Source organism: Pantoea sp. X-Soil-MYKO-1289 (assembly GCF_059730625.1).
The window spans coordinates 3842799-3958141 of the sequence record NZ_AP036004.1; the positions used below are offsets into that span (position 1 = coordinate 3842799).

Sequence of the window (115343 nt, forward strand, 5' to 3'; positions counted from 1 at the left end):
GATGGTGACGTTCGCCTTTATCTGGCTGGCGCTGGCGGTGTTTATTTTTGATGCGGTGGCGGCGACGCTGCGTAGCCGACGCGCGATAAAGCGGACTGCTTAGTCTGTTAGTTTGGTGCCTGCGCGCATGGCCTGGCCCGATCGCAAAGTCGCTTTACGCATCCCTGCTCGCTCGGCCCGCGACATCCTTGTCGCGGGACGCTTTGCTCTTCGGGCCATGCCATTCGCTAGTTAACCTCTCTGCGGCCTGTAAGATTAGGCCGTGCGGTTTGAGACGTTACAGCCAGTTCTTGCGTTTGAAATAGAGATAAGGCGCCAGGCCGGCGAGGATCATCAAACCAATCGCCGCCGGATAACCAAAGCTCCACTTCAGCTCCGGCATAAACTCGAAGTTCATCCCATAGCTGGAGGCCACCAGCGTTGGCGGCAGAAACACCACCGACACCACCGAGAAGATCTTGATAATGCGGTTCTGCTCGATGTTGATAAAGCCCATCGCCGCCTGCATCAGGAAGTTCACCTTCTGGAACAGCGATTCGTTATGCGGCAGCAGCGACTCGATATCGCGCAGGATCTCGCGCGCCTGCTCCAGCTGGTTGTTCGGCAAACGCGCCTTGCGCACCAGGAAATTGAGCGCGCGCTGGGTATCCATCAGGCAGAGGCGCACTTTCCAGCCGATATCTTCCAGCTCGGCGAGACGCGACAGCGCCTGGTCATACTCTTCGCCCTGCTGCCCTTCCATAATCACGCGGCTGAGCTTCTCCAGCGCGCTATAGATATTCTCGATCTCATCCGCCAGCTGTTCGATTTTGGTTTCGAACAGATCCAGCAGCAGCTCAAAGGCGTTGCCGTCGATCAGCGTCTGATTGCGAGCGCGCATACGGTAAAGGCGAAACGCAGGCAGCTCGCGTTCGCGCAGCGTATAAAGCCGTCCTTCGCGAATGGTGAACGCCACGGTGGAGTTGCCGGCGTGATCTTCCGCATCTTCATAAAAGAAGAAAGAGTGAATATGCAGCCCGTCTTCATCTTCGAAGAAACGCGCCGAGGCTTCAATATCCTCCAGCTCGGGACGCGTCGCCAGGCTTTGCCCCAGCTCGCTCTGCACGCGGTCGCGCTCGCCCTCTTCCGGCTCGATCAGATCGACCCACACCGAAGTGGTCAGTTTGTCGTTTTGGTCTTCCAGCTCCAGACGCGTCAGGCGGCTGCGATCCAGTTTAAATGCGCTCAGCATAGCAATACTCCCCATTGCAGACTTAATGGGACAAGGCCGTTGGCCGATCGGCCACGGCAACGCCTGAACATGGAAACGCTCGTTCAAAAGGTGAATCAGTGCTGACTCGTGCGACGGGATAAAAAAGGGAGGTCGCTGATAACCGCTAAGGCTACCCGCTAAAAGAGGAAGCCTTAGATGTTATTCCTGGTAACCAGGTGACTGAGCCAGCATCGACTGGGCGTATCCAAGGCGTTGTCCTCTCTTGATAATAGTGCGCGCATGTTACGCTGAGACGAAAAAGTCGTCAACCGGGACTAAGCGGTTTCCAGCTTCGCATAAGCGGCCACCAGCCACTTGATGCCCTGTCCCTGAAACGCCACCTGCACGCGGCTGTGTTCGCCGCTGCCTTCCAGGTTGATGATGGTGCCTTCGCCGAATTTGGCATGCTTCACGCGCTGGCCCAGCGAAAAACCGCTGTCGCTTTTCGAGATCGGCGCGCCCATGCGCTGATGGCTGACCGGACGGCTGACGCTGGCGCGCAGGCGCACCTCTTCGATGCACTCTTCCGGCAGCTCGCCGATAAAGCGCGACGGCCGGTGATAAACCTCTTTGCCGTAGAGCCGCCGCGACTCGGCGTAGGTCAGCGTCAGCTTCAGCATGGCGCGCGTCACGCCGACATAGGCAAGACGCCGCTCCTCTTCCAGACGGCCGCCTTCATCAATCGACATCTGGCTGGGAAACATCCCCTCTTCCATGCCGACGATAAAGACCTGGCTAAACTCCAGCCCTTTCGCCGAGTGCAGCGTCATCAGCTGCACCGCATCCTGCCACTTGTCGGCCTGGCCTTCGCCCGCTTCCAGCGCGGCGTGCGACAGGAACGCCTGCAGCGGCATCAGATCTTCGTCTTCGTCCTGATAGCTGAACTGGCGCGTCGCCGTCACCAGTTCCTCGAGGTTTTCGATACGCGCCTGGCCTTTTTCGCCTTTCTCCTGCTCGTACATCACCCACAGGCCGGAATCTTTAATAACGCGGTCGGTCTGCACGTGCAGCGGCATCTCGGCGGTTTCGCTCGCCAGTGAATCAACCAGCTCGCAGAAGCGCTGCAGCGCAGAGGCCGCGCGCCCCGCCAGCGCTTTGGTTTGCAGCAGCTCGCGCGTCGCCTGCCACAGCGTCATCTGGCGCTCGCGGGCGGTCTGACGCACCACGTCGAGCGTACGATCGCCCACGCCGCGCGTCGGCGTATTCACCACGCGCTCAAAGGCGGCATCGTCGTTGCGGTTGGCGATCAGGCGCAGATAGGCGAGCGCGTCTTTGATCTCCTGACGTTCGAAGAAGCGCATGCCGCCGTAAATGCGATAGGGCATGCTGCTCTGCAGCAGCGCCTCTTCCAGCACGCGCGACTGGGCGTTGCTGCGGTAGAGAATGGCGCAGTCCTGCAGGGCGTTGCCGTTCTCCTGCCAGGTTTTGATGCGGTTGACCACAAAGCGCGCTTCGTCCAGCTCGTTAAAGGCGCAATAGATCGAAATAGGATCGCCGTCGCTGCCGTCGGTCCACAGCTCTTTGCCGAGACGGCCGTTGTTGTTGGCGATCAGGGCGTTGGCCGACTTCAGGATATTGTTGGTGGAGCGATAGTTCTGCTCAAGGCGAATAGTTTCCGCCGCCGGGAAATCCTGCAGGAAGCGCTGGATGTTCTCGACCTGCGCGCCGCGCCAGCCGTAGATCGACTGATCGTCGTCGCCGACGATAATGACCCGACCGCTGTCGCCCGCCAGCATGCGGATCCAGGCGTACTGAATGTTGTTGGTGTCCTGAAACTCATCCACCAGAATATTGCTGAAGCGCTCGCGATAGTGATTGAGAATATGCGGCTTATGCAGCCACAGCTCGTGGGCGCGCAGCAGCAGCTCGGCGAAATCCACCAGTCCGGCGCGGTCGCACGCCTCCTGATACGCCTGATAGATGCGCAGCCAGGTCTGCTCTACCGGATTGCCGTAGCTTTCGATATGTTTCGGGCGCAGTCCTTCATCTTTTTTGCCGTTGATGTACCACATGCCCTGACGCGCGGGCCACTGCTTCTCATCCAGATTCATCGCTTTAATCAGGCGCTTCAGCAGACGCAGCTGATCTTCGCTGTCGAGGATCTGGAAATCCTGCGGCAGGCCGGCATCAAGATGGTGCGCGCGCAGCAGACGGTGGGCGAGGCCGTGAAAGGTGCCGATCCACATGCCGCCCTGGCTGGTGCCGATCAGCTGCTCGATACGGTGACGCATCTCCGCCGCCGCTTTGTTGGTAAAGGTCACCGCCATAATTGAATAGGGCGAGCAGTTCTCTACCGAGAGCAGCCAGGCGATGCGGTGCACCAGGACGCGCGTTTTTCCGCTGCCTGCGCCTGCCAGCACCAGCAGGTTGCTGCGCGGCGCCGCCACGGCTTCGCGCTGTTTGTCATTCAAACCGTTGAGCAGATCAGAAACGTCCATAGGCACCGTTCACTAAAGAAAACAAAAAGCGAACCCTGAATCATTCGGCTTGCAGCAAGAGGCATGATTCAGGGCACGACTGGATAAATTTACAGCCATTATAACAGTGAGGTCAGGGATGCCAATCGCGAAATTTCCACGTGCGGCACCAGCCGCGCATCGGGCACCTGCATCAGGTTACCGCCGCGCAGGTTGATCCAGCACGCCTGCAGGCCGCAGCGCAGCGCGCCAGCCACGTCGGTGGTCAGGTCGTCGCCCACGTGCAGAATGTGCTCCGGCGCGATGCCGAGCCGCTGCGCGGCGAGATGATACATATCCTGATAAGGCTTCGCGCGGCCATCCGGCCCGGCGCGCAGCGCGAACTGGAAATAGTCGGCGATGCCGAGCTGCTCCGGGCGCGCGTTGCCGTTGGTGATCGCCACCAGCGGCACTTTTTCGCCCAGCGCCTTCAGGGTCTGATGCGTCTCTTCCGGCATCTCGACCTGACTGCGCCAGTGGTGAAAGACGCCCATGATTTCATCGGCGCCCGCCGTCGCTTCCTGCGCGGAGAGTCCGGCGTTCAGCAGCGCCAGCTCGACCGAGCGTCGACGCCACTCCGACACGTCGTGATAAATATCGGGCTCGCGCGCCAGCAGCTCGTCGCGCAGCCGTTGATAATCGAGCGGCGTAAATTCGCGCAGCGACGGATGGTAGGCCTGCAGCGCCGCATGCGACTCGGCGGTGGTTTTGCGGATCACCGGATAGTTGTCGTAAAGCGTATCGTCGAGATCGAAAGTCATCGCCTTCACGGCGCGTAGCGGACGGTAAAACTTCATTCGTTCTTTCCTCGTTTGGCGCGGGGATGCGCAGCGTCATACACCGTCGCCAGATGCTGGAAGTCGAGATGGGTATAGATCTGGGTGGTAGAGAGATTGGCGTGGCCCAGCAGCTCCTGCACCGCGCGCAGATCGCCGCTCGACTCCAGCAGATGCGTGGCGAACGAGTGGCGCAGCTTGTGCGGATGAATATGGCTGGCGACGCCCTGCTTCACGCCCCATTCGGCGAAGCGTTTTTGCACGTTGCGCGCCGAAATGCGGCGTCCGCGGCTGGAGAGAAACAGCGCGTCATCCTCGCTGCCAAAGGCGGCGCGCAGCGGCAGCCACTGCTCCAGCCAGGTGACGGCGGTGCGTCCGATCGGCACGCGGCGCTCTTTGCTGCCCTTGCCCACCACCCAGACGTCGCCCGCGTCGAGATCGACGTGGCGGCAGTCCATATTCACCAGCTCAGACAGACGCAGCCCGCCGCCGTACATCACCTCCAGCATCGCGCGGTCGCGCACCGCCAGCGGATCGTTAAGATCGATCTCCAGCAGCTGATTCACTTCGTCGACGTCGATGTTCTTCGGCAGATGGCGCGCGTTACGCGGCGTGGTGATCCCTTTGGCGGGATTGGCGGAGAGTTTGCCCTGGCTGACCTGCCAGTCGAGAAAGCTGCGCAGCGCCGACAGGCGCAGCGCGAGGCTGCTGGCGCCTAATCCGGCGCGACGGCTGCGCGACGCCATGCTGCGCACCTGCGCCGGCTCCAGCTGCGCCCAGCTCTCCAGCTTCATCTCTTCGGCCATCTCGCTCAGCGTCGCCAGCTGGCGCGCGTAGTTTTCTTGCGTCAGCGGACTGAGCTGACGCTCTACCCTGAGGTAGCGCAGGAATTCGTCGACGGCGGCCTGCAGCGCGCTCATGCGCGTTCCACCCAGCGCGACAGCAGCTCCGGCATCATCTGCGCCAGATGCTGCAACAGCAGCGTGCCCATGCCGGCCTGATAGTGCTGGCTGTCGCGGCTGCTGAAGATCAGCACGCCCAGCTCGCCACGCTCGCCCATCAGCGACATCGCGACCGACCCGATCGCTTTAGCCTGCGGCAGCAGCAGCAGCAGTTCGGGGCCGTTCAGGCTGCCGAGAAAATGGTGCTGCTGGCCGAAGCGCTGGATGCGCAGCGGCTCGAACGCCTGACGCGACAGGCTTAGCTGCACAAATTCCGAGGGCGCGCCCAGCCGCCATTTGTCGGCGAAAAGGCGCAGATTGGCGCCCGCCAGCCCCAGATCGCGCGCCCAGCGGTGCAGGCGGTTGAGCATCTCCTGCAGCGAATCGGCCGACGCCAGATGGCCCTGCAGCGCCAGCAGCCGATCGAACAGCTCATGGTTGGCGCTGGCCTGTTCCATCAGCAAGGTGATCTCCTCTTCCAGCCGCTGGATATGGTTGCGCTGGCGCGCCATATGCCACTCCACCAGCGACACGCTGCCGCGCACCGGATGCGGCACCGCCATCTGTTCGACCTGGCGGGCGTTGCGGATAAAGAAATCAGGATTCTGCTGCAGATACTCGTTAACGGCCTGATCGTCCAGCAGGATCGTATTGTCAGCCTGCTCTTCGATATTTTTCATAGATGAATAAACCCATCGTAAACGTGTGTGGCGGGTCCGGTCATAAACAGCGGCTGACCAGCGCCTTTCCAGGCGATGTGCAGCGTGCCGCCCGGCAGATCGACGCGCACCTTCGGCGCCAGAATGCCCTGCTGAACGCCGCAGGCTACCGCAGCGCACGCGCCGCTGCCGCACGCCTGGGTTTCGCCCGCGCCGCGCTCGTAGACGCGCAGGCGAATGTGCTCCGCCGACACCACTTCCATAAAGCCGACGTTGACGCGTTCAGGAAAGCGCTCGTGGCTTTCCAGCGCCGGGCCGAGGGTCTCGACTGCGGCGGTCTGCACGCTGTCCACCTGGATCACGCAGTGCGGATTGCCCATCGACACCGCGCCGAACATCACGGTCTGTTCGGCGACGCGCAGCAGATAGAGATTTTCCGCTTTATTCGCGCGGAACGGCACCTGCTGCGGTTCGAAGTTGGGCTCGCCCATATTGACGCGCACCAGCTCGTCCGGCGTCACGCTCAACACCATGCGTCCGGTTTGCGTGCTGACGCGGATTTCGCTTTTGTTAGTCAGCCCTTTCAGCCTGACGAAGCGGGCGAAGCAGCGCGCGCCGTTGCCGCACTGCGCCACTTCGCTGCCGTCGGCATTGAAGATGCGATAGTGAAAATCGAGATCGGGATCGTAAGGCGGCTCGACGATCAGCAGCTGATCGAAACCGATCCCCAGATGGCGATCCGCCAGCCGGCGAATCAGCTCCGGCGAGAAAAAGACGTTTTGCGTCACGGCATCCACAACCATGAAATCGTTGCCGAGTCCGTGCATTTTGGAGAACTGCATTTTTTGCTCCGCCGGGTGCGCCATTACAATTATTCTGCTGACATGCTGGCGTTGCCGCCGCTCACCAGTCCGTGCGTGTCTGCCTGAGCCGCACGCTGTTGCTGCTGCTTTTTCTGCTGCTCAGCTTGCTGTGGAGTTTGCGTTTTCGGCTGGTCGGCGGGCGGGAAGTAAAGCGGTCCTTTTAGTCCACAGCCTGCCAGGCTCGTCAGCGCCAGCGCCATTGCCAACAGGCTTTTTACTCTCTTCATCTCTTCTGCTCTTTTGTCCTTAACCTGGTTGCTTATCATCGCAGTTGAAGATGGAAAAGCAACAGGAAATCCCCGCAATTCGCGTGCGCGCGGTGACGTTCTAAGGAAAGAGCCGCGCGGCGAGCGCGGCGTCAGTGTACCTGGTAGCGCGGCTGGTAATCGCCGTTGTCGTTATCCGGCTGCGTGGCGCAAAGCTGGGCCAGCGTCTGGCTGCGGAACGGGATCACCTGGAAGCGGTCGCCGGTATTCACGATCTGGTAGAACTGCGGCAGGTTGAAGTTGATAAAGCTGGAGCCGTAGGTAAAGCGATCGTGCGAAGAGGAGTAAAAGCGGCTGACGTCGCGCACCAGCTCCTCTTTGCTGCCTTCGCAGTGGTGATAGACCTCGACGCGGTTGGTTTCATCCAGAATATAGATGTTGAAGCCCTGCTCGTCGGTGGTGTCTTCGAAGAAGAACTGAATAATGCCTTCGCTGGCGTAGCCGTTCACCACCGGCGGCAGCGGCGTCTGGTTCGATTCCACTTTAATCGACAGGCCGTGCAGCTTGTTGTTGGAGATCGCGCCGTAGAACTCTACCGCGTTTTCCAGCTTCTGCACCGACACGCTCATGCGCTCGAAGAACAGACCCCACGTCTGGCCCGCCATGCGCAGCGCTTTGAAGCGGCCCGGCTCCTGACGCGTGCTGGAGAGACGCAGCTCAATGCATTCGGAGACCAGCTGCTGAACGCGCGTGCGGATCAGCCCGCGCAAATGCTGGCTGTAGCAGAAGACTTCCACCGTGTCCGGCGGCGAAGCGTCCTGATGCATTTTGCCCAGAATGGTTTTCAACGCCTCGATCATCGCCTGCTCGCCGCTGAAGTGCAGCGTGCGCACTTCATTCCACGAGTTGCGGTAGAGCAGATCGACACTGCCGATCAGGCACTGCTGCTGCTGACCGAAGCTAAAGACGTCGAGCTTGCGAAAATCGAAGTGCACCACCTGATTGCGGAAAGCGGAGGTCGGATCGTGCTCAAGGTTGACGATAATCGCCAGATGGCGGATTTCGCACGGGCTGTAGAGCGCTTTCGGCGTCGGCGCAGGCAGGCGCAGCGGGAAGTGCGACGAGACGTCGTTCACCAGCTCCTGCAGGCGCGCCAGATCGCAGATCTCGTTGCCTTTGATATGCAGGCGCGTTTTGCTGGTCAACAGGCCGTTGAACCACGCCCAGGCCACCAGCTTATTCAGATAGCGGTTATATTCCAGCGGCTGATGGCTGATGATCGAGCTCATATCCGGCGCCTGGTTATAGAGATACCAGCCTGAGCGGTTGGCTCGGCCCGCCGGAACGTGAATAAAGGTCAGGTTCTCTTCCGAGAGGTCAGGCGAAATCTGCGGATTAACCAGCGTGACCTTGCCCGGCAGCGCTTCAAACGCGGCATACAGTTTACGCGTCAGCACGCCGATATCCTGCGGACTCGCGCTGACGCTTAAATTGTTGCGGCGGGCAAAACGGATTAGGTTGCGATAGCTCTGCATCATCGCATCCAGCAGTTCGTTATGCGCCTCGCGCACGCGTTCGATTTTCCAGCCGCCGCGGTTGTCGAGAATCGCCAGTTTTTCCTCGTCCCAGCCCCACTCTTTTACCAGCTGCGACAGGATCTCGCGTCGCCAGCCCGAGCGGCTGCTGGTTTCGTCGGCGCTCAGCTTCTCGCACACTTTCAGGTAGAAGCAGCGGCGCACCAGGTCGAGGCGCGGCCGATCGTCCACGCTGGTCAGGTAGTGCGTCACGCGCTCCAGCATCATGCAGTAGGGGTCGAGGCCGAAGCTGACGATTTCGCCGTCGTGCAGGCGCTGTTTGATATCCATCGCCAGCAGCTGGGTGTTGGGATACTCCCAGCTGTAGGCTTCCAGCAGCAGCGTTTTCAGCACCGCTTTATAGGGCGAGTCGATACTTTTATAGAGCTGCCACAGGCTGGCGCCGAAATACTCTTCCGCCGACAGCGTGCCCAGCCCGCCGAGGTCGAGCCACTCGTTAGGCGTCAGCACGCCCTGCGCGTAGAGCGACATCACATAGTCGTCGTAGTGATGTTCTTCTTCACACGGCACCATATTCCACAGGATGCGTTTGCCCGCCATGCGCACGGCGGTACGGTAGAATTCGTCGAGCAGCAAAATATGCTGCGTCGAGCCGCAGTCTTCTCCGCCGAGACTGCCGCTTTCGTTATGGCGGAAGCGGTTTTCATCAATCAGGAAGAAGCTGACTTCCACGCCCATCGATACGCACCACTTCTGCAGCAGCGTGCATTTGCGCTGCAGGTTGAGGCGCTCTTCATTGTCCAGCCATGACTGATGGCAGACCCAGATATCCAGGTCGGAGACGCTGTTCTGCCCAACCGATGAGGTGCTGCCCATGGAGTAGATGCCGGTAATCGGCATTTCGCCGGTGGGCGAGACATCCAGCGTCAGCTCGCGGCTGCCCGCCAGTTCGCGCATCAGCAGAAGCTGGTTTTCTTCAGGCGTGAAGAAACTGATGCCGCGGGGAACGTTACCGTCGAAGTAACCCGGCATCAGCGGATGATGATAATGTAGTAAGGTCGGCAGCAGACTGTATACGTGCTGGAAAGCAGGTCCCATCGCAGCCAGCGCGCGATCGACACGCAGCTGATTAATGGCATCCAGTCTCTGTTTCAGTGTCTCAATGTAGAGGTACAAGACGTTTCGCCTGATTGTCCCAGTGTTTAAGCAACCTGTTTCCTCAATCCGCCGCTTTGTAATCGAAAAAGTTGGACGAATTATTGCTGGAAACGTGATCAATCTAACACCTGGCAGATTGACCGTAAAGAAAGTTGCGCTACCTAACAGTTTAGCACGTTCCTGTTCGCTTCCTGCGCTTTCGGACACCGGCAGTCCGCTTCATCCTCTTTTCACTGGCGAATCTTCCCGCCAGCCCGGTCAAATAATCCGTTGAAACTGTCAGCCATCAGCCGACAATGATAGGATATTCGGTGAACGATCAAAATGGTTAACAGCATGTTAGACAAAATTTTCAGAATTGCTACAAGACAAAGTCCTCTCGCGCTCTGGCAGGCACATTATGTCCAGCAACGCCTGATGGCCGCGCATCCGGGCCTGCGTGTGGAGCTGGTGCCTATGGTCACCAAAGGCGACGTCATCCTCGACACGCCGCTGGCGAAAGTCGGCGGTAAAGGACTCTTTGTCAAAGAGCTTGAGCTGGCGATGCTGGAAGATCGCGCCGATCTCGCGGTTCATTCGATGAAAGATGTGCCGGTCGCCTTCCCCGCAGGACTGGGGCTGGTCACGATTTGCGAGCGCGAAGACCCGCGCGACGCGTTTGTCTCAAACCACTACGATTCGCTCGACGCGCTGCCGCAGGGCGCGATAGTCGGCACGTCCAGCCTGCGCCGTCAGAGCCAGATTAGCGAACGCCGCCCGGATCTGGTGATCCGTTCGCTGCGCGGCAACGTCGGAACGCGCCTGTCAAAACTCGACGCCGGCGAGTATGACGCCATTATTCTGGCGGCCGCCGGACTGATGCGTCTGGAGCTGGAGTCGCGCATTCGTCAGCCGCTGCCGGCGGAAATCTCTCTGCCCGCCGTCGGCCAGGGCGCGGTTGGCATCGAATGCCGCCTCGACGACAGCGAACTGATTAATCTTCTTCAGGCGCTCAATCACGACGATACCGCCGTCTGCGTCAAAGCCGAGCGCGCGATGAACACCCGGCTGGAAGGCGGCTGCCAGGTGCCGATCGGCAGTTTCGCGCTGCTGGAGGGCGACCAGCTGTGGCTGCGCGGCCTGGTTGGCGCGCCGGACGGCAGCGTAATGGTGCGCGGCGAACGTCGCGGCCCGCGCGCCGAGGCGGAAGCGATGGGCGTCTCTCTCGCCGAAGAGCTGCTCGGCAAGGGCGCGCGCGACATTCTGCGCGAGGTCTACCAGGGGCAGCCGCCGGTATGACTATCCTGGTCACTCGCCCGGAACCCGCCGCCAGCGCGCTGGTGACTCGCCTGCGCAGCCTTGGCCGCCAGGCCTGGAGTCTGCCGCTGATTGAGTTTGCGCCGGGCAGCGACCTCGATCGACTGCCGCAACAGCTTGCCGCCCTACGCGGCGGCGACCTGGTTTTCCTGCTTTCTCAGCAGGTGATCCACTATGCGCAGCCTGCGCTAATCCGTCATCACGCAGCGTGGCCTGCGGACGTAGGCTATTATGCAATTGGTCGTAGCACCGCGCTGGCGTTTCACACCGCCAGCGGTCGCCACGTCGATTATCCGCATGCGCAGGAGACCAGCGAAGCGCTGATAAACCTGGCGGCGCTACAGCGCGTGTCCGGTAAGAAAGCGCTGATTTTACGCGGAAATCCAGGACGCGAACTGCTGGCGGAAACGCTGACCGCGCGCGGGGCGGAAATCTCATTCAGCCAGTGCTATCAGCGCTGCCAGAAGCACTACGACGGCCCGGTTGAAGGTCGACGCTGGCGCAACCGCGGCGTCACGACGCTGGTGGTCAGCAGCGGTGAAATGTTACAACAGCTGTTTTCTCTGTTCCCCGCGATCGATCGCGAGGAATGGTTATTGCGCTGTCGACTGGTTGTCGTCAGCGAACGTTTGGCTACGCTTGCCGGAGAACTGGGCTGGCAGGATATTCAGGTAGCCGATGGTGCCGATAACGACGCGCTGCTGCGCGCGTTACGCTGAACTTAATCATGGGATGTGCCACAGATGACGGAACAAAAAGCGACCTCCGCCACGGTCGAAGAGACTACGCCAGCGGCAGACACTTCGCCCTCTTCTCGCCCGCAACCGCCGCGCGACAAAAAGAGCGGCGGCATGGTGCTGGGCGCGGTGGCGATTGTCATCGCCCTTGCGACCGGCGCGGGTTTATACCTTAACGGGAAACATCAGGCTGAACTTCAGGCGCAGGCGAATCAGAGCCTGAGCGACAAGCTGAACGCCTTGCAGCAGCAAGCGGGCAGCGACAAACAGCAGCTGACTCAGCAGCTCAGCAGCGCGCAAAGCGCCCTGAACGACGCGCGCACCCAGCAGGCCGCCACGGCGAAAGAGCTGGAAGCTTTGCGTGAAAAAGTCGCGACCATTTCCAGCAATGACGTGAACGCCTGGCTGGTGTCGCAGGCGGACTACCTGGTGAAACTGGCGGGCCGCAAGCTCTGGAGCGACCAGGACGTCACCACGGCGGCAGCGCTGCTGAAAAGCGCCGACGCCAGCCTGGCCGATATGAACGATCCGAGCGTCACCAGCGTGCGTCGCGCGCTGACGCAGGATATCAGCACCCTTTCGTCTATCGATCAAATCGATTACGACGGCATTATTCTGAAGCTGAACCAGCTCTCTAACGGCGTCGACAACCTGCGTCTGGCGGATAACGACAGCGACGACGCGCCGATGGACAGCGATGGCGGCGAGCTGACCTCTTCGCTGCGCGAATGGCGTCAGAACCTGGTGAAAAGCTGGCATAACTTTATGGATGATTTCATTACTATCCGCCGTCGCGACAATACGGCGCAGCCGCTGCTGGCGCCGAACCAGGACGTTTATCTGCGCGAGAACATCCGCTCGCGTCTGCTGATCGCCGCGCAGGCGGTGCCGCGTCATCAGGACGAAATCTATAAGCAGTCTATCGACACCGTATCCAGCTGGGTGCGCGCCTGGTATGACACCAACGATCCTGCGACCAAAGCCTTCCTGACGCAGCTGGATGAACTGAGCCAGCAGAGCATCAATATGAACCTGCCGGACAATCTGGAAAGCCAGCCGCTTATCGATAAGCTGATGCAGACGCGCGTGCGCAACCTGATTGCGCAGCCTTCCGTCGCCGCTGACCAGCAAGGGGGCTAAGCGCATGCTTAAGGTATTTATCCTGTTCATCCTGCTGATCGCCGGTATTGTGGTCGGTCCGATGATTGCCGGCCATCAGGGCTATGTGCTGATTCAGACCGATAACTGGAATATAGAAACCAGCGTCACCGGTCTGGCAATCATTCTGATCGTCAGCCTGCTGGTTATTCTCGGCGTCGAATGGCTGCTGCGTCGTCTGTTTCGCACCGGCGCCCGCACTCGTGGCTGGTTTACCGGCCGCAAACGCCGTCGCGCGCAGCGTCACACCCAGACCGCGCTGATGAAGCTGGCCGAAGGCGATCACCGCCAGGTAGAGAAGCTGCTGTCGAAAGACGCCGACCACGCCGAAGTGCCGGTGGCCAACTATCTGCTGGCGGCCGAAGCGGCGCAGCAGCGCGGCGATGAGATCCGCGCCAACCAGCATCTGGAGCGCGCCGCTGAACTGTCAGACAACGACGTGATCCCGGTTGAGATTACCCGCACACGTATTCTGCTGGCGCGCAACGAGGATCACGCCGCGCGTCACGGCATCGATCGTCTGCTGGAGGTCGCGCCGCGTCATCCGGAAGTATTGCGTCTGGCGGAGCAGGCTTACGTGCGCACCGGCGCCTGGAGTTCGCTGATTGATATTCTGCCTGCGATGGAAAAATCGCAGGTAGGCGATGAAGAGCATCGCGCCCACCTGCAGCAGCAGGCGTGGCTGGGCCTGATGAATCAGGCGATGGCCGATCAGGGCAGCGACGGTCTGAAGCGCTGGTGGTCGAATCTGAGCCGTAAAACGCGCCAGCAAACGGCGCTGCAGGTGGCGATGGCAGACCATCTGATTGAGTGCGACGATCACCAGACCGCGCAGGATATCGTGCTGGAGGGCCTGAAACGCCACTATGACGATCGTCTGGTGCTGCTGATGCCGCGCATTAAAAGCAGCAACCCGGAAGCGCTGGAGAAAGCGCTGCGCCAGCAGATCAAGCAGCATGGCGCGACGCCGCTGCTGCACAGCACGCTGGGACAGCTGCTGATGCGCCATGGCGAATGGCAGCAGGCCGTCGAAGCGTTCCAGCAGGCGCTGGCGCAGCGCCCCGATGCGTTCGACTACGCGTGGCTGGCGGATGCTTACGACCGCATGCATCGTCCGGAAGAGGCAGCGAAAATGCGCCGCGAGGGCTTACTGCTGACGCTGAAAAACAACCCGAATGCTTAATGTTGTTGTTACTTGTTTACGCCGGGCTTGCCCGGCTTTTTTTTGCCCTTTATCCGCCGCAAAAAAAAAACACCTGCCAGAGGCAGGTGTAAAATCAGGTCGGTAAGACAACCCTGAGGTATCCGACTCAACGGTATGTCTGTTGGCCCTGCAAGGGGTTAACGATGCAGGCAGGCAGACAACGGATACCCAAAAGTGGCTCTGCGTCATTCCCAGGTTTATGCAGCATCAGCAGACATAAGAGGTGGAATGAGCATCTACGCGCTAAGTATTGCACAGAGCGTGCCAGGCTGCAGAAAATAGATTAAATACTTTATTTTCATAGTGATAGATTACTGCGTCATCCTCTGGCGCGCCGATCTTGTCTGCCTCAGACGACAACTGGCCCGCTTGCTGTCTCTTTTTAGAGACGATGAAAGATCCCTGTTGCTAATTCATTTAAAATCAACGCATTAATCGTCTCCAGATAGAGACATTCTCTTCTGTGTCTATTCCACACAAGCGATGATGTTTATAAGTGGGTAACGTAAAGCATCTGTCGACAAGGATAGAGCCTGCCCAGCTATTCAGACAGGCAGCTCATTAGCTGAAACGCGGATGGCAAGGGCGGAAAAGCAAAGCGTCCCGCGACAAAACTAAAGAACGCATCTCCAGCGCTGTCATTTAAACAGGCAGCTCTTCAGTTAAAACGCGGATGGCATAGATGGAAGAGCAAAGCGTTCTGCGACAAGGACAAAAACGCCGGGAGCGTTTTTGAACAGCGCGTAGCGTTGGCCCGTTTACGGGCGCACCTCAGGGATGAGGTGCGTACTCGCGCGGGCCGAGCGCGCAGGGATGCGTACAGCGACTTTGCGATCCGTCCATGGCATCCGCGTCGGCACAAAGCTTGCAGCCAGCAGCCCGCTTTTCTACAGACGAAAAAAAACCTGCTTTTTCAAGCAGGTTTATAAAATGGTCGGCGAGAGAGGATTCGAACCTCCGACCCACTGGTCCCAAACCAGTTGCGCTACCAAGCTGCGCTACTCGCCGATAATTTTTATTGTTTTGTTTTGCCTGGTGCGAAGAGAGGGACTTGAACCCTCACGTCCGTTAAGACACTAACACCTGAAGCTAGCGCGTCTACCAATTCCGCCACCTTCGCGTATCCCAGCAAAATCTGGGGTGGCTAATGGGACTCGAACCCACGACAACTGGAATCACAATCCAGGGCTCTACCAACTGAGCTATAGCCACCACAATTCGTTATGTTGCAAGCCACCGACCTACACCATGTAACTCTTTACTAACGCGGTAATGTAACCACCGCAGCTCCTGCGCACAAACTAAATGGCGCGCCCGACAGGATTCGAACCTGAGACCTCTGCCTCCGGAGGGCAGCGCTCTATCCAGCTGAGCTACGGGCGCGTAGCGCCGTTGCGGATGGGCATACTACGGACTTGGGGTGATGCTGTCCAGTGCTTTTTTAATAAAAAAACGCGTTTGATTACGCTTTGTGCATTTCGTCGAGTAATGCAACACTCTGGCTATTTCCGCAGCGAAAAAAGGCCGCAGTAATCAGTAATATCAGAGATCGCCGCGCCAGTGATAGCGCAAATATTTAAGCAACTTTAGCTGGCGACGCAGCCGGCTGGGCTGTCGAATCAAACGATAGAGCCATTCCAGCCCCAGACGCTGCCAAATCTTCGGCGCGCGCTTCACGTGGCCGGTAAACACGTCGTAGGTGCCGCCTACGCCCATATAGAGCGCGTGCGGCCAGCGCGCGCGACAGTCGCGCATCAACAGCTCCTGACGCGGCGAACCCAGCGCAACGGTCACGATACGCGCGCCGCTGGCGGCGATGCGGGTAAAAAGCGCATCGCGATCGGCCGGCGCGAAATAGCCGTCCTGCGCGCCGACGATATTCACATTCCACTGCCGACGCAGCTTATCGCAGGTTTCATCCAGCACCGCCTGACGTCCGCCGATCAAAAACACCGGCGTGCCCTGCCGTCCGGCGCGCTCCATTAACGCCTCCCATAAATCGGCGCCCGCAATGCGCTGCACCTCGGCATGGGGATACTTTTTACGCACAGAGCGCACGATGCTGATGCCGTCGGGATATTTGAATTCCGCCTCCTGCAACAGCGCGCGCAGCGCGTCGTCGTGCTCCGCCGTCAGCATCTTCTCGGCGTTGAGCGCCACTAACGTTCCGCTGCGTGCCGTCTCGCCCGGCAGCAGAAAATCCACAAAGGCGGACATAGTGTCGAAACCATACAGCGACACGCCGCGAATCTCATACTGCGGCGCTTCCGGTAACCTTGTCATGGTTGAGTTCTATCTTCCTGTTATGCCAGAGGCGTTAAGTGAGGCTATGCACAGCCTGACCGCCGCGACGTCGAATCAGCCCGGCGCGATCCAGCAGCCAGTAGAGCATCTTCGCCACGCCGAGGCAGGCCAGAAAAATCAAAGCGAAAAAGACCACGCGCGAGCCGAACGCGTCCAGCCCTTCGCGCGCCAGCACAATCATATTAAACACCGCGCCAAAGCAGAAACTCTGCATGATCGCGCCGCTATAGCGATTGTCAGCGTCGCGTCCGCGCAAATAGAGCGTATCGAAGCCTTTGATAATCAACCCGACCGCCACCGCGCCCGGCAAGATAAACCAGACGCCGCCCATCACCACCAGCGAACCCAGCAGCGTAGGCGAAATCGCCAGGCCGGAATGGTTCTTTAAAACTTCCCAGGTAAAGTAGTTGGCGCTGTTGAGCACCATCGACGGCCTGCCCGGCCACAGCCAGCCGGGAATATAGACATAAAAATCGCGCCAGATGGGCGCCAGCCCCTGAAACTCGATCTTTGAATAGTTCTCCAGCAGCAGCGCCAGATTCTCCCAGGGCGAAAAGGTATCGCGCGTCAGATAAAGAAAGGTGTAAACCGCCTCTTCGCCAAACACGTTGAGGTTATAGCGCCGCAGCGCCAGCCAGAACATGCCGCCTATCGCCAGCACGCCCGCCGCCGCCAGCATCCACAGGCTGATCCAGCCGCGCGTAATGCCGATAAACAGAAACAGCGCGAACGCGATAATAATATTGGCGCGCGTGCCGCCCACCAGCGCGTAGGTCAGCAGGCCGAATGCGACCGTGACCACCAGAAACAGCAGCCAGTTGCGCTGCGTCGGCCGCAGAAAATAGAGGATCAGCATCGCCGGGATAAAGAAATAGAAAAAGCGCTTCAGCGCCACGCCAGAGACTTCGCTGGAGAAAATCTGGTTATAGGCGGTCAGACGGAACAGCAGAAAGCCGTTGTGCAGGAAAAACACCGTCACCGTGCCAATTGCGACCAGCGCCAGCAGCACGCAGGTCAGATGCGTTTCGACGCGGTTCATCTGCAGCCACGGCCGGGCGCGCGGCACCGTCGCAGGGCGCAGCCGCACCTTATAGCTGACGTAGTAAACGGCGTAGAACGCCGTCGCCGACAGCAGCGCCTGCAGCAGAAACTCCGGCGGCACCACCTCAACGTCAAAGCGGAACGCCAGCACGCTGGTTAGCGGAAAACCGAAGTAGAAAGTCAGTAAAAACAGCAGCGTAAAAAAGAGGTGGAAATTAAAGCGCACGCGCCTGAACTCCCGCCAGGTAAGGGTCAGAATAAAACCCAGCGACAGCAGATAAACCACCAGCAGACCGCTGAACTGCATGAGGTTCATAAAGACTCCCTTTCACATTGGCGCAGCGCCTCGCGCCAGCCCGCCACATAGCCCGGCGCGAAAAAGGCGATGGCCTGTTTATCGCAGCTCGCCAGCTGTCGACGCGCTTCCGCGACGCTCGCGCCATCCAGCGCATCGCCGCTAAACAGCACCGGCAGCCCCTGCTCGCTGAGATCGCGCCAGAACGGATTGCGCCGGTTCAGCACAAACGGCACGTTGGCCTGAATCAGCAGGCAGAGCGTTCCAATGCCCTGCTGGCGCTCGAACATAAAATAGCCTAAATGGCAGCGGGCGAGCAGCGCTAAATAGTCATCAAAGGCGAGATTGTTGCGCAACAGCTCGACCTGCCCAGCAGGAAACAGCGCCGCGGCGGCCTTCTCAACCTCGCTAATATAGGCGTCATTGTCAGGCGGATAGCCCAGCGGCACCACGACGCGCGTCTCCTCGCCCAACTGCGCGCGAATCGCTTTGAGGCCGTCGATATGGCGATTGCTGGCGTCGCCGGAGTTGCCCAGCAGCACGGTAAAGCGCGCATCCGGCGCGCTTTGCGGCGCGGCGGCAGGCATCCTCGTCGGAAAATAGAGCAGCTGGGACGGCACGCGCGGATGGCGCTGCTGATAGTGGTGTAAATCGCCGCGGGTGGCGAAAACCCGGGCGACGCGCCCCTGCGCGATGCGGCGAAGCAGATAGAACAGGCGGAACTTCAGGCTGCGCGACTCTTCGTAAAGATCGGCGCCCCAGACGTGCCAGTAGATCTGGCTGGGGCGGATCTTACCGCTCAGCAGCGCCAGCCAGATGCCCGGATTAAACTGCCCGTGGCAAAAAAAACGCTGCTCGCGCGTTTTCGCCCGCGCCGTCAGCGCCTGCGCCAGCGCCTTTTTCGATGCGAAAGTTTCAATGTCGAGATGGCTGAAGGCGGCGAGCGCGGCAGGCTGCTGCGTCACCACCATAAAACGGCGCGGCCGATCGGCAGGCAGCTCAACGCTCAACACCTCGTTGAAAAAGCGCAGCACCGTCTGATTGTGATGGGGGATATCCGATCCCAGAACGTGGATTAACGTCATTTTTTTCGGTAATAAATCATAAAAGCGCCGTAGCAGAGCGCGAAATAAACGAGATAGGTCGCCATATAGGCCTGCGCCGCGCCGGTTACGCCCGACAGCGGGATGAGCCAGCGCGAAAAGAGCGTCAGCAGCGCGAACTGGCTGATTTCGGCCAGAATATAGAAGCGCAGCGACGCCTTAGCAATCACCAGATAACCGAAAACATAGGCACCGACCTTGAACACGTCGCCGCACAGCTGCCAGACGAAGAGATCGCGCATGGCGTGAAACGCCGGCGAAAAGAGCAGCCAGATCGCCACATCGCGCAGCAGCCAGACGCAAAAGCCGACCGCCGCCACAGCGGGCAACACAAAGCGCAGCGCGCGCATAATTTCACGCGCGATATCGCGTTTCTGCTCCAGCCGCGCCAGCGTCGGCAGCAGCCAGACGCTGAAGGTGGCGGTGATAAACTGCAGCCAGGCGTCGGAGATGCTGGTGACGCCCTGCCACAGGCCGACCTGCGCCCAGCCGTCGTGCTGCGCCAGCAGGTTGCGCATCATTATCCACGCCACCGGCAGCGTCACCGAGGTAATCAGCGCCATCAGGGTGAATTTCGCCAGGCTGCGCGCCAGTTCCGGCTGCCACTGCGGCTTCAGCCAGGCGAGCGGCAGCGGCACGCGTTTCTTCAGCAAAATGGATGCCGGAATCGCCACCAGCGCAGGCACCAGCGCAAAGCCCGCCAGCGCGCCCGCGTAGCCGCCTGCCCACCAGCAGAGCACATAGGCGGCGACGCCGATAAGGCTGCCGACGATCAGCGCCAGCGCGTTACCGCGCGCGTCGCGATAGCCTTTCAGCAGCGCCAGCGCCAGGTTGGCCCAGGCGATGCCGAACTGCAGGAAGGCGACGATGCGCACCACATTCGCAAAGCGCGTATGGCCAAACAGCGCCTGGCTGATCGGCACGGCCGCCAGCAGAAAAACCAGCGCCAGCAGCGTGGAAAAGCCCAGCACCATCGCCGATGCGGTGCCCAGCAGCGCGCGCAGCGGCTCCGGCTGATGCTGATACTTCGCCACGTAGGTGGTAACGCCGTTGAAGATGCCTGCGCCCGCCAGCACGCCCAGCACGGTGATCAGCTGGCGAAAGTTGCCCGCCTGCCCTACCCCTTCCGGGCCGAAACTCACCGCCAGCAGTTTCACCACCAGCAGGCCGGCAGCGATTTTCACCAGCGTGGACGATGCTGTCCACACCGACGCTTTTGCCAGCGACATCAGGCGAAGAAACTCAGCAGGGAACTGATAACCGTGTTCTGGTTATTGTCCGTCAGGTTGTAAAACAGCGGCAGGCGCAGCAGCCGCTCGCTCTCGGCGGTGGTGAAACGCTCTTCGCCGTGGAAGCGGCCGAACCGTTGGCCGGCGGGCGAACTGTGCAGCGGGATATAGTGGAAAACCGTCAGGATCTCCGCCTCTTTCATCCAGCTAATCAGCGCCTGGCGATCGTCGCTGTCGCGCAGTTTGATATAGAACATATGCGCATTGTGCTCGCAGTCGGCGGGCTGCGACGGCAGCTGAATGCGCCCTTGCGCCGCCAGCGGCTGCAGCGCGTCGTAATAGCGCTGCCACAGGCGCAAACGCTGCTGATTGATGCGATCGGCCGCTTCAAGCTGCGCCCACAAATAGGCCGCCTGCAGATCCGCCATCAGATAGCTCGAGCCGATATCGCGCCAGGTATACTTATCCACCTGGCCGCGGAAAAACTGGCTGCGGTTGGTGCCCTTCTCGCGGATGATTTCGGCGCGCTCCACCAGCGCCGCATCGTTGATCAGGGTCGCGCCGCCTTCGCCGCCCGCCGTGTAGTTCTTGGTCTCATGAAAGCTGAAGCAGCCGATATGGCCAATCGTGCCCAGCGCGCGTCCCTTGTAGCGCGACATCACGCCCTGCGCCGCATCCTCGATGACCCAGAGCTGATGTTTCGCCGCCAGCGCCATAATGGCGTCCATTTCGCAGGCCACGCCCGCATAGTGCACCGGCACGATGGCGCGCGTTTTCTCGGTAATCGCCGCTTCGATTTTGCTTTCGTCGATATTGAGCGTATCCGGACGAATATCCACGAAGACGATGGTCGCGCCGCGCAGCACGAAGGCGTTGGCGGTGGAGACGAAGGTGTAGCTCGGCATAATCACTTCATCGCCCGGCTGCAGATCGATCAGCAGCGCCGCCATCTCCAGCGAAGCGGTGCACGACGGCGTCAGCAGCACTTTCTTGCTGCCGAAGCGCTGCTCCATCCACTGCTGACAGCGGCGGGTAAAGCCGCCGTCGCCGCACAGCTTGCCGCTGGCCATCGCCGACTGCATATATTCAAGTTCGCTGCCGACAACCGGCGGCGCGTTAAATGGGATCATGACCTTTCCTGTAGAACCAGTAAGCGGTGCTTTCCAGCCGGGCACCGCTGCGTAAATAGAGTCGCATCGCCGGCAGATTGCTGAGCTGCGTCGCGACGCGCAGACGCCCGAGCTGGCGGACGCGCCCCCAGTCTGCGCCTGCCAGCAGCAGACGCTGTCCGACGCCGTTGCCCTGCGCATGCGGCAGCACCCCCAGCAGCCCGACGCGCGCCTCGCCTTCCGTCTCGCGCAGCGAGATAAAACCGAGCAGCGCGCCCGCCTCATCGCTGGCGATCAGACACTGATGATCAAAGGTGCCGCGCACCGCGTTTTCAATCCACTGGGCGTAAAAGCGCGCGCTGGCGTCTGCCTCGAACCAGGGCGCGCGAAAGCGGCTCTGCACGAAGATCTGCGCCGCGGCGGCGCGCAGCGCGCTGATTTGCGACTCGCGGGCGATGCGGATGCCGCTCTGCCGTTCGGTGCGTTTAATGTTGATGGCCAGATCGGCTTCGCCTTCCGCCAGCTGAAACCCCTGCTGACCGAGAGCGTCGATCGCCTCAAGCCGGTCGGCGGGCACTTTGATCTGCCATAGATCGGCCGGATGGCGCAGCGCCTCGCTCAGCGACAGGTCGCCGTCCAGATCGAGCCGCGCCGTCTCACAGCCGAAAAAGGCGCTTTCCCACGCCAGGGGATTAATACTGACGCGGACGGGCATGTAACAGATCCAGCAGATACTGGCCGTAGCCGGTTTTCGTCAGTGCCTCGCCGGCGGCGCGCAGCTGATCGTCGCTCAGCCAGCCGTTGCGCCAGGCGATCTCCTCCAGGCAGGCGACTTTGAAACCCTGTCGTTTCTCCACCGTCTGCACAAAGGTGCTGGCCTCGATCAGGCTGTCGTGCGTGCCGGTGTCGAGCCAGGCGAACCCGCGGCCTAACAGTTCCACGGAGAGCTGGCCGCGCGCCAGATACATCTGGTTGATGGCGGTAATCTCCAGCTCGCCGCGCGCGGACGGTTTCACCTGCTTTGCAAATTCCACCACCTGATTATCGTAAAAATAGAGGCCGGTTACCGCCCAGCGCGATTTCGGCGCGCTCGGTTTCTCTTCGATAGAGAGCGCGTTGAAGGCTTCGTCAAACTCCACCACGCCAAAACGTTCGGGATCCATCACCTGATAGCCAAATACCGTCGCGCCCTGCGCGCGCGCGGCGACTTTTTTTAGCTTCGGACTAAAGCCCTGGCCGAAATAGAGATTATCACCCAGCACCAGACAGCAGTTGTCGTCGCCGATAAAGCTTTCACCGATGATAAAGGCCTGCGCCAGGCCATCCGGGCTTGGCTGCACCGCATAGCTGAGATGGATGCCGAACTCGCTACCGTCGCCCAGCAGGCGCACAAAATGGTCGCGATCCTCGGGCGTGGTGATCAGCAGAATGTCGCGAATGCCCGCCAGCATCAGCACCGACAACGGGTAATAGATCATCGGCTTGTCGTACACGGGCAGCAGCTGTTTAGAAATCGCCCGCGTAATGGGATGAAGACGCGTGCCTGAACCGCCTGCCAGAATAATACCTTTCATCGCTTCCGCTCCTCTGACGCCGTCATGAACGCGACGCAGCCAGGCCTAGCCGCTCGCCGCGATAGCGCCCGTCCAGAATAGCCTGCCACCATGTCTGATTTTCCAGATACCAGCGCACGGTTTTGCGCATGCCGCTGTCGAACGTTTCCTGTGGCGTCCAGCCCAGCTCGCGCGCAATTTTGCTGGCGTCGATGGCATAGCGCTGATCGTGACCGGGACGATCCGCCACAAACCTAATCAAATCGCGGTAGTGCGTCAGGCCAGCGGCTTTACGCTCCGGCGCCATTTGCTCCAGCAAATCGCAGATGGTGTTGACCACGTCGATATTGCGCTGCTCATTATGCCCGCCGATATTATAGGTTTCGCCGACCTTGCCGCTGCTCACGACGCGATAGAGCGCGCGCGCATGATCCTCGACATAGAGCCAGTCGCGGATCTGCTCGCCGTTGCCGTAAACCGGCAGCGGCTTACCCGCCAGCGCATTAATGATGGTAAGCGGGATAAGCTTTTCCGGGAAATGGCAGGGGCCATAGTTGTTGGAGCAATTGGTGACGATAACAGGGAGGCCGTAGGTCCGCAGCCAGGCGCGCACCAGATGATCGCTGCTGGCCTTGGTCGCTGAATAAGGGCTGCTCGGCGCATAGGGCGTGGTTTCGGTAAAAAACGCCTGCGGATCCTGCAAATCGCCAAACACTTCGTCGGTGGAGATATGGTGGAAGATAAACGCCTCGCGCCGCGCCGCTTCAAGTTTGTTCCAGTAGCTGCGCGCCGCCTCAAGCAGCTGATAGGTGCCGACGATATTGGTTTCGACAAAGGCTATCGGGCCGTCAATGGAGCGGTCAACGTGGCTCTCTGCCGCCAGGTGCATGATGCAGTCGGGCTGATAGCTCGCGAAAACGGCATCCAGCGCCGGACGATCGCAGATATCCACCTGTTCGAACGCGAAGCGCGCATCCTGCATCACGCTTGCCAGCGAGGCGAGATTGCCGGCATAGCTAAGCTTGTCGACCACCACGATGCGGTGATCCGTCTCTTCGATAAGAAAACGCACCAGCGCCGAGCCGATAAAGCCTGCGCCGCCGGTGATTAAGAACTGTTTCACCGCCATACTCCCCGCGTATCCACAATCCAGCTTTGCGTGACCTGCGACGCGTCAACGGCGCGGAAGTGATCGTGATCCACCAGCATCACCAGCACGTCGGCCTGCGCCAGCGCCTGCTCGCGAGAAACCAGCGCAGCCTTGTCGCCGAGCGCGGCGGGCAGCGCGGCGATATGCGGCTCAACCACCCAGCTCTGCCCGCGATGCCATTCGGCGATCATCTGCGCGACCTGCATCGCCGGGCTTTCGCGCAGATCGTCGATGTTGGGTTTAAACGCCAGCCCGAAGCAGGCGATGACAATCTCATCGGCGCGCTTGCCGCTCTGGGTCAGGCAGTCCGCCAGCGCCGCCTTGACCTGATTCAGCACCCAGTGCGGCTTGCTGTCGTTCACTTCGCGCGCGGTGCGGATCAGCCGCGCCAGCGACGGATTTTGCGCCACGATAAACCAGGGATCGACCGCAATGCAGTGCCCGCCGACGCCAGGCCCCGGCTGCAGAATATTGACGCGCGGATGGCGGTTCGCCAGCGCGATCAGTTCCCAGACGTTAATCCCCTGATCGGCGCAAATCAGCGACAGCTCATTGGCGAAAGCGATATTAACGTCGCGGAAGCTGTTTTCCGTCAGCTTGCATAGCTCCGCCGTGCGCGCGTTGGTCTCCACGCATTCGCCCTGCAGAAAAATTTGGTAGAGCGCGCTGGCCTGCGCCGAGCAGGCGGGCGTCATGCCGCCGATCACGCGATCGTTGTGGATCAGTTCCTGCATGATTTTGCCCGGCAGCACGCGCTCCGGACAGTAGGCGATAAAGATATCGGGCGTACCGCCGTGCTGCGGGAAACGCAGATCCGGGCGCGTCACCGCCAGCCACTCCGCCATCTGCTCCGTGGCGCCGACCGGCGAGGTGGATTCCAGAATCACCAGGTCGCCCTTCTTCAATACCGGAGCAATCGATTCCGCCGCCGCCTTAACGAAGCGCAAATCGGGCTGATGATCCGCCATAAAGGGCGTTGGCACGGCGATCAGAAAGGCGTCGGCCGCTTCGGGCTGCGTGGTGGCGCGCAGAAAGCCCTGGGTCACGGCGTCGTGGACCACTTTGTCCAGCGCGGGTTCGACGATATGGATCGCCCCGCGATTAATGGTCTCTACCGCGTGGGCGTTGATATCGACCCCCACGACCTTTTTCTTTTGCGACGCGAAAACGGCTGCGGTCGGCAGCCCAATGTAGCCCAGTCCAATCACGGAAATGGTGTCAAAACTCATAGGTCAACTCGGGTATCTTTTAAAGCTTGCAGAATGCGCTGACAGGCGTTGCCGTCGCCGTAAGGGTTGTGCGCGCGGCTCATGGTTTGCCAGGCCGTTTCGTCGGTCAACAGCAGGCCGACTTCGGCCACGATTTTCTCTATGTCGGTGCCAACCAGCTTCACGGTGCCGGCGTCGACCGCTTCAGGCCGTTCCGTCGCGTCGCGCATCACCAGTACCGGTTTGCCCAGCGAAGGCGCTTCTTCCTGGATGCCGCCGGAGTCGGTGAGGATCAGCCAGGCCCGGTTCATCAGCCAGACGAAAGGCAGATACTCCTGCGGCTCGATCAGCACGATATTGTCGATGCCGCTAAGGATGCGGTTAACCGGCTCGCTGACGTTGGGATTAAGGTGCACCGGATAGACGATCTGCGCGTCGGGATGCTGACGGGCGATGCGCGCCAGCGCGCTGCAGATACGCTCAAAGCCTTCGCCGAAGCTTTCGCGACGATGGCCAGTGACCAGCACCAGCTTCTTCTCGCTGTCGAGGAAGGGATAGCAGCTGGCGAGCTGCGCGTTAAGGCCGGGATCGGCGATAACCCGATCGCGCACCCACAGCAGCGCGTCGATCACCGTATTGCCGGTGACGAAGATGCGCGCGTCGGGCACATTTTCCGCCAGCAGGTTCTGGCGCGAGCGTTCGGTCGGGGTAAAGTGCAACCGCGCAAGATGGCCGGTCAGCTTGCGGTTGCCCTCTTCCGGCCACGGCGACGTCAAATCGCCGGTGCGCAGTCCCGCTTCGACATGGGCGACCGGGATCTGCTGATAAAATGCCGCCAGGCTGGCGGCGAGCGTGGTGGTGGTGTCGCCATGCACCAGCACCACGTCGGGTTTAAAGTCGAGCAGCACGGTTTTCATGCCCTGTAAAATGCGGCAGGTGATCTCCGTTAATCCTTGCTCAGGACGCATCACGTTCAGGTCATAATCTGGCTGCAGCGCAAAGAGGCGCAGAACCTGATCGAGCATTTCGCGGTGCTGCGCGGTGACGCACAGGCGAGAGTCAAACGCAGGATCCTGCGCCAGCGCCTGTACCAGCGGCGCCATTTTGATCGCCTCCGGGCGAGTCCCGAATACTGTTAGCACTTTCACGCGGTTTCTCTCGCTGATCTGACGCTGGAACGACGCGCCAGCGCCACGCCTGCGCCCGTCAATGCGCCTAACGCGCCCCACATAATCATCATGAACAGCCGACGCGGGCTGTCGCGCGAAACCGGCTCTTCCGGGGTACGCAGATAGCGGTAGGTCTGGAAGGTGCGGTTCAACGTCGGGCCGGCGCTCAGCGTGGTGAGCATCGCCCTGTTTTGATCATAGCTGATATCGTAACTCGGCCCGGTCGCCTGCAGGGTTTCCAGCTGCGCCTGCAGCTGCGGCTCACCCAGCAGGAAGAGGTCGCTGTCGGCGATCGGTTCGCGCGCGTCGCGCGAGCGGTTTTCATGAATGCCCTGCTGGCTGGCGACCTTCAGCGCCTGCTGCAGGCGATGCTGCTGACGCTGGAAAACGGCGTTCGCCACATCTTCCTGACGCTTCACCTGCGCCTGCAGCTGCTCGCTGCGCGCCTGCCATGCGCCTTTCAGCTCGCCGTTAAGGTGGCGCGCCGCGCGCTCGCTGGCGAAGGCGATATACTGACGCAGCAGGTTGTTGGCGTCCCCTGCGGTTTCCGCGATGAGCTTAACGCTGTCGCGCGTATTGCGCGCCGCGTCGGCGGGCAGAAACTGGATATTGGCGACCATATCGTCAAGCAGCGCGGCGTCGTTATGGGCGTTGCCTGAGCGGCGGCTTTTGTAATAGTCCGTCTGCTGCCAGAAGTCGCGGCGCGTATCCCAGGCGCCCAGCTGCATAATAAACTCCTGATAGACCTCATCCATGATGGTCGGCGAGGGCGCCGCCAGATTGAGCGTGTTATTGCGCACGTCGAGATTATTCAGAAACTGCTCCTGCGCATAGTAATCGCCGAGCATATTCACCGTAGGACGATCGGTAATCGCCGTGGTGCTCCACGCCTGTTTCATCAGCAGCGAAGCCAGCCAGGCGACCAGCGCGAAAAGCAGCGCCAGGCCGAAAATCCAGCGCTTGCCGCGCCATAACGCGCAGCCCAGGCCGCGAATATCCAGTTCGTTATCTGCAACCTCAGAGGTCATCACAAGGCAATCCTTATCAGGGTAATTTTTTCTTAACGTCGCGATGCGCGTTCAAACGACGCTTTATACGACGGATCAGGCGCGCCACGCGCCAGGCGTGTTTCAGGCAGTAGCCGTAAAACATAAACGCCACCATAAACAGCACCAGCATCACCCACTCAGGGATAAAGGCGAGGTATTCGCCGAGCACGCCGATGCCAGCGAGTATCGCGGCCGCCACGGTGATCAACACAAACGCCTGGCGCGAGGTGAAGCCGGCGCGCATGATCAAATGGTGAATATGCTGCCGGTCGGCGGAGAAGGGGCTCATGCCTTTGCGCAGGCGACGATACATAATCGCCACCATATCCATCAGCGGAATGGCGATCAGCCAGAGCGCGGTCACGGGCGTAATCGGATGGCTCAATCCCTGCGTGGTTTCCAGCAGGATCCAGATAATGGTGAAGCCAATCATGGTGCTGCCGGCATCGCCCATAAAGACTTTATAGCGGCGGCCAAGGAAGCCGAGATTAAGCAAAATATAGGGCAGCGTGGCGGCGATCATGGCGAAGCACCACACGGCCAGGCTGTACTGGCCGTCGAAGCAGAGAATAATGCCCATCGCCGCAAAGGTGACCGAGGAAAGGCCGCCCAGCAGGCCGTCGATGCCGTCCACCATATTAAAGGCGTTAATTGCCGCCCAGACGGCGAACAGCGTCAGCACGTAGCCGAACGGCCCGACCACCAGCTCAACCGGGCCGATAATAAAGCCGAGGCTGAGCAGATAGAGTTTGGCGCCCACCATCATCGCCACCGCCACCGCGGCCTGCACCACGGCGCGGATTTTTACGCTGATATCGAAACGATCGTCGAGCGCGCCGACCAGCACCAGCAGACCGGCGCAAATAAGATAAAGCGTGGCGTGCGGCAGGTAGAAGCGGGTGATGAGAAACATAAAGCAGATGCCGGCGTAAACGGAAATGCCGCCGACCAGCGGAATGGCGCCGTGATGACGTTTACGGGAATTAGGCGTGTCGACCAGACCTATTTTTTTAGCCGCTTTGCGCGCAAAAAAGATAAAGACTAAAGAAAATAGAAAAGTAAGGCCCAGCTCAGTACTCATAGTGAGTAAATTCACGTTTAACGCTCTCAGCTAAAATCAGGGACAGGATAAACAAACTGCATGTTTTTGCCTTTCATCCCGAGTCCGAATTCTGCTTCCGACCACGCGCGCATGGTTGTTTTTTGCGCACTGCCGCCGCAGTCATTATAAATACTCCTGCCAGCGGTAATCCTAATGCGCACAAATAAAAAACGCCACGTTAAGACGTGGCGTTAGGGCGAATTCCTGCGCATTTAGGCTAAAAAAGTCGGTTTCGCCGTCTCGATTAGCCAGCGCGGAATTACGAGCGCTTCATCATATCGAAGAATTCGTCGTTGGTTTTGGTCATCGCCAGCTTGTTGATGAGGAATTCCATCGCGTCGATTTCGCCCATCGGGTGAATAATCTTGCGCAGGATCCACATCTTCTGCAGCTCTTCCTGGGAAGTGAGCAGCTCTTCTTTACGCGTACCGGAGCGGTTGTAGTCAATCGCCGGGAAGACGCGTTTTTCAGCGATTTTACGTGCGAGGTGCAGCTCCATGTTACCGGTGCCTTTAAACTCTTCGTAAATCACTTCATCCATCTTCGAACCGGTATCAACCAGCGCGGTCGCGATGATGGTCAGGCTGCCGCCCTCTTCCACGTTACGCGCGGCACCGAAGAAGCGCTTCGGACGATGCAGGGCGTTGGCGTCAACACCACCGGTCAGCACTTTGCCTGATGCCGGCACTACGGTGTTGTAGGCGCGCGCCAGGCGAGTGATGGAGTCGAGCAGAATGATCACGTCTTTCTTGTGTTCAACCAGACGCTTCGCCTTCTCGATCACCATTTCGGCAACCTGAACGTGGCGTGAAGCCGGTTCGTCGAAGGTCGAGGCGATAACTTCGCCTTTGACCAGACGCTGCATCTCGGTTACTTCTTCCGGACGTTCGTCGATCAGCAGCACCATCAGCACGCAGTCTGGATGGTTGTAGGCGATGCTCTGCGCGATATTCTGCAGCAGCATGGTTTTACCCGCTTTCGGCGGCGCGACGATCAGACCACGCTGGCCGCGGCCGATCGGCGAAGCCAGATCCAGCACGCGTGCGGTAAGGTCTTCCGTCGAACCATTGCCGCGCTCCATGCGCAGACGGCTGTTGGCGTGCAGCGGCGTCAGGTTTTCGAACAGAATCTTATTACGCGCGTTTTCCGGCTTATCGTAGTTGACCTCGTTAACCTTCAGCAGCGCGAAGTAGCGTTCACCCTCTTTCGGCGGACGGATCTTGCCGGAGATGGTGTCACCAGTGCGAAGGTTGAAACGGCGAATTTGGCTGGGAGAAACGTAGATGTCGTCGGGACCGGCGAGGTAAGAGCTGTCTGCGGAGCGGAGGAAACCAAATCCGTCCTGCAATATCTCCAGCACACCATCACCGAAGATGTCCTCGCCGCTTTTCGCGTGCTGTTTGAGGATGGCGAAAATAATATCCTGTTTGCGCATGCGCGCCAGGTTTTCCAGCCCCATATTTTCGCCGAGGGTTATCAGCTCAGAAACCGGCGTGTTCTTTAATTCGGTAAGATTCATAGTGATGGGTTCTTAAACTCGGGGTAATTCTCGAAATGTTGGTCGTGAATGGTATGGCTTAATATTCCATGCCTGTTAATGGCGCTTTCAACTCTTCTCGACGATCATCGTCAGGGATGGCGACTGGAAGCGAGAGAGACGGTTGAAATGCGATGCCAAAGTTGGTGCTAACCGTCAGAATTGCTAAACCGCTGTATACGGAACGTGCTTCAGGGTTTAACAAAGGAAATCTTTAAGATGCAAACTACAAGGTAAGTGCGTAATGCAGTGAAAGTAACTTAGCACGCTAAAATGCGAACGTCCAGCAGTGGAAGAAAATTCGCCACCGCCGAACGTTCTCGTCCTTACGCCAGGTTGGCGTTCAGGAACTCTTTCAGCTGGCTTTTGGACAGCGCGCCGACTTTAGTCGCGGCGACTTCACCGTTTTTGAACAGCAGCAGCGTCGGGATGCCGCGGATGCCGTACTTCGGCGCGGTGCCCGGGTTATCGTCAATGTTCAGCTTGGCGATAGTGAGCTTACCGTCGTACTCTTCGGCAACTTCATCGAGAATCGGGGCGATCATTTTGCAAGGACCACACCATTCAGCCCAGAAATCTACCAGTGTGACACCTTCTGCTTTCAGAACGTCTGCATCGAAACTGTCATCGGTGAGGTGAACGATTTTATCGCTGCTCATGTATTACTCCACAAGATTATGCCTGGCGAATTGGCGTAAAGTTTACCAACGAAGGTTGACTTTATTTCATCGGATACGCTTTCGTAAAGCGATAGTAAGCTGATATTCTACCACACTATGAGCAAAACACACTTAACAGAACAGAAGTTTTCCGACTTCGCCCTGCACCCTCTGGTCGTGGAAGCCCTTGATAAAAAAGGCTTTCATCACTGTACGCCTATTCAGGCGTTAGCTCTGCCCTTTACGCTCTCAGGGCGTGATGTCGCAGGCCAGGCGCAAACCGGTACCGGCAAAACGATGGCGTTTCTGACGTCGACGTTTCATCATCTTCTCACTCACCCTGCCCAGGAAGGCCGTCAGATCAATCAGCCGCGCGCGTTGATCATGGCGCCGACGCGCGAACTGGCGGTGCAGATCCATGCCGACGCCGAACCGCTGGCGCAGGCCACTGGTCTGAAGCTGGGTCTGGCTTACGGCGGCGACGGTTACGACAAGCAGCTGAAAGTGCTGGCCGACGGCGTCGACATCCTGGTCGGCACCACCGGCCGTCTCATCGACTACGCGAAACAGAACCACATTAACCTCGGCGCGATTCAGGTGCTGGTGCTGGACGAAGCCGATCGCATGTTCGATCTCGGCTTTATTAAAGATATCCGCTGGCTGTTCCGCCGCATGCCGCCTGCGACGCAGCGCCTGAGCATGCTTTTCTCCGCCACGCTCTCCTGGCGCGTGCGCGAACTGGCTTTCGAACACATGAACAACGCCGAGTACGTTGAGGTGGAGCCAGAGCAGAAAACGGGCCATCGCATTAAAGAAGAACTCTTCTACCCGTCGAATGAAGAAAAAATGCGCCTGCTGCAGACGCTGCTGGAAGAAGAGTGGCCGGATCGCGCTATCGTCTTCGCTAACACCAAGCATCGCTGCGAAGATATCTGGGGCCATCTGGCGGCGGACGGCCATCGCGTCGGCCTGCTGACCGGCGACGTGCCGCAGAAGAAGCGCCTGCGCATTCTGGACGACTTCACCAAAGGCGACGTCGATATTCTGGTGGCGACCGACGTTGCGGCGCGCGGCCTGCATATTCCTGCGGTGACGCACGTTTTCAACTACGACCTGCCTGACGATCGCGAAGATTACGTTCACCGTATCGGCCGTACCGGCCGCGCGGGCGCCAGCGGACACTCTATCAGCCTGGCCTGTGAAGAGTACGCGCTGAATCTGCCGGCGATTGAAGAGTATATCGGCCACAGCATTCCGGTGAGCAAGTACAACAGCGACGCGCTGATGGACAACCTGCCGCCGCCGAAGCGTCTGGCTCGCGCCCGCACCGGCAATGGTCCGCGCCGCGGCGGCAACAACGCGAATCGTCGTGGAGCGCCGCGTAACAACAACCGTAAACGTTCGGGTTAATCCACATTATGCTAAGCGCATCGTCACTCTATGCTGCGATTGATCTGGGATCCAACAGCTTTCATATGCTGGTGGTGCGCGAAGTTTCCGGAAGCATTCAGACCGTCGCGCGCATAAAGCGCAAGGTGCGTCTGGCTGCCGGGCTGGACAAAAATAACCATCTTTCCGTCGAGGCGATGACGCGCGGCTGGGAGTGTCTGAAGCTCTTCTCTGAACAGCTGCAGGATATTCCTTCCGAGCAGATCCGCGTGGTCGCGACCGCCACGCTGCGCCTGGCGGCCAACGCCAGCGAATTCCTGTTTACCGCGCAGCAGATCCTCGGCTGCACGATTAACGTTATCAGCGGCGAAGAGGAAGCGCGCCTGATTTATCAGGGCGTCGCGCATACCACCGGCGGCTCGGACAAGCGGCTGGTGGTCGATATCGGCGGCGGCAGCACCGAGCTGGCCACCGGCGACGGCTCGCACGCCTCCGTACTGTTTAGCCTGCCTATGGGCTGCGTAACCTGGCTTGAACGCTTCTTTAGCGACCGTCATCTGGCAAAAGAGAATTTCGACGCCGCCGAGCAGGCCGCAATCGACATGATCCGCCCTATCGCCTCGCCGCTGCGCGCTCACGGCTGGGAAGCCTGCGTCGGCGCCTCCGGCACCGTTCAGGCGCTGCAGGAGATTATGGTGGCGCAGGGCATGGATGAACGCATCACCCTGAGTAAGCTGCAGCAGCTCAAACAGCGCGCCATTCAGTGCGGCAAGCTGGAAGAGCTGGAGATTGAAGGCTTAACGCTGGAGCGCGCGCTGGTTTTCCCCAGCGGCCTTTCCATTCTGATTGCGGTATTCCAGCAGCTCGGCATCGAAAGCATGACGCTGGCGGGCGGCGCGCTGCGCGAGGGGCTGGTTTACGGCATGCTGCATCTGCCGGTCGATCGCGATATCCGCAGCCGCACGCTGCAGAACGTCCAGCGTCGTTTTTCTATTGATGTGGAACAGGCCGCGCGCGTGCGTCAGCTGGCCGACGTCTTTTTCCGTCAGGTAAGCGCGATATGGAAACTGGATCAGCGCTGCCGCGAGCTGCTGCTCAGCGCCAGCGCGATACACGAAATCGGCCTTAGCGTCGATTTTCGCCAGGCTCCGCAGCACGCCGCCTATCTGGTGCGCCATCTCGATCTCCCTGGCTTTACGCCCGCGCAGAAAAAATTGCTGGCCTGCCTGCTGCAAAACCAGAGCGGCAGCATCGATTTAGCGCTGTTGACCCAGCAAAACGCCCTTCCGCCGCGCCTTGCCGAACGCCTCTGCCGTCTGCTGCGGCTGGCGATCATCTTTTCCAGCCGCCGTCGCGACGATACGCTGCCTGCGGTGCGCTTACAGGCTGACGACGATACGCTGCATCTCACTCTGCCGGCAGGCTGGCTGGAAGCGCACCCGCTGCGCGCCGAGCTGCTGGACCAGGAGAGCCATTACCAGTCCTATGTGCACTGGCTGCTGACTATCGCCTGATAATAAAGGCACTGTTAGTCATTCTCTTCATCTCTGCTTTTCTCTGTGGCAGCCTGCGAGCCGCTACGCAATCTTTGCGCCTCTCTCTCGTAGGGCAGCGATTGAATTTGTAGTATGCCTCTATACAAAATTACGTATAACGAGGCAGGGAATGCGCAAAAAAATCGCTTTCATGCCCTGATCCAGGAGCCTAACCGATGAAAATTGAAATCTTTGACAGCGTCTGGGATGCGCTAAGTGAAACGCCCGAAGCCGCGGAAAATATGAAAATCCGCTCGCATCTGATGTCCTTCATCAATGCGTGGATTGAAAAACGGCAGCTTAGCCAGGCGGAGGCTGCTCAGGCTCTGGGCGTCACTCAGCCAAGAATATCCGAGCTGGCGCGCGGTAAAATCAACCTCTTCAGTATTGATAAGTTGATCGGCATGATGGCGCACGCCGGCCTGGTGATTAAACATATCGAAATCAGCGAGCCGACGGCGGCATGAGCGCAGAGAAAAAGGGCCTTTAGCCCTTTTTCGCCTTCTCCAGCATCGCCCGCAGTCCGGCGACCCGTGTTTGCCCGGTTTTCATCCGCTCTTCGGCGCTGACGACCTTGCGCTCGGTTTCCCAGACGACATCATCCTGCGGCAGTTCCAGCAGAAAGCGGCTCGGCTCCGGGCGCACCAGCTCGCCGTACTGGCGACGCTCGCGGCAGAGCGTAAAGGTCAGCTCTTTCTGCGCGCGGGTAATGCCGACGTAGGCCAGGCGGCGTTCCTCTTCGATGTTGTTCTCATCGATGCTGCTCTGATGCGGCAGCAGCCCTTCTTCCATGCCGACCAGAAAAACGTAGGGGAATTCCAGCCCTTTCGAGGCGTGCAGCGTCATTAGCTGCACCTGATCGAGCTCTTCGTCGCTCTCGCCGCGCTCCATCATATCGCGCAGCGTAAAGCGCGTGACCACCTGCGTCAGCGTCATCGGCTCATCGATATCGCTGCCCTCAAGCATCTCCGTCATCCACTGAAACAGCGTATTGACGTTCTTCATGCGCATTTCGGCCGCTTTTGGACTGCCCGACGTTTCGAACAGCCAGCTTTCATAATCGATGCCGCGGATCAGATCGCGCACCGCATTGACCGGCTCGCGCTCGGTCATCTGCACGATCTCCTGCAGCCAGTGGGTAAAGCGCTGCAGATGTTCCAGACCGCGCCCGCTTAGCGTCTGCCCAAGGCCGACGTCGAAACTGGCGTTAAACAGGCTTTTGTTGCGCAGGTTCGCCCACTCGCCCAGCTTTTGCAGCGTCGCCGGGCCAATCTCGCGCCGCGGCGTGTTGACGATGCGTAGAAACGCGCTGTCGTCGTCCGGGTTGGTGAGCACGCGCAGATAGGCGAGCAGATCCTTGATCTCCGGCCGCGAAAAAAACGAGGTGCCGCCAGAGATGCGATAGGGAATGCGGTTCTGCATCAGCATCTTTTCAAACACGCGCGACTGATGGTTGCCGCGATAGAGGATCGCGTAATCTTTATACTGCGTTTTATTGATGAAGTGGTGTGCGATTAGCTCGCCCGTTACGCGCTCCGCCTCGTGATCCTCATGGTTCGCGGTCAGCACTTTAAGTTCGCTGCCGAGACCTAGCTCGGAGAAAAGTCGCTTCTCGAATACGTGCGGATTGTTGGCGATCAGGATATTCGCCGCCTTCAGGATGCGCTGCGACGAGCGGTAGTTCTGCTCCAGCTTGATCACTTCCAGCGCCGGAAAATCCTCTTTCAGCAGCACCAGATTCTGCGGCCGCGCGCCGCGCCAGGAGTAGATCGACTGGTCATCGTCGCCGACCACGGTAAAGCGCGCCCGCGCGCCCACCAGCAGCTTCACCAGCTCATACTGGCTGGTGTTGGTGTCCTGATACTCATCCACCAGCAGATAGCGAATGCGCTGCTGCCAGCGTTCCCGCACCTCCTGATTGCGCTGCAGCAGCAGCGTCGGCAGCAGGATCAAATCGTCGAAGTCGAGCACGTTGCACGATTTCAGATGCTGATCGTAGAGGCTGTAGCAGTGGGCGAAAATATTGTCGCGCTCGCTGCGCGCCAGCGCGGCGGCGCGCGGCGGATCGATCAAATCGTTCTTCCAGTTGGAGATGGTGGAGATCAGCTGCTGCAGCAGCGTCTTGTCCTCTTCCAGCCACGGCTGCGTCAAATCTTTCAGCAGCGCCAGCTGGTCGGTATCGTCAAACAGCGAGAAGTTGGACTTCATGCCCAGCGCGGCGTATTCGCGCTTAATGATCTCCAGCCCCAGCGTATGGAAGGTGGAGATCATCAGGCCGCGCGCCTCTTTTTTTCCCAGCGTCTGGGCGACGCGCTCTTTCATCTCGCGCGAGGCTTTATTGGTAAAGGTAACCGCCGCGATATGGCGCGCCTGATAGCCGCACTCGCGGATCAGATGGGCAATCTTATTGGTGATGACGCGGGTTTTGCCCGATCCCGCTCCCGCCAGCACCAGACAGGGGCCGGTAACAAACTCGACGGCGCGTTGTTGGCTGGGGTTTAAACGCATAGTAAAAAATCGCTCAGTAAAAAGAGAGGAGGATGAAATAATGGGCGGTCAGTATACACAATCAGAGGACTATCATGGCGAAAACCGCGGCGGCTTTACACATCCTGGTGAAAGAGGAAGCGCTGGCTAACGAGCTGCTGGCGAAGCTGGAAAAGGGCGCCAGTTTTCAGCAGCTGGCGAAGAAACACTCTACCTGTCCTTCCGGGCGCAACGGCGGCGATTTAGGCGAGTTTCGACAGGGTCAGATGGTGCCGGCCTTCGATAAAGCGGTCTTCACCTGCCCGCTGATAAAACCTTTCGGGCCGGTGAAAACCGCATTTGGCTATCACATCATTAAAGTGCTCTACCGCAGCTGATCACTTTTTGCTTTTCATCTGCTGCAGCACGTTGCTGCACTGGTTATCCTCGTTGTCGCTTGGGCTGATCAGCGCCAGCAGCGCGGCGGCAGGGCCGACCACGGTGCCGAGCGCAACGGCGGCCGCGCCGCGCGCCAGCAGCGGCCCGGCTTTAACGCCGGCGTCAGGATTTTTAAAGGTGCCGCGAACGTAAAGCGGCGAACGCAGCGTCACGATGCGAATGCCTTTGCTCTCTGGATTGATCGAGAGATCCAGGCGCTCGCTGGCGAAGTTGGCGTTGCCGCTGACGTTGATGACCGCATTTTCGGTATCAAACACAAACAGATTCGGCGTCGCGACGCCGTTTTGCAGCTTCACGTCGGTCGCGGCGCAGTTGATACGCACCTCATCGTCGCCAAACAGCTTGCCAACCACATAGTTGCCGACGTTCAGCCCGGCGATCTCCATCAGGCTGCGGCTGATTAAGCCGTTATTCATCAGCAGCTTCAGCTGACCGTTGCTGGTCGCGAGCAGATCCGCCACCGAGTTTCCGCTGCCGGTAAAGCTGGCGTCGCCGTTGAGCTGGCCCAGGCTGCGCTGCATCGCTTCCACATCAGGGAAAAGCTGACGCAGATGCAGACGACGCGCGTGAATGTCGGCGCGGCCGCGCATCGGCGACTTATCCCCTTCCAGACGAATGGTGCTGTTCAGCGTGCCGCCCGCCATGCCGAAGCGCAGCGGATCGAGCAGCAGGTCGCCATCTTTCAGCTGCAGATGGGTGTAAAGATCGCTCAACGGCAGCGAATTGCCATGTTCGATGCGTTTGCCGGTAAACTTCACGTCGGCATCCATGACGTCCCAGCTTTTGGTGTCGAAGGTGTCATGCGGCAGAACGCGATCGGCGGGCTGCGTCGCTTTTTCGCCGCGCTTCGCCTTCGCCTGCGCAGTTTTCTCGCTGCCTTTGCCGGAGTCGATGCCGATAAGCGGCCCCAGATCCGCCATTCGCAGCTGCTTCGAACTTAGCTCGCCCACTAGCGCCGGTCGCGGTTTGCCCTGGGTGTAGGTGAGCGTGCCGTGAATATCGCTGTCGCCGATATGGCCGTTGAAGTTTTCGTAATGGTATTCCGGCCCTTTTTTGCCGGTGAAGCGAGCGGTCAGATGGCCGTCGGTTTCATAGGGCGGCGTATCGGGCAACAGCACGCCGGTCAGCCCGTAGAGATTGGCGAGCGTATCGCCGGAGAAGCGCAGCCGAACGTTCACGCCGCCAAGATTCATCGGATCCTGAATGCCGCCCGTGACCTGCACGCGCGTAGAGCCGTTACGTATATCGGCCTGAATCGGGAACGGCGTGTTTTTGCTGCGCAGCGAGAGCATGCCGCCGGTTTTGCCTTCCCCTTCCAGCTGCTCGTTGTTATAGGTGCCGCGCGCCTCCCAGCCGAAAACAAAGTCGCCCGCGCCTTTCTGCGCGTCGCTGCCGCCGGCAATCTGCCCATAAGGCACCGGCTTGCCGAGCGGATTGATTTTTACCGTCACGTCAGCTTTATTGACCGCATCGCGGTAACGCAGCTGGCCCTGGTCGAACAGAATATTGTCGAGGCGGAATGACCAGGCGGATGGCGCCGCGCTGGCATCAGGATCCTTGCTGTCGGCGAGATTGAAGGTCCAGTTGTTCTTTTTGTCGGCGGTCTGGATCAGCCGCGCATCGGGCTGCTGAAGTTTGATCCACGGGAGGTAAACTTCTTTATGCAGCAGCGCCAGCGGCGACAGGGTGGCGTCGACGCGCTCCAGATGCACCATCGTCACCTCCGCCATTTCAGGCGGATTGCCTAATATAATGTCCTGCGCATGCACATGCGGCCAGGGTATCCAGCTACGCCAGCCCGGCTCGTCGCGGTTGCGCTCCCACGCGACGCCCAGATCGCCGCGAATCGCGAACTGGCGATTCAGCTCCGTCGAGACTTTCTGATTGATGGTGGGCTTGAGACGATTCCAGTCAAAGGTCGCGATGATGATGACCACCACCACGATCAGCAACAAAAAAATCCCGACTATCCAGCTAACCACTTTTCCCGTGCGCGACATTTCGCTTCCTCCTTGCCTGTCCACAGTCTCCGTTAAAGATAGTCGAGACGTTGTGGAACGGCATCAGACAAGCTGAAGCGGCAGATGATTAAGTTGCGAAAAGGGGACCGGCCTTGAAAAAAAGTAGCCCTGCGCCGCCATCGCGGGCGAGCAGCACACCTGCCGCCACTCCTCTTCGGTCTCGACGCCTTCGACGATAACGCCGTTGCAGTAGCGGTTAATCAACGCCAGCAGCATCGAGAAGAGCGCTTTGCCCTCTTCAGTGCGGCGCAGCAGGATAAACAGCTCGCGCGACAGCTTGATATAGTCGTACTTCAGCTCTGTCAGCGCGGAAAAGTTGGCCATGCCGGAACCGAAATCGTCCAGCCACAGCGGCCCCAGCTCCGGCATCTGCGCGATCATCTCTTCCTGCGGCAGCGCATGATGTTCGGTGAGTTCGAAGCGCACCCAAGGCAGCTCGGTAATCAGGCGTCGAATCGGCGGATGCTGCTGAATCGCCATTAGCGTCGGCCCGTCGATATTCACCGACGCCACGATCTGGTTGTCGCAAAAAAAGGGCTGCCACTCTTTCAGCAGCATGAGCTGCTCATGGACGACGTGCAGACGCTGATTGATCGCCAGCGCTTCAAAGTAGGCCTCCGGCGAGAGTTTCTTTTCCGGCGCGGTCGGATGCGTGACCGCGGTCAGGATTTCAATTGCCAGCAACCGGCCCGATACCTGGTATATCGGCTGGAAAGTGTAGAATCGTTGGCATTGCTGCCAGAAGAGACGCGCTTCCTGTTGTGGGTTGATGTCAGTTGAAGAAGGTAGCCGATGACTAATATTCTTCATCACCATGGTTTTTTCCTGGTTGGTGGCAAGTGCCATGTGTCAGCGCTGCGGCGAGTGTCAGCTGTGCCCGCCCTTTCTCTGTCCGTCTGCTGGACACATAAGACTACAGAGTGTACCAATCCGTATCGGGCGCAATCGTGAAAAAAAGCCCGGCTTTGACCGTTAAATCGCCGCGAAGACAGGCTTTTTTTACCTTAAGTGGAATTAAAACACCGTTTTAAAAATCATTGACGTCTGCCATACCAGACGCGAGACTAAGGCACTATTTCACTACAGGCCAAAGACCATGACGCATAAAAAAATAGCCATTATCGGCGAGTGCATGATTGAGCTGTCCGAGAAGGGTGAGAGCATTAAACGCGGTTTCGGCGGCGATACGCTGAACACGGCGGTCTATCTGGCGCGCCAGGTGGATGAGGCGCAGCTCAGCGTCGATTATGTGACGGCGCTGGGCATCGATTCCTTCAGCGATCAGATGATCGCCGCCTGGCAGCAGGAAAAGGTAAACACCCGCCTGATCCAGCGGCTGGAAAACAAAATGCCTGGCCTGTATGTCATTGAAACCGATGAAAAAGGCGAACGCACCTTCTGGTACTGGCGCAGCGACGCCGCCGCGCGCTACTGGCTAGACGCTCCGCAATCCGCCGCTATCGTCGACGAGCTGGCGCGCTACGACTACCTCTACCTGAGCGGTATTTCGCTGGCGATCCTGCCTGACGACAGTCGCGAGAAGCTGATGGCGCTGCTGGATCGCTGCCGCGCTAACGGCGGTCAGGTGATTTTCGACAATAACTATCGTCCGCGCCTGTGGGCCGACAAAGCGAGCGCGCAGCAGGCCTATAGCGCGATGCTGCAGCGCACCGATATCGCCTTTTTGACGCTGGATGACGAACATCTGCTGTGGGGCGAGCATCCATTAAGCGCAGTGATTGAGCGCACGCGCGCCGCAGGCGCCAGCGAGATCGTGATTAAGCGCGGCGCTGACTCATGTCTGGTGGCGATCGGCGACGACGCACTGATTGACGTGCCCGCCGTGCGTCTCAATGCGGCGCGCGTCATCGATACCACCGCAGCGGGCGACTCTTTCAGCGCCGGCTACCTGTCGCAGCGCCTGACGGGCGGTTCGCCGCAGGCCGCCGCCGAACGCGGCCACCTGACCGCCAGCACGGTGATCCAGCATCGCGGCGCGATTATTCCGCTGGCGGCGATGCCGGGGTAAATGAGGTTGGACTGCACCCCAAAAGCGAAACATGAGCTTAATAAGGTGCAGCATAACTGGCGCTTTAAGACGTTTACCTTAATAACGGCTCCGCTTGCAAAGATAAGCGCGCAAAGTAAACCATTATTTCTGGGCCAGCGTTTCAATTGTCATTGCTTTCTTCAACGTAAGAAGGCACCTTTTTTTCCAGGATAAGCCAGAGGCTAAATCGTTAATAGCTGTGCTCGCTTTAACATAATAGGCCTCAACTTCAGCGGGCGTGGGCTCGATAAAGGGTATGCCGCAAATAAATTCGACGTTGGTTTCGTTAACGAATTTTAATACCGCCGAGGGATTTTCAGGTAATGCACTCGCCATTGCGATATTTAGCCCTTCCTGCAAATAGGTCACGCCGGTAAACGGCGGTTGCTTTAAATCAGGGTAAATTTCTATCCAGCGATCTTTACCTCTGGAGAGATTCAGGACAATAGTGTCGTAATCTTCCTCTGATAAATTTTTTATGTCATGACTTTTCTTTGCTGAAATAACTTTATCAAATAACCTTTGATCTTCAAATGTAACTTTACTGGATGAGCAGGAAATGGAGAAAAGTAAGATTACAATAAGAGAAATAATTTTCATCTCACGATTAGCTCCTTGTCGCCGCTTTCTGCAATTGCTCTTCTCACGTTAAAAGAGGCAACAATGCATCCATTTGATGCGGTACCATGACCATTATCACCATGGATAAGGAATCCTGAACGGCCACACATATTGTTGCCGCCATAAGGAATCAGACGAAGCACAAACCGGCCTGCTGTTGGATGATTTGCTATTGGATCGCCAATTTTATACTTTCCCCCTGGTAAAGGACCTTTATTAATCTCGCACTCTAGATTAGGATCGTCTTTATATCCTTTAGCCCCGGTATACAGTGCATCAAACTTATACTTCCCGTTTTGTGTAAAAGACTTTTTTCTTACCTCATATATCCAGGTCATACAACTTCCTTTTGATGACAAAAAAATTCAGCCTACAAGAGGTAAAATTAATCCATATTGAACTAAATCAATACGCCTACGTGATGTAAATCACAACATGAATTTTAATCACACCAAAGACAGCCGTTTTTTAACCATTCAGTTAATAGCAGGGTGAAAGTGCCATGCGCTTTTAAGTTTGACTTTACGCAACATATTATTCGGTAAGTTTGCTTTAACAATTTTATTCTCTCTGGCACCTGTTCCAGCAGCATAAATCCGATTCTTTCCCCCTCTCCAGGCATAGTCTGAATCCTGCTCCGCGCCCCGTTTTCGGATGGACGACCGCCGCAAAAAAGACCATCTTTTCCTCAACAACAGCAGGACGCTGTTTCGCCGGCCGCGATAAAAAAACGACAACATTCCTCGCATCAGGACCGTTTTATGCACACAGAAATTATCAATATCTGGCCCAATGGCGACGCGCCAGGCGCCAGCGATTCGCGCGCGCAGCCGCAAATCGTCGATCTGGCGAAAGAGTATGAGCCTTACGATCGCGCGGCGACCGGCGTGCGCTGCCCGGAGATCGCTATCTGGCATCCCGAAGAGTCCAACGGCATCACGCTGCTGGTGGCGCCGGGCGGCGGCTATCAGCGCGTACTGATCGACCGCGAAGGCAGCGCGCTGGCGACCTTTTTCACCGCGATGGGCTACACCCTGGCGGTAATGACCTACCGCCTGCCCTATGACGGCCATCATGAAGGCGCGGACGCGCCGCTGGCCGACGCGCAGCGTGCGGTGCGCGTGCTGCGCGATCGCGCCCAGCGCGGCCTGAACGGCAAATATATCGTGATGACGGGCTTCTCGGCCGGCGGTCACGTCGCCGCCAGCCTGGGCACGCGCTTCGCCGAAAAAATCTATCCGGTGCAGGACGCCGCAGACAGCTTCTCGCCGCGTCCCGATGCGATGGTGCTGGTCTATCCGGTGATCAGCATGCGCGACGGCGTGGCGCATGAGGGTTCGCGCACGCGCCTGCTCGGCGCCTGGCCCGATGCGAAAACCATTGAAGCCTATTCGCTGGAGACGCGCGTGCATGCGCAGACGCCGCCGACGCTGCTGATCCACGCGGCGGATGACGAAACGGTCTCGGTGAACAACAGCATGGCGTTTTTCAGCGCGCTGCGCGAACACAAGGTGCCCGCAGAGCTGCATTTTTATCAGAAAGGCGGCCACGGATTCGGCATCCGCGGCGTTGCGGATCTGCCCCTTGCCAGCTGGCCGATGCTGGTGACCGAGTGGCTCAGGGCGAAAACCTGAGGGATCAGGAGGATGGCGGCGCGCTGTCGCTGGCGCTGCTCTCCTGCGGGGCGGCATCGGCGGCCGCTGGCGGCGCCATCACCTTATCCCAGATCGCCTGCAGGCTCTTCACATTGGTCTCCGCTTCGCCTTCCGGCTGCATCAGCACCAGCGTAACCTCCTGCGACAATTGCTGACGCAACTCCTGGTTCAGCCGATCGCGCGTCAGCTCGCTCAGAAACGCCTGACGCAACTTCTGATACTGCTCCGGCGCGATATCCACCACGGCGTTCTGCTGCGAACGCAGGCGCTGGCTCATCAGCACGTCGGTATCGGTGCGCGCATAGGTGGCGAACAGCTTGTTCAGCTCCAGCAGCTTCTGCGCCATCAGGGCGTCGAACTCCTCCTGCGGCAGACCTTTGTCGCGCACCACAGCCAGCTCGCGCGACACCAGGTTCAGGCCCGACTCGAGCGCGTCGTTGCGCGCGTCGAGATTAACCGAGCACTGGGCGCGCTGATAGAGCACGCGGCAGTCGAAACCGATCTGCAGGTTCTGCGCTTTGCTGTCGCCCAGCGTGCGCTGAAGATGCCAGAACAGCGCTTCGCGCGCCAGATCGCTCTGCCAGTAACGCTGCAGATTCTGTGAATCGCGAATCGGCTGCCAGGGCGTATCCCAAATCAGCGACAGGCGATCCTGGCTCATCGCGCCGTTGACCAGATTAATCGGCTGATGCGGCAGCGGCGACAGCGTCGGCAGCGGCGCGGGATTGCTGCGCTTGCCGGTCAGCGAAGAGAAGGCTTTGTTGATCTGCTCCGCCAGGCTGCGGCTCTCGACGTTGCCCACCACATAAAGCGTCATGGCGTCCGGCGTATACCACTGCTGGTAAAAGGCGTTCAGCGCGTTGAGGTCGATTGGCGCGCGCGGCTGTTCAGCCGGGTCGTGCGCCAGCAGCGTCGACCCCTTCAGACGGTAGCGCCACAGCACATCCTGGGTATTGGCGGGCCAGGTGGCGGCAGGATCGGAAGCGCTCAGCGCGGTGCTGACCACCTGCTCGTTAATGGACATTTTGCCCGCCGTCGCCGCCAGCCAGTTAAGCGCTTCTTTCAGCAGCTCCGGACGGTTATTGGGCAGGCTAAGGTTGTACTGGGTAAAGTCGTAGGAGACGATGGCGGGAGGCAGCGGATGCTGCGGGTCCATGGCCTGCTGCCACAGCGCGCGCTGCTGGTTGGTGTCGAGCGCGGCGTTGTGCACCATCGCCAGACGCGGCAGCAGGTGGCTGAAGCCGGTCTGCTGGGTGGTCTCTACCAGCGAGCCGGTATTTACCACCATACGCAGTTCAATGCGATCGCTGGGGCGCTGCGGCGTGGTCAGCAGCTGCCAGCTTAATCCGTTATCCAGTTTCCCTTCTTGCCAGGCTGGATCGGGCTGCAGCGTCTCGGCATATGCGCCAAAACTGGCGGCCACCCACGCTAACCCCCCAACCAAAAGCCGAATTCTGGTGCCCTGCATGTGAACCTCTAATCTAAAAGTCGTTATCACTGGCACGTTTCGCCGTTGTAATACGCGGTGAGTTTTTCTCGTTTTAGCCGCGTCGTTTTTCGACAACAGAGTCTTTGACCACGTGAAGGCCAGGAAGTCGCGCAACGAAGTGAAAAACCATGAAAAAAATAAGTGGGCATTATTATGCAAATGCCCGCTGTCAGGGCAAGCGACAGCGGGCATTTAGAGGGATTTTGCTGTAAAGCGGTGCTTAAGCGGAGGTTTCCGGCAGTTTTTTCGCTTTCGCCTTGCTGGAAAGCGTCGCTTTCAGCTGGTTTTCATCAAGCTGGCCAACCCACTTCGCCACGACCACCGTCGCCACGCCGTTGCCGACCAGATTGGTCAACGCGCGCGCTTCGGACATAAAGCGGTCGATGCCGAGGATCAGCGCCAGACCTGCTACCGGCAGATGGCCCACCGCCGACAGCGTCGCCGCCAGCACGATAAAGCCGCTGCCGGTCACGCCCGCCGCGCCCTTCGACGAGAGCAGCAGCACCACCAGCAGGGTAATCTGATGGAAGATGTCCATGTGCGCGTTGGTCGCCTGGGCGATAAACACCGCCGCCATGGTCAGATAAATCGAGGTGCCGTCGAGGTTAAACGAGTAGCCGGTCGGGATCACCAGCCCCACCACCGATTTCTTACAGCCCAGCTTCTCCATCTTATCCAGCATGCGCGGCAGCGCCGACTCAGAGGAAGAGGTGCCGAGCACGATCAGCAGCTCCTCTTTGATGTAGGCGACGAAGCGGAAAATATTGAAGCCGGCGACGCGCGCGATAAGCCCCAGCACCACCACCACGAACAGCACGCAGGTGATATAGAAGCAGACGATAAGCTGGCCGAGCTGCACCAGCGAACCGACGCCATATTTACCGATGGTGAAGGCCATAGCGCCGAACGCGCCGATAGGGGCGAGGCGCATAATCATATTGATGATGCCGAAGATCACCTTCGAAAAGCTCTCAATCACGTTGAAGATCAGCGTGCCGGAGCTGCCGAGGCGATGCAGCGCGAAGCCGAACAGAATGGCGAACAGCAGCACCTGCAGGATATTGCCGCTGGCGAAGGCGCCGATCACGCTGCCTGGGATGACGTCCAGCAGGAAGGCGATAACGCCCTGCTGCTCCGCCTGCTGCGCATAGACCGCGACCGCCTTCGCATCCAGCGTCGCCGGATCGACGTTCATGCCGACGCCCGGCTGCAGAACGTTGACCACCACCAGACCGATAATCAGGGCGATGGTGCTGACGATTTCAAAATAGAGCAGCGCGACCGCACCGGTACGCCCCACCGCTTTCATGCTCTCCATGCCGGCGATCCCGGTCACGACCGTACAGAAAATCACGGGCGCGATGATCATCTTGATCAGTTTGACGAAGCCATCGCCAAGCGGCTTCATTTGCGTGCCTAACTCCGGATAGAAATGGCCTAACAGAACGCCGATGCCGATGGCTAACAGCACCTGAAAATAGAGGCTTTTAAACAGTGAGGTTTTCATAACAGGTGTCCACTACAACAGGGTTGTGAGGTTGTCGTTTTATTGTGTCCGCATGCAGCGCGCGCCCCGGCGCTGGCGGTTGGCAAAAAATAACACCCTGTTAACGGGATTAATACAGGCTTACAAAGGCCGGGGGATTTCTGGAAACGCAACTATGAACTGAAACGCTTCAGCAAGACCTTTTGTAACTAAAAAACGCGCAAAATCAATGAATCAGGCGGTGATTAACGCCCGACAAGAGAGATTGAGGGAGAAGCCAAAAGATCGCCTACTCCCCAGCGGCGGGATCCTCGCTGGCGGCGGACGCCGGCAGCCAGATTTGATTAAAGCGTTCCAGAGACAGCGCCTCGGCATAGAGATAGCCCTGACCGATATGAATGCCGCGCGCCAGCAGCCAGTCGCGCTGCTCGGCGGTCTCCACCCCTTCGGCGATCACGTCGAGATCGATTATCTCGGCGATGGCCGCCACGATGCGCACCATGGTGTCGTCATCCGGCAGCGCGGCGACGAAGCTGCGATCCATCTTCAGCTTGCTGACCGGCAGCGATTTAAACTGGTGCAGGTAGTTGAGATTGGAGTAGCCCATGCCGAAATCGTCCAGCGCCACCGCGACGCCCACCGTTTGCAGCGAACGCAGCAGCGCCATCGCCATTTCGGCATCGCCCATCTGCGCGGTTTCGGTAATCTCCAGCACAAAGCTGCCGGGCGCAATCTGATGACGCTGCAGCAGGCCCTGCAGATGATGCACCATGCTGGCGTCGCGCAGCTGCACGGCGGAGATGTTAACGCTGAGCGGGATAAGTATGCCGCGCTTCTGCCAGCCGGCGAGAATGCGGCACGCCTCTTCGAACACCCAGCGTCCGATGGCGGCGATAACGCCGATCTCCTCGGCGCTGGCGATAAACTCTTCCGTGAGGCCGTAGCTGCCGTCCGGCATACGCATGCGCAATAGCGCCTCGGCGCCGGCCAGTTCGCCGGTCTGCATATTGATTTGCGGCTGCAGGAAGAGCCGGAACTGCTCGTCCTGCAGACCCTGCAGAATGTCATGCTCCTGCGTCAGACGCTTCTGCGCGCGCTCGGTCAGCGCGGCGTCGAAAAAGAGGATCTGGTTTTTGCCTAAGTGGCGCGCCGACATCATCGCCGAGGTGGCGCGATCGAGCTGCTCGTTGGCGGAGAGGCGTTCTTCGTCATAGAGCGCCAGGCCGATGCTGGCGTTGGGCCGCAGCTGCAGCTGATGCAGCGTTACCGGCTGGTTCAGGCGGATCATCAGGTTGCGCGCCAGGCGCATGGCGCGAAACGGCGTACCGGCGCGCTTCATCAGCAGCGCGAAGTCGCTCGGCCCGGTTTGCGCCAGCAGCGTATGGTCGTCGACGGTGCTGCGGATCTTCTCGACCAGCGTCAGCATCAGGGTGTCGCGCTGCTCGTCGCTCAGCACGCCGTTGGCTTCCTGCAGCGTTTCGATGCGGATCACCATCAGCCCGAACCCTTTGCTGTGGCTGCGGATATGCTGGTCGAGCAGCGCCAGAAAGAGCGCGCGATTGGGCAGATCGGTAACGGCATAATGGGTGGTCAGCCGGCTCATCTCGTCATGCACCGACTCCAGCACCTGCTGGTTGCGGTTATAGCTGCGGATCAGCATGCCGATCTCATCGTCGCGATGGCTGGCGGGCAGCGCCAGCTTGTGGGTCAGGATCGCCTGCGGCGGCAGCTCCTGCAGCTCGCGCGAGATGCTGCGCAGCGGATGCACCACCAGCCTGTTGATGCACCAGCTGATCGCCACCGACAGGATCAGCGCCAGCAGCAGATAGGTGGTGACCATAGTGGAGACGGTGCTAAGGATAAACTGGTAAACGCGCGTCGAATTCGCCTGCAACACCAGATAGGCGAGCGGTTTGGGCGAGCCGCTGCTCTCCACCGAATAGAGCGGCAGGGTGATCTGCACCGGCAGTTCGAACAGGCGGGCGATAAACAGCGGGATCGGCTTTTCGTTTTCGAAACTGGCGTGCAGCGCCTGAAAGGCGTTGGGCAGCACCACGTCGGCGCGCGACAGGACGCCGGCGGGCTTCAGGGTTTGCAGGATGCGCTCAGCCTGAGCGATATCCGCCTTTAGCACCGCCTCGGAGAGCGGCTGGCGCACCGTATGGGCGATATTCTCCATCTGCTGGGCATAGTCGATCCTGCGCTGCTGCACAAAATGAAACAGTTGAATGACGATAAAGATAGAAACGGTAATCAGCGCCACCGCGGATACCGTCGCCATTTGCTTTATCGTAAGTGAACGGCTGACGCGCAAAATCTTCTCCAGGCTAAAAAGCACAGCTATCAGACAGGAAAATGCGCAGCAAGTATATCCTGGAACTCACTTTTTTTACTGCCTGCCAGAGTCCGAGTTTTGCGCCGGCCAGCGATTATTTGAAATCTGCGTAAGGAATTAGCGGCTCCGGCGGCATATCGAGATCGCCGTCCCAGCCGGCGGCAGAGTAGCGCACATAGAGCAGCCCGTGGCTTGGCGTATAGTCTTTCGCCTGCTGTATATCGACGCCTGCGCCGATAAACCAGTGCGGCGTCACGCGGCGCTCGACCACAGCCTGTAAAGTATAGCCGACGCCGCCTCCGCTGCTGCTCGCCGAAGTCGGATTGCTCGCCAGGGTAAAGCCGGGATTAACCGGATAGCGCTGCTGCGCGTCAGTTTTCGAGTGCGACCAGGAGACCGAACCGCCCAGATCGAACGACCAGTTCTCGGTGCGCTGCCGCCAGGTAACGGGCACGGAAAACGAGAGATACTCCTGCGGGCTGTAGTAGCCGCCCTGGCCGAAGGTGTAGTCGCTGAGATCCTTCTGATAATGCCAGAGCATGGTGTTGAGGCCCACCGTGGCGCGGCGATTATCGCTATTGATCACCTTATAGTAATAGCCCGCCATCAGCCGCTCGCGGCTGTTGTCCGCCACGTTCTCGCCGGTGATCTGATGCGCGCTGATATCGGCCCAGACGCCGTGCGCGCCGCCGCGATCGTAGCTCAGCCCGACGCTGCCGCCGGTCGCCACTACGCCGCCCCAGGTTTTGCCGCCGTTGGCCGCCGGATCGCGCGCGCCCGCATAGGCGAGCAGCGAGCTGGAGATGGGCCGCCGCGAGGCGGTGAGCGTCACGACAAGCTCTTTAACGTCGGTTTTCCAGCTGACGCCGCCGACCCAGTTGGTGACCTCGAAGCCGAGCGGCGTGGTGCCGAGATCCGCCGACCAGACGTCGTTGCGCCAGCCGACGCCCAGCGCGGTGCCTTCGTCGCGCTGGCTGGCGTAGCGGCTGCAGCCGCCTGAGTTGGCGTCGTCGCAGCTGCCGAAGGTCTCGTCAAAACTGCCGTTGGTGGTGGAGAAGGTGCCCGCCGAGAGCTGAACGCGATCGAGCCGGAAGAAGCCGCGCCCGTCGGCAAGCGGCGTCTCCGCCTGCAGCATGGTGGTATGCGCGGTAAAATCGGAGACGCCGGCGGTGCCCTTGTTACGCGAATAATCCTGCTCCAGCATCAGCGTGGTGTCCTGCTGGCGATAGAGATCGGCGGTGTCGCTGCGGATGCTGCGCTTCAACCAGTCATCCTGCGGGTTATTGCGCGTCAGCCGGCTGACATTCTTGCTGTCGCCGATGCCGCTGGCGACCATCGCCTGCTGATAATCGGCCAGCGCGGCGTCAGGCTGCCGCTGCATGCGTTCCAGCCGCGCCGCATCGCGAAACACCAGCGCTTTATCCTGCGAAGGCGGCTGCGCCGCGGCGCGCTGCTTCAGGCCCGTGAACTGCGCGGCGGCCTGCGTCACGTCGCCGACCGCCTGCCACGCCAGCGCCACGCGGCGATCGCCGTTCAGGCTCGCCTGCGCGGGCGGCAGCGCCTTCAGCGCCGCGCGCGCCTCGCTGTTGCGCTTCAGCGCTACCAGCGCTTCGATACGCCCGAGCGACGCGTCGCCGTTGTCGGCATCCCGCTTAAGCACCTGCTGATAAGCCTCAAGCGCCTGCTGCGCATCGCCGCGCGCCAGCGCCCAGTCGGCCAGCGTCAAATCGCGGCGGCTGGAGGCGGGCTGCTGGCGCAGCAGCGCGATGGCGTCGCTCTCCTGCCCTGCCGCGCGCAGCGCCTCGGCGCGCGCGAACAGCTTATTCTGCGTCAGGCGATCCGCCAGCTCGCGCATATTGCTGCTCCACTGCGCCTCCGGCAGACGGCGCAGGGTCGCCAGCGCCGCTTCGTCGTTATCATTGCCGGAGAGATAGAGCGCCGACGCGTAGAGCGCGGTCGCGTCCTGCGGATGCTGCTGCTGCAGCGTCGCTATAACCGCGTCCGCCTGCTGCGGCGCGCCGCCGCTGCGCAGCGCGCCAGCCAGACGATAGCTGAGCCAGACGTCGTCCGGCGCCAGCGCCAGCGCCTGGCGATATTTCTCCGCGGCCTCGCGCCAGCGGCTCTGCTGCGCCAGCGCGTCAGCTTCGGCGCGCAGGCTGTCGCTGCGCAAAGATCGCAGCGTGTCGGCCAGCGCGCGCTGCTGCGCGGCGGGCAAACCGTTAATAAAGGCCATGGCGCGCGCCGGCGACTGGGTCTGATAAAGTCCCGCCAGGCGGCGAACCGCGGTGGTGTTGCTGGCGTCGAGCCGCAGCGCGCGCTGCCAGAGCTGCTCAGCGCCCGGCGCGTTGTTGCGCGCCAGCGCCACATCTCCGAGGCCGATCAGGGCGTAGCTGTCGCTGTTATCGAGCGCCTGCGCCTCGCGATAGCGCCGCTCCGCGCCGTCGAGATCGTGCTGCGCCAGCGCCTTGTCGCCTTCGTCAATCGCCTGCCAGTAGCGGTTGGTCTGCAGCAGCGACTGCCACTTGCCCACCTGCGTGCTCTGCTGGCCAGCCTGAATCGCGCGCTCCAGCCAGAGAACCGCGGCGGCGCGCTTACCGGCGCGCGCCTGCGCCTGGCCCATGGCGCCCATCAGATCCGCGTCGTTGGGGTTCGCCTTGAGCGCGGCGTTCAGCGTCGCGATAGCCTCGGCGCCGCCGCCCGCGTCCACCAGCGCCAGGCCGCGCATACGCTCGCGGTAGGCGGGATCGGCGAGCAGCGCCTGCTGCTTCGCCAGCGCCTCCTGGCCCTGCTTCTGCGCGTCGCCGTCGGTGAACACCTCCAGATAGGCTTTCAGCTGCGCCAGGCTGCTATCGCTCACCGGCTGATTATTGATCTGCTGTAGCCAGAGATCCGCCGCGGCGTCGCGTCCGGCGCTGCTTTTCGCCAGCTGCTTCAGCTGTTCGATCGCCTGGCCCGGCTGCTGGCGATCGAACGCCATGCGGGCGAGCTGCAGCTCAACGCCGATATTGCCGGGATAGCGCTGTTCCAGCGCCTGGAGCTGCTGATACGCCACGCCGTCCTGGCCCGGTATACGCGCCAGCAGCCGCCAGTACTCCAGCGCGATGTTCGCATCGGGAAAGACGCCGTTGAACAGCGCGTCATAGGCGCTTTTCGCTTCCGCAAGGCGGCCGGACGTGGCGAGCAGCCGCGCCTCCTGCAGCTTCTGCCGTCCTTCAGAGGAGATCAGCGCCAGGCCGACGGCGGACTCGCGCGTCGCCGCCGAGTCAGGCGCGACCTTTTTCAGCTGCGTCAGCAGGGTCTGCGCGGCGGCGATGTCGCCCTGATGCAGCGCCAGACGCAGACGCGCCGCCAGCACCTGCGGATTATCGGGATCGATCTTCTCCAGCCGGTAGAGCGCCTGCTGCACCAGATCGTATTTATTGGTCGATTCGCCGGTGCGGACCTGCGACAGCAGCCACTCCACCGGCGAGACTTCCGGCCCGGCGCCGGGCGCGGCCAGACCCGGCAGCGTGGCCAGCACGCCGCTCAGCAACAGGCTCGTCCGCAGCGCGCTCGCTTTATTCATCTTCATCGTCAAGCAGACGGCGGCGCGTAATGATGCGCATCAGGCGCCAGGTCATTAGCGCAAACAGCACCACGACAAACACCGCGCAGAGCGCCAGCCAGAACGGATGAGTCGCCAGCATCGACCACAGGCGCTCCCACCAGGGGAGATGGCCGACGAAATAGTTGTCGCCGACGCGCAGGCTGTTGACGCCCGACTCGCGAATAATGGCGGCGGAGCCGAAGATCGCGGCGCGCTTGCCGCTGTCGGTCAGCGCATCGTTCAGCAGCTGCCAGCTGCGTGGGCTGCCGTCGGCCAGCAGCGCCACCACGCTGCGCTGATCGTTGAACGGCGACTGGAAGCCGATCACCGTCGCCAGCGGGCCGCGCGAACCGATGGCGGTGGTGCTCTCTGCCGCGCGATCGCCTTCGCTGACGCTGCCGGCATCCAGGGCCGCCTGACGCGTCGGGGTTTTTATCCAGCTGCCCGCGGCGTCGACCAGCGCAGCGATCCGGCGGTCATCCTGCAGATCTTTCGGAATGGCGCCGATCATCAGCAGATCGGCGTCCTGCGACTTCGCCTTGCTCCAGTCGTCGCTGAACTGCACCCGCAGCGCCGGATAGCCGGTCTGCGCGCCGATATTGCCCAGCGCGTTCAGCAGCGTGCCGACCTGCTGCGCGTCAGGTTTTGGCTGCACCAGCACCAGCGTTTGCGCCAGATCGGCGTAGCGCGAGAAGGGGAAGCCCGCGCCCGCGAACGCGCGCAGCGAAGGCATTTCGATATAGTGACGGTAGCCGGAGAAATCGACGCTGGAGCTGTCGTCTATCACCACGTGGTGGCTGACCGGCGTCACGTTCTCACAGCGTCCGTCAGCCGCGCCGCTGATAATGGTGTTGGCGTAGTCGAAGTCGAAACGCAGCTGGTTGACCACGCCGAGGCGCAGCGCCGGAATCGTCAGCTGACGGTTGTTGTCCTGCAATCCCTGGATGAGCGGAATACGCAGCAGCTGCTGGCCGGCGGTATTCTTCGGCGGCAGCGGATAATCCTGGATGAACTGGTTGTTCAGGTGAACGGCCAGCCGCGAACCGTCCGCCTGAAACGGCGCGGTGTAGCGATAGCTCAGATCCATATCGATGCCGCGCGCGCGCACCAGGAAGATATCGGGCGGCAGGTTGAGCGTCAGGCCGATGGGATTGAGCTGCATGCCGTCGGACTGCAGCTGATTCTCATACTGCGTCAGCTCGGCGAAAGTGGTGCGTCGATCGGTTCGCACCCAGTTCGGCGCGTCGTAGGCTTTGCGCGGCGCCTGCAGGTTGACGCTGTCGATGGTCGAGATATCACCGCGCAGCAGCAGCTCGCCCTGGGCGATGCCCTGCACCGCCGTCAGCAGATCCTCATCGTTGCGTCCCAGGATCAGCAGCATTTTTTCATAGGGATTGTCGGGCTGGCTGACGATCTCCACCGTGGGCTTGTTCACCGGCGGCAGACCTTGCAGAAAATCCGGACGCGCGTCGTTGGTGGCGAACACCACGGCGTGCTGCTGCTGCGGAAGCTTGTTGTAGAGCACCGGGAAGCTCTGGCCGCGCCACGCGGCTTTGCTGCCGAACCAGGAGGCGAGCATCGCCGCGGCGCGCTGCTGCGCCACGTCCGGCTGCGCGGCGAAGACCACCGGCAGCGTCAGCGGACGCGTGTCGCGCGCGTCGAAGAAGGGTTCAGGAAAGTGCGACAAATCGTTTTTCAGCGGCAGTTTTTGCAGCGTTAAATCGAGGCCGCTCTCTTTGCCGATATCGAGCCAGATAGTGCTGCTGGCGGGGTTCTCGCACACATTAGCGTAGTGGCCCACCAGCTCAAAGCGCACGCGGTTGAAGTCGCTGATAAAGCGGGGATCGATCGCCAGCTGGGTCTGGGTCTCTTTACCGAGCTGCTCCGGCGTAACGGTGATCAGGCCGATCAGCTCGTCGTTGAGATAGACCTTGAGCTGCGACAGCGTCGGCAGCAGCGCGGGCGAGGGACGATAGCTGAGATTAAGCAGCGCGCGCGTCACCACCTCGTCGCTGCGCACGCCGAACTCAATCTGGCCGCCTGGCTGCGAGCCGCGCAGCGTCATGCTGCCCGGCGGCGGCGCCAGCTGGGTAAAGGCGAGCTGGCTGTCGCGCAGCGGCGCGCCAGGATCCTGCGGCGCGGTCTGAACCGGCGCCGCAGCGGCGGGATTCGCCGACGCGGCGTCCTGCGCGGCGGCACAGCTTAGCGTTGCGGTGCCCAGCAGCAGGGCGGTAAACCAACCGTTCACTCTCGTCATCGTCATATCATCAACTCAATACGTTTTTTGAAGCGGGCGCCCGTCCGATGCCCTGCGGCAACAGCGAGGCCAGCCAGCTCACCCCAGCGGTAAGCAGGTTAAACAGCCGACGTAACTGCGGCGGACCATATTCCGCCAGGCGCAGATAGCCCTTAAAGCCGAGGATCATGATATCGGCGAGGCTCTGCACCGGTTTATCTTCCGGGAAACCGTCCTGCCACAGCGCCCAGGTATCGGCGCGGGCGAAGGTACACTGGATAAATTCGATATGCTGCTGGGTGGTCAGCTGATGCAGACGGATGCCGGCGCGCAGGCCGAAGACGCGCTGCACGCGGCACGGAAAGCTGAACTCCTGCTGGCCGCGGCGCAGCAGCAGCCAGACTTTTTCATCTTCCTTCAGCGCATTCGACTCGCGCAGTTCGACGCCGACGCCGCCGTCGGAATAGTCGCGCAGCGTACAGGGCAGCATATGGCCATCTTCGCGCGCGATAGCGGCGGGCATGGCGATCTCCACGCGGTGCGCCTCGCGGATTTGCCGCGCCTCGACGGAGACCGCGACCGCGCCGCCGAGGATCACCATGTTGTAGATGACCCACACCAGGCTCACCCACACCGTCAGCACCTCGTTGGCCGGCCCGTAGTTCATGCGCCAGAACGCCATCACCACGCCCGCCAGGTTGAGCAGCACCAGGAACATATAGGGTTTGGTGATCACCCAGTCGAGATGGTGCTCTTCCACCAGGCCGCCTTTCGCCGTCACGTTGAATTTGCCTTTGTGCGGGTTGAACAGGGCCACGGTGGTCGGCCGGGCGATATACCAGGCCAGCACGGTTTCATACACCTCGCTCCAGAAAGAGTGACGCCAGCGCCCCTGAATGCGCGAGTTAGTCAGGCTGGTGTGCAGCATATGTGGCAGCACATAGATAGCGATGGCCAGCGCGGGCGCGTAGATGATGTAGGCGTGGCAGAGCAGAAACGCCAGCGGCGCCAGCAGGAAGATCAGGCGCGGAATGCCGGAGAGAAAGTGCAGCATGGCGTTGGCGTAGCAAAGGCGCTGCACCCACTTCAGCCCCTTGCCGAACAAGGGGTTATCGAGACGGAAAATCTGCACCATGCCGCGCGCCCAGCGGATGCGCTGGCCGATATGCGCCGACAGGCTCTCGGTCGCCAGCCCCGCCGCCTGAGGAATACGGATATAGGCGGAGGCGTAGCCGCGCCGGTGCAGGCGCAGCGAGGTGTGCGCATCTTCGGTCACGGTTTCCACCGCGATGCCGCCGATCTCATCCAGCGCGCTGCGGCGCAGCACGGCGCACGAGCCGCAAAAGAAGGTAGCGTCCCAGGTATCGTTGCCGTCCTGCACCAGGCCGTAAAACAGCGAGCCTTCGTTCGGCGTACGGCGGAAGCGGCCCAGGTTGCGCTCAAAGGGATCGGGCGAGAAGAAGTGGTGCGGCGTCTGCAGCATCGCCAGCTTCGGATCCTTGATAAACCAGCCGATGGTCATCTGCAGGAAGGCGCGCGTCGGCACGTGGTCGCAGTCGAAAATCGAGACGAATTCGCTGCGGCAGCGCGTTTTCAAGGCATGGTTGATATTGCCCGCCTTGGCGTGCTCGTGCGTCGGACGCACCACGTAGTTCACGCCGACGCTGGCGGCGAACTCGCGAAACTCTTCGCGCCCGCCGTCGTCGAGCAGATAGATATTGAGCCGATCTTTCGGCCAGTCGATACCCATCGCCGCGTAAATCGTCGGCTTCACCACGCTGAGCGGCTCATTGTAGGTCGGCACCAGCAGATCGACGCTTGGCCACTGATCGAGCGTGGCAGGCATCGAGACCGGCTGGCGGTTAAGCGGCCACAGCGTCTGAAAATAGCCCAGCACCAGCACCACCCAGGCGTAGGTTTCCGCGACGATCAGCAGCAGCCCGAATATCAGGCTAAGCGGATCGTCCCAGTTGAGCGTCGAGGTATAGCGCCACCACAAATAGCGGCAGGAGACGGTGAGCGACAGCACGATCAGCATCATGGTCGGGAAGCGGCCCGGCACGCGCCGCACCAGCATCGCCAGGCTCCAGAGCAGCACGACAAAGATAAACTGCGTCATCAGCCCGAACGGCTGGCTGATGCAGAGCAGCGCCAGCAGCGAGGCGAACAGCGCCGCGCCGATAAAACAGAGGCGGCGCGCCAGCGGCGAGAGCCGCTGCAGCCGCTGTTCGAGACGCGCGTCGACGTTGCCGTTCTGAGCGCGCGCGGAGAGCGTATCGAGCCACTGGTAGCCGCGCTGCCGCCAGCGAAACAGCGGCAGGAAGCCTTTAAAACGCTGACGCTCGCTGCGGCCGCTGCTGTCCTGCGGCAGGATAACCACCAGCCACAGCGTCTGCACCAGATAGCGCAGAATATCCAGCGGGCGCGGGCGATCCGGCGAGATGTGCGGATAGAGGCGGCGGCGATCCTGAATAATGCGCTGCCAGCCCGGCGTCTCAAAACGCAGCAGCGCCCAGCCCAGCGCGCACCAGAACAGATTCAGGCCGCTGGCGAAGCGGGACGCGCCGCGCTCGCGCGCCGTAACGTAGCGCGCACGCAGCGCCTGCCAGACCGGCGCGGTCAGCAGCCAGCGCAGCGGATTCACGGCTGTTCTCCGTTCAGATGGAGCAGCAGCCAGCTCGCCAGCGTAGTGATCTCTTCGCTGACCAGCGCATGGGGACGATACTCCCCTACCGGCTGCTTCATCATCAGCGCCTCCGCCAGCGCTTCGTCGCGATGGATAAGCAGCGGGATCAGGTTATTTAGCGACGCGACCCACAGCTGATGCAGATCCTGCTGCAGGCGGCTGTTGGCGTTGAACTGATTGATCAGAAAGCGCGTATGCGGCGTAAAAGCCTGCTGATACAGGCGGAGATGACAGTTGGCGTCAGGCGTCAGCACGCGCACTACGCCGTCGAGGCGCGGATAGAGCGCCTCATGCCAGGGCAACGAATCCGCGGGCAGATCGAAAATTATCCAGCGGTAGCGACGCTGCAGATCCGCCAGCGCGTCGAGCAGCGGCGCAGCGATCGCGGCGTCCTGACGCAGCAAAGTAAAATCTTTCTGATGAGTAAGCGAGCCATGAGGCAGCAGATCAGGGCCATTGGGATAGCGCAGCGCAGCGTCCTGCCAGGCGTCGCCGCCGAGCAGCGCCTGCATCCAGCCTTTTTCCGGCAGCGCGGGCAGGTTAAAGTGCGCGCCGAGCTGGCTCGACGGAGAGCCGTCAATCAGCAGCACGCCTTCGCCCAGCGCCGTCAGCGCCCAGCCGAGCGCGGCGCTGATAGAGGTGGCGCCCGTACCGCCACGTACGCCTTGCAGCGCGATCAGCGCCATTAGCGCGACCGTCCCGGCTGTTCCGCCGAGGTTTCGGCTAACAGCGGCCAGCGCGCAACAATGTTCGCCAGCCGCTCTTCGCGAGCGATGTCGATATAGCGAAAAGCCTGCAGAGAAAAAGCGTCGCGCAAGGCGCTAATATCATCCTGACGTTGGCCGTCGGACGCGACCAGAGTATAAGCATTTTCATTTTTCATTACTTTTCGCCACGGATAAAACAACATCGGGTAAAAGGTGGTTATATTCACGCAGGCGTTAAATGGATGCTGCCTGAATCGGCGCGATGATAGATCAATGCGAACCCGTCTGTCATAACGTATTTTTAAATTTCTCAGGTTGCATCCTGCCCTGTCTATAATAAGCTAGCCTGGACTGAACAAATCGCGAATTCAATATGAAAAATTCCTTTGCGCTGGGGCTGTTGCAGGTTCAGCCTGAATTAACGGTATTGCAAACGCCCGGCTGTTATTGGGTAACCTGCGCGCGTCAGGAAGATGCGCGCGCTTTTATTCGTCAGGCGATCCTGGCGCAGCAATCCGTCACCCTTATCAGCGCAGACGAAAAGCCGCGCGATCTGCTGACGCCCGATCCGGCGGGCGGGCCTGACCGTATCCCGTTGTTTTCACTACCTAAAAACAAAAGCAGCCTGCTACGTCTGGAGAGCGACTTTTCCCGAAAGCTCGGCACTAAAAATGGGCTGGTGATTTTTAACAGCAGCGCGGCGCAGTGGGATAAACTCGACGACGCCGAGTTAACCTCGTGGATAAAGCGCATGCGCCGGGTGCTGATTAAAAAGCAGATGACGCTTTTAATGGTCACCTCCGGCGCCACGGTAATTAACCTGCGTAATAATCTTCAGCGTTATTTTCGCCAGCTTGACGGCCTGGCGCATTTAGCCTTTCAACAGGATAGCTGGCAATATCGAATTAACTGGTGGTATGCCGGCGATCGGTTGCTCGCCGACCGCGCCATTCGTCTTGACTGGAAAGACGATCGCTTTTACGCCGTAAATGAAAATGAAAAGCAGGAGCCGCTCAGCTTAAACGACGAGCAACAATACCTTGCCGATAAAATAGTGCTGGAGGGCGCGCCGCCGCTTTCGCGTCAGTGGCAGCTGTTTGACGATAATGAACAGGTCTTTTTGCGCGCCCAGCAGGCAAGCGCCGCGACGGTGATTTTCAGCCTGAGCCGCAGCGATCTGATCGGCGAGCTGGCGAAAATGGTGCACAGCCTGCGCCGCGCGCGCGGCAACGGCTTAAAAATCGTGGTGCGCGAAATGGGCACCAGCCTGCGCTACAGCGACGAACGTCTGCTGCTGGCGTGCGGCGTCAGCGCCATCGTCTCCGCCAGCGCCAACATGTCGCGCTTCCTGACCACGCTGGAGGGCCTGCAGGGTCAGGTTTTCAACCGCCGCGTGCCGGCTAACCTCGACGCGCTGACCGCCGCGCTGCAGCCGCTGCAGGAGAAAGGCTATCTGCGCCTCGACGCCTTTTGTCAGGCGGTGGGACGGCTGATCGGCAACACCCTGCTGCCGGATAATGATAAAGGTCTGCTGGTGGCGCTGCGCCCGGTGCCGCAGCTTCGGCCTCAGCAGATCCTGACGCTGTGCAAGCCGCGCCGCTTCGGCGATCTGGTGACGGTGCTGGACGATCGCGTTATCCTGTTTCTCTCTTCCTGCCGCTATAACGATCTCGATAAGGCGCTGAAATTTATCTTTTCGCTGCCGCACGACGAGCTTTTCGCTAACCGGATGGTCTGGTTTGAGGACAATCAAATCCTCGCCGAAATCAACAATATAAAAAACCTGACGCCGAACGCGCTGCAGGATGTCACGCCGCAGATCCAGCCGACGCAGCGCGCTGACGAACCGGCGGAAACGCGCGAACGCAGCGCGCCGCAGCCGATTACTTTACTGCCGGAGATGAAAAGCTGATGAACCTGATGGACTGGGTGCAGATTGCGCTGCTGGTGCTAGTCATCTTGCTGTTTTTAAAGCCGTTATATCGGCAATGGCTGCCGCGCCGCTGGAACGGCATGCTGAATCGCCTGCTGCCTGCGCGTGCGCTAAAGTCTGAAGGTCACTGGCAGCGTAAATCCTCGAAAAAGGATGCAAATCATTAATGAATAACGATCAACCGACTTCCGCTCACTCTTCCCGCTTATGGTCTTACTGGCGCGGGCTGGGCGGCTGGAACTTCTACTTTCTGCTCAAATTCGGCCTGCTGTGGTACGGCTATCTTAATTTCCACGCCCTGAGCAATCTGGTGTTCCTGGCCTGGCTGCTGTTCCCGCTGCCCTCGCCGCGCCTGCACCGCCTGCGCAGCTGGATATCGCTTCCCATCGGCTTCGGCCTCTTTTGGCACGACACCTGGCTGCCGGGCCTGGAGAGCATTCTTAGCCAGGGCGACCAGGTGGCGGGCTTCTCCGGCGCCTATCTGCTCGATCTGGTTAACCGCTTCATCAACTGGCAGATGATCGGCGCGGCCTTTGTGCTGCTGGTGATCTATCTGTTTGTATCGCAGTGGATCCGCGTGACGGTGCTGGTGTCGCTGATGCTGATCTGGCTTAACGTGCTGACTATCGCCGGTCCCGCGCTGTCGCTGCTGCCGACCAAAGCCGCCGCGCCGGAAGTGGTGCTTAACCAGACGACGGCCGCCGGACAGAGCCCGGCCGCCAACGCGCCGGACGGTCTCGATCAGTCGGCGCCGCCCACCAGCGCCAACCTGACCGCCTGGCTGAACCGTTTTTACGACAGCGAACGCAAGCGCGTTACCCATTTTCCCGACAGCCTGCCTGCGGATTCGCAGCCGTTCGATATTCTGGTAGTGAATATCTGTTCACTCGCCTGGTCGGATATCGACGTCTCGCAGCTGCGCAGCCATCCGCTGTGGCGCCACTTCGATATCGTGCTGAACAACTACAACTCCGCCACGGGCTACAGCGGCCCGGCGGGGATTCGCCTGCTGCGCGCCAGCTGCGGCCAGACGTCGCACAGCGATCTCTATAAGCCGACCGACGCGCGCTGTTATCTGTTTGATAATCTGGCGAAGCTGGGCTTTAAACAGCAGCTGATGATGGACCATACCGGCGTGTTTGGTAACTATCTCAAGGAGCTGCGCGACGACGGCAATATCCAGGCGCCGCTCATGTCGCAGGCGGGCATTGCGCCAGAGCTGACCTCGTTCGACGGCTCGCCGGTATTCAACGATGCGCAGCTGATGCAGCGCTGGCTAGATGAACGCAGCAAGAGCAGCGACGCGCGCAGCGCCACGTTCTATAACCTGATCCCGCTGCATGATGGCACGCGCGATCTCGGCAGCACCAAAACCGCGCCGTGGAAGCCGCGCGCGCAGCTGCTGTTCGACCAGCTTGACGCGTTTCTGACCAATCTGGAGAAGTCGGGCCGACGCGTGATGGTGCTGGTGGTGCCGGAGCACGGCGCGGCGCTGCAGGGCGACAAGATGCAGATGTCTGGGCTGCGCGACATCCCCAGCCCGAGCATTACGCATGTGCCGGTGGGCATTAAGTTTGTCGGCATGAAAGCGCCGCATCAGGGCCAGCCGCTGGCCATCGACGCGCCGACCAGCCTGCTGGCGATTTCCGAGCTGGTTTCTCGCGTGGTGGATGGGCAGGTGTTTAACGCGCCGAACGTCAATATGTCGGTGCTGGCGGACAAGCTGCCGCAGACGCCGGTGGTGTCGGAGAATGACAATGCCGTGGTGATGATGTATCAGGGCAAGCCGTGGATCCGGCTGAACGGCGGCGACTGGGTTGCTTATCCGCAGTAGGTTTTGCCTGCTGGCGGCTCAGGTTCGCTGCGCGAACAGGCTCTGAGCGGGTTCCGCCCGCCAGGCGGGTTGGCCTGCTGCGCAGGCGGCTCTGAGCGGGTTCCGCCCGCCAGGCGGCAGGGAGTTTCAGCAGCGCCGCTGCTGGCGTGCGTGTTAAGGGGCTCGCCAGCCCCTTAACAATCCCGGCTTCCGGCAGCCTCCACGCCGCGCTCCGCGCGGTCCCTTCGTTGCTTACGTCGGCCTCACGGACCGCGCGGATTCGACCTATTCGCCCCATCCCTGGGGCTCACCCCTTCGGGGCCAGCGCTTTGCGCGGTTCAAAAACGCTCCCGGCGTTTTTGTCCTGTCTCATGCCGCGCTCTCGCCGACGTCCTGTCGGCTCGTCCTGGCCGCCGTGCGCGCCTCAGCGCGTCGGATGCCTCTACCAACCCCCGCCTGTGATTTCCTGGCTTTTCATTAACTACGGCATCGTCTGAATGTATGTCTCACGCTTTCAGCGACGAAGGTCGTCATGAAACTTACGAGATTTGCAGCGGGGGTTGTGGGGGCCATCGCAGCCGCTGAGCGGAGGAAGGATTTCAGGATGAGGCGACAGGACGTCGCCGAAAGCGCGGGCCAGGCCAGGGATGGCCTGTCCTGCGCGGTCCGTCAGAAATCCTGAGAGAGCGAAGGGACCCGCGCAGCGGGCGGCTGAGCTGGCCCGGGGCGCGGGTGCAGGGCCGGCGCCCACCGGCCCTGCTCGGTCGCCCGCAGCGGGCGAAATGAAACTCCCTCGCTGTCAGGCGAACGAAACCTGCGCTGCTGCCAGGCAAACGAAACCCGCACCGCCGCCAGGCGAGCGAAACCCGCGCCGTGGTTTGACGGCGGCACCTCGCCCGTCCGCGCGGCGGACAAAAAGCGCCCGTTCGCCGCGGCGAACCTCGCCCGTCAACGCTTCTCCTGAAGCGCCAGCCACACCAGCAACTGCAAACTGGCGGAAAAATAATTCTGGTCCGGCGCCAGCCGGTCGCTGATATAGCCGGTCTCGTTCAGCGTCAGATCGCGGATCGCCAGCAGGCCGCCGTCGAGATTATAGGGCGCGTTGCTGTTGCCGAGCACGTCGAACCATGCGGGCGTCGTCAGGCGACCGTAGCGCTGCCAGACGTTCTGAAACGGCACCAGACGCAGGCTCTGCGGGTCGTACCACCAGATATAGAGCGGCACGCGCACCGCATCGTAGCTAAAACGATTCGAGTAGCCCACCGCCGGCGCCACCGAGCCGTCCGCGTTCAGCGCCACCCAGTCGAGCGGCAGGCCAGTTTTGCCGAAATGCATCTCGCCCAGCAGATCCATGCCGTCGTCAATCAGGGCGTTCCACACCTTGAGGTGGCTGTGTTCGGCAAATTCGCGCCAGGCCTCGAAAATAAAATAGGAGGGGTTCAGCACCACGTAGCTGGTCTTGTTGAATCCTTGCGCGCCCGGCAGCATCACCGTACGCCCCGCATAGGTCACCACATTGTGCTTCACGATGGCGCGCTGAATGCGATCCGACGCCTGCTGATAGGCCTGCGACGACCACTTATCGGCCGCGCGCTGCAGCGCCCAGGCGATCAGCACGTCGCCGTCGGAGGCGTTGTTCTTGTCTGCCACCGCTTCGGCGGCATCCGGCGTATAGCGCCAGTAGAAGAGATCGTTTTGCGTATTCAGCAGATGCTGGCGCGTCCAGCTCCATAGCTTATCGAAGGTCACGCGATCGTCGTTCGCCACCGCCAGCAGCATGCCGTAGCCCTGCCCTTCGGTATGGCTGACGTTATTGTTGGCGTTATCGACAATACGCCCTTCCGGCGTTGAAAAGCGGCTCTTGAACGTGCTCCAGCCATCGGCCGACGCCTGCGCGCTTACCATCATCACCATGAAAAAAATCACCCATCTGAGCCAGGCTGGCTTTGTCATCTTGTCGCTCCGTTAGTACCGATAGTGCAGCGTATTGCCGTCGTTAAGCTCCAGCGTCACCGCAACCGCCGCGCCGCCGCCCTGCGCGCGCAGCCAGCCGCCGTAAAGTCCCGCCAGCACGGCGGCCAGCGCCGACTGCCAGCTTTCCGCATCCAGCGTGCCGTCGCCCGCAGGCAGCGCATGGTGCTTCAGTAAAATCGCCGCGTCCTGCGGCTGCAGCTGAACAAAGCCCCAGTTAAAGCGGGCCAGCTGCAAATTCATTTCGCGCTCCAGATCCTGTACGGTGCGCGCGTCAGGCAAAGGATAGCGCGCCGCCAGCGAATCGCCCATGTCGTAGAGAAACGCCTCCGCCTCTTCTTTGCCCGCGTTGGCGAGCATGCCTTCCACCATCACGCTGACCAGATCGAACCAGCCCGGCTGATGCGTATGGCTTGCCGCGCCCGTATGCTCACTCATTAGTTGTCTCCAAACAGATAGCGGAAGTAGAGCTGCGCCGTGCTTTCGCTGTAGTCGCCGAAGGTGTCGTAGCCGAGCTGGCCGCCGACCGTGACCGCTTTATTCACTTTGTAATCCGCGCCGGCGTGCAGGTTGTAGCCGATGCCGTTTTTGCTGTCGCCGCTATAGTAAGCGCTCTTTACCGCGCCGCTCGCCGCATAGGATGCCAGCTGCGCCTGCATAGCGGGATCGTTCGGGAAGTATGCGCTGCGATCCTGGCTGTAAGACTGATAGCCGACCGAGCCGCCGACCTTCACGCTCAGGTCATCAAACTTGCGCGTCAAATCGATGGGAAACGACACCGCCGTATAGTTCTGCGGGCTGAAGTAGCCGCCCTGACCGTAGCTGAAATAGCTGAGGTTTTTCGAGAAGTCCATCCACGACAGGCTCATGCCGACTTTCAGTTCACGGTCATCGCTGTGGAAAGGCCGCACGTAAGCGCCCGCCGTGGCGTTAAGGCTCTCGTTGCTCGCCACGTTCTCGCCGATATAGCTGTAGGCGCCGCCGCCGACGTAGAAGCCCGCGTCGCCGTTGTCATAGCTCAGCAGCGCGTTGCCGCCGTTTTTGGTGACGCCGCCCCAGCGTTTGCCGCTCGCTTTGTCCTGTACGCCAACGTAAGAGAGCAGGCTGTCGGTCATGGCGCGGCGCTCTCCGGTCAGGATCAGCGTCAGGAAATCGGTGAGTTTCGGCGACCACTGCACCCCGCCCACCAGCGTGCTGAGATCCTGGCCCAGCGGCGTACTGCCAAGGTCGATTTTATAGCTGTCGCCTTTCAGCGCCAGGTTCAGCTCCACGCCCGATGCTCGCTGCGAATCGGTCGAGGCGCTCGGCACGTCGGCGACCTTCGCGCCGCCGGCGGCAACCACCTTCGCCTGCTCAAGCGCGTTGCTGCCGAAGCGACGCCATGCATCGCCCGCTGCGCTGCCCGCCGTCAGCGAAAGCGGCGTCATCATAAAATCGAAGCGCGCGTCGCCGAAGGGCACGGTTGAGAAGGTCAGCGGCGCTTTCGCCTCGGTCAGCTTGCTGAGGCCCGACTCGCCGTCGCGCGCGCGCACCTGCACCTGACCCTGCGTCCAGGTGCCGGTTTTCTCCTGCAGCCCCTCCATCATGCCGTCGATCTGATGCAGGGTGCGCGCCTGCTGCAGCGGCAGGTTATCGCCGCTCGCCAGGACGACGCCTTCGGCGCTGCTGGTCACGCCTGCCGGCGCGCTCTGCCACGGCAGCACCCTGCCGTAGCTGGACGGCGAGCGTCCCACCGGCGAGGTACTGCGGTTAATAAACGGATTGTCCGCCAGCGCCAGCCCGCCGACGGTCGGCGTCTCGCCGTTTTGTACGCCCTGCAAACCAATCAGCTGGCCACGCGCGCTGCGCAGATAGCCCATCGCCTGGGCGCGATCGCCGTTGGCATCGGCGACGCGCGCCAGCAGCAGCAAGCGCTCTGGCGTTTGCTGCGCCTGCAGGCCGCGCGACAGATCGTTGGCGCGCGCCAGGTTGTTCTGCGCCAGCGCCACGTTAATCGCGCCGACGCGCGCGTCCTGGGTCGCGGTGTCCTGGGTCAACAGGTAGTCATAGACCACGCCCGCTTCTTTGTTCATCTTGCCGTCCTGATAGAGACGGGCCATGGCGAACATCAGGTCGCGGTTCTGCGGATCGTGCTGTAGCGCGCCGATCAGCTTGTCATAGGCGGCGGCGTACTGCTTCTGCTCGCGCAGGCGATCGACCTCGTTAATCACGTAGCCGTTGCGAATGCCTGCCAGCTGCGTCGGCGTGCTGCGCGCCTGCAGCTCTGGCGCGTCGAGGAAGCGCTGCGCTTCGCTGGCCAGACCCGCCTGGTTAAGCACGGCGACCTGCGCCGCGTAGTCGCCCGCATTGCCCTGCACGCCGCGCTGCATGTTGCCGCGCACGATCGCGACGGCGGTCGCGACGTCGCCCGCTCTGGCGAGCTTTTGCGCCAGATTGCCTGCATCAGCCGGGTTAGCCGGCGGCGTCTGCGCCAGCGCTTTTAGCGTGTTAACAGCGGCGGCGTTCGCGCCCTGCGCCAGATAGCTGTCGGCGGTCGCCATCTGCAGATTGAAGTTGACGCGCTGCGCCAGCTCGCGCATGTCGCGCGTCTGGGCGCTGGCGGGAATACGCGCCAGCAGCGCGCTGGCCTGCTGCCAGCCGCCGCTTTCGCTGGCGTTGATGGCGGCGGCGTAGCGCTCGCTGACGCCCGCGCCGTCGCGCATCGCAAACTGCATCACGCCTGCGGCCTGCGGCGTGTCGCCCTGCGCGCGGTAGAGGCGCGCCAGGTCCAGCCGCAGCCAGCCGTCGCTGGGGTAGCGCTGAATCCCCTGCTGCAGCGTCGCGATCGCCGCGCTGGCGTCGCCTGCCTTCAGCTCGCGCTTCGCCTGCTGGCGAATCGGGTCGCTGCCGCCATTGCTGGCACGCGGCGCCACGCTCTGGCGCACGCTGTCGGGCAGCGACGCCAGCAGCGTACTCGCTTCGGCGCTGCGGTTTTGCTGGCGCAGAACATAAAACAAGCCCTCTTTCGCGCTGCGGTTATCCGCATCGTTTTGCAGGATGGCGCGATAGGCGCGCTCCGCCTCGCTGAACTGGCTGCCGCGGCGCAGCACGTCGGCGCGGAACAGCTGCGCGGCGACGCCTTTTTCCCCTTCCGCCTGCGTCAGCGGCTCGCTGAGCGAGAGCGCCTGCGCGCTGTCGCCGTTTTTCAGCGCCTGCTGCGCCGCCGCCAGCTGTGCATAGAAGCGCGCGTCGTTGGCCTGCTGCTGCCGTTCGGCGCCGCGCTCGCCGCCAAGCTGGGCCGCGCGTTGCAGATAGTCCGCCGCTTCGCCGTAGCGGCCGCCGCGCTGCGCGACGTAGCCCATGCCCGCCAGCGCGTCGGCGTCCTGCGGGCTGGCGCTCAGCACTTTCTCAAAGCTGTTTTGCGCGCCGCTGACGTCGCCGCTGTTAAGCGCGCTAAAGCCCGCGCCCTTCTCGGCGCCGCCGACATTTTTACGGTAGTAATCCATTACCGCCGCATCCTGCGGATGGCGCTGCTGCCAGGTCTGATAGCGCGCGGCGTCTGACGGCTGCGGGCCGAGCCACAGCAGCGCCTGGCGCAGCGAACGATCGGCCTCCGCGCTGCCGTCCGCCAGCGTGCCGAGCAGATCCATGCCCTCGCGGCGCGTCGCGTCCTGATAGGTCAGGGCTTTGCCCAGCGCCAGCCTGGCGCTGACATCCTGCGGATGCGCCGCCGCAAACTGCCGCAGCGCGTCGACCGCCTGCGGCAGCAGAGTGCGATCGCCCGCCATCGTCAGGTAGTACTCCGCCGCCACGCTGGCGGGCGGCTCGTTGCCGTTAAAGGTGTTGCGCCACGTCTGCAGCGACGCCGCGATATTGCCGCTGCGCGCCTGCTGACGCGCCAGCGACAGCTGCGCCTGCGGAATGGTTTGCAGCTGGCGCGCGTTGTCCAGCTCGCTCAGGCGCGCGTCCTGCGGCGAGACGCTGCTCAACTGCTGACGGTAGCGCGCCGCGCCTTCGACGTCGCCGCCCTGCTGCGAGTAGAGCGCCAGCAGATAGAGCGCCTGCGCGTTGTTCGGTTCCACCATCAATACTTTTTGCAGCGCGGACTTCGCTAAATCGTCATGCGCTTTTTGATGCCAGTAGGCCGCCTGATCGAACAGCGCCTGCAGCGCCGGGTTGGCGCTTTCCGCCGCCAGCAGCGGCAGTGAGAGAGAAAGCGTGCCGCCCAGCAGCAGCGCGCGGCGGATGCCGGTGCTTATCGTTGTTTTCATTATGTTCATCCTGACTTCTTACCGGAATCGCGCGCGTTGGGCGGGGTGAGTCGACGCCGCGCATGGCGCTGCAGCATGGCGAAAATCGCCGCGCCCGCCAGCCCGGCCAGCATCAGCGCCGCCAGCGCCATCAGCACCGAATGCTGGCTGGCGTACCACACCACCATCATGTACCAGGGCATCTCGCCGCTCGGATACTGCGGGCCGACGCGGAAGCTGCGAATGCCGTTCTCGTCGGTGATGATGGCGGTATCGCCGCGGATCGCCGCGTTAATGCGCGCCGAGTTCAAATCGCCATGCAGCCGCAGCAGCTGGTCGTCGCTGGTCGCGACCGTCATCACCACGGTGCGATCGCGATTCCAGGGCGAGCGGTAGCTGATAAAGCCGCGCCACGCCTCGTTCGAGGAGAAGTAGCGATCGGCGTCCAGCGGCTGGCGATACCAGTCGCCGGTCAGCCAGCTGCGCACGTTGTCCAGCGTCGAGGGCGTTTTCACGCCGAAGGTGGCGCCATTGGCCTCGAACGGCGAACGCGCCAGCATCTGCTGGTTAAAGCGGCTGTCGCCGGTGGTGCTGATCGCCAGCACGTCGCTCTTCGCCAGCCGCGCCAGATGAGTGCCGCCGCTGGGCAGGCCGAACATCACCTGGTTCTGCGTCAGCGCCGCGCCGGTGGCGTTGCCCGCGCGCGCCGCCAGATCGAGCAGCGTGGCGATTTCGGCATTGCTCGGTTTCTCCGGCATCAGCAGCGTGGTCTGGCTGAAGTCCGCCAGCCGCGTAAAGGGAAAGGATGCGCCGACGAAGTAGGAGAGATTCGGCAGCAGCGTGAAGTGGCGCGTGTGGCTCAGGTCGATCCATGACTCCTCTTCAATGCGGCTTTTGATGTTGTTGTTGAGCAGCACGCCGCAGGGCGCGTCCGCTTTCGGCCGGATATTGAAGTAGAGCGAGAGCTGGTTGTCGCCGTAGATCAGCCAGGGATCGAGATGCAGCTGATACTGCTCCTGGCGCGCGTCGCCGCCCAGACGGTGCCACGCCTGTTCGAGCAGGCCGACTTTGTTTACCGTCAGGTTTCGCAGGAAGGTGCCGTTCAGCATCACGTTGAGGAACGAGCTGTTCTCGTCGATCCAGCTCTCCGACGGAAAGCGATAGTTCAGGTTCACCGGCACGGTATCGCCGTCCCACAGGAAGAGATCCGGCGCGGCGCGAAAGTTAACGCGCAGCGCGTCGTGCCAGAGGCCGGTCGACGTCAGATTCTGGTTCGGGTCCAGCAGCTCGTTGAGACGCACCGGGCGGCTGGTGTTGATCCAGCGCGGCGCGTCGTAGGGTTTGCGGCTGGCGAGAGGCTGCGGCTGAACGGCGAGGCTGCTGGCGTCGGTATTTAACGGCTGCGTGGTAAGGCGCAGCGCCGCCTGACGCAGCTGGGCGTCATCCTCGCCCGTCACCAGCAGCAGCTTATAGACCGGGTTATTGGGATTATCCACCAGCGTCAGCTGCGGGCCGCTCGCCTGCGGCAGGGTCAGGGCGCCGATACGATCGCCCGGATGACCGAACAGGATGCCATTTTGCTCGGGCAGCTCGCCGCGCGATACCGGAAAGCGGATAGTGCGATAGTCGCTCTGAATGCCGAGCCACGATGCCACCAGCGCGGCGGCGCTAATCGCGTCCGGCGCGACGTTGCTGGCGAAGCCCATGGCGACCGACGCGGGCGTCATGCGCAGCGGATCGATAAACGGACGCGGGAAGTTGCGCAGGCGCGTGCCGATATTCAGCTGCTGCCCTTCCAGGCTCAGCGTCGTCTGCGGCAGGATGGTGACCTGATAGTTCTGCGCGCTCTCTTTCTCGCACAGCAGCTTATCCGCATCGTTAATTTTAAAGCTGAGGTTATTGCTGGCGACCACCATCGCGGCGGGGATCTCCAGCTGATAGTCGCTGACGTCGCTGTCGCTGGCGCCAAGGGGCAGCGTGCCAAGCGGCTGGCCGTTGAGCATCAGCTGCAGCGAGGTGTTGCGCGCCGCCAGCGCCTGAGAGACGCGCAGCGACAAGTTGAGGTGCGCGTTGGTGATCACCTCATCGCCCGGCAGGGTAAAGACGATGCCGGACTGCAGCTGGCCGCCGCTCAGGATAATGCCCTGCTGCTGGCCCATCTGCGCGACGGAAATGGTGCTGCTGATCGGCTGGTTCAGCGCCGCGGCTGGCGCAGGCGCGATTACCGGCTGGCCCGGCACAAAGGGCGCGGCGGCGGCGGCGGATGAGAGCTGCGGATCGGCCTGCTCCAGTCCCGCCGGCAGCGGCAGATCCGACAGCGCGCTCTCCTGCTGGGTGGCGGGCGCGCTCGGTTCCGGCGCGACGGACATGCTCGGTTCCGCCACAACAGGTGCGCTCGATTCCGGCGCAGCGGGCGCGGTCGGTTCCGGCGCGACGGGCGCGGTCGACTCCGACGCGGCGGGTACAGCCGACTCCGGCGCGGCGGGTACGGCCGACTCCGACGCGATGGGCGCGGCGCTGTTGACCGGCGCGGCGGAATGTTCGGGCGCTTCCGCCCAGCCTGCGTTCAGCCACAGCGCCGCCGCCAGCGATGACGCCAGCAGAGAGTGAATCACGATGTTCATGCCGCGCCGTCCTCTTTTGCCGCGGCAGGCGTGCGGCCTTTGGCGCGCCGATCCTTCCAGGTCAGCCAGAACAGCTCAAACACGGTGCGAATAATGGTGCCCAGCGACAGCAGCGCATTGTCTTTTTTGTACTCCGGCTGAAGCCAGGCGTCGGCGCGCGCCAGCACCACGCGCACCAGCTCGCGCCGACGCGCCAGCGGCATCGCGGCGAAGCGCAGGCGAATCGACTTGTCGTCGCCGGAAATTTTGCTCACCGGAATGGTAATAGCCCCCGACTGCAGCAGCAGATCGATCTCTTCAATCTCATCGGTTTCATGGCGGTTATCCGGCGCATCCAGCTGCGCGCCGCCCATGGAGAGATCGCTGGTGCGGGTGCGCGACGAAATGCCGCTGGCGTAGTGGATAATCGCCGGGATCTCTACCTCAATGCGGATGGTTTTACGCACCTGCCGCGTTTCACGCGCCACCGCGATCGCCGCCATCAGGATAATCAGGCTAAAGAGCGCCCAGCCGACGTTCAGGGCGATCACGTAAGGGTCGACGCCGAAGTAGTCGTGCATCACCGCGCGCGCCACGCCAGCGGCGATGCCGATACCCAGCAGCGCCGCCACGATGACGTGCGGACGCACAATGTGAAAATCGAAGAAGCCCTGATCGAGCAGGCCGCCCTTGTCAGTTACGTTAAATTTGCCGTGCCTGGGCGACAGCAGGGTCAGCAGCGTCGGGATCACCAGGTGGAAACACATCACGGTTTCGTAGATTTCGCCCCAGAAGGTGTAGCGAAAGCGGCCGTTCATGCGCGAGTTAACGTAGAGCGACATCACCAGGTGCGGCAGCACATAGGCGAAGATCAGCGACGCCGACGAGTGAATAATATTGAGATTGAACAGCAGATAGGCGAGCGGCGCGGTCAGGAACACGACGCGCGGCAGGCCGAACTGAAAGTGCAGCATGGCGTTGAGATAGCAGAGGCGCTGCTGCCACTTCAGGCCGCGTCCCAGCAGCGGATTGTCGACGCGGAAAATCTGCGTCATGCCGCGCGCCCAGCGAGTACGCTGCACCACGTGCAGACCCAGACGCTCGGTCGCCAGACCGGCCGCCAGCGGGATCGCCAGAAACGCCGAGCCCCAGCCGCGCCGCTGCATTTTCAGCGCGGTATGGGCATCTTCCGTCACCGTTTCCACCGCGAAGCCGCCGATCTCCTCAAGCGCCGCGCGACGGATCACCGCGCAGGAGCCGCAGAAAAAGGTGGCGTTCCAGTTGTCGTTGCCCTGCTGCACCGGGCCGTAGAACAGCGCGCCTTCGTTGGGGATGCTCCGCGCCGCGCGCAGGTTGCGTTCGAAGGGATCGGGCGAATAGAAGTAGTGCGGCGTCTGCAGCAGCGCCAGCTTCGGATCGGAGAGGAATGGGCCGACGGTGGCCTGCAAAAAGGTGCGCGTAGCGACGTGATCGCAGTCAAACACGCAGATCAGCTCGCCTTTGGTGATCTTCATGGCGTGGTTCAGGTTGCCCGCTTTGGCGTGGCTGTTGTCGTCGCGCGTAATGTAGCCGACGCCGACGTCAGCGGCGAAAACCGCAAACTCCGGCCGCTTGCCGTCATCCAGCAGATAGACCTTCAGCTTGTCGCGCGGGTAGTCGATACACTGCGCCGCCAGCACGGTATCGCGCACCACGTCGAGGCTTTCGTTATAGGTCGGCACGTAGACGTCGACGGTCGGCCAGAGGGTGACGTCGTCCGGCAGCGGCTCGATGGTGCGCTTCAGCGGCCAGGTGGTTTGCAAAAAGCCGAGGATTAAAATCAGCCAGACATAGATTTCGGCAAGATATAAGCCAATGCCGAGGATCGCTTCCGTTTCGGAATTAAAATGGAGCGTCTCTGTGGTGCGCCACCAGATATATCGGGTGGACATCAGGGCCGAGAGAATAACCATCACCACCGTTATTTTACGGCTTTTGCTGAATCCCAGTAAAAACATCATCAAAATACTGATTAAGCCAAATATATATTGTTTCTGGCTGTCCATCGGCGTAATGACGATTACCGCGGCCGCTGGCGCAAGCACCAGCAGCAACAGGTAAAACCCGATCTTATTCATGATTCACCCTGGTAAAGCGCTGTTTTTTATAGCCCGGCGACGCCAGGCAATTAATAGTGGCTGCTGCGGATCGGCGCCTGAACTTCGCCATTACCGACGGAAATATTGAGGATATTCGCCACGCGTTTTCCAATCAGTTCAATATCGAACGCGGCGGCGGACGCAGGGCTGAAATCGTAAACTGATTGCTGGGAGGCGTTGGCTTCCGCCACGCTCTCATCGCGATGCACCACGCCCAGTAAGCTGTCGCCCAGCCGCTGCTGCATAAAGGCGGTGACGTCGCGGCTTATATTGCGGCGGTTGTCGCTCTGGTTCAGCACGAAGTAGTGCCCCAGCTGATTATTCAGCGGCTGGCCAATCATGCGGTTATTTTCAATTTGCGGTAACAGCGAAACCGAGGCGGTATCGGCCAGCATCACCACCAGGTGCATTTGCGCCAGCGCGCTCATCGCTTTTAGCGCCGGGCCGGGGCCGGGCGGAAAGTCGGCGACGATCACCAGACCGGGATAGTTCAGCACCGTATCCAGCCCGCGCCGCAGGAAGTGGGGATCTTTCGCCAGGTTCTCTTCAAAACGTTCGCGCTGCGGCTCGGTCACGTCGCCGTAGGGAAGTACGAAAATATTGCCGCCGGTGGTGAGGATCGACTGGCTCCAGTCCGCCTGCTCTTCCGAACGCGCGACAAAGCCGCGGCCGTCGTTGAGCGGCACGCCGAAATGCAGACGCAGGGCGTTCTGCACGTCAAAATCGATCGCTAATACCTTGCTGCCCGCCCGCGCTAATCCCCAGGCCAGATTGGCTGCCAGCGTGGTTTTTCCGACTCCCCCTTTCGGCGAGCACACACAAACTAACGGCATAGCGCAATCTTCTCCAGTAACGGTTTGAGCAGGGTCTCTTTCGGCAGGCTGACCGGCTCGCTGTGGCGCGCGCGAAACAGGCCGCCAAAGCGGCGCGCGGGCAAACCAAACGCCTGAACGGGCGGCGCGGAAACGGGCGCGGCGGGTACGCTAAGCGGCGCGACGGCCGCAACGGCGGGCTGCGCCGCGGCTACAGGCGGCGCCGGGAAGAGCGAAGAGCGGGGCGCAGCAGCAGGCGCGCGATCCGTCAGGCTGTCGAGAATGTTGCTGCTGCGTGCGCCGGCAGGCGACGCCGCCGCGGGCTGACGCATCAGCGGCGAGGCGGCTGGCGCGCGAAACTCATCGCCGCGCAGCGGCTGCGGCTGCGGCAGATCGATGCGCTGGCTGCCGCTGAACGGCGTTGAGGCGTCTTCATTCGCCAGCTGGCGAATAAGCGCCCACTGGCTATTTTCGGCGGGTTCCTGCAGCTGGCCTGACATATCTTTAAAGGCGATATCGAGCGTTTGCGTTTTTTCTTTGAAACGCTGCAAATCGTCATAGTTTTTCATCGGGCCATGGCCTGCATTCAGGAAAAAATTTGCCAGGAATATATCACATCCATTTAGGCCCGGTGAGAAAAATCTGATTATAAAAGACACACATTCAATAAAAGAGTTTTATCTTTATGATTGATTTAAAACCCACAAAAGCCTTTCTTGCTGGTTTTTCCAATAAATTAATTAATTAACCTTAACTGAAATAGATAAGCCGTTATTGGGGGTTCAGTAATAAAAATTACGCCTTACCCTTTGATGGCGCTGCCAATAGCGTATCGAGACTTTATTGCGTTTTTCCTTAATGCAAAGCTGACGGGCGTTTTACGCTTTAGATAACGCATCGCGATAGCCGCTCAGGTCAGCGACGATAATCTTTTACGCGAAATTTTTTTACGGCGGCTGAAGATGTATCAGATGGCATGAAGAGTGGGCAATAAAAAGGCCCCTTACGGAGCCTCTCTGTTTAAACCATCCCTTCCGCCGCGCCGACCGGCTGGTTTTCATCCTGGTCGACGGCGAAGCAGGCGATTTGCTGATCGCCGTAGCGCTTCAGCTTCGGCTGTAGCTGCACGCAGGTGCCGAAGCGGCGACGGCAGCGCGCGTTAAAGGCGCAGCCCGGCGGCGGGTTGAGCGGGCTGGGCAGCTCGCCGGTCAGCTTGATGCGCTCGCGCCGGTCATCCGGGTTGAGGCGCGGCGTGGCCGACAGCAGCGCTTGCGTATAGGGGTGGCGCGGATTGTTAAAGATCGCCTCTTTGCTGCCCTTCTCTACGCAGCGGCCCAGATACATCACCATGACCTCGTCCGCAATGTGCTCCACCACCGAGAGATCGTGCGAGATAAAGACGTATGAGAGCCCCATCTCCTGCTGCAAATCCATCATCAGGTTAAGCACCTGCGCACGCACGGAGACGTCGAGCGCCGAGACCGGTTCGTCGGCGATCAGCACGTCGGGTTCGAGCATCAGCCCGCGCGCGATGGCGATACGCTGACGCTGACCGCCGGAGAACATATGCGGATAGCGATCGTAATGCTCGGTTTTCAGGCCGACCTTCGCCATCATCTCCAGCGTCTTCTCTTTACGCTCCGCCTTGCTCAGCGCGGTATTAATCAGCAGCGGCTCCTCAAGGATCTGGCTGACTTTTTTGCGCGGATTGAGCGAGCCGTAGGGATTCTGGAACACAATCTGGATTTTCTGACGGCGCAGCTTCTGCGCCTGGGGATCGTGCTTCAGCAGATCCTGTCCGTGCCAGTAGAGCTGACCTTCGGTCGGCGTTTCGATCATGGTCAGCAGGCGGCCGAGCGTCGATTTGCCGCAGCCGGACTCGCCGACCACTGCCAGCGTTTTGCCGCGCTCCAGATTAAAGGAGACGCCATCCAGCGCTTTCACCAGGCGCTCCTGGCCGAACAGGCCTTTCTTCACCGGATAGTGTTTTTTCAGGTCAATCGCCTGCAGCAGGTAATCCTGCCTGGTATTATCAAGACTCATAGGTCGGTCTCCCGGCATCATCCAGCGGATAGTGACATTTGGACTGACGCCCCGGAATGTCGCGTAAGGCAGGTTCTTCTTTACGGCAGCGATCGGTGGCGTACGGACAGCGCGGATTCAGCAGGCAGCCGATCGGACGGTCATATTTGCCCGGCACCACGCCCGGCAGCGAGGCCAGACGCGCCTTGTCGGCGGCGAACTCCGGCAGCGCGCGCAGCAGCGCCTGGGTATAGGGATGACGCGGCGCTTTAAAAATATCGCTCGCCTTGCCGCTCTCGACCACCTGACCCGCATACATCACGATGATATGGTGCGCGGCTTCCGCCACCAGCGCCAGATCGTGCGTAATCAGGATCAGCGCCATATTCTCCTGCTGCTGCAGCTCCAGCAGCAGCTCGATAATCTGCGCCTGAATGGTCACGTCCAGCGCCGTGGTCGGCTCGTCGGCAATCAGCAGCTTTGGCCGACAGGCGATCGCCATGGCGATCATCACGCGCTGGCTCATGCCGCCCGACAGCTGGTGCGGATAGACGTCGAGACGCGACGCCGGATCGGGAATGCCGACCTGCGTCAGCAGATCGATAGCGCGCTGACGGCGGGTGCGGCGGTTGCCGCCCTGATGCACCTTAATCGCTTCCATAATCTGGTAGCCCACGGTGTAGCAGGGGTTCAGGCTGGTCATCGGATCCTGGAAAATCATCGCCACTTCCGCGCCCACCAGCTGGCGGCGCTCTTTCTCGGAGATGCGTTTCAGGTCGCGCTGGTTGAACTCCAGCTTCTCCGCCATCACTTTGCCGGGAAAGTCGATCAGGCCCATAATCGCCAGCGAACTGACCGATTTGCCTGAGCCGGACTCGCCGACGATGCCCACGACCTGCCCCTGTTCAACCTGATAGCTGATGCGGTCGACCGCGCGGAACGGTGTCTTATCGTCGCCAAAATGCACCGATAATTTATCTACATTTAATAACGCCATCTCGGTGCCTCTTACTGCTTGAGTTTCGGGTCGAGGGCGTCGCGTAAGCCGTCGCCCATCAGGTTAAAGGCCAGCACGGTGAGCAGAATGGTCAGACCGGGAAAGGTCACCACCCACCAGGCGCTTTGCGCATACTGCAATACGTCGGAGAGCATGGTGCCCCACTCCGGCGTCGGCGGCTGCGCACCCATACCGAGAAAGCCCAACGCCGCCATATCGAGAATGGCGTTGGAGAAGCCCAGCGACGCCTGCACGATCAGCGGCGCCAGACAGTTAGGCAGAATATTGACGAACATCTGACGCAGCATGCCCGCGCCCGCCACGCCGGAAGCGGTGACGTAGTCGCGGTTAACCTCAACCAGCACCGCGGCGCGAGTAAGACGGATATAGTGCGGCAGCGCGACAAAGGTCAGCGCGATAGAGGCGTTAACGATCGACGGACCGAAGATCGCCACCAGCACCAGCGCCAGCAGCAGGCTCGGCAGCGCCAGCATAATATCCACGATGCGCATGATGATGGCGTCCACTACGCCGCCGAGGTAGCCCGCCAGCAGGCCGAACACGACGCCGAGGATCAGCGACAGCACCACCACCATACAGCCCACCAGCAGCGACAGGCGCGCGCCGTACATCAGACGCGACAGCACGTCGCGGCCCACATCGTCGGTGCCGAGGATATAGCTCCAGCTGCCGCCTTCCTGCCAGACCGGCGGATGCAGCAGCGCATCGCGGAACTGCTCTGCGGGCGCATGCGGCGCCAGCGCGCCGGCGAAGATGGCGATCAGCAGCATCAGCACCACATAGATCAGGCCGATAACCGCGCCTTTATTGCGTTTAAAATAGTGCCAGAACTCCTGAATGGGGGTCATCGGCTTGGGTGCAGCGGGTACGCTTGCGGGATCAACAACAGACATGACGCCCCCTTATTTCTTATGTCGTATGCGCGGATTGACCACGCCGTACAGCAGATCAACCAGCAGGTTGACCAGGATAATCAGCACCGCAGTCAGCAGCACGCCGCCCTGCACTACCGGATAGTCGCGGCGTTGCAGCGCTTCGATCAGCCAGCGGCCGAGGCCGGGCCAGGAGAAGATGGTTTCCGTCAGGATGGCGCCCGCCAGCAGCGTGCCGACCTGCAGGCCAATCACCGTGACCACCGGCAGCATGGCGTTGCGCAGCGCATGAACCACGATAACGCGCATGCGCGTCAGGCCTTTCGCGCGCGCGGTGCGGATATAATCTTCGCCCAGCACTTCCAGCATCGCCGAACGCGTCATACGCACAATCACCGCCAGCGGGATGGTGCCGAGCACGATAGCGGGCAGGATCATATGCATCACCGCATCCTTGAAGTCGCCCGCCTCGCCCCAGAAGAAGGTGTCGATTAGCATAAAGCCGGTAAGCGGATTACTGTCGTCCAGGAACACGGTATCGCTGACGCGCCCGGAAACCGGCGTCAGGTTAAGCTGCACCGACACCAGCATGATCAGCATGATGCCCCACCAGAAAATCGGCATGGAGTAGCCGGTCAGGGAGATGCCGACCGCGGTATGGTCGAAGATGGAGCCGCGTTTCACCGCCGCAAGAACGCCTACCGGGATACCCACGGCGACGGCGAAGATCATGGCGCAGATGCCCAGCTCCAGCGTGGCTTTAAAGCGCGGGACGAACTCATCCCATACCGGGATGCGGCTCTTGAGCGAAATGCCCAGATCGCCATGCAGCACGCCGTAAATGTAGTGAACGTACTGTTTCCACAGCGGCTGGTCGAGGCCAAAGGCCGCCATCAGCTGGGCGTGACGTTCCGGGGAGATGCCGCGTTCGCCCGCCATGATCAGCACCGGATCGCCGGGGATCATATGCACGAATGCGAAGGTCAACAGGGTAATGCCGATAAATGTCGGGATGACAAGTCCCAGACGTCGGAGTATGAACTGCAGCATAAGCCGGATTCTCAGTCTTTTCCCGCCGCGGTAAGCCGCGGGATCTATTGCTCACAACTCGCTCCCGAAAAACATCGCGGGCGCGACGCAAAGTGCGTTAACCGTCATCTTTCGCTGCGCAGGCGCGAGGGCCCCGGCCCGACATTTACCGCGGCAAATGTCGGAGACTGGTCGGCTCGCCGCTTTCCTGCAGCGCGAAGATGTTGGGTTTTATTCGAAGAAGTTAGCCGAAAATGCGCGTCGACCGAGCGGGCAAGCGCCCGCTCAGGGGCCGAACTGGTCGGCCCGTACCGCAGGCGTTATTCCTGGATATCGACGTTTTCGAAATGGTGTTTACCTAACGGATCGACCACGTAGCCAGAGACTTTTTTGCTCACCGGCTCAAACACCGTAGAGTGCGCGATAATCAGCGCCGGCGCCTGGTCATGCATCACCACCTGCGCCTGCTTATAAAGCTCGATACGTTTATTGTGGTCCGCCTCGGCGCGCGCCGGCTGGATCAGATCTTCAAACGGCTTGTAGCACCAGCGTGAGTAGTTGGAGCCATCTTTTGCCGCCGCGCAGCTAAACAGCGTGGCGAAGAAGTTGTCCGGATCCCCGTTGTCGCCGGTCCAGCCCATCATCACCGACTGGTGTTCGCCCGCTTTCGCGCGCTTCAGGTATTCACCCCACTCGTAGGTGACGATTTTGGCTTTCACGCCGATTTTCGCCCAGTCAGCCTGAACCATTTCCGCCATACGGCGCGCGTTCGGGTTGTAAGGACGCTGAACCGGCATCGCCCACAGATCGATAGAGAAGCCGTCCGGCAGACCCGCTTCTTTCAGCAGCGCTTTGGCTTTTTCCGGATCGTAGGCGTAGTCCTGAATCGCGTCGTTGTAGCCCCACATGGTCGGCGGGATCAGGTTCTTCGCGGCCTGGCCTGCGCCCTGATACACGGCGTCGATAATCGCCTGCTTATTCACCGCCATGGTCAGCGCCTGACGCACCTTGACGTTATCCATCGGCTTCTTCTCGGTATTGAACGAGAGATAGCCAACGTTCAGGCCCGGCTGCTCCATCAGGTTGATTTTGGTGTCTTTCTTCATGCTGGCGATGTCGGCCGGGTTCGGGTACGGCATCACCTGGCACTCGCCTTTCTGCAGTTTGGCGTAGCGCACAGAGGCGTCCGGCGTGATAGAGAAGACCAGACGATCGATTTTCGGCTTGGTGCCCCAGAAATCCGGGTTGGCCTTATACAGAATGCGCGAATCTTTCTGGTACTGCTGCAGCACAAACGGCCCGGTGCCGACCGGGTTCAGATCCAGCTTCTCCGGCGTACCGGCTTTCTGCATCTTGTCCGCATACTCTTTCGACAGAATCGACGCGAAGTCCATGCCGAGGTCGGCGAGGAACGGCGCTTCCGGACGCGTCAGGGTAAAGCGCACGGTGTAGTCGTCAACTTTCTCGATTTTGCCGATCAGCTTCGGCATATCCATGCCTTCGAAATATTCGTAGCTGCCGCCGGAAACGTTGTGGAAGCTGTTGTTTTTATCCAGCTGGCGCTCGAAAGAGAACACCACGTCGTCGGCGTTAAACTCACGCGTCGGTTTAAAATCTTTGGTGGTCTGCCACTTCACGCCTTTACGCAGGTGAAAAGTATAGGTTTTGCCGTCATCGCTGACGTCCCATTTTTCCGCCAGGCCAGGCTGCAGCTCGGTGGTGCCGATTTTGAACTCAACCAGACGGTTATAGATCGGCACGGAGCTGGCGTCATAGGTGGTGCCAGAGGTGAACAGCTGCGGGTTAAAGCCTTCCGGCGAGCCTTCTGAACAGTAAACGAGGGTTTTTGCCTGAACACCTGCGGCGACGGTCATAGCAATCAGGCTCAGACCGACCTTCAGCATCCTGGATTTGGCCAGGGAGTTGATCATGCTTTTGCTCCATTGTGATGTGATGTTGTGTGTATTGCCCGACCTCTGTTTTTTTTATGCGGTTCAGGCGGACCACTGACGTGGTCGAAAGTGCGGAGCGTTCTTGTTGTGTTTTCCCGACGCCGTGGAAACTGCCGGATCACGCCGCTTCTGCAACTTTATTGACGCATCAATTTGTCAACAGTTGCAATAAACGTCAATACAGCCGCGAGTTATTTACACAGAGTGTGAGGAATAGCAAGCAACGGTAAAAAAAAGCTTTATTGCTCAATTGCCGGATATTGCATAGCGCTTTTCGCCGCCAGACCATATATCTCACTAAGCCCGGCGATAATTGACAGTGATTCTCACCGCTAAAAAACACCGGCGACTGCGCGATAAATGTTGAATAACTGAACGATTCATCGTGCGTTATCGCGTCCAGGTAGTGAAAAATGCTGGAATTCAGGCATAAGCAATCTGCATGACGATAAAAAAGGTCATAAGAAAAACGCGATGCGAAATAAGCGTCTGGGCCAGGCGCGGCGCGCGTTAGCGCATCAAAAAGGGGAATAATCAGACCAAATCGGCCTGCACGGCGGCAAAGAGAGATTTCGTCGGGTTTCTAATAAAACCGCGAGAAAAAGCTGAAACAATCACAGGCGATATTATATCGAAAAAAGAGCCGGCGAAATTGTTCGATCCGCGCGGTTAATGCCTCACAAAAACTTATGCGAATGACACTTTTAATCATGCTTTTTTTATTGGGCCGCGCATTTAAGCGTGAAGAGAATGACATTAATACAGGTGCCAATGTAGATGGCTGGCACAGATATATCATGCTTCTCAGATAGCAGTAAAACAGGCCGCACCTGAGCTTAAACGCGGATGGCATGGACGGAAGAGCAAAGCGTCCCGCGACAGGGATGTCGCGGGCCGAGCGAGCATGGATGCCTTGAGCGACTTTGCGATCCGTCCATGCCATTCGCGTGAGCACGAGCCTTACAGCATCGTTTTTCTGCAGACGAAAAAAAACCTGCTTTTTCAAGCAGGTTTCTTAAATCTGGTCGGTGAGAGAGGATTCGAACCTCCGACCCCTTCGTCCCGAACGAAGTGCGCTACCAGGCTGCGCCACTCACCGATGGGGGCGCATGTTACTGCGCCCGATTGTCAGCGTCAACCGCTTTTTAGCGGTTTAGCCGCGTTCGCCTGGAAAGCAGCCTGCCCGCCAAAATCCTTGTGCTTCTCAGTCACATCCCGCGCGTCGCTGTGCGACGAAACCGGCGCCTGGCACCAGTTATTCGCCGCTTTAATACCGCCGTTCGGCGAACTGTAGCCCAGACAGCCCAGAATCGTATCGAACAGCTCAACGTGGCGATGCGTCTTCCCGACGCGCTGCTGCGCCTGCAGACGCTCGAAATTAGCGCGGTTATTGGCATCGGCCAGATACTTATCCGACGCCCACACCATCATCGGCACGCGGAACTGCTCCGGCGGCGCCAGCTCGCGCGGCGTACCGTGCAGGTGCATATTCTCGCTAATCGACTCGCCGTGGTCGGCGGCATAAAACACAATCGCTTTCTTATCGCGCAGCTGATCGAGCACGCTATCGAGCATGCTATCCACGTAAAGAATCGAGTTATCGTAGGCGTTAATCAGCTGCGCCTTGCTGCAGGTCTCATCGACGCCCATACACTCCGGCTGATAGCGCGCGAAACTGCGCGGATAGCGTTGCGAATAGAGATAGTGCGAACCTTTGGTATGTAACACCACCAAATGCTTGCCGTGCGGATAGCGATCCAGCGACGCCTTCAGCTCCGGCACCAGCAGCATATCGTCAACCGACTTGCCTGCGTTACGCGGCTCCGAACCAATCTGCTCGCGGAAGGCGAAATTATCGACCTCCGCATTATCGTAAAACCAGACCTCGCTCTGCATGGCGAACAGCTCGGACGAAAAGCCCAGCTCCTTCATCACGGCGAAAATATTCTTCTCTTTCAGCGTGCGTCCCGGACTATCCTCGGTGCCGCCTTCGCGCACGAACATACAGCGCAGCGACAGCTTGGTGGCGGTGTCGCACGACTCGCCGCGGAACGCCACCAGATTCTTCTCTTTAGAAAGCTTCGGCGTGGTATCGCGATCGTAGCCCAGCATGCCCATATGATCCCAGCGCGTGGTCTCGCCGATCACGAACACCACATAGGTATCGTCGATGCCCGGCGGCGCGACATAGGTAAACTTCTTCGCCGGATCGAGCAGCTCCTGACTGTCCAGCGTCTCATCAATGCGTGTCCAGGCAAACAGCCCTACCGCTGCCAGCCAGTTTGACGGCAAATAAGAGTGCGCCACCACGCCGCCGTAGCTCGGCAGATCGATATTGGTGATCTCTTCATTGGCCTTTTGCAGCTTGTCGAAATAGCGGATCGGCAGCCACACCAGCGCCACGCACAACAGCATCAACAGCGCAGGCTTAAGGCGCTGTCCCGGCGTGCGCAGCTGCTCCATCAGCGTCTGGCTGAGGTTATTACGCCAGATCATCAGCAGCGGCAGCGCGCTGACGCCGACCATCCAGAGCACGAAGTGCAGGCCGACCACCTCTTTTGACAGGTCGACATCGGTGGTCATCACCGAGGCGACGATGCCGTAGCCGATCACCACGTTGAAAAAGGCCATATAGTAGGCCGCAGCGACGGAAATCAGCACCAGCAGCGTGGCGAGCACGCGATACAAACGTTTGCCGCCCAGCGACAGCAAACGCATCAGGAAAAAAGTCAGCACGACAATCGCCATCACTTCCGTGAAAGCCGTCAGCCAGTTGGTGGGTGTGGATTTGGTAAGAAAGCCGTCAAAACGACGGTAAAAAATCGGCAAATTCAGCAGGATGCCGATGTATAACGCCAGCAGCAGCGACAGCTTTTGCTGAGTTATGGTCTTAATATAATTCATTTTAAAGGGTTTTCCCGGGACTTAAGCACGATGATGTTGAACGCTATTGTGACTATCGCAACGCGGAAGAGTTCGCTTAATTAGCGCAGAGACATGACGATTGTCAGGCGAACAGGAAGAATCTGAACGGGATCGGACAGCTCTTTCACGAGGCGGCACAGTAGAACATAAAATAACCAGAGTGGCCAGAAAAGACGGCGGCAACAGGCGCCAGAAAAGCGGGGAAAACCAAAGCGGGCCCGCTGAGGGGCCCGTAAAACTTAGCGAATAATATTCAGCGTCACGTCGATGTTATTGCGCGTGGCGTTAGAGTAAGGACAAACGATATGCGCGGCGTCAACCAGCTTCTGCGCTTCCGCTTCATCCATCTCCGGCAGGTGAATATTCAGTTTAGCTTCGATGCCAAAACCGTTCGGAATCGGGCCGATGCCGACTTCGCCTTCAATCCATGCGTCTTTCGGCATCGCGATTTTGTCGCGGCCCGCTACAAACTTCATCGCGCCGAGGAAGCAGGCGGAATAGCCGGCAGCGAACAGCTGCTCCGGGTTAGTGACTTCGCCGCCGGCGCCGCCCATCTCTTTCGGCACGCCCAGCTTCACGTCCAGCACGCCGTCAGAAGAGGTTGCACGGCCATCACGGCCGCCGGTTGCTTTGGCTTTTGCGGTATAAACAACTTTCTCTAAAGACATAACTTCCTCTCTGTATAAACGATTTAATCGTACGCGATTAATATGAGTGTAGCAGGTGTTTCAGCGGGCGCGAGCGCCCGGTAAATCTTTAGCGCGACCGGTTGAGATTGTCGCGCAGTAAATCGAGCCCGTTCTTCAGCGCCAGCAGCGCCTTATCATCGCAGGCCGTGGCGCACTGAATCGCCTCTGGAATAGCGCTCGCCTGGCTTTGCAGTTCGCGGCCCTGCTCCGTCAGCGTGACCACCACCTGACGTTCATCCTGACGAGAACGCTGGCGGTTGATCAATCCTGCGCTTTCCAGCCGCTTCAGCAGCGGCGTCAGCGTGGCGGAGTCGAGAAACAGCTGCTCGCCGATTTCAGAGACGGTGAGATCGTCCTGCGCCCACAGCACCAGCATCACCAGATATTGCGGATAGGTGAGATCGACCTGCGACAGCAGTTGTCGATAGACTTTATTCATCGCCAGGTTGGCGGAATAGAGCGCGAAGCAGAGCTGTTGATTGACCAACAGTGGCGCCGTCTTCACTTTTTTGTCATTTTGGTTACTGTTCATGGCAGTTAATATAAATAGCGCGCTAGATAATTGCAAGCAACTTTTTTAACCAGGAGGGCTTTTGCATGCTGGAATCGCTGGAAGAGCAGGCGCGACGCTACGCGACGCGCGCTCATGCTGAAGCCGGTCAACGGCGCAAATATACGGACGAACCCTATATCGTGCACCCCGCCGCCGTGGCGGAGCTGGTGCGCAGCGTCAGCGCAGACGACGCCCTGCTGGCGACCGCCTGGCTGCACGATACGGTTGAGGATACCGCCACCACGCTGGCCGACATTGAAGCGCACTTCGGTTCGCGCGTGGCACAGCTGGTGGGAATGCTGACCGACAGCGTCCAGCCGCAGGCGAAAAACCGCGCCGCGCGCAAGCTGGCGCATTTTCGCCATACCGCCGAGGCGTCGCCCGAGGCGCAAACCGTCAAGCTGGCCGATATTATCGATAATACGCGCGCCATCGTACGCTTCGATCCCCACTTCGCCCGCATCTATCTGGTGGAGAAACGCGTTCAGATCCAACTGCTGAAGCAGGGCGACGCCCAGCTATGGCAGCAGGCCAGCGCCATTATCGAACAGGGCATCGCGCAGCTCAGCCAACCGCCCTACAGCGTGCCGGAAAGCTGGTTCGTTAAACAGGCGGCGAAATATGGCGAGCTGAGCTAAAAAAAAACCCGCCGCGGCGGGTTCTCTTTTTTTCTTGTTTTTAATCCAGTAACTGCCGTCCGAGATAGGGGTTGGCATGCAGCAATTTCATCAGTTTCTGCGCCGTCGCGGAAGGACGTGTACGGCGCGCTTCCCAGCTTTTTACTGAGGAGACGCTGACGCCCATCACTTTGGCAAATTCATCTACTTTCATTCCGGTTAACTCACGCAGGCGTTGCGGCTCTGGCATAGCGGGCTGAAGCTGAATTTCAGTTGTGGCAGGTGTTGCATCACGTGTCAGTACAATCTGCTCAAGGCTGCTGAGCAATTCAAAAACAGGATCTTTTACTTCCATAGAGAACTCCTTAAAACTCACTATGAATCACGTGAAAGTAGAGGTAAAAACCAAATGGTTCACACACCGATCTTTGCAGGCTGTATCCCGCAAGGGTTTATGGTTATCGTTAGTAAAACCCCTACGGGACACAGCCTGATGCCCACTGCCTGGTAAGGTTGCCAGAGCAATGCGCCATCTCGCCGGGATTCTAAGTATGGATAGAGACCTGACGATTTGCTGCGTGAATATCGATTATTTTTTTAGCTAAAGCTGTCCTTTTCGCTATAAGCAAAACAAGCCTTTGATCACAAAAGGCAAACCCGCCGCGCTGCGCTTAAAAAAAGCGCAAAAATTGCAAAAAATGCGCACCGTTTACACTGCTACTGTAAAGCTTTCTGTCTAATAATCAGGCAAAAATCGCGCCAGGATGCAAAGCCTGTGATTTTTTCTTGTTTCACCTCTTCCCCGGCCTGCGACAGGATAGACATTGCACCACTTCGGCACATTGTTATGGCGCAGCTGCACTCTGCTAAGGAACGGGAAATGCATTCTGAGTTCGATTTTCACGCCAGCTACGCGTCGCATCGCGTGCCGGTGATGGGCCGCAACGCGGTGGCGACTTCTCAGCCGCTGGCGTCGCAGGCGGGTCTGCGTATGCTGCTGCAGGGCGGCAACGCGGTGGACGCGGCGATCGCCACCGCCATGGCGCTGACGGTGCTGGAGCCGACCGGCAACGGCATCGGCAGCGACGCCTTCGCCATCATCTGGGACGGCAGCCGGCTGCACGGTCTGAACGCGTCGGGCCGCGCGCCGGCCGCCTGGCATCCCGGGCGCTTCGTCGGCCGCAGCCGCATGCCGGAGATCGGCTGGGAAGCGGTGACGGTGCCAGGCGCAGTATCGGCATGGGTTACGCTGGCGGAGCGTTTCGGCACCCTGCCGCTGACCACGCTGGCGCAGCCCGCCATCGACTACGCGCGCAACGGCTTTCCGGTTTCGCCGCTGATCGGCGAACTCTGGCAGCGCGGTTTCGACAAACTCCAGCATCAGCCCGGCTTTTGCGCATGCTTTGCGCCCGACGGCAGGCCGCCGCGCGCTGGCGAACTGTTTCGCAATCCGGCACAGGCCGACACGCTGCAAAAGATCGCTGAAAGCAACGGAGAGAGTTTTTATCGCGGCGAGCTGGCGCAAAAGATGGTCGCCTTCGCCCGCCAGCACAACGCCGCGCTGACGCTGGAGGATCTCGACAGACATCGCGCCGACTGGGTCAGCGTGCTGTCGCAGCCGTTTGCCGGCGGATCGGTGCAGGAACTGCCGCCCAACGGCCAGGGGATCGCCACGCTGATTGCGCTGGGCATTCTCGAGCAGCTCGATATCGGCCGCTACGCGCCCGACTCCGTTCCCTGGCTGCACCTCTCGATTGAGGCGATGAAGCTGGCGCTGGTGGATCTGGCGCGTTACGTCAGCGATGAAGATCATCTTGAGTTTCCGGCGCAGCGGCTGCTGAGCGAGCGCTACCTGCGTCAGCGCGCGGCGCTAATCGATCCTCAACGCGCGGGCGACTTCGTCTTTGGCGCGCCGCAGCAGAGCGGCACCGTCTATCTCAGCGCCGCCGACGCCAGCGGCATGATGGTCTCTTTTATTCAGTCGAACTTTATGGGCTTTGGCTCCGGCGTAGTGGTGCCTGGCACCGGCATCAGTTTGCAGAATCGCGGCGCGGGCTTCTCGCTCGATCCCGCGCATCCCAACGTGGTGGCGGGCGGCAAGCGCCCTTTCCATACAATCATCCCGGCTTTCGCCCTCGACGCGCAGGGCGCGCCGTTAATGTCGTTCGGCGTTATGGGCGGGCCGATGCAGGCGCAGGGCCATCTGCAGCTGGCGCTGCGCATTATGCTGCACAAACAGAATCCGCAGGCGGCAATCGACGCGCCGCGCTGGCGCGTGGAGCAGGGTCGTCACGTGGTATTCGAATCCGGGCTTGAGCGCAATACGCTGGCGGCGCTGCGTCGGCTGGGACATCAGGTAACGCTGGAGGATCCGCTGCAGGGCTATAACTTCGGCGGCGCGCAGGCGATCGTTCGCGACCCGCAGGGGTTCTATATCGCGGCGACAGAGAGCAGAAAGGATGGTCAGGCGGTGGTGTTTTAGCGAGACAGGGGCAGCAGCGCTGCCCCGTCAGGCCGCCAGAACCGGTCGTACGCCCAGCGTATGGCAAATGGCGTAACTCATTTCTGCGCGGTTTAGCGTATAGAAGTGGAAATCCTTCACCCCTTCGCGCGACAGAATTTTCACCATATCCATGGCGATATTGGCGCCGACCATTTTGCGCGTCTCTGGATCATCGTCCAGCCCCGCAAACATCGCGTTCATCCAGCCCGGCACGCGCACGTTGGTCATGGTGGCGAAGCGCGTGAGCTGTTTAAAGTTCGACACCGGCAGAATACCCGGCACGATCTCGACGTCGATGCCGGTAGCGACGCAGCGGTCGCGAAAGCGCAGGTAGCTCTCGACATCGAAAAAGAACTGGGTGATGGCGCGGCTGGCGCCCGCATCGATTTTACGCTTCAGGTTGATGAGATCGGCCTGCGCGCTTTTCGCCTCGGGATGCACTTCCGGGTAGGCGGCCACAGAGATATCAAAATCCCCGACCTCTTTCAGCAGCGACACCAGATCGCAGGCGTACATCTCCGGTTTGCCGCCGTTCGCCGGCAGATCGCCGCGCAGCGCCACGATATGGCGAATGCCGTTGTTCCAGTAATCTTGCGCAATTGCGCGCAGCTCGTCGCGCGAGGCGTCAATGCAGGTCAGGTGCGGTGCGGCTTCGAGGCCGGTGCGATCTTTAATGCCTTTAATAATGCTGTGGGTGCGGTCGCGCTCGCCGGAGTTGGCGCCGTAGGTGACGGAGACGAATTTCGGCTTCAGGCTGCTGAGACGATCGATTGAGTGCCACAGGGTCTCTTCCATTTCGCTGGTGCGGGGCGGAAAAAACTCGAATGAGACATTAATTTGCCCGTTCAGCTCCGCCAGGCTCTGATTCAGCGCTTCGCGCTGGTTGGCATGAAAGAAACTCATCCTGCTTACCTCATCAAAAACGTCAGGTTAATTTGCGATCTACGAACATCCATACGTTTAGACGTCCAGATGCACAAAATGAACCAATCTCAGACAGGCGTCAACTGAAAAGTAATAAAGCGGCGTGACAAATATTCAAACAGCGTGAGGGAAATTCATGCGGATAGAAAAGTGGCGTTGAGCGCCTGCCACGGAGACAGGCGCGTCAAAGATTACAGCAGTTGAGCAAGTCGATGAATATCGGACTGAATTGCGCCGGCGGTGACGTCGCGTCCCGCGCCTGGACCGCGGATCACCAGCGGATTGTCGCGATACCAGCGGCTTTCAATCGCGAAGACGTTATCGCACGGCAGCAGCGACGCCAGCGGATGCTCAGGCCGCACCGCTTCGACGCCGACGCGCGCTTTGCCGCTGGCGTCGAAACGCGCCACGTAGCGCAGCACCAGCCCCATCTCCTGCGCCGCTTCCAGCCGCTGCAGCATCTGTTCGTTAAGCGCGTCGCCATGCTCGAAGAAATCGTCGATCGATCCCGCCTCGCAGCCGGTCGGCACCAGCGACTCGACGCGCACCTGGTCAGGCTCGATGTTGTAGCCCGCCTCGCGCGCGAGGATCACCAGCTTGCGCTTCACGTCCTGACCTGACAGATCGACGCGCGGATCCGGTTCGGTCAGGCCCTGCTGCCACGCCTGGTCCACCAGCTCGGTAAAAGGCACCGTGCCGTCGAACTGCAGGAACAGCCAGGAGAGCGTGCCGGAGAAGATGCCGCTGATGGCTAAAATGGTGTCGCCGCTGTCGCGCAGATCGCGCACCGTGTGGTTAATCGGCAAACCGGCGCCGACCGTGGCGTTATAGAGCCAGTGTCGTCCGGTTTTGGTAAAGGCGTCGCGGATCTGGCGCCAGCTCTGGCTGTCGGACGCCCCGGCGACTTTATTCGCGCTGATGACGTGAAAGCCGTGGCTGGCGAAATCGAGATACTGCTGCGCCAGCGGCGTGCTGGCGGTGACGTCAAGCACCACCAGATCGTCGAACGGATGCGCGCGCATCCACAGGAACAGCGACTCTTCGTCGCGCTCCTCCGCCTCATCATCGAAAAAGGCGAGCGCGCGGCTGGCGTCGAGCCCCTCATAGCTCAGCAGGCTGCGTCGACTGTCCGCCACGCCCGCCAGCACATATTCAAAGCCGGTGCGCGCCGACAGCGCCTCCTGCTCGCGCGCGAACAGCTCCAGCCAGCGCGAGCCGATATTGCCTTTGCCGAACAGCATCAGACCGATGCGCTTTTCCGCGCGAAACAGCGACTGATGCAGCCCCTGCACCAGCGACTGCGTCGGCCCGACGCGCAGCACCGCCACCAGGCTGATGTGATCTTCCGACTGCCAGACGAACTCGACCGGCTGATCCTGGATCTCCTGCCAGAAGCGGTGGCTGTGCAGCGGGTTGCGCGTGACGCCCGCGCCGACCAGCGCTACCAGCGCCAGCCCTTCGCGCAGCTGCAGATGGGCGGGCAGACCCGCATCCTGCAGCAGCTGAAACACGCTGTTGACCACTTCGGCGGTATAGCAGAGCTGCAGCAGCTGGCGATCCGGATGCACGCCGGTCGCCAGTGGGCGTAGCTGAGCGCGCTTGAGGTGAAGCTCGACCTCTTTATGCAGCGCCGCGAAATCGTGCCGCTCCGGCACCTGAACCTCAATCAGGCAGACATCGTCATGACTGGTGACGATGCGCGCGCCGGTGCCGGACGCCAGCACGCGCTCGATGCGCGTCGAGCCCTGCTCCGGCTGATAGCTGCAGCGCAGTTGCAGATCGATATCGCTGCCGGAAACCGGCTGCAGCGTGCGCGTATGCAGCACCGGCGCGGCAAGGCGCGCCAGCTCGCTCGCTTCGTCGAGGCGCAGCAGCGGCAGCAGACAGGCGTCGGAAACTTTGCGCGGATCGGCGCTGTAAACGCCGGCGACGTCGCTCCAGATAGTGACGCGGCCAACGCCCGCCAGCGCGCCAATCTGCGTGGCGGAGTAGTCGGAACCGTTGCGCCCCAGCAGCACGGTCTCGCCCGCGTCGTTGCGGCTAATAAAGCCGGTCACCACGATACGCTGGTGCGGATGCTGCGCCAGCAGCGTTTGCAGCAGCGGCCAGGATTTGCCTTCGTCGACCTGCGGCTGCGCGGCGCGCTCCGCTCGCAGAAAGTCGCGCGCGTCGAGCCAGCAGGCGTCGATTTCGCGCTGGCTCAGCACCGCCGCCATCAGGCGCGCCGACCACACTTCGCCGTGGCCGACCACTTCAGCGTAGACCGCGTCGCTGATGGCGCCGTCGAGCAGCGCAGCGAGCTTTTCCAGATCGCGAATAAAGTTCGCCATCAGCGGCTCGGCATATTCAACCGGCAGCAGTCCGGCGATCAGCTCGCTGTGATAACGCCGTAAAGCCTGTTGCACCTGATGCGCGGCCAGGCGATCGCTCTGGCTGAGCTTCAGCCAGCTAATCAGCTGGTTAGTGGTAGAGCCAGCCGCGGACACCACCATCAAATCGCCCGGCTGGCTGTAATCCGCCATGATGCTGGCGACGCGCTGATAACAGCGCGCATCCGCCAGGCTGCTGCCGCCAAATTTGTGCAACTGCTTACTATTCGGCGTTGCCGCGCCGGCTGAAATCGTCATTTTTAACCCTCGGATGCCGTCCGGAACGCATTATCCAGATCGGCGATTAAATCTTCATGATCCTCAATGCCCACAGAGACGCGCAGCAGCGTCTCGGAAATACCCGCCGCGGCGCGCGCTTCCGCCGACATGCCGGCGTGCGTCATGGTCGCCGTGTGGGAAATCAGGCTTTCTACGCCGCCGAGCGATTCCGCCAGCGTAAACAGCTGCAGCGCTTTGAGAAAACGACGCAGCAAAGCTTCGTCGCCGTCCAGCTCGAAACTCAGCATCGCGCCGAAGCCGCGCTGTTGACGCGCCGCGAATTCGTGTCCGGCGTTTTCCGGCAGCGAAGGATGATACAGCTTTTTCACCAGCGGTTGCTGTTGCAGATAGCTCACAATCGCCAGCGCGTTACGCTGCGCCGCCGCCATACGCGGCGCCAGCGTGCGCAGACCGCGCAGCAGCAGGTAGCTGTCGAAAGCCGCGCCGGTGACGCCGATATTATTCGCCCACCAGGCGAGTTCGGTTACTAACGCCGGATCTTTCGCAATCACCGCGCCCGCCACCACGTCGGAGTGGCCATTGAGATATTTGGTGCAGGAGTGGATCACCAGGCCTGCGCCCAGCGCCAGCGGGTTTTGCAGCGCCGGGCTGAGGAATGTATTGTCGACCACGCTGACGGCACCTGCGCCGCGCGCCGCCTCGCAGATGGCGGCGATATCCACCACGCGCAGCAGCGGATTGCTTGGGCTCTCCACCAGCACCAGCTTCGGTTTCTCCGCCAGCGCCGCATCCAGCGCCGCGCGATCGCCCTGATCGACGAATTTCACGCGGTAAGCGCCGCGCTTCGCCATGCTGTCGAACAGGCGATAGCTGCCGCCGTAGCAGTCGTGCGGGGCGACAAGCAGATCGCCCGGCTTCAGGAACACCGTCGTCACCAGATGGATCGCCGACATGCCGGTATTGGTCAGCACCGCGCCCGCCCCGCCCTCCAGCTCCGCCAGCGCGCGCTGCACCACGTCGCGCGTCGGGTTGCCACGGCGCGAATAGTCATGCGCGCGCGGTTCGTTAAAATCGAGGAAGTTATAGGTGCTGGAGAGGTGAATCGGCGGGACAACGCAGCCATATTGCTCGTCATCATTCAAACCGCTGCGGACTGCGATGGTTGCCTGTTTACGCGTCATGGTGCTTTTTGTTCCTGAAGAGAGTAATAAAGAGGCATCAGGATAACATTCCACAATTGGACGTCAATACATCTGGACATCTAAATGTCTTTGCGTATAGATTGAGCAGAATGCCATAACCCGCTAAAATTACGCCTCATTGCCTGCATTTTGCGTCCGCTTTTGCGGCCAGGATGAAGAAACCCCGCAGTTCAAGAGGTCAGGCACGGTAAAATCGGGCATAATCCACGGATTTCCCACTTTCAACTTTTGATTAAGGTAACCCATGGCTGAATGGAACGGCGAATATATCAGCCCCTACGCTGAACACGGTAAGAAGAGTGAGCAGGTTAAAAAGATCACTGTCTCTATCCCGTTGAGCGTGCTGAAAATTTTAACGGATGAGCGCACTCGTCGTCAGGTGAATAACCTGCGTCACGCCACCAACAGCGAACTGCTGTGTGAAGCCTTTCTGCATGCTTTCACCGGACAGCCGCTGCCGGACGATGTCGATCTGCGCAAAGAACGCAGCGATGAAATTCCGGAAGAAGCGAAAAAAATTATGCGCGAAAAAGGCGTCGATCCCGACACCTGGGAATATTGATAGCGTTGCCTGCCGCTGGCAGCAGATTATCGTGTGAGACTCTGCTGCCATAGTTTTCTTGCGCTAACTGTTTGTCGCGTATTGCTATCGGCAAGCGTCGCCGAAAGAAACATTTTTCCTGCTCTCATCAGTAAAGACCTTCCCGCACACCAGAAAACCTTCTCTTTTTGATTATTCTCTCTGGCACTTGCCAGCGCGAGATTCGCCGACGTTTAATGGCCAGAAAATAAACAGGGCCAGTCTGCTGCCGGATAAAATCAGGATGTCAGCGTGCGCTGCGCCTACAGGCAGTCAACGGATGTGATGAAGAGTGCAGAACGGAAGAAGAAGTCGGAGAGATAATGCGAAGAGAAAACAGCAAAGCGGAATGACTCAGCGCCAGGCGCGAATCATTCCGCTCAGAAAACTTATTTTTTAGCGCCCGGTACGCTGAAACGCTTGTTGAAGCGGTCAACGCGGCCACCGGTTGCAACTTCACGCTGCTTACCAGTGTAGAACGGGTGACATTTACCGCAGACGTCCAGGTTCATGTCGTGAGCCATAGTAGAGCGAGTGTGAATCACATTACCGCAGGTGCAGGTGATGGTCACAGCTTCGTATTTCGGGTGAATACCTTGTTTCATGGGAGAACCTCATAAAAGGCCGTGTCGCTCTCCGTGCCAGGCTAAAAACCTGCACAGCACCACACGCGGTTGAACATTAATGTTTAGGCTCTGGCGAGACCTTTCTCACCAAAGGCGGCATACTATACAGAAAATAACCGCTTTTAGCAAATCTTCTGCAAGATACCCGCTGGTCGCGCCAGCGTGTACACTAGGCGTCCCGCTATGAATCGTTGAACCGGAAAGAGATCGCCATGCCCGTCGTTCAGGTTGCCCTGCCCGTTCCGCTACCCCGTCTGTTTGACTATCTGCCGCCGCACGGCGCGCAGCCGGTACTGGGCGGGCGCGTCAGCGTGCCGTTCGGCAACCGGAAAATGGTTGGCGTCGTGGTGGGCTTCCGCGAACAGAGCGATTTGCCGGAGGCGCAGCTCAAGCGCGTCGCCGACGTGCTGGACAGCGAATCACTCTATCCGCCTTCGCTATGGCGGCTGCTCAACTGGGCGGCGGGTTACTACCATTCGCCCGTGGGCGAGGTGCTGAGCCACGCGCTGCCGGTGCTGCTGCGCCAGGGCAAGCCGGCGCAGGACGCGCCGCTGTGGCAGTGGATCATCACCGAGCAGGGCCAGGCGACCGCGCCGGAGAGCCTGAAGCGCGCGCCGAAACAGCAGCAGGCGCTGGCGGCGTTGCGTAATCAGCCGCTCTACCGCCATCAGGTCGCCGAGCAGGATCTTACCGAAACCGCCTTTCAGGCGCTGCGCGCGAAAGGCTTGTGCGACCTGCGCGAACACCAGCCGCAGCGGCTGGACTGGCGCACGCGCTACGCCGTCAAAGGCGAGCGTCTGCGGCTCAATACCGATCAGGCGATGGCGGTCGGCGCTATCCGCAGCGAAGATGAGCACTACGCCGCCTGGCTGCTGGCCGGCATCACCGGCTCCGGCAAAACCGAAGTCTATCTCAGCGTGCTGGAAAATGTGCTGGCGCGCGGCAAGCAGGCGCTGGTGCTGGTGCCGGAGATTGGCCTGACGCCGCAGACCATCGCCCGCTTTCGCGAGCGCTTCGACGCGCCGGTCGACGTGCTGCACTCTGCGCTCAACGACAGCGAGCGCCTTGCCGTCTGGCTGCGCGCACGCCAGGGCGAAAACGCCATTATCATCGGCACGCGGTCGGCGCTGTTTACGCCGCTGGCGCGTCCGGGCGTGATCATCATCGACGAAGAGCACGACAGCTCTTATAAACAGCAGGAAGGCTGGCGCTATCAGGCGCGCGACCTGGCGGTATTCCGCGCGCGAGAAGAGGATATCCCGATCGTGATGGGCTCGGCGACGCCCGCGCTTGAGACGCTGCACAACGTGCGCAGCGGCAAATATCGCCAGCTCGACCTGACAAAACGCGCCGGCAATGCGAAACCGGCTCTGCAGCAGCTGGTGGATCTCAAAGGCCAGCAGCTTATTGGCGGACTGGCGCCGGCGCTGATCGGCAAAATGCGCCAGCATCTGCAGGCGGATAATCAGGTGCTGCTGTTTCTCAACCGCCGCGGCTATTCGCCCGCCCTGCTCTGCCACGATTGCGGCTGGATTGCGGAGTGTCAGCGCTGCGAGCGTTACTATACCCTGCACCAGCAGCAGCGCCAGCTGCGCTGCCACCACTGCGACAGCCAGCGACCGCTACCCAATCAGTGCCCGCAGTGCGGCTCGACGCATCTGCTGCCGGTCGGCGTCGGCACGGAGCAGCTGGAGCAGCAGCTCGGCACCCTCTTCCCTGGGGTGCCGATATCGCGCATCGATCGCGACACCACCAGCCGTAAAGGCGCGCTGGAGCAGCATCTGGCCGACGTGCATCGCGGCGGCGCGCGCATCCTGGTGGGTACGCAGATGCTGGCGAAAGGCCACCACTTTCCTGACGTGACGCTGGTGTCGCTGCTGGACGTCGACGGCGCGCTTTTCTCCGCCGACTTTCGCGCCGCCGAGCGCTTCGCGCAGCTTTATACGCAGGTTGCGGGCCGCGCCGGTCGCGCTGGCAAACAGGGCGAAGTGCTGTTGCAGACCCACCATCCGGAACATCCGCTGTTGCAGACGCTGCTGCACCAGGGCTATTTCGCCTTCGCCCAGCAGACGCTGCTGGAGCGCCAGTCGGTCATGCTGCCCCCCTGGACCAGCCACGCGCTGTTTCGCGCCGAGGATCACGACAACCAGCAGGCCGCCGAATTTTTGCAGCAGCTGCGCAATCTGCTCGACGCCAGCCCGCTGAAGGATACCGCGATGTGGCTGATGGGCCCGGTGCCGGCGCTGCAGCCAAAGCGCGGCGGACGCTGGCGCTGGCAGCTGCTGGTGCAGCACGCCTCGCGTAAGCGCCTGCAGCAGCTGCTCGACGGCTCGCTGCCGCTGATCGCGACCCTGCCCGCCGCTCGCAAAGTCAAATGGACGCTCGATATCGACCCCACCGAAAGCTAAGCCTGCGAGCCAGATCGAAAAAAGTCGCACAAGTCACAATTTTTATGCAAATTAAGTAACAAACCAGCCGCGCAATCGTTAACAATGTGCGCGGCGTGGCTTTTTTCGGCCACAACTAACCTTTGAATGCGTCAGGAGTAGAGTGTTGGAGCAGAACCCTCAAGCGCCCGCCACCATGAAAGATGTGGCTGAGAAGGCGGGCGTTTCCACCGCCACCGTCTCACGCGCGCTGATGAATCCTGAAAAAGTATCGGCGGCGACGCGACAAAAAGTCGAACAGGCGGTGATCGCCGTCGGCTATGCGTCGCACGGCCTGACGCGCAACGCCCGTCGCGGCGACACGCAGACGATTCTGGTGATTGTCCCCGATATCTGCGATCCCTTTTTTAGCGAAATTATTCGCGGCGTCGAAGTGACGGCGGCGCAGGAAGGCTATCTGGTGCTGATTGGCGACTGCGCGCACCAGAACCAGCAGGAGAAGACGTTTCTTGATCTGCTGCTGACGCGCCAGATCGATGGCATGGTGCTGCTCGGTTCGCAGATCCCGTTCGATCCCGTTCACGAGGAGCAGCGCAATCTGCCGCCGATGGTGATGGCGAACGAGTTCGCCCCGGAGATGGCGCTGCCTACCGTGCATATCGACAACCTGACGGCCGCCTTCGAGGCGGTCAACCATCTGCTGCAGCTGGGCCATCGCCAGATCGCCTGCATCGCCGGCCCGGAAGCGATGCCGCTGTGCCAGTATCGCACTCAGGGCTATATTCAGGCGCTGCGCCGCAGCAATCTCACCGTCGATCCTACCTATATCGTACGCGGCGACTTCAGCTTTGAAGCGGGGGCGCAGGCGTTGAAACAGCTGATGGCGCTGCCGCAGCCGCCGCGCGCGCTTTTCTGTCACAGCGATATGCTGGCGCTCGGCGCGATGAATCAGGCTAAGCGCCTCGGCCTGCGCGTGCCGCAGGACCTCTCGATTGTCGGCTTCGACGATATCGAGCTTTCGCGCTATTGCGAACCGCCGCTTACCACCGTGACGCAGCCGCGCTATCAAATTGGGCGCGAAGCGATGCTTCTGCTGCTGGATGAGCTGCAGGGCAAGCGCGTAAATAACGGTTCGCGACTGCTGGATGCCGAACTCACCGTGCGCGGCAGTACGGCGCCTGAGAAGAAGCGCGAGAAATAGCCGCTCTTTTGGGTTATTTTCAGGAGATTCTTAAGGCGAACACTGCTGGTCAAAGTTCCAACCCTTAAGTAACATGGCGGACTCCTTGCCGGGCGGTCTTTTTAGGCGTTTTCGCCCCGTTGGCACGATTTTTTGAAGGGTATCAGAACGAGAGTGGCACAGAGAGATTATGTAGGCCGCGGGCGTTCAACAGGGACGCGTCGCAAAAAAAGCAGCACCAGCCGTGGAAAGAAAAGCAAAGGCGGTTCAGGTGTTTCCAAACTCATGATAGGGCTTGCCGTCGCGGTGCTGGTGACCTTTGCCGGTGGTTTATGGTTCCTTGCGCATCATAAAAAAGAAGATGTGCCGGTGATCCCGGATCATAAAGCCAACGGCAACGGCCTGCCGCCGAAGCCTGAAGAACGCTGGAAATATATTAAAGAGCTGGAAAACCGTCAGGTGACGGTGCCGACGCCGACTGAACCTTCGGCGGGCGGCGAAATCCAGTCGCATACCCAGCTCACCGATGAACAGCGCCAGCTGCTGGAACAGATGCAGGCGGATATGCGTCAGTCGCCGACGCAGCTGAATGAAGTGCCGTGGAACGAACAGACGCCGGCACAGCGTCAGCAGACTCTGCAGCGCCAGCAGCAGCTTCAGATGCAGTCGCGTCAGCAGCAGCAGGCAACGCAAAGCGCGCCGGCACGTCAGCAGACCACGCAGCCGAGCCAGCCAGCGCGCCAGACGCAGACCACGCATCAGTCTCAGCAGCAGCCGAGCGCGCGTCCTGCGGCGCAGCCGCGTCAGACTCAGACGCAGCAGCCTGCGCCCGTCACGCGCGAACCTGCGCAGGAGACGGCGAAGAAAGCCGCGGAAAAACCAGCCTCTTCGCAGCGCTGGATGGTGCAGTGCGGCTCCTTCAAAGGCACCGACCAGGCGGAATCGGTGCGCGCCGGTCTGGCATTCGAAGGTTTCGAAAGCCGCATTACCACCGGCGGCGGCTGGAATCGCGTAGTTATCGGTCCATTGAAGGATCGCAGCGCCGCCGACAGCACCCTGAAGCGGCTGCGCGGCAACGGCCATTCAAACTGTATTCCGCTCGCCGTCGGGGGTTGAAACCCGCCAAAGCCGCCCCATATCTGGTTGCATGATGCGCCGCGCCTTGCCGCGCGGCGCTTTTTTTCTACTGCAACAAGGGGTCTGCCCGTGACAACAATAGTAAGCGTACGACGCAACGGACGAGTCGTTATCGGCGGTGATGGCCAGGCAACGCTCGGCAATACCGTGATGAAAGGCAACGTGAAAAAAGTGCGTCGTCTTTACAACGATAAGGTAATTGCCGGTTTCGCTGGCGGCACTGCAGATGCCTTCACGCTCTTTGAACTCTTCGAACGTAAACTGGAAATGCATCAGGGCCACCTGGTGAAAGCCGCCGTCGAGCTGGCGAAGGACTGGCGCACCGATCGTATGCTGCGCCGTCTTGAAGCGCTGCTGGCGGTCGCCGATGAAAATGCCTCGCTGATCATCAGCGGCAACGGCGACGTTATCCAGCCCGAAAACGATCTGATCGCCATTGGTTCCGGTGGCCCCTTCGCTCAGGCGGCGGCGCGTGCGCTGCTGGAGAATACCGAGCTGGGCGCGCATGAGATCGTCGCGAAATCTTTAGATATCGCAGGCGACATCTGCATCTACACCAACCACAATGTTAACTTCGAAGAACTGCCGTCCAGGGCGTAAGGATTAAACATGTCTGAGATGACTCCCCGCGAAATCGTCAGCGAACTGAATCGCTTTATCATCGGCCAGGACGGCGCAAAAAAAGCTGTCGCCATCGCCCTGCGCAACCGCTGGCGTCGTATGCAGCTCGACGAAGAGCTGCGCCACGAGGTGACGCCGAAAAACATTCTGATGATCGGCCCGACCGGCGTCGGTAAAACCGAAATCGCCCGTCGTCTGGCGAAACTCGCCAATGCGCCGTTTATCAAGGTGGAAGCGACCAAATTCACCGAAGTGGGCTACGTCGGTAAAGAAGTCGACTCCATTATTCGCGATCTGACCGACGCCGCCGTGAAAATGGTGCGCAGCCAGGCGATTGAAAAGAACAAATACCGTGCCGAAGAGATGGCGGAAGAGCGCATCCTCGACGTGCTGATCCCACCGGCCAAGAACAACTGGGGCCAGCCGGAACAGAGCAACGAACCTTCCGCCGCGCGCCAGTCGTTCCGTAAGAAGCTGCGCGAAGGCCAGCTGGACGATAAAGAGATTGAGATCGACCTCGCGGCCGCGCCGGCTGGCGTCGAAATCATGGCGCCTCCAGGCATGGAAGAGATGACCAACCAGCTTCAGTCGATGTTCCAGAATCTGGGCGGCCAGAAGCAGAAGCCGCGCAAGCTGAAAATTAAAGACGCGATGAAGCTGCTGATTGAAGAAGAAGCGGCCAAGCTGGTTAATCCGGAAGAGCTGAAGCAGGACGCGATCGAAGCGGTAGAGCAGCACGGCATCGTCTTTATCGACGAGATCGACAAAATTTGTAAGCGCGGCCAGACCTCCGGTCCGGACGTTTCGCGCGAAGGCGTACAGCGCGATCTGCTGCCGCTGGTGGAAGGCTGCACCGTCTCAACCAAGCACGGCATGGTGAAAACCGATCACATCCTGTTTATCGCCTCCGGCGCGTTCCAGGTCGCCAGCCCGTCAGATCTGATCCCGGAACTGCAGGGCCGTCTGCCGATCCGCGTCGAGCTGCAGGCGCTGACCGTGAACGATTTCGAGCGCATCCTCACCGAGCCTAATGCCTCTGTGACCGTGCAGTATAAAGCGCTGATGGGAACCGAAGGGGTTAACGTCGAGTTCACCGAGGACGGTATTCGCCGCATCGCTGAAGCGGCGTGGCAGGTCAACGAAACCACCGAGAATATCGGTGCGCGCCGTCTGCATACCGTGCTGGAGCGTCTGATGGAAGATATCTCCTATGACGCCAGCGATCGCCATGGCGACTCCGTTACCATCGACGCGGAGTATGTCAGCAAGCATCTGGATGCGCTGGTGGCGGACGAAGATCTCAGCCGCTTTATCCTGTAATTCCGTTTTTTCTATGCGCTTGCGCAAAGCCCGGCCACTGAGCCGGGCTTTTTTTTCTGCATGCTGCTGATGCAGCGCCTTTTTTTTCCGCTGATGATTTTGCCAACAATCTGCAACTGGCGGTATACTTACCCCTCCTGTGGCAAACAGATGAACCCATCATGAAATACGATACCTCTGAACTCTGCGACATCTACCATGAAGAAGTGAACGTTGTTGAACCGCTTTTTTCAAACTTTGGTGGCCGCACCTCATTTGGTGGTCAGATAACCACAGTGAAATGTTTTGAAGACAACGGCCTGCTCTACGATCTGCTGGAAGAGAACGGCCGCGGCCGCGTGCTGGTGGTTGACGGCGGCGGTTCGGTGCGTCGCGCGCTGGTGGATGCGCAGCTGGCGCGTCTGGCGGTCGAAAGCGAATGGGAAGGCTTAGTGGTTTACGGCTCCGTGCGTCAGGTAGATGACCTGGAGGAGCTGGAGATCGGCATTCAGGCGATTGCCGCTGTACCGGCGGGCGCGGCGGGCGAAGGCATCGGCGAAAGCGATGTGCGCGTTAACTTCGGCGGCGTCACCTTCTTTTCCGGCGACCATCTCTACGCCGACAATACCGGCATAATCCTCTCTGAAGATCCGCTCGATATCGAGTAATGCCGAAAACGAAAACGGGAGCGATGCGCTCCCGTTTTTCATTCTAATGAGGCGCTTACACCTCTTCCATTTTTCCCAGCAGCGCACGCAGGCGATCCTGCCACAGATGCTGCTCTTCCTTTAGCTGCTGATTTTCACGCACCAGCGAGTCATGATTGCCCGCCGCCTGTTGCGCTTCGTTTTTCAGCGCGTTGTTCTGCTCTTTCAGCTCTTCGATTTCCATCTGCAGCAGAGTGATGGTATCAATCGCCTGCTGTACTTTCGCTTCCAGTTTCTCGAATACTTCAAATGACATCTTTCTGACCTCTCCTAAATTCTCGCAGGGCGTTGATGATGCCAGCCTTAGCGCATGACGCCCTGTATCAGCCAGGCCAGCAACAATGTTTCCGATTGTATGTAGCCTGATAGCGCAAGTCCAGCGACGCGGGCACTGCGGGCGCAGTCTGTAACACTTTTCGGCTTATACCTGGACTCTTGCCGCTGCGCGCGGTCGCCGCGAAAAACGAGGCGGCTGAAAAGTTGAAATGATGTTTCATGAAAGTGAAAAGGCGCGAAAACGCGCATTTTTTTGACTCAGCACACAGATTTAGATTTCGCTATTTCTCGTTTATGCTCGTTAACGATAAATTTACACCAGCCCTACAAGAGAGCTGGGTGACTCATGGATTGAGAACAAAAACTGATAAAATTTAACCTCGCTTCAGGAATACCATTATGAGTCAGACATCGAACACACTGAAAGGGCAGTGCATCGCCGAATTTATCGGAACCGGCCTGATTATCTTCTTTGGCGCGGGCTGCGTAGCCGCGCTGAAAGTCGCCGGCGCCGCCTTCGGGCAATGGGAAATCTGTATTATCTGGGGACTCGCCGTCTCCATGGCCGTCTACCTTACCGCCGGCGTATCTGGCGCCCATCTTAACCCTGCCGTCACGGTGGCGCTGTGTCTGTTCGCCAACTTTGAAGGGCGCAAGGTGGTGCCCTATATCCTGGCGCAGGTCGCTGGCGCATTCTGCGCTGCCGCGCTGGTTTACGGCCTTTATTACAATCTGTTCTTCGATTACGAGCAAAGCCATCAGATGGTGCGCGGCACGGTTCAGAGCCTGGATCTGGCCGGCATCTTCTCAACCTACCCTAATCCGCACATCAGCGTAGGACAGGCGTTCCTGGTTGAAATGGTGATCACGGCGGTGCTGATGGCGGTAATTATGGCGCTGACCGACGATGGCAACGGCGTACCGCGTGGTCCGCTGGCGCCGCTGTTGATCGGCCTGCTGGTTGCCGTTATCGGCGGCGCAATGGGCCCGCTGACCGGCTTCGCCCTGAACCCGGCGCGCGATTTCGGACCCAAGCTGTTCGCCTTCTTTGCGGGTTGGGGTAACGTGGCCTTCACGGGCGGTAAAGATATCCCCTACTTCCTGGTACCGATCTTTGGCCCGTTAGTGGGAGCCTGTCTGGGCGCCTTCGGCTATCGCGCGCTGATTGGCCGCCACCTGCCTGGCGCCGTACTGGCCAGCAGCAAAACAGAAAAACCGGTCGCACGCGCTGAGCAGCGTAAAGCGTAAGTTTCACCTTTTCATCGGGAATGCATTATGACGACTACCACTGATAAAAAATATATTGTTGCGCTCGACCAGGGCACCACCAGCTCACGCGCCGTCGTGCTGGATCACGACGCCAACATCGTTGCGGTATCGCAGCGCGAATTTACCCAGATCTACCCGAAAGCGGGCTGGGTTGAACATGACCCGATGGACATCTGGGCATCGCAAAGCTCGACGCTGGTAGAGGTGCTGGCGCACGCCGACATCCGTTCCGATGAGATCGCCGCGATCGGCATCACTAACCAGCGCGAAACCGCCATCGTCTGGGACAAAGAGACCGGCAAGCCGATCTATAACGCCATCGTCTGGCAGGATCCGCGCACCGCGGACTACTGCAACAAGCTGAAAAAAGAGGGTCTGGAAGAGTATATCCAGCACACCACCGGGCTGGTCATTAACCCCTACTTCTCCGGCACCAAGGTGAAGTGGATCCTCGACCATGTAGAAGGCGCGCGCGAACGCGCGAAGCGCGGCGAGCTGCTGTTCGGCACCGTCGACACCTGGCTGGTGTGGAAAATGACCCAGGGACGCGTGCATATCACCGATCACACCAACGCCTCGCGTACCATGATGTACAACATTCACAAGCTGGAGTGGGATCAGCGCATGCTGGAGATCCTCGATATCCCGCGTGAAATGCTGCCGGAAGTGAAAGGCTCTTCAGAAGTGTACGGTCAGACCAACATCGGCGGTAAAGGCGGCACGCGTATTCCTATCGCCGGTATCGCAGGCGACCAGCAGGCGGCGCTTTATGGCCAGCTCTGCGTTCAGCCGGGCATGGCGAAGAATACCTACGGCACCGGCTGCTTTATGCTGATGAACACCGGCACCGAAGCGGTGACCTCTTCGCACGGCCTGCTGACCACCATCGCCTGCGGCCCGCGCGGCGAAGTGAACTACGCGCTGGAAGGCGCGGTATTTATCGGCGGCGCCTCGATTCAGTGGCTGCGTGACGAAATGAAGCTGATCAGCGACTCGACCGACTCGGAATACTTTGCGCTGAAAGTGAAGGATACCAACGGCGTTTATATGGTTCCGGCCTTTACCGGCCTGGGCGCGCCCTACTGGGATCCCTATGCGCGCGGCGCGATTTTCGGCCTGACGCGCGGCGCTAACGCCAACCACATTATTCGCGCCACGCTGGAGTCTATCGCCTACCAGACGCGCGACGTGCTGGAAGCGATGCAGAACGACGCCGACACCCGCCTGCAGTCGCTGCGCGTGGACGGCGGCGCGGTGGCGAACAACTTCCTGATGCAGTTCCAGTCGGACATTCTCGGCACGCGCGTTGAGCGTCCGGAAGTGCGCGAAGTTACCGCGCTGGGCGCCGCCTATCTGGCGGGTCTGGCGGTAGGCTTCTGGAACGATCTGGAAGAGGTGCGCGCCAAAGCGGTCATCGAGCGCGAATTCCGCCCGAGCATCGAGACCACCGAGCGCAACGTTCGCTACGCCGGCTGGAGAAAAGCGGTGGCGCGCGCGCAGGCGTGGGAAGATCACGACGAGTAACATGAGCGTGCGCCAGCCGCCGCTGGCAACTATCTCAACCTCTCTGGCCCGCGACGCTGTCGCGGGCTTTTTTTTGCCCTTTCCCGCTATGCTACACTGCCCTTTTTTCAGCAGGTGCAGGCCATGAAACGAGAACTTGCCATAGAATTTTCCCGCGTAACCGAAGCGGCGGCGTTAGCTGGCTACCGCTGGCTGGGGCGCGGCGATAAAAACGGCGCCGACGGCGCTGCCGTCCACGCGATGCGACACGTCCTGAATACCATTGATATCGACGGCCAGATTGTGATCGGCGAAGGTGAAATCGACGAGGCGCCGATGCTCTATATCGGCGAAAAAGTCGGCAGCGGGCGCGGCGATGCGGTCGATATCGCGGTGGATCCGATCGAGGGCACGCGGATGACCGCGATGGGCCAGGCCAACGCGCTGGCGGTGCTGGCGGTGGGCGACAAGGGCAGCTTTCTGCACGCGCCTGATATGTATATGGAGAAGCTAATCGTCGGCCCGGCGGCGCGCGGCCATATCGATCTCCATCTGCCGCTGGAAACCAACCTGCGCAATATCGCCGCGGCGCTGGGCAAGCCGCTGGCGCAGCTGACGGTCTCTATTCTGGCGAAACCGCGCCACGACGCAGTTATCGCGCAGCTGCAGCAGCTTGGCGTGCGCGTCTTCGCCTTCCCGGACGGCGACGTGGCGGCCTCTATTCTGACCTGTATGCCTGACAGCGAGGTCGATGTGCTCTACGGCATCGGCGGCGCGCCGGAAGGCGTGGTGTCGGCGGCGGTGATCCGCGCGCTGGACGGCGATATGCAGGGCCGTCTGCTGCCGCGTCACGAGGTTAAGGGCGAGAGCGAAGAGAATCGCCGCATCGGCGAGCAGGAGCTGGCGCGCTGCGACGAGATGGGCATTAAAGCAGGCGAGGTGTTGCCGCTGGCGCGAATGGCGCGCAACGACAACGTCATCTTCGCCGCCACCGGCATTACCAGCGGCGATCTGCTGAAAGGCATTACGCGTCAGGGTAATATCGCCACCAGCGAAACCCTGCTGATCCGCGGCAAATCGCGCACTATTCGCCGCATTCAGTCGATCCACTATCTGGATCGCAAAGACGCGGCGCTGCATCCTTTTATCCTGTAACCGTACCGCCCTGACTTTCTGGCTGTCGCGACAGCGGCAGCCAGCAGAGCAGCATCACCAGCGCGGTGGCGAACATCAGCATGCCCAGGCTGAACTGGTCGCGCTGCGGCAGCAGCGCAGACGCCCAGGCGACCACGCCCGATCCCAGATTCTGCAATCCCCCAATCAGCGCGCCAGCGCTGCCGGCCAGCCACGCGTAGGGCTCCATCGCGCCTGAGGTCGCCAGCGGAAACAGCATGCCCGCGCCGAAGAAGAAGAGCGCGGCGGGCACCAGCAGCGTCCAGATATTCATGATGCCGAACCACGCCGGGAGCCACATCAGCGCGCCCGCCAGCAGACAGCTGTTAACGCCGGTCCACATCAGGCTATGCCAGGAGCGCGCTTCGCGTCCGGCGAACCAGGCGCCGAAAAAGGCGGCGGGGATCGGCAGAATAAACAGAATGCTGACGGTAAAGGCATCCAGTCCCAGCACGCCGCCCAGCAGCACGCCGCAGCTCGCTTCGAAGACCGCAATACCCGCCAGCGCGCCGATCAACAGCACAATAAAGCGTACAAAGCTGGCGTCGCGCAGCAGTCGCTGATAGCGGCGGAAAAAAGGCGTGACTTCGCCGCCCTGCGGACGCGTCTCCGGCAGCCAGCGCATCATCGCGCCGGTCACCGTGACGCAGAGCAGCAGCAGAAAAGCGAAGCAGGCGTGCCAGCCGAACAGCTTCGTCAGCAGCGCGCCGATAACCGGCGCCAGCAGCGGACTGACCAGCAGCCCCATATTGAGCAGGCTATTGGCCTGGCGCAGCGCGACGCCCGCATAGAGGTCGCGCGGCATAGTACGCGCCATCACGCCCGCCACGCCGGTGCCCAGCCCCTGAATGGCGCTGCCCAGCACCAGCACGTTCAGCGACGGCGCCAGCATCGCGGTTACGGCGCCGATCATAAAGATCGTCATGCCGGCGAGGATCACCGGACGGCGCCCGATGCTGTCGGAGAGTGGACCGTAGATCAGCTGCGATCCGCCATAGGTCATCAGATAGGCCGCCATCACGCGCTGCAGCGTGCCGTCGTGCACGTTGAGCGCGTCCGCCATCTCGGCCATCGCCGGGACATAGATCGTTTGCGCCATCTGCCCCACCGCCAGCATTAAAATCAACATCAGCAGCAGCGGGCGATTTTCCATCTTCTTCATCGACATCTCAGTCTGGGAAATAAAGTTAATTCAGCAGCAAAATGCGCTGCATTGGGTTAATGGCGGGAAAAATATCAGGATTACGTGACAAATCGAGAGACGGACGTAAAGAGGCTGGCGTAAAGGCGTCAAGTTTTCGTACCACCTTGTCAACCGCGAGCAACGGCGTGTTGAGACGTGCGGTGCATTTGTCGATTAGAGCCAAAAAACCGGCGCGCGGGTGGAAAAAGCGCCGTGCAGCCGCGATGATAACACTGTGCCTGAAAAATCAACGACCAGGAGAGTAATGATGGCTGAATGGGTCAATGCGCAAGTAAAGGAAGTGAAGAACTGGACGGACGCGCTGTTCAGTCTGCGGGTGCATGCGCCGATCGATGCGTTCACCGCCGGTCAGTTCGCCAAGCTGGCGCTGGAGGTAGACGGCGAACGCGTGCAGCGCGCTTACTCTTACGTCAACGCGCCCAGCGATCCGCTGCTGGAGTTCTATCTGGTTACGGTGCCGGAAGGCAAGCTGAGCCCGCGCCTGCAGGCGCTCAGACCGGGCGACACCGTGATGGTGACGAAAGAGGCCGCCGGTTTTTTTGTGCTGGATGAGATCCCGCCGTGCAAAACCCTGTGGATGCTGGCGACCGGCACAGCGATTGGGCCTTATCTCTCTATTCTGCAACAGGGTGAAGGGCTGGAGCGCTTCGACCATATCGTGCTGGTGCACGCGGTGCGCTATGCCGCCGATCTCAGCTACCTGCCGCTGATGCAGTCGCTGCAGCAGATCTATAACGGCAAGCTGCGCATCCAGACGGTGGTGAGTCGCGAAAACGCAGCGGGCTCCCTTACCGGCCGCGTGCCGGCGCTGATTGAGAGCGGCGAACTGGAGCGCGCGGTGGGCCTGCCGATAGAGGCGGAGTCGGGCCATATTATGCTGTGCGGCAACCCGCAGATGGTGCGTGATACCCAGCAGATGCTGAAAGAGACGCGCGATATGCGTAAGCATCTGAAGCGTAAACCGGGGCATATCACCAGCGAGCACTACTGGTAAGCTGGCCGCGATGCGTTAATTCTTATACAAGGGCAAATTTTGCCCGTCGTGCTTTTGACTTTCGCAGGTAAAACCCGTTCTAATTTGGCGCAGAGTTTACTGGTCGAGCCTACGAAATGAAGAATTTGCCTGGCGCGCTGCTGCTGAGCCTTGCGCTAACGGCCCCGGCATTTGCCGCCGATCCCACGCTGCGCGAGCGCAGCGAATCCGTGCCTGCCGCACCCTATTTGCTGGCGGGCGCGCCTACTTTTGATATGACCATCGGCCAGTTTCGCGAAAGGTATAACGCCGCCAACGCCGACCTGCCGCTGATGGAGTATCGCGCCATCGACAGCCGAAACGACAGCAGCCGCCTGACGCGCGCGGCAAGTAAAATCAGCGAAACGCTCTACGCCTCCACCGCGCTGGAACAGGGAACCGGAAAAGTGAAGACGCTGCAGCTCACCTGGCTGCCGGTGCCGGGACCGGATCAGAAAGCGTCGCAGGAGAAAGCGCTCGCCTATATGACGGCACTGCTGCGCTTTTTTGTGCCCGGTCTTTCCCCGGACGAAGCGCGGCAAAAGCTGAACGCGCTGCTGAGCGAAGGCAAAGGCGCGCGCTATTTTTCCCGCACCGAAGGCGCGCTGCGTTTCGTGGTGGCGGACAACGGCGACAAGGGTCTGACCTTCGCTATCGAGCCGATAAAACTGGCGCTGCCGCCTGCCGATCAGGGCGGCAAAAATGACGAAAAGCAAAGCCATTGACCTGATAGATCTCTATACTGTCTGGCAGTCTACGCTGCCTGACGGCAGTGCAATTTAATGAATCGCGTAACGCGGAGGATAGAATGCGACATCCATTGGTTATGGGTAACTGGAAACTGAATGGCAGCAAGCAGATGACAGGCGAGCTGATCGAAGGCCTGCGCAAAGCGCTCTCCGGCGTTGACGGCTGCGGCGTGGCGATCGCCCCGCCGACCATCTACCTCGACCAGGCGAAACACGCCATCTCCGGCAGCCATATCGCCCTGGGCGCGCAGAACGTCGACGTCAACCTCTCGGGCGCCTTCACCGGCGAAACCTCCGCGGACATGCTGAAAGATATCGGCGCGAAATATATCATTATCGGCCACTCTGAGCGTCGTACCTACCACAAAGAGAGCGACGAGTTTATCGCCAAGAAATTCGCCGTGCTGAAAGCGGCTGGCCTGGTGCCGGTGCTGTGCATTGGTGAAACCGAAGCGGAAAACGAAGCGGGCCAGACGGAAGAAGTCTGCGCGCGCCAGATCGACGCGGTGCTGGAAACCCAGGGCGCGGAAGCCTTTAACGGCGTGGTTATCGCCTATGAGCCGGTCTGGGCTATCGGCACCGGAAAATCAGCGACCCCGGCGCAGGCGCAGGCGGTACATAAATTTATTCGCCAGCACATCGCGAAGAAAGACGCTGCGGTCGCCGAGCAGGTGATCATTCAGTACGGCGGTTCTGTTAACGACAAGAACGCGGCTGAACTCTTTACCCAGCCGGACATCGACGGCGCGCTGGTTGGCGGCGCCTCGCTGAAGGCTGACGCCTTCGCCGTTATCGTTAAAGCGGCGGCGGAAGCGAAAAAAGCGTAACTGCCGATATGCAAAAAAGGCGGCCTGATGGCCGCCTTTTTTATTGCCGCAGCATCTCGCAGCTATGGTCCTGCAGCTCTTCCGCCGAGCCGCGGTTGAGCAGCAGCCAGTTGCGCTCAAGCGCCATTGCCGCCAGACGTCCGTCCGGCAGCGCCGCCAGCGCCAGCCCATATTTGCCCATTTCGCCGCGCGCGTGGGGGATCTCGCTGGCGACGCGGATAAACAGGCTCTGCTGCGTCAGCTCCGGCAGGGTTAGCGCGCGGATCTGGTAAGCGTGCTGCAGCAGCTTTTCCTCCTGCCAGCGGTTTGAAAGCGCGGGCGCGAGGCGATCCAGCGTGCGGCGCACATCGGGACGCAGGCAGGAGATATGGATATGCAGCTGATTCTGGGTGCGGCCATACTCGGCGTTGATCGCCAGCGACAGCGCGCTATCGGCGATGGGCGCGCCGCGCTTTGCCGCCAGCTGCGCGCGCGCCTGCCAGGCGAAGGCGAAGAAATTGGGCGTCGCCGGATTAAGCAGCGCCGGGCTTTCCATGCCGGTGATTTTTGCCAGTGGGATAAGCAGATACTGCAGCGGTCCGTTCAGATCTTTGAGCAGCGCGTAGCCTTGCTCAAGCTCAACGCGCTGGCAAGGCGCGGGCTTGCCCGTTGCGCGCTGATTCGGCTCGCACTTTTCACTGACGATGTGCCACAGCGCATCGCTGTTTTTGTGCAGGTGGAATGCGGCAATCGCTAAACCGCCTGTCAGGATCAACAGCAGCAGCGCAATCAGGCCGAGCGCACGGCGACCTCCCTGCATAGCAAGGCTCCTCTTTGCGTTTTTTCGCATCCTCGCCTGGCCGCCGCGCAATGTCACGCACAAATAAAAACGGCCAGCATGCTGGCTGGCCGTCTTTACTGCGCTGGCGCGATTAAGGCTTCATCACCTGGTCATAGGTGCCGCCGTCGGCAAAGTGCGTTTTCTGCGCCTGCGTCCAGCCGCCGAACTTATTATCGATGGTAAACAGCTTCACCGGCGCGAAGGTGTTGGCAAATTTCTTCGCCACTTCCGCATCGCGCGGGCGATAGTAGTTTTGCGCCGCGATGGTCTGGCCTTCCGGCGAGTAGAGATACTTCAGATAGGCGTCCGCAACTGCGCGCGTACCCTGGTCGTCCACCACTTTGTCCACCACGGAAACGGTGGGTTCCGCCAGAATAGATTCGCTCGGCGTGACGATTTCAAATTTGTCTTTGCCCAGCTTATCGACCGCCAGATAGGCTTCGTTTTCCCAGGCGATCAGCACGTCGCCGATGCCGCGTTCTACGAAGGTATTGGTTGCGCCGCGCGCGCCGGAGTCCTGCACCTCGACGTTTTTAAACAGCGCTTTTACGTAAGCCTGCGCCTTCGCCTGATCGCCGTTGTTTTGATCCAGCGCCCAGCCCCATGCCGCCAGATAGTTCCAGCGCGCGCCGCCTGAGGTTTTCGGATTCGGAGTAATGACGGAAACGCCTGGCTTAATTAAATCGGACCAGTCGTGAATGCCTTTGGGATTGCCTTTACGCACCAGGAAAACGATGGTGGAGGTGTAAGGCGCGGAGTTATCCGGCAGACGCTTAAGCCAGTTCTTATCGATACGGCCGCGTTCGGCGATGGCATCGACATCGGATTGCAGCGCCAGCGTCACGACATCGGCGCGTATGCCGTTAATAACCGAGGTCGCCTGCTTGCCGGAGCCGCCGTGCGACTGGCGGATCACCACGTTATCGCCGGTTTCCTGCTTGTAGTGCGCCGCAAAGGCTTTGTTGTACTGCTCGTACAGCTCGCGCGTCGGATCGTAAGAGACGTTTAACAGCTGGTAATCCTTTGCCAGAACGCTGGCAGAAGCCAGCAGAAGGGTAATACCGATACTCCACTTGTTCATTATGTACGCTCCCGATGTCATTATGCCGGTAGCGTGACATAAACCATTTTAGAGCTAAAAGAATTAAAAATAAGCATTTATAACTGGCAGGAATATAGACAACTAAAATAAAAGCGCGCCGGAGAGGCGCGCCTGAAGCGGGTTTGGCATCAGTAGAGTTTTTTCGCGGTTCCAGCCAGTCGCGCTTAAACGGACGCTTCATGTTTTCGATAGCGTCGATGATGTCGTGATGCACCATCTTCTCGTTCTGGATGCCGACGCAGCGGCCGCCATAGCCCTGCAGCAGCAGCTCAATCGCATAGGCGCCCATGCGCGACGCGAGGATACGGTCGTAAGCGCAGGGCGCGCCGCCGCGCTGAATGTGACCAAGTACGGTGGCGCGCGTTTCGCGTTTGGTTTCCGCCTCGATGTACTTCGCCAGGTCGTCGATATCGCAGATATGTTCAGTGATCGCCACGATAGCGTGCTTTTTGCCTTTGGCGATGCCCGCTTTAATCTCCATCACCAGCTCTTCGCGGGTGTAAGGAATTTCCGGCAGCACGATAAATTCGCAGCCGCCCGCAATCGCCGCCGCCAGGGTCAGGTCGCCGCAGTAACGTCCCATCACCTCGACAATTGAGATGCGCTGGTGCGAGGAGGAGGTGTCGCGCAGACGGTCAATCGCCTCAACCACGGTTTCCAGCGCGGTGAAGTAGCCGATGGTGTAGTCAGTGCCCGCGACGTCGTTATCGATGGTGCCCGGCAGGCCGATGCACGGGAAACCCATTTCGGTCAGACGCTTCGCGCCCATATAGGAGCCGTCGCCGCCGATGACAACCAGCGCGTCAATGCCGCGTTTTTTCATATTCTCAATCGCGACCTGGCGCACTTCGTCGTTGCGGAACTCGGGGAAACGCGCCGAGCCCAGGAAGGTGCCGCCGCGGTTAATCATGTCCGATACGCTGTAGCGGTCGAGATTGATCATGCGATCTTCGTACAGTCCCAGATAGCCGTCATAGATACCAAAAACTTCCAGTCCTTCGCTTAGCGCTGAGCGCACAACGCCGCGAATGGCTGCGTTCATGCCGGGGGCGTCGCCGCCGCTGGTCAATACACCAATTTTTTTGATCATGACAACCTCTGGATTGTTAAAACGAAAAGTTAATCCTGCCTGTCGTGCGCCGCTAAGCGGCATACCCTATGCGCGACCCGTGATGGCAGATAGTATATCAAAGGCTTGCTGCTGAATTGATTCAGGTCAGACAAGTTTTCACTAATTTTTTTGCAGTAATGTTAGCGCTTCGTCATTTTAAATAGATAAAAATGATTCAATCCGGTTAAAAGCCGGGGGAGTTCTGCTGTTCAATCGGCACTACAGAGCAGGGATCCTGATGAATAATCACATCGGAGCCGGGGAAACGCTGACGCAGCGCCTTCTCTACCTGATCCGCTACGCGGTGCGCCTGCACTAGCGGCAAATCGTCATTAAGCTCCAGATGCAGCTGGATAAATTTAGTCGGCCCCGACTGACGCGTACGTACGTCATGCACGCCCTCCACGCCCGGCCAGTTCAGCGCCAGATCGAGAATGATATTGTGCTCCTCCTCCGGCAGCGCGCGATCCAGCAGCGACTGCACGGCGTCGTAGCCCATCCGCAATGCGCTGTACAAAATGTAGACGCCGATGCCTAGCGCGAACAGCGCGTCTGCGCGGGCGAAGCCATAGCTGCTTAATCCCAGGGCGATCAGGATAGCGCCGTTCATCACCACATCGGATTGATAGTGCAGCATGTCGGCGCGAATCGCCTGACTGTGGGTGTGGCGCACGACCCAGCGTTGAAACGCCACCAGCAGCAGCGTCGAACAGAGCGCCACCACGGTAACCACCACTCCGACCAGCGGCGCGCGCAGCGTATTCGGCGAAGCCAGATGCTGGATGCCGGTCAAAAACAAGAACAGCGCCGAGCCGGAGATAAACATGCTTTGCGCCAGCGCCGCCAGTGATTCCGCCTTGCCGTGACCAAAAGTATGATTAGCATCAGCAGGTTGCAGCGCATAGCGCACCACCAAAAGATTCGTCAGCGAGGCGGCGATGTCTACCAGCGAGTCGACCAGGCCGGCCAGCAGGCTAACCGAGCCGGTATACCACCAGGCAAAAATTTTGACGATAAGCAGGCAGGTCGCCAGGATCGTCGCCGCCAGCGCCGCGCGCTTGACCAGACGAGCATAGGTGGGTTGCATAGTGTGCTCCCTCAGCCATTACAGGCATGCACCCGAAATAAAGGAATGGCTAAAGTTTAACATCCAGATTGTCGCTGCGCATAAACCCTGCGTCATCAGAAGAGAAAAGCTGACGGAATGCCAGAAAAAACAAACCCCGCCCTCAAAGAGGACGGGGTACCGTTTCCCGCCTGGGGAAACGCACGGTTTACCGCTAAGCTCTAACCTCGTCAGGAAGAGCTACGGCCGCCGCCGTGGTTGCTCTGACCGCCTTTTTTGCCTGCTTCGGAGGCTTTTTCACGATCGTTTTTAAAATTACCGCTACCGCCGCTGCTTTTTCCGCCTTTTTTACCGGCTTCAGAGGCTTTTTGCGGGTTGTCTGCGAAATTGCCTGAACCACCACGATGTTCTGCCATAACTTACTCCGTTAATATATTCAGATTGTTTACGTAATGTGGTTACTGCACTCCATTTAAATTCCCGGGATGTGCGCTTTCCTTGCTGCGACAGAATTAAGTGTAGAAGTAAGCCAGAATAATTCAAGAAAAGGATGAAACAATTAACCGATTGATATTTATTAGTTTTAAATATAGCTGCAAAGCTTATTTTCTTCTTATCATATATTTAAACAACTCGTCGCTTCGCTTTTTTATTTAAAGTCGCTTCGATTATGGATATATTTTCAGGGCATAACATATGCCTTATAAAAAATAAACGAGACGCTAAACAAGAATGTTTAACTAAATGCCTGAACATTTAAGGGGTTAGTGCCTTTCTTAAATAAAGTCTTAATGCAGAGGAAGGATTGGTCTGCCAGGATTGACACTGCTGCCGGAAACGCGCAAAAAGGCAAAAAAAACCCCGCCATCATGGCGGGGAAGACAGGGATGGTGTCTATGGCAAGGAAAACAGGGATACTATGTTACTGGTTACTGCTGGTACTACTCACTGCTTGCAGCGATGAAGACGACTGCAAATTCGAGAGCTTGCGTAACTCGGCGAGACGCCGCTCGTAATTCTTCTGCAACGCGGCCTGCTGTGCCGGCGTGAGCAAGTGATACATCTGGTTGCGAATGCGCGCCATCTCGACATGCTGTTCGATCTGCGCCTGAGCGATTTTCTCAGCCTGGGCGCGGATAGCCGCTTCGTTAAAAGTGTCCGCCGTAATCAGACCATGCATGTTTTCGATATCGCCGATGCTCACAGGGGAACGTTCATATCGCGCCTGCGTCATCAGGTCTCGCATCTGCTGACGCTGTTCTTCCGTCAACTCGATGCCGTCGAACATGTGGCTTTGCGGATTTTGCGTCATACTGCCTGTCGTCAATCCGCCGTGATGCATTTCGTCAATCGTCGTCGTGTCTGCCACTCCCGCGCTGGCGTGATTGAGAACCATCGCTGAGGCAATGACGACGGCGGTTACTGTGCGCATCGTTTACTCCAGTCCGTTCCGTTTTGCGATTCAACGAGGACCAGTGTACGGCGACAGCTGCAAACATCCGTCAGGGGGTGTAAAACTACGTAAAGCGTTGGATTGACAAGTCAGGAACACGGTATTTTGCCTGCGGAGGGCAATAAAAAATGAATAAAATCCTGTTGGTTGACGATGACCGCGAATTGACTTCGCTGCTTAAAGAACTGTTGGAAATGGAAGGGTTTGAAGTGGTGGTAGCCAGCGACGGCGAACAGGCGTTAAGCCTGCTGGATACCTCTATCGATCTGCTTTTGCTCGATGTGATGATGCCGAAAAAGAACGGTATCGACACGCTGAAAGAGCTACGCCAGCAACATCAAACGCCCGTCATTATGTTAACCGCGCGCGGCAGCGAGCTGGATCGCGTGCTGGGGCTCGAACTGGGCGCAGATGACTATCTGCCTAAGCCGTTTAACGATCGCGAACTGGTGGCGCGTATACGCGCGATTCTGCGCCGTTCCAACTGGAGCGAGCAACAGCAGCAGCACGACAGCAGCTCGCCGACGCTGGAAGTGGACTGCCTGCGCCTGAATCCAGGCCGTCAGGAAGCGAGTTTCGACAATCAGACGCTGGATCTTACCGGCACCGAGTTCACCCTGCTCTACCTGCTGGCGCAGCATCTCGGCCAGGTCGTCTCGCGCGAGCATCTGAGCCAGGAGGTGCTGGGCAAGCGTCTGACGCCGTTCGACCGCGCTATCGATATGCATATCTCTAACCTGCGCCGCAAACTGCCTGAGCGCCGCGACGGCCACCCCTGGTTCAAAACCCTACGCGGCCGCGGCTATCTGATGGTTTCGGCTTCATGATTGGTAGCCTCACCACCCGCATCTTCGCCATTTTCTGGCTAACCCTGGCGCTGGTGTTGATGCTGGTATTGATGGTGCCTAAGCTGGACTCCCGCCAGATGGCCTCGCTGCTCGATAGCGAGCAGCGCCAGGGCACCATGATTGAACAGCATGTCGAAGTAGAGCTGGCGCAGGATCCGCCCAACGATTTGATGTGGTGGCGCCGGCTCTCGCGCGCTATCGACAAATGGGCGCCGCCGGGCCAGCGCCTGCTGCTGGTCACCAGCGAAGGCCGCGTCATTGGCGCGCAGCATAATGAAATGCAGGTGATCCGCAACTTTATCGGGCAGTCCGACAATGCCGATCATCCGCAGAAAAAGAAGTATGGCCGTATCGAAATGGTCGGCCCCTTCGCGGTGCGCGACGGCGAAGATAACTATCAGCTCTACTTGATTCGACCGGCGACCAGCTCACAGCTCGATTTTATCAATTTGCTGTTCGACCGGCCGCTGCTGCTGCTGATCGTCACCATGCTGATCAGCTCGCCGCTG

The 115343-nt window shown here is 60.0% G+C and carries 92 protein-coding genes, 5 tRNA genes and 2 pseudogenes (2 of these 99 cut by a window edge); 31 read left to right on the forward strand and 68 right to left on the reverse strand.

Annotated elements, in window-relative coordinates; all coding sequences use genetic code 11:
- Positions 1–103, forward strand: partial view of an EamA family transporter RarD gene (gene rarD, locus AC6I7Z_RS18270; RefSeq protein ID WP_497815228.1) — the 3' portion only. 806 nt of this gene lie to the left of the window's left edge; the window shows 103 of its 909 coding nt (coding positions 807–909); its start codon lies off the left edge, out of view; it ends in the stop codon at positions 101–103.
- 174 nt (positions 104–277) lie between these two features.
- On the opposite strand, the gene corA is transcribed toward rarD, so the two are convergent.
- From corA to AC6I7Z_RS18310, 8 genes are all read right to left on the reverse strand, one after another.
- On the reverse strand, positions 278–1231 hold the full coding sequence (gene corA / locus AC6I7Z_RS18275) for a magnesium/cobalt transporter CorA (RefSeq protein WP_081137941.1): 954 nt from the start codon (positions 1229–1231) through the stop codon (positions 278–280).
- Positions 1232–1527: 296 nt separating this feature from the next.
- Positions 1528–3690 carry a DNA helicase II gene (uvrD, locus tag AC6I7Z_RS18280; protein WP_497815229.1) on the reverse strand — a complete coding sequence of 721 codons (2163 nt, stop codon included), beginning with the start codon at positions 3688–3690 and terminating at the stop codon, positions 1528–1530.
- Positions 3691–3788: 98 nt separating this feature from the next.
- Complete coding sequence (gene yigB, locus AC6I7Z_RS18285; protein WP_497815230.1) at positions 3789–4505, reverse strand: 5-amino-6-(5-phospho-D-ribitylamino)uracil phosphatase YigB; 717 nt, start codon at positions 4503–4505, stop codon at positions 3789–3791.
- Entirely contained in the window at positions 4502–5404 is a 903-nt protein-coding gene (xerC, locus tag AC6I7Z_RS18290) for a tyrosine recombinase XerC (RefSeq protein ID WP_033754584.1), read from the reverse strand. The genes yigB and xerC overlap by 4 nt, the downstream gene beginning before the upstream one ends.
- Positions 5401–6105 (reverse strand): DUF484 domain-containing protein, encoded by a 705-nt coding sequence (locus tag AC6I7Z_RS18295; protein ID WP_497815231.1) that lies wholly within the window; start codon positions 6103–6105, stop codon positions 5401–5403. Before AC6I7Z_RS18295 ends, xerC begins: the two co-directional genes overlap by 4 nt.
- Entirely contained in the window at positions 6102–6926 is an 825-nt protein-coding gene (dapF, locus tag AC6I7Z_RS18300; RefSeq protein ID WP_497815232.1) for a diaminopimelate epimerase, read from the reverse strand. The genes AC6I7Z_RS18295 and dapF overlap by 4 nt, the downstream gene beginning before the upstream one ends.
- Positions 6927–6955: 29 nt before the next feature.
- Positions 6956–7174: an LPS translocon maturation chaperone LptM gene (gene lptM, locus AC6I7Z_RS18305; protein ID WP_033793146.1), complete on the reverse strand. Its 219-nt coding sequence runs from the start codon at positions 7172–7174 to the stop codon at positions 6956–6958.
- Positions 7175–7305: 131 nt separating this feature from the next.
- A complete protein-coding gene (locus tag AC6I7Z_RS18310) occupies positions 7306–9864 on the reverse strand; it encodes a class I adenylate cyclase (protein ID WP_497815233.1) in 2559 nt (852 codons plus the stop codon).
- A gap of 318 nt (positions 9865–10182) precedes the next feature.
- Between AC6I7Z_RS18310 and hemC the strand changes: the two genes are divergently transcribed.
- Genes hemC through hemY form a run of 4 tightly spaced genes read left to right on the forward strand, consistent with a single transcriptional unit; the run spans position 10183 to position 14220 of the window.
- Positions 10183–11124, forward strand: coding sequence for a hydroxymethylbilane synthase (gene hemC / locus AC6I7Z_RS18315; RefSeq protein WP_497815234.1), 942 nt, complete (start codon positions 10183–10185; stop codon positions 11122–11124).
- Positions 11121–11861, forward strand: a complete 741-nt coding sequence (gene hemD, locus AC6I7Z_RS18320; protein ID WP_497815235.1) for a uroporphyrinogen-III synthase — start codon at positions 11121–11123, stop codon at positions 11859–11861. The genes hemC and hemD overlap by 4 nt, the downstream gene beginning before the upstream one ends.
- A gap of 24 nt (positions 11862–11885) precedes the next feature.
- Complete coding sequence (hemX, locus tag AC6I7Z_RS18325) at positions 11886–13019, forward strand: uroporphyrinogen-III C-methyltransferase (RefSeq protein ID WP_497815236.1); 1134 nt, start codon at positions 11886–11888, stop codon at positions 13017–13019.
- A 4-nt stretch (positions 13020–13023) separates the two neighbouring features.
- Positions 13024–14220, forward strand: coding sequence for a protoheme IX biogenesis protein HemY (hemY, locus tag AC6I7Z_RS18330; protein WP_497815237.1), 1197 nt, complete (start codon positions 13024–13026; stop codon positions 14218–14220).
- A 952-nt stretch (positions 14221–15172) separates the two neighbouring features.
- On the opposite strand, the gene AC6I7Z_RS18335 is transcribed toward hemY, so the two are convergent.
- The 18 genes from AC6I7Z_RS18335 to trxA all read right to left on the reverse strand — a co-directional run bounded on the left by AC6I7Z_RS18335 (position 15173) and on the right by trxA (position 30749).
- Positions 15173–15249: transfer RNA gene (locus tag AC6I7Z_RS18335), tRNA-Pro, on the reverse strand.
- Positions 15250–15274: 25 nt separating this feature from the next.
- A tRNA-Leu gene (locus AC6I7Z_RS18340) sits at positions 15275–15361 on the reverse strand.
- A 16-nt stretch (positions 15362–15377) separates the two neighbouring features.
- Positions 15378–15453, reverse strand: a tRNA-His gene (locus AC6I7Z_RS18345).
- A gap of 94 nt (positions 15454–15547) precedes the next feature.
- Positions 15548–15624 (reverse strand) — tRNA-Arg (locus AC6I7Z_RS18350).
- A gap of 159 nt (positions 15625–15783) precedes the next feature.
- A complete protein-coding gene (gene wecG / locus AC6I7Z_RS18355) occupies positions 15784–16524 on the reverse strand; it encodes a lipopolysaccharide N-acetylmannosaminouronosyltransferase (protein WP_497815238.1) in 741 nt (246 codons plus the stop codon).
- A gap of 34 nt (positions 16525–16558) precedes the next feature.
- A complete protein-coding gene (gene wzyE / locus AC6I7Z_RS18360) occupies positions 16559–17902 on the reverse strand; it encodes an ECA oligosaccharide polymerase (RefSeq protein WP_497815239.1) in 1344 nt (447 codons plus the stop codon).
- Positions 17899–18966 carry a TDP-N-acetylfucosamine:lipid II N-acetylfucosaminyltransferase gene (gene wecF / locus AC6I7Z_RS18365; RefSeq protein ID WP_497815240.1) on the reverse strand — a complete coding sequence of 356 codons (1068 nt, stop codon included), beginning with the start codon at positions 18964–18966 and terminating at the stop codon, positions 17899–17901. The genes wzyE and wecF overlap by 4 nt, the downstream gene beginning before the upstream one ends.
- Entirely contained in the window at positions 18963–20213 is a 1251-nt protein-coding gene (gene wzxE, locus AC6I7Z_RS18370; RefSeq protein WP_497815241.1) for a lipid III flippase WzxE, read from the reverse strand. The genes wecF and wzxE overlap by 4 nt, the downstream gene beginning before the upstream one ends.
- Positions 20213–21343 (reverse strand): dTDP-4-amino-4,6-dideoxygalactose transaminase, encoded by a 1131-nt coding sequence (gene rffA / locus AC6I7Z_RS18375; protein ID WP_497815242.1) that lies wholly within the window; start codon positions 21341–21343, stop codon positions 20213–20215. The genes wzxE and rffA overlap by 1 nt, the downstream gene beginning before the upstream one ends.
- A complete protein-coding gene (gene rffC, locus AC6I7Z_RS18380) occupies positions 21330–22037 on the reverse strand; it encodes a dTDP-4-amino-4,6-dideoxy-D-galactose acyltransferase (protein WP_497815243.1) in 708 nt (235 codons plus the stop codon). Before rffC ends, rffA begins: the two co-directional genes overlap by 14 nt.
- Entirely contained in the window at positions 22015–22896 is an 882-nt protein-coding gene (gene rfbA, locus AC6I7Z_RS18385; protein WP_497815244.1) for a glucose-1-phosphate thymidylyltransferase RfbA, read from the reverse strand. The genes rffC and rfbA overlap by 23 nt, the downstream gene beginning before the upstream one ends.
- 22 nt (positions 22897–22918) lie before the next feature.
- A complete protein-coding gene (gene rfbB / locus AC6I7Z_RS18390; RefSeq protein WP_497815245.1) occupies positions 22919–23998 on the reverse strand; it encodes a dTDP-glucose 4,6-dehydratase in 1080 nt (359 codons plus the stop codon).
- Positions 23995–25254, reverse strand: a complete 1260-nt coding sequence (wecC, locus tag AC6I7Z_RS18395) for a UDP-N-acetyl-D-mannosamine dehydrogenase (RefSeq protein ID WP_497815246.1) — start codon at positions 25252–25254, stop codon at positions 23995–23997. Before wecC ends, rfbB begins: the two co-directional genes overlap by 4 nt.
- On the reverse strand, positions 25251–26381 hold the full coding sequence (gene wecB / locus AC6I7Z_RS18400) for a non-hydrolyzing UDP-N-acetylglucosamine 2-epimerase (RefSeq protein ID WP_497815247.1): 1131 nt from the start codon (positions 26379–26381) through the stop codon (positions 25251–25253). The genes wecC and wecB overlap by 4 nt, the downstream gene beginning before the upstream one ends.
- Positions 26378–27430: an ECA polysaccharide chain length modulation protein gene (wzzE, locus tag AC6I7Z_RS18405; RefSeq protein WP_497815470.1), complete on the reverse strand. Its 1053-nt coding sequence runs from the start codon at positions 27428–27430 to the stop codon at positions 26378–26380. The genes wecB and wzzE overlap by 4 nt, the downstream gene beginning before the upstream one ends.
- Before the next feature lie 16 nt (positions 27431–27446).
- Positions 27447–28532, reverse strand: a complete 1086-nt coding sequence (gene wecA, locus AC6I7Z_RS18410) for a UDP-N-acetylglucosamine--undecaprenyl-phosphate N-acetylglucosaminephosphotransferase (RefSeq protein WP_497815248.1) — start codon at positions 28530–28532, stop codon at positions 27447–27449.
- Between the two features lie 280 nt (positions 28533–28812).
- Positions 28813–30072: a transcription termination factor Rho gene (gene rho / locus AC6I7Z_RS18415; RefSeq protein ID WP_033754542.1), complete on the reverse strand. Its 1260-nt coding sequence runs from the start codon at positions 30070–30072 to the stop codon at positions 28813–28815.
- Between the two features lie 344 nt (positions 30073–30416).
- Positions 30417–30749: a thioredoxin TrxA gene (gene trxA, locus AC6I7Z_RS18420; protein WP_033754540.1), complete on the reverse strand. Its 333-nt coding sequence runs from the start codon at positions 30747–30749 to the stop codon at positions 30417–30419.
- Positions 30750–30866: 117 nt separating this feature from the next.
- On the opposite strand from trxA, the gene rhlB reads away from it, so the two are divergent.
- The 3 genes from rhlB (at position 30867) to AC6I7Z_RS18435 (ending at position 34140) form a co-directional block, all read left to right on the forward strand.
- On the forward strand, positions 30867–32159 hold the full coding sequence (gene rhlB, locus AC6I7Z_RS18425) for an ATP-dependent RNA helicase RhlB (protein ID WP_096072375.1): 1293 nt from the start codon (positions 30867–30869) through the stop codon (positions 32157–32159).
- Between the two features lie 8 nt (positions 32160–32167).
- Positions 32168–33652: a guanosine-5'-triphosphate,3'-diphosphate diphosphatase gene (gene gppA / locus AC6I7Z_RS18430; RefSeq protein ID WP_497815249.1), complete on the forward strand. Its 1485-nt coding sequence runs from the start codon at positions 32168–32170 to the stop codon at positions 33650–33652.
- Between the two features lie 197 nt (positions 33653–33849).
- A complete protein-coding gene (locus tag AC6I7Z_RS18435; RefSeq protein ID WP_497815250.1) occupies positions 33850–34140 on the forward strand; it encodes a helix-turn-helix domain-containing protein in 291 nt (96 codons plus the stop codon).
- Between the two features lie 19 nt (positions 34141–34159).
- Here AC6I7Z_RS18435 and rep read toward each other — a convergent pair whose 3' ends face one another.
- Positions 34160–36181 (reverse strand): DNA helicase Rep, encoded by a 2022-nt coding sequence (gene rep, locus AC6I7Z_RS18440; RefSeq protein WP_033754526.1) that lies wholly within the window; start codon positions 36179–36181, stop codon positions 34160–34162.
- Between the two features lie 74 nt (positions 36182–36255).
- Between rep and ppiC the strand changes: the two genes are divergently transcribed.
- Entirely contained in the window at positions 36256–36537 is a 282-nt protein-coding gene (gene ppiC / locus AC6I7Z_RS18445) for a peptidylprolyl isomerase PpiC (protein WP_033754522.1), read from the forward strand.
- Here the strand turns inward: ppiC and AC6I7Z_RS18450 are convergent, their stop codons facing one another.
- The gene (locus AC6I7Z_RS18450) at positions 36538–38598 is read right to left on the reverse strand and encodes an AsmA family protein (protein WP_497815251.1); all 2061 of its coding nucleotides are present in this window, start codon (positions 38596–38598) and stop codon (positions 36538–36540) included.
- 63 nt (positions 38599–38661) lie between these two features.
- The gene (pdeH, locus tag AC6I7Z_RS18455; protein ID WP_497815252.1) at positions 38662–39435 is read right to left on the reverse strand and encodes a cyclic-guanylate-specific phosphodiesterase; all 774 of its coding nucleotides are present in this window, start codon (positions 39433–39435) and stop codon (positions 38662–38664) included.
- A gap of 280 nt (positions 39436–39715) precedes the next feature.
- On the opposite strand from pdeH, the gene kdgK reads away from it, so the two are divergent.
- A complete protein-coding gene (gene kdgK / locus AC6I7Z_RS18460) occupies positions 39716–40648 on the forward strand; it encodes a 2-dehydro-3-deoxygluconokinase (protein ID WP_497815253.1) in 933 nt (310 codons plus the stop codon).
- A gap of 123 nt (positions 40649–40771) precedes the next feature.
- On the opposite strand, the gene AC6I7Z_RS18465 is transcribed toward kdgK, so the two are convergent.
- A complete protein-coding gene (locus tag AC6I7Z_RS18465) occupies positions 40772–41269 on the reverse strand; it encodes a hypothetical protein (protein WP_497815254.1) in 498 nt (165 codons plus the stop codon).
- On the reverse strand, positions 41266–41628 hold the full coding sequence (locus tag AC6I7Z_RS18470; RefSeq protein WP_497815255.1) for a tlde1 domain-containing protein: 363 nt from the start codon (positions 41626–41628) through the stop codon (positions 41266–41268). The genes AC6I7Z_RS18465 and AC6I7Z_RS18470 overlap by 4 nt, the downstream gene beginning before the upstream one ends.
- Positions 41629–42051: 423 nt before the next feature.
- Between AC6I7Z_RS18470 and AC6I7Z_RS18475 the strand changes: the two genes are divergently transcribed.
- Complete coding sequence (locus AC6I7Z_RS18475) at positions 42052–42924, forward strand: alpha/beta hydrolase (RefSeq protein WP_033793143.1); 873 nt, start codon at positions 42052–42054, stop codon at positions 42922–42924.
- A 4-nt stretch (positions 42925–42928) separates the two neighbouring features.
- Here AC6I7Z_RS18475 and AC6I7Z_RS18480 read toward each other — a convergent pair whose 3' ends face one another.
- The 8 genes from AC6I7Z_RS18480 to bcsR form a co-directional block, all read right to left on the reverse strand.
- Positions 42929–44413, reverse strand: a complete 1485-nt coding sequence (locus AC6I7Z_RS18480; protein ID WP_497815256.1) for a M16 family metallopeptidase — start codon at positions 44411–44413, stop codon at positions 42929–42931.
- A gap of 241 nt (positions 44414–44654) precedes the next feature.
- Positions 44655–45941: a dicarboxylate/amino acid:cation symporter gene (locus AC6I7Z_RS18485; protein WP_048783753.1), complete on the reverse strand. Its 1287-nt coding sequence runs from the start codon at positions 45939–45941 to the stop codon at positions 44655–44657.
- 268 nt (positions 45942–46209) lie between these two features.
- Positions 46210–48234 (reverse strand): biofilm formation regulator HmsP, encoded by a 2025-nt coding sequence (gene hmsP / locus AC6I7Z_RS18490; RefSeq protein WP_497815257.1) that lies wholly within the window; start codon positions 48232–48234, stop codon positions 46210–46212.
- A 115-nt stretch (positions 48235–48349) separates the two neighbouring features.
- Entirely contained in the window at positions 48350–51820 is a 3471-nt protein-coding gene (gene bcsC, locus AC6I7Z_RS18495; RefSeq protein WP_497815258.1) for a cellulose synthase complex outer membrane protein BcsC, read from the reverse strand.
- Entirely contained in the window at positions 51813–54104 is a 2292-nt protein-coding gene (gene bcsB / locus AC6I7Z_RS18500; protein WP_497815259.1) for a cellulose biosynthesis cyclic di-GMP-binding regulatory protein BcsB, read from the reverse strand. The genes bcsC and bcsB (AC6I7Z_RS18500) overlap by 8 nt, the downstream gene beginning before the upstream one ends.
- Positions 54105–54108: 4 nt before the next feature.
- The gene (bcsA, locus tag AC6I7Z_RS18505; RefSeq protein WP_497815260.1) at positions 54109–56721 is read right to left on the reverse strand and encodes a UDP-forming cellulose synthase catalytic subunit; all 2613 of its coding nucleotides are present in this window, start codon (positions 56719–56721) and stop codon (positions 54109–54111) included.
- A complete protein-coding gene (bcsQ, locus tag AC6I7Z_RS18510; RefSeq protein WP_497815261.1) occupies positions 56718–57449 on the reverse strand; it encodes a cellulose biosynthesis protein BcsQ in 732 nt (243 codons plus the stop codon). The genes bcsA (AC6I7Z_RS18505) and bcsQ (AC6I7Z_RS18510) overlap by 4 nt, the downstream gene beginning before the upstream one ends.
- Positions 57449–57646 (reverse strand): cellulose biosynthesis protein BcsR, encoded by a 198-nt coding sequence (gene bcsR, locus AC6I7Z_RS18515; protein WP_033754498.1) that lies wholly within the window; start codon positions 57644–57646, stop codon positions 57449–57451. The genes bcsQ (AC6I7Z_RS18510) and bcsR overlap by 1 nt, the downstream gene beginning before the upstream one ends.
- A gap of 197 nt (positions 57647–57843) precedes the next feature.
- Here bcsR and bcsE point away from each other — a divergent pair, with 197 nt between their 5' ends.
- Genes bcsE through bcsG form a run of 3 tightly spaced genes read left to right on the forward strand, consistent with a single transcriptional unit; the run spans position 57844 to position 61237 of the window.
- Positions 57844–59382, forward strand: coding sequence for a cellulose biosynthesis protein BcsE (bcsE, locus tag AC6I7Z_RS18520; RefSeq protein ID WP_497815262.1), 1539 nt, complete (start codon positions 57844–57846; stop codon positions 59380–59382).
- Entirely contained in the window at positions 59382–59570 is a 189-nt protein-coding gene (gene bcsF, locus AC6I7Z_RS18525; RefSeq protein WP_497815263.1) for a cellulose biosynthesis protein BcsF, read from the forward strand. Before bcsE ends, bcsF begins: the two co-directional genes overlap by 1 nt.
- Complete coding sequence (bcsG, locus tag AC6I7Z_RS18530; RefSeq protein WP_497815264.1) at positions 59570–61237, forward strand: cellulose biosynthesis protein BcsG; 1668 nt, start codon at positions 59570–59572, stop codon at positions 61235–61237. The genes bcsF and bcsG overlap by 1 nt, the downstream gene beginning before the upstream one ends.
- A gap of 927 nt (positions 61238–62164) precedes the next feature.
- Here bcsG and AC6I7Z_RS18535 read toward each other — a convergent pair.
- From AC6I7Z_RS18535 to AC6I7Z_RS18610, 16 genes and pseudogenes are all read right to left on the reverse strand, one after another.
- Complete coding sequence (locus tag AC6I7Z_RS18535; protein WP_497815265.1) at positions 62165–63169, reverse strand: family 8 glycosyl hydrolase; 1005 nt, start codon at positions 63167–63169, stop codon at positions 62165–62167.
- 12 nt (positions 63170–63181) lie between these two features.
- On the reverse strand, positions 63182–63625 hold the full coding sequence (gene bcsD / locus AC6I7Z_RS18540; protein WP_497815266.1) for a cellulose biosynthesis protein BcsD: 444 nt from the start codon (positions 63623–63625) through the stop codon (positions 63182–63184).
- Complete coding sequence (locus AC6I7Z_RS18545; RefSeq protein WP_497815267.1) at positions 63625–67437, reverse strand: cellulose biosynthesis protein BcsC; 3813 nt, start codon at positions 67435–67437, stop codon at positions 63625–63627. Before AC6I7Z_RS18545 ends, bcsD begins: the two co-directional genes overlap by 1 nt.
- Positions 67438–67442: 5 nt before the next feature.
- Entirely contained in the window at positions 67443–70040 is a 2598-nt protein-coding gene (gene bcsB / locus AC6I7Z_RS18550; RefSeq protein ID WP_497815268.1) for a cellulose biosynthesis cyclic di-GMP-binding regulatory protein BcsB, read from the reverse strand.
- A complete protein-coding gene (gene bcsA / locus AC6I7Z_RS18555; protein ID WP_497815269.1) occupies positions 70037–72136 on the reverse strand; it encodes a UDP-forming cellulose synthase catalytic subunit in 2100 nt (699 codons plus the stop codon). The genes bcsB (AC6I7Z_RS18550) and bcsA (AC6I7Z_RS18555) overlap by 4 nt, the downstream gene beginning before the upstream one ends.
- A 50-nt stretch (positions 72137–72186) precedes the next feature.
- Positions 72187–72990: a cellulose biosynthesis protein BcsQ gene (bcsQ, locus tag AC6I7Z_RS18560; RefSeq protein ID WP_033754478.1), complete on the reverse strand. Its 804-nt coding sequence runs from the start codon at positions 72988–72990 to the stop codon at positions 72187–72189.
- Positions 72981–73538, reverse strand: coding sequence for a cellulose biosynthesis protein BcsO (bcsO, locus tag AC6I7Z_RS18565; RefSeq protein WP_497815270.1), 558 nt, complete (start codon positions 73536–73538; stop codon positions 72981–72983). The genes bcsQ (AC6I7Z_RS18560) and bcsO overlap by 10 nt, the downstream gene beginning before the upstream one ends.
- A 451-nt stretch (positions 73539–73989) precedes the next feature.
- Positions 73990–75012 carry a dipeptide ABC transporter ATP-binding subunit DppF gene (gene dppF / locus AC6I7Z_RS18570; RefSeq protein WP_497815271.1) on the reverse strand — a complete coding sequence of 341 codons (1023 nt, stop codon included), beginning with the start codon at positions 75010–75012 and terminating at the stop codon, positions 73990–73992.
- Entirely contained in the window at positions 75002–75988 is a 987-nt protein-coding gene (dppD, locus tag AC6I7Z_RS18575; protein WP_048783781.1) for a dipeptide ABC transporter ATP-binding protein, read from the reverse strand. Before dppD ends, dppF begins: the two co-directional genes overlap by 11 nt.
- An 11-nt stretch (positions 75989–75999) precedes the next feature.
- Positions 76000–76902, reverse strand: a complete 903-nt coding sequence (gene dppC / locus AC6I7Z_RS18580; protein ID WP_497815272.1) for a dipeptide ABC transporter permease DppC — start codon at positions 76900–76902, stop codon at positions 76000–76002.
- 9 nt (positions 76903–76911) lie between these two features.
- A complete protein-coding gene (gene dppB / locus AC6I7Z_RS18585; RefSeq protein ID WP_033754467.1) occupies positions 76912–77931 on the reverse strand; it encodes a dipeptide ABC transporter permease DppB in 1020 nt (339 codons plus the stop codon).
- A 299-nt stretch (positions 77932–78230) separates the two neighbouring features.
- Positions 78231–79841: a dipeptide ABC transporter periplasmic-binding protein DppA gene (dppA, locus tag AC6I7Z_RS18590; protein WP_497815273.1), complete on the reverse strand. Its 1611-nt coding sequence runs from the start codon at positions 79839–79841 to the stop codon at positions 78231–78233.
- Positions 79842–80884: 1043 nt separating this feature from the next.
- Positions 80885–80961 (reverse strand) — tRNA-Pro (locus AC6I7Z_RS18595).
- Positions 80962–81092: 131 nt separating this feature from the next.
- Positions 81093–82766: pseudogene (gene eptB / locus AC6I7Z_RS18600) on the reverse strand (kdo(2)-lipid A phosphoethanolamine 7''-transferase); the annotation flags it as partial.
- Positions 82767–83026: 260 nt separating this feature from the next.
- A complete protein-coding gene (locus AC6I7Z_RS18605; protein WP_033754461.1) occupies positions 83027–83455 on the reverse strand; it encodes an organic hydroperoxide resistance protein in 429 nt (142 codons plus the stop codon).
- A gap of 88 nt (positions 83456–83543) precedes the next feature.
- Positions 83544–84008 (reverse strand): MarR family winged helix-turn-helix transcriptional regulator, encoded by a 465-nt coding sequence (locus tag AC6I7Z_RS18610; RefSeq protein ID WP_497815274.1) that lies wholly within the window; start codon positions 84006–84008, stop codon positions 83544–83546.
- A gap of 65 nt (positions 84009–84073) precedes the next feature.
- Between AC6I7Z_RS18610 and AC6I7Z_RS18615 the strand changes: the two genes are divergently transcribed.
- Positions 84074–84667 carry an HD domain-containing protein gene (locus AC6I7Z_RS18615; protein WP_497815275.1) on the forward strand — a complete coding sequence of 198 codons (594 nt, stop codon included), beginning with the start codon at positions 84074–84076 and terminating at the stop codon, positions 84665–84667.
- A 40-nt stretch (positions 84668–84707) separates the two neighbouring features.
- Here the strand turns inward: AC6I7Z_RS18615 and AC6I7Z_RS18620 are convergent, their stop codons facing one another.
- The gene (locus AC6I7Z_RS18620; protein ID WP_033754453.1) at positions 84708–85001 is read right to left on the reverse strand and encodes an HTH-type transcriptional regulator; all 294 of its coding nucleotides are present in this window, start codon (positions 84999–85001) and stop codon (positions 84708–84710) included.
- A 525-nt stretch (positions 85002–85526) separates the two neighbouring features.
- On the opposite strand from AC6I7Z_RS18620, the gene AC6I7Z_RS18625 reads away from it, so the two are divergent.
- Positions 85527–87128 carry a gamma-glutamyltransferase family protein gene (locus AC6I7Z_RS18625; RefSeq protein WP_497815276.1) on the forward strand — a complete coding sequence of 534 codons (1602 nt, stop codon included), beginning with the start codon at positions 85527–85529 and terminating at the stop codon, positions 87126–87128.
- Between the two features lie 27 nt (positions 87129–87155).
- Here the strand turns inward: AC6I7Z_RS18625 and metF are convergent, their stop codons facing one another.
- From metF to metB, 3 genes are all read right to left on the reverse strand, one after another.
- Complete coding sequence (gene metF / locus AC6I7Z_RS18630; RefSeq protein ID WP_497815277.1) at positions 87156–88052, reverse strand: methylenetetrahydrofolate reductase; 897 nt, start codon at positions 88050–88052, stop codon at positions 87156–87158.
- 212 nt (positions 88053–88264) lie between these two features.
- A complete protein-coding gene (locus AC6I7Z_RS18635) occupies positions 88265–90700 on the reverse strand; it encodes a bifunctional aspartate kinase/homoserine dehydrogenase II (RefSeq protein WP_497815278.1) in 2436 nt (811 codons plus the stop codon).
- A gap of 2 nt (positions 90701–90702) precedes the next feature.
- Positions 90703–91863 carry a cystathionine gamma-synthase gene (metB, locus tag AC6I7Z_RS18640; RefSeq protein WP_497815279.1) on the reverse strand — a complete coding sequence of 387 codons (1161 nt, stop codon included), beginning with the start codon at positions 91861–91863 and terminating at the stop codon, positions 90703–90705.
- A gap of 265 nt (positions 91864–92128) precedes the next feature.
- Here metB and metJ point away from each other — a divergent pair, with 265 nt between their 5' ends.
- Positions 92129–92446, forward strand: a complete 318-nt coding sequence (metJ, locus tag AC6I7Z_RS18645) for a met regulon transcriptional regulator MetJ (RefSeq protein WP_033754441.1) — start codon at positions 92129–92131, stop codon at positions 92444–92446.
- Between the two features lie 407 nt (positions 92447–92853).
- Here the strand turns inward: metJ and rpmE are convergent, their stop codons facing one another.
- Positions 92854–93069, reverse strand: a complete 216-nt coding sequence (rpmE, locus tag AC6I7Z_RS18650) for a 50S ribosomal protein L31 (RefSeq protein ID WP_033754439.1) — start codon at positions 93067–93069, stop codon at positions 92854–92856.
- Between the two features lie 233 nt (positions 93070–93302).
- Here rpmE and priA point away from each other — a divergent pair, with 233 nt between their 5' ends.
- From priA to rraA, 6 genes are all read left to right on the forward strand, one after another.
- A complete protein-coding gene (gene priA, locus AC6I7Z_RS18655) occupies positions 93303–95498 on the forward strand; it encodes a primosomal protein N' (RefSeq protein ID WP_497815280.1) in 2196 nt (731 codons plus the stop codon).
- A 145-nt stretch (positions 95499–95643) separates the two neighbouring features.
- A complete protein-coding gene (gene cytR / locus AC6I7Z_RS18660; RefSeq protein WP_096072356.1) occupies positions 95644–96678 on the forward strand; it encodes a DNA-binding transcriptional regulator CytR in 1035 nt (344 codons plus the stop codon).
- A gap of 153 nt (positions 96679–96831) precedes the next feature.
- A complete protein-coding gene (gene ftsN, locus AC6I7Z_RS18665; RefSeq protein WP_497815281.1) occupies positions 96832–97773 on the forward strand; it encodes a cell division protein FtsN in 942 nt (313 codons plus the stop codon).
- Between the two features lie 90 nt (positions 97774–97863).
- The gene (gene hslV / locus AC6I7Z_RS18670) at positions 97864–98394 is read left to right on the forward strand and encodes an ATP-dependent protease subunit HslV (RefSeq protein ID WP_103797267.1); all 531 of its coding nucleotides are present in this window, start codon (positions 97864–97866) and stop codon (positions 98392–98394) included.
- A 9-nt stretch (positions 98395–98403) separates the two neighbouring features.
- Positions 98404–99735, forward strand: coding sequence for an ATP-dependent protease ATPase subunit HslU (gene hslU, locus AC6I7Z_RS18675; RefSeq protein WP_497815282.1), 1332 nt, complete (start codon positions 98404–98406; stop codon positions 99733–99735).
- A gap of 161 nt (positions 99736–99896) precedes the next feature.
- Complete coding sequence (rraA, locus tag AC6I7Z_RS18680; RefSeq protein WP_286869800.1) at positions 99897–100382, forward strand: ribonuclease E activity regulator RraA; 486 nt, start codon at positions 99897–99899, stop codon at positions 100380–100382.
- A 55-nt stretch (positions 100383–100437) separates the two neighbouring features.
- Here the strand turns inward: rraA and zapB are convergent, their stop codons facing one another.
- A complete protein-coding gene (gene zapB / locus AC6I7Z_RS18685) occupies positions 100438–100677 on the reverse strand; it encodes a cell division protein ZapB (RefSeq protein ID WP_033754422.1) in 240 nt (79 codons plus the stop codon).
- Between the two features lie 419 nt (positions 100678–101096).
- On the opposite strand from zapB, the gene AC6I7Z_RS18690 reads away from it, so the two are divergent.
- The 3 genes from AC6I7Z_RS18690 (at position 101097) to glpX (ending at position 104624) form a co-directional block, all read left to right on the forward strand.
- Positions 101097–101945 (forward strand): MIP/aquaporin family protein, encoded by an 849-nt coding sequence (locus tag AC6I7Z_RS18690; RefSeq protein WP_033754419.1) that lies wholly within the window; start codon positions 101097–101099, stop codon positions 101943–101945.
- Between the two features lie 27 nt (positions 101946–101972).
- The gene (glpK, locus tag AC6I7Z_RS18695) at positions 101973–103490 is read left to right on the forward strand and encodes a glycerol kinase GlpK (RefSeq protein WP_497815283.1); all 1518 of its coding nucleotides are present in this window, start codon (positions 101973–101975) and stop codon (positions 103488–103490) included.
- Positions 103491–103613: 123 nt separating this feature from the next.
- Entirely contained in the window at positions 103614–104624 is a 1011-nt protein-coding gene (gene glpX / locus AC6I7Z_RS18700) for a class II fructose-bisphosphatase (RefSeq protein WP_497815284.1), read from the forward strand.
- Here glpX and emrD read toward each other — a convergent pair.
- Complete coding sequence (emrD, locus tag AC6I7Z_RS18705; protein WP_497815285.1) at positions 104614–105804, reverse strand: multidrug efflux MFS transporter EmrD; 1191 nt, start codon at positions 105802–105804, stop codon at positions 104614–104616. The two genes, glpX and emrD, sit on opposite strands and share 11 nt — an antisense overlap.
- Before the next feature lie 289 nt (positions 105805–106093).
- Here emrD and fpr point away from each other — a divergent pair, with 289 nt between their 5' ends.
- The 3 genes from fpr to tpiA all read left to right on the forward strand — a co-directional run bounded on the left by fpr (position 106094) and on the right by tpiA (position 108434).
- Complete coding sequence (gene fpr, locus AC6I7Z_RS18710; RefSeq protein WP_497815471.1) at positions 106094–106840, forward strand: ferredoxin--NADP(+) reductase; 747 nt, start codon at positions 106094–106096, stop codon at positions 106838–106840.
- A gap of 116 nt (positions 106841–106956) precedes the next feature.
- Positions 106957–107583 (forward strand): DUF1454 family protein, encoded by a 627-nt coding sequence (locus AC6I7Z_RS18715; RefSeq protein WP_497815286.1) that lies wholly within the window; start codon positions 106957–106959, stop codon positions 107581–107583.
- An 83-nt stretch (positions 107584–107666) separates the two neighbouring features.
- Positions 107667–108434 (forward strand): triose-phosphate isomerase, encoded by a 768-nt coding sequence (gene tpiA / locus AC6I7Z_RS18720; protein ID WP_072010464.1) that lies wholly within the window; start codon positions 107667–107669, stop codon positions 108432–108434.
- A 40-nt stretch (positions 108435–108474) separates the two neighbouring features.
- On the opposite strand, the gene AC6I7Z_RS18725 is transcribed toward tpiA, so the two are convergent.
- From AC6I7Z_RS18725 to cpxP, 6 genes and pseudogenes are all read right to left on the reverse strand, one after another.
- Positions 108475–109233 (reverse strand): CDP-diacylglycerol diphosphatase, encoded by a 759-nt coding sequence (locus AC6I7Z_RS18725; RefSeq protein ID WP_497815287.1) that lies wholly within the window; start codon positions 109231–109233, stop codon positions 108475–108477.
- 112 nt (positions 109234–109345) lie between these two features.
- Entirely contained in the window at positions 109346–110335 is a 990-nt protein-coding gene (locus AC6I7Z_RS18730) for a sulfate ABC transporter substrate-binding protein (protein ID WP_497815288.1), read from the reverse strand.
- A gap of 149 nt (positions 110336–110484) precedes the next feature.
- A pseudogene (gene pfkA / locus AC6I7Z_RS18735) lies at positions 110485–111446 on the reverse strand (6-phosphofructokinase).
- A gap of 205 nt (positions 111447–111651) precedes the next feature.
- On the reverse strand, positions 111652–112554 hold the full coding sequence (gene fieF / locus AC6I7Z_RS18740; protein ID WP_048782918.1) for a CDF family cation-efflux transporter FieF: 903 nt from the start codon (positions 112552–112554) through the stop codon (positions 111652–111654).
- Positions 112555–112763: 209 nt separating this feature from the next.
- Positions 112764–112949 carry a con-10 family general stress protein gene (locus tag AC6I7Z_RS18745; protein ID WP_434126417.1) on the reverse strand — a complete coding sequence of 62 codons (186 nt, stop codon included), beginning with the start codon at positions 112947–112949 and terminating at the stop codon, positions 112764–112766.
- A gap of 506 nt (positions 112950–113455) precedes the next feature.
- Positions 113456–113965, reverse strand: coding sequence for a cell-envelope stress modulator CpxP (gene cpxP / locus AC6I7Z_RS18750; RefSeq protein ID WP_497815289.1), 510 nt, complete (start codon positions 113963–113965; stop codon positions 113456–113458).
- A gap of 149 nt (positions 113966–114114) precedes the next feature.
- On the opposite strand from cpxP, the gene cpxR reads away from it, so the two are divergent.
- Together cpxR and cpxA are read left to right on the forward strand one after the other, a co-directional pair.
- Complete coding sequence (gene cpxR / locus AC6I7Z_RS18755; protein WP_033754385.1) at positions 114115–114813, forward strand: envelope stress response regulator transcription factor CpxR; 699 nt, start codon at positions 114115–114117, stop codon at positions 114811–114813.
- A protein-coding gene (cpxA, locus tag AC6I7Z_RS18760; RefSeq protein ID WP_033792852.1) for an envelope stress sensor histidine kinase CpxA crosses the window boundary here: on the forward strand, positions 114810–115343 show its beginning. Its footprint extends 846 nt past the window's final position; the window shows 534 of its 1380 coding nt (coding positions 1–534); it begins with the start codon at positions 114810–114812; the stop codon falls past the right edge of the window. Before cpxR ends, cpxA begins: the two co-directional genes overlap by 4 nt.

What these genes read in the sequence shown, in the direction of transcription:
- gppA (WP_497815249.1), top strand. Translation starts at nt 32,168, where the DNA reads ATGCTAAGCGCATCGTCACTCTATGCTGCGATTGATCTGGGATCCAAC.
- AC6I7Z_RS18615 (WP_497815275.1), top strand. Translation starts at nt 84,074, where the DNA reads ATGCTGGAATCGCTGGAAGAGCAGGCGCGACGCTACGCGACGCGCGCT.
- kdgK (WP_497815253.1), top strand. Translation starts at nt 39,716, where the DNA reads ATGACGCATAAAAAAATAGCCATTATCGGCGAGTGCATGATTGAGCTG.
- wecG (WP_497815238.1), bottom strand. Translation starts at nt 16,524, where the DNA reads ATGACAAGGTTACCGGAAGCGCCGCAGTATGAGATTCGCGGCGTGTCG.
- bcsO (WP_497815270.1), bottom strand. Translation starts at nt 73,538, where the DNA reads ATGAAAAACTATGACGATTTGCAGCGTTTCAAAGAAAAAACGCAAACG.
- rhlB (WP_096072375.1), top strand. Translation starts at nt 30,867, where the DNA reads ATGAGCAAAACACACTTAACAGAACAGAAGTTTTCCGACTTCGCCCTG.
- rfbA (WP_497815244.1), bottom strand. Translation starts at nt 22,896, where the DNA reads ATGAAAGGTATTATTCTGGCAGGCGGTTCAGGCACGCGTCTTCATCCC.
- xerC (WP_033754584.1), bottom strand. Translation starts at nt 5,404, where the DNA reads ATGAGCGCGCTGCAGGCCGCCGTCGACGAATTCCTGCGCTACCTCAGG.
- wecF (WP_497815240.1), bottom strand. Translation starts at nt 18,966, where the DNA reads ATGACGTTAATCCACGTTCTGGGATCGGATATCCCCCATCACAATCAG.
- hemD (WP_497815235.1), top strand. Translation starts at nt 11,121, where the DNA reads ATGACTATCCTGGTCACTCGCCCGGAACCCGCCGCCAGCGCGCTGGTG.
- wzzE (WP_497815470.1), bottom strand. Translation starts at nt 27,430, where the DNA reads ATGACCTCTGAGGTTGCAGATAACGAACTGGATATTCGCGGCCTGGGC.
- bcsD (WP_497815266.1), bottom strand. Translation starts at nt 63,625, where the DNA reads ATGAGTGAGCATACGGGCGCGGCAAGCCATACGCATCAGCCGGGCTGG.
- ppiC (WP_033754522.1), top strand. Translation starts at nt 36,256, where the DNA reads ATGGCGAAAACCGCGGCGGCTTTACACATCCTGGTGAAAGAGGAAGCG.
- metB (WP_497815279.1), bottom strand. Translation starts at nt 91,863, where the DNA reads ATGACGCGTAAACAGGCAACCATCGCAGTCCGCAGCGGTTTGAATGAT.
- dapF (WP_497815232.1), bottom strand. Translation starts at nt 6,926, where the DNA reads ATGCAGTTCTCCAAAATGCACGGACTCGGCAACGATTTCATGGTTGTG.
- AC6I7Z_RS18480 (WP_497815256.1), bottom strand. Translation starts at nt 44,413, where the DNA reads ATGCAGGGCACCAGAATTCGGCTTTTGGTTGGGGGGTTAGCGTGGGTG.
- rraA (WP_286869800.1), top strand. Translation starts at nt 99,897, where the DNA reads ATGAAATACGATACCTCTGAACTCTGCGACATCTACCATGAAGAAGTG.
- rffC (WP_497815243.1), bottom strand. Translation starts at nt 22,037, where the DNA reads ATGCCCGTCCGCGTCAGTATTAATCCCCTGGCGTGGGAAAGCGCCTTT.
- lptM (WP_033793146.1), bottom strand. Translation starts at nt 7,174, where the DNA reads ATGAAGAGAGTAAAAAGCCTGTTGGCAATGGCGCTGGCGCTGACGAGC.
- bcsG (WP_497815264.1), top strand. Translation starts at nt 59,570, where the DNA reads ATGAATAACGATCAACCGACTTCCGCTCACTCTTCCCGCTTATGGTCT.
- dppF (WP_497815271.1), bottom strand. Translation starts at nt 75,012, where the DNA reads ATGAGTCTTGATAATACCAGGCAGGATTACCTGCTGCAGGCGATTGAC.
- bcsB (WP_497815259.1), bottom strand. Translation starts at nt 54,104, where the DNA reads ATGACGATGACGAGAGTGAACGGTTGGTTTACCGCCCTGCTGCTGGGC.
- hslU (WP_497815282.1), top strand. Translation starts at nt 98,404, where the DNA reads ATGTCTGAGATGACTCCCCGCGAAATCGTCAGCGAACTGAATCGCTTT.
- AC6I7Z_RS18475 (WP_033793143.1), top strand. Translation starts at nt 42,052, where the DNA reads ATGCACACAGAAATTATCAATATCTGGCCCAATGGCGACGCGCCAGGC.
- fieF (WP_048782918.1), bottom strand. Translation starts at nt 112,554, where the DNA reads ATGCAACCCACCTATGCTCGTCTGGTCAAGCGCGCGGCGCTGGCGGCG.
- corA (WP_081137941.1), bottom strand. Translation starts at nt 1,231, where the DNA reads ATGCTGAGCGCATTTAAACTGGATCGCAGCCGCCTGACGCGTCTGGAG.
- AC6I7Z_RS18465 (WP_497815254.1), bottom strand. Translation starts at nt 41,269, where the DNA reads ATGAAAATTATTTCTCTTATTGTAATCTTACTTTTCTCCATTTCCTGC.
- priA (WP_497815280.1), top strand. Translation starts at nt 93,303, where the DNA reads ATGCCCGTCGTTCAGGTTGCCCTGCCCGTTCCGCTACCCCGTCTGTTT.
- rep (WP_033754526.1), bottom strand. Translation starts at nt 36,181, where the DNA reads ATGCGTTTAAACCCCAGCCAACAACGCGCCGTCGAGTTTGTTACCGGC.
- dppB (WP_033754467.1), bottom strand. Translation starts at nt 77,931, where the DNA reads ATGCTGCAGTTCATACTCCGACGTCTGGGACTTGTCATCCCGACATTT.
- trxA (WP_033754540.1), bottom strand. Translation starts at nt 30,749, where the DNA reads ATGAGCAGCGATAAAATCGTTCACCTCACCGATGACAGTTTCGATGCA.
- dppC (WP_497815272.1), bottom strand. Translation starts at nt 76,902, where the DNA reads ATGTCTGTTGTTGATCCCGCAAGCGTACCCGCTGCACCCAAGCCGATG.
- AC6I7Z_RS18295 (WP_497815231.1), bottom strand. Translation starts at nt 6,105, where the DNA reads ATGAAAAATATCGAAGAGCAGGCTGACAATACGATCCTGCTGGACGAT.
- emrD (WP_497815285.1), bottom strand. Translation starts at nt 105,804, where the DNA reads ATGAAGAAGATGGAAAATCGCCCGCTGCTGCTGATGTTGATTTTAATG.
- bcsE (WP_497815262.1), top strand. Translation starts at nt 57,844, where the DNA reads ATGAAAAATTCCTTTGCGCTGGGGCTGTTGCAGGTTCAGCCTGAATTA.
- cpxR (WP_033754385.1), top strand. Translation starts at nt 114,115, where the DNA reads ATGAATAAAATCCTGTTGGTTGACGATGACCGCGAATTGACTTCGCTG.
- AC6I7Z_RS18535 (WP_497815265.1), bottom strand. Translation starts at nt 63,169, where the DNA reads ATGACAAAGCCAGCCTGGCTCAGATGGGTGATTTTTTTCATGGTGATG.
- AC6I7Z_RS18625 (WP_497815276.1), top strand. Translation starts at nt 85,527, where the DNA reads ATGCATTCTGAGTTCGATTTTCACGCCAGCTACGCGTCGCATCGCGTG.
- bcsQ (WP_497815261.1), bottom strand. Translation starts at nt 57,449, where the DNA reads ATGGCGCTGATCGCGCTGCAAGGCGTACGTGGCGGTACGGGCGCCACC.
- AC6I7Z_RS18620 (WP_033754453.1), bottom strand. Translation starts at nt 85,001, where the DNA reads ATGGAAGTAAAAGATCCTGTTTTTGAATTGCTCAGCAGCCTTGAGCAG.
- bcsB (WP_497815268.1), bottom strand. Translation starts at nt 70,040, where the DNA reads ATGAACATCGTGATTCACTCTCTGCTGGCGTCATCGCTGGCGGCGGCG.
- bcsC (WP_497815258.1), bottom strand. Translation starts at nt 51,820, where the DNA reads ATGAATAAAGCGAGCGCGCTGCGGACGAGCCTGTTGCTGAGCGGCGTG.
- AC6I7Z_RS18450 (WP_497815251.1), bottom strand. Translation starts at nt 38,598, where the DNA reads ATGTCGCGCACGGGAAAAGTGGTTAGCTGGATAGTCGGGATTTTTTTG.
- glpK (WP_497815283.1), top strand. Translation starts at nt 101,973, where the DNA reads ATGACGACTACCACTGATAAAAAATATATTGTTGCGCTCGACCAGGGC.
- fpr (WP_497815471.1), top strand. Translation starts at nt 106,094, where the DNA reads ATGGCTGAATGGGTCAATGCGCAAGTAAAGGAAGTGAAGAACTGGACG.
- pdeH (WP_497815252.1), bottom strand. Translation starts at nt 39,435, where the DNA reads ATGGTGATGAAGAATATTAGTCATCGGCTACCTTCTTCAACTGACATC.
- tpiA (WP_072010464.1), top strand. Translation starts at nt 107,667, where the DNA reads ATGCGACATCCATTGGTTATGGGTAACTGGAAACTGAATGGCAGCAAG.
- wzyE (WP_497815239.1), bottom strand. Translation starts at nt 17,902, where the DNA reads ATGAACCTCATGCAGTTCAGCGGTCTGCTGGTGGTTTATCTGCTGTCG.
- rpmE (WP_033754439.1), bottom strand. Translation starts at nt 93,069, where the DNA reads ATGAAACAAGGTATTCACCCGAAATACGAAGCTGTGACCATCACCTGC.
- AC6I7Z_RS18470 (WP_497815255.1), bottom strand. Translation starts at nt 41,628, where the DNA reads ATGACCTGGATATATGAGGTAAGAAAAAAGTCTTTTACACAAAACGGG.
- AC6I7Z_RS18725 (WP_497815287.1), bottom strand. Translation starts at nt 109,233, where the DNA reads ATGCAGGGAGGTCGCCGTGCGCTCGGCCTGATTGCGCTGCTGCTGTTG.
- AC6I7Z_RS18435 (WP_497815250.1), top strand. Translation starts at nt 33,850, where the DNA reads ATGAAAATTGAAATCTTTGACAGCGTCTGGGATGCGCTAAGTGAAACG.
- dppA (WP_497815273.1), bottom strand. Translation starts at nt 79,841, where the DNA reads ATGATCAACTCCCTGGCCAAATCCAGGATGCTGAAGGTCGGTCTGAGC.
- rho (WP_033754542.1), bottom strand. Translation starts at nt 30,072, where the DNA reads ATGAATCTTACCGAATTAAAGAACACGCCGGTTTCTGAGCTGATAACC.
- wecC (WP_497815246.1), bottom strand. Translation starts at nt 25,254, where the DNA reads ATGAGTTTTGACACCATTTCCGTGATTGGACTGGGCTACATTGGGCTG.
- dppD (WP_048783781.1), bottom strand. Translation starts at nt 75,988, where the DNA reads ATGGCGTTATTAAATGTAGATAAATTATCGGTGCATTTTGGCGACGAT.
- hemX (WP_497815236.1), top strand. Translation starts at nt 11,886, where the DNA reads ATGACGGAACAAAAAGCGACCTCCGCCACGGTCGAAGAGACTACGCCA.
- metF (WP_497815277.1), bottom strand. Translation starts at nt 88,052, where the DNA reads ATGAGTTTCTTTCATGCCAACCAGCGCGAAGCGCTGAATCAGAGCCTG.
- hemY (WP_497815237.1), top strand. Translation starts at nt 13,024, where the DNA reads ATGCTTAAGGTATTTATCCTGTTCATCCTGCTGATCGCCGGTATTGTG.
- yigB (WP_497815230.1), bottom strand. Translation starts at nt 4,505, where the DNA reads ATGAAGTTTTACCGTCCGCTACGCGCCGTGAAGGCGATGACTTTCGAT.
- AC6I7Z_RS18635 (WP_497815278.1), bottom strand. Translation starts at nt 90,700, where the DNA reads ATGACGATTTCAGCCGGCGCGGCAACGCCGAATAGTAAGCAGTTGCAC.
- rffA (WP_497815242.1), bottom strand. Translation starts at nt 21,343, where the DNA reads ATGATCCCATTTAACGCGCCGCCGGTTGTCGGCAGCGAACTTGAATAT.
- AC6I7Z_RS18545 (WP_497815267.1), bottom strand. Translation starts at nt 67,437, where the DNA reads ATGAAAACAACGATAAGCACCGGCATCCGCCGCGCGCTGCTGCTGGGC.
- glpX (WP_497815284.1), top strand. Translation starts at nt 103,614, where the DNA reads ATGAAACGAGAACTTGCCATAGAATTTTCCCGCGTAACCGAAGCGGCG.
- cpxP (WP_497815289.1), bottom strand. Translation starts at nt 113,965, where the DNA reads ATGCGCACAGTAACCGCCGTCGTCATTGCCTCAGCGATGGTTCTCAAT.
- AC6I7Z_RS18485 (WP_048783753.1), bottom strand. Translation starts at nt 45,941, where the DNA reads ATGAAAACCTCACTGTTTAAAAGCCTCTATTTTCAGGTGCTGTTAGCC.
- AC6I7Z_RS18745 (WP_434126417.1), bottom strand. Translation starts at nt 112,949, where the DNA reads ATGGCAGAACATCGTGGTGGTTCAGGCAATTTCGCAGACAACCCGCAA.
- AC6I7Z_RS18605 (WP_033754461.1), bottom strand. Translation starts at nt 83,455, where the DNA reads ATGTCTTTAGAGAAAGTTGTTTATACCGCAAAAGCCAAAGCAACCGGC.
- AC6I7Z_RS18610 (WP_497815274.1), bottom strand. Translation starts at nt 84,008, where the DNA reads ATGAACAGTAACCAAAATGACAAAAAAGTGAAGACGGCGCCACTGTTG.
- bcsR (WP_033754498.1), bottom strand. Translation starts at nt 57,646, where the DNA reads ATGAAAAATGAAAATGCTTATACTCTGGTCGCGTCCGACGGCCAACGT.
- zapB (WP_033754422.1), bottom strand. Translation starts at nt 100,677, where the DNA reads ATGTCATTTGAAGTATTCGAGAAACTGGAAGCGAAAGTACAGCAGGCG.
- AC6I7Z_RS18690 (WP_033754419.1), top strand. Translation starts at nt 101,097, where the DNA reads ATGAGTCAGACATCGAACACACTGAAAGGGCAGTGCATCGCCGAATTT.
- bcsA (WP_497815269.1), bottom strand. Translation starts at nt 72,136, where the DNA reads ATGAATAAGATCGGGTTTTACCTGTTGCTGCTGGTGCTTGCGCCAGCG.
- uvrD (WP_497815229.1), bottom strand. Translation starts at nt 3,690, where the DNA reads ATGGACGTTTCTGATCTGCTCAACGGTTTGAATGACAAACAGCGCGAA.
- wecA (WP_497815248.1), bottom strand. Translation starts at nt 28,532, where the DNA reads ATGAGTACTGAGCTGGGCCTTACTTTTCTATTTTCTTTAGTCTTTATC.
- hemC (WP_497815234.1), top strand. Translation starts at nt 10,183, where the DNA reads ATGTTAGACAAAATTTTCAGAATTGCTACAAGACAAAGTCCTCTCGCG.
- AC6I7Z_RS18715 (WP_497815286.1), top strand. Translation starts at nt 106,957, where the DNA reads ATGAAGAATTTGCCTGGCGCGCTGCTGCTGAGCCTTGCGCTAACGGCC.
- metJ (WP_033754441.1), top strand. Translation starts at nt 92,129, where the DNA reads ATGGCTGAATGGAACGGCGAATATATCAGCCCCTACGCTGAACACGGT.
- bcsQ (WP_033754478.1), bottom strand. Translation starts at nt 72,990, where the DNA reads ATGCCGTTAGTTTGTGTGTGCTCGCCGAAAGGGGGAGTCGGAAAAACC.
- wzxE (WP_497815241.1), bottom strand. Translation starts at nt 20,213, where the DNA reads ATGTCGCTGGCAAAAGCGTCGGTGTGGACAGCATCGTCCACGCTGGTG.
- bcsF (WP_497815263.1), top strand. Translation starts at nt 59,382, where the DNA reads ATGAACCTGATGGACTGGGTGCAGATTGCGCTGCTGGTGCTAGTCATC.
- AC6I7Z_RS18730 (WP_497815288.1), bottom strand. Translation starts at nt 110,335, where the DNA reads ATGAACAAGTGGAGTATCGGTATTACCCTTCTGCTGGCTTCTGCCAGC.